Here is a 114,282-nt window from a genome sequence, read left to right as displayed (position 1 = left end):
TGCCGTCCCGCCGGACCGTCCCGGGCGGCCCCCGGCTGCAGGACCTGCTCGACGCGGACGCCCCCTTCGAGCCCGCCGTGCACACCGGCTTCGAGTTCTGGCTGGAGGACGCCGAGACGGCCACCGGCGAGGTGGCCGCCTCCCTGGAGCGTGCCAACGCCTCGGCGATCCCGACCGAGAAGCTCGCCGGCGTCGACTCCGCCTACTGGTGCGGCACTCCGGACAAGAACCACCTGCGCTGGGTGATGACCGTGCCGGAGGAGCAGCTGCTGGACGCACTGGCCCGGCTGACCGCCGCCGACCGGTCCTCGCTCGGTCAGGACACCCGCCTGGTCGGCTCGTTCCGGGCGCACGGCCTGACCGTTCCGGTCTGGGACCTGCCGCTGTCGATGACCGCGGCCGACTGCGAGAAGCCTGCCGCCGAGTTCGCCGAGCGCCTCGCCGAGACGCTGGCCGACCCGTCCCCGCTGACCGCCGAGGAGCGGCGCGCCCGCGCCAACCTGGTGAACCGTCAGGTCACCTTGAACTAAAGGCGAACGGAGGGCGGACGGGGCGCGCGGAGATCCACGTGATACGCGTCACATTGTTCGCCGCGACCCGCAATTTCCGGGCTGCGAGGGCGTCTTGGAAATTGGCGCGGGCGCAGATCCTTGTTACTGTCTAAAGAGTCCGGTCGCTGGTGCATCCCCCGTCGCCAGCGGCCGGATCTTTTGTTTTTCCGGCCGGCCCACCCCGGAACGAGTGGGCCGTGCCCGATCAGTACGTGGGCCGACCGCTGTCCAGCTGGACCGCCGCCTCCACCAACTCGCCCAGCAGCGGCCCGACCTGGGGAAGCCAGACGCCACCGTCGGCGCCCTGACGCGGCGGCAGCACCCACCGCACCCGGTCGCCCGCACCGCCGCCCGGCGGCAGCGGCAGGAAGCCTCCGCTCCCGTGGTAGCGCAACGAGCCCGGCACCCAAGGGAGTTGGGCCAGCATTTCGCCGAGTGCGTCGAGCGAGTAGGGGGCGACCAGCATCGCGTACCGGCCCGGCATGGCCATCACCGGTCCGAGTGGCAGCCGGAGCGCGGCGAGGTAGGCGAGCGCGCGGGCCCCGGCCGCAGCCGGCAGGCTGACCGCCGAGACGGTCCGGCCGGTGGCGACCAGCGGCGGCGCGTCCGGACAGCGCTGCTCCCACCACCAACGCACCATCCGGGCATCGGTGGTGGCCGCGAGCAGCGGCGGGTCGTGCGGGTGGACGCCGGGTACGGGGCAGTCCGGGTCACCGCAGGAGCAGTGACCGCCGACGAGCTGCGTGCCGGGGACGACGGGCCAGCGGTACTCGGTGGCGGCCGTCAGGGCCGCAGCCAGCCGGGACGCCCGGGCCGCCGACCGGCTCCTCGGGTTGTCGCGCATGGGGTTGTCGCGCATTGGCACCCGTTCCTTTCCGTGACCGCTCGGTGGCTCCGGACCGCGGGCTCCGGACCGGGCCGCCGGCGCGCGTCCGGGAACGCCGCACCGGCCCGGAAGCGGGCGGCGGGCAGGGCGAACGGCGGGGCGAACGGCGGTGCGGGCGTGGAGCACGCAGTGGAGCAGGATGTGAAAGGGCCGCGGAATAGAACAGCCCTTGGAACGAGAATCCCGTATGCGACCGGATGGACGCCGCCCGGGCGCGGTTGGTTCCACCGTACGAGTGAGTCGCTTCCCGCCGGCCCGGCCTGCGGACGGCGAAAGCATACGATCCGGACGGCCGCCGGAGCCGTCCTCACGGTTCTGCCCGCTTCTGGCTGCTCCATGCCCGGACGACGGGGCCGTCGCGCTCGGGCGACAGGGCGATCACACCCCGTCGCGACCGGCCGCGAGCAGGCCGCCCACCGGGGATCACTGCCGGTGGAAACCCGGTGGGAGCGCGGCGGGAACCCGGTCCGGGCCCGGCAGGGGCACGGTCCGGACCTGACGGAACGCGGAGGAGGACCCGCGGGAGAACCAGGGGGAACCGGCCGGAGCGCGGCGCCGCCCGGGAGCGCCCCGGAGGTGACCGGCCGGCGCGCGCACGAACCGAACACGCCCCCGAGCCGGGCCCCGGGAGCAGGACGAACAGGCCACCGGCCTTGTCATGGCTCTGGACATGCCCCGAATGGCCTGTGTAGAAGTGGTGGCATTGCTGTCGATCAATGACGAGTAGTAGCGAATCGAGGCGAAACGCGCCCTTTTGGCCGTGATCGCTCCAAACGGCCGTCCATGGGAGTTCCGCATGATCCGCGTGACACGTACCACCGCGTCAGGAGTGGCGGCATGACCGAGTCCCACCCAGCGTCGACCTCCTCCGAGCCCGCCGAGCCCGCCGGCGCCAGCGGCCTCTCCCTGCTCGACCCGCCCGGCTTCACCGGCCCGGTGCCCGGCACCGGGGGGCCGGGCGGACCCGGCGGACCCGGCGGCGCGGCCGACAGCGATCCCGCCGGCCCGGCCGGCGAGCGGACCGCGTCCGACGGCCGGGCCGCGCCGGACGGGACGGCGACCCCCGACGACCGGACGGCACCCGACGACCGGACCGCGCCCGGCGAGAAGGTCGCAGCGGTCGACGGACGGACCGCGCCCGTGTCCGCGGTGCAGGACCGTTTGGCCGGACAGCTGTCCGATTTCGCCAGCCTGCACGAGCACACCGAACTGCTCGCCCGCGCCCGCGGCGTCGACGCCACCCTCGCCGCCGTCCTGGCCTCCGGCACCGAACTGCTCGGCGCCCGCCGGGCCCTGCTGGTCACCGCGCTGCCCGGTGGCCCCGGCCAGCCGCTCGGCCTCGGCCTGAACCGTGCCAGCCTGGGCTCGCTGGAGACGGTCCCGCCGGACCAGAGCCTGGTCGCCCGGCTGTTGCGCGAGCACGACCGGCCCGCCGAGCTGCAGTCGTACGACCTCGCCCACGACCCAGCCGTCGGCGCCCGGCTCCGCGAGCTGGCCGCCGGCCTCGGCCTCGGCGGCTGCTACGGCCTGCCGCTGGCCACCGAGGAGGACGGCCCGCTGGCCGCCGCCCTCTGGTTCTACGACGAACCCGCCGAACCGACCGACCGCCGGCGCGAGCTGGCCCGCCGCTACTGCGAGGTCGCCGCCCCGCTGCTGGCCAAGCAGCTGGACGCGGAGAAGGTCCGGCGCACCACCGAGGCCCTGCGCCGCGGCCTGCTGCCCGACCGCCTCCCCCAGCCCGCCGGCCTGCGGCTGGCGGCGCGGCTGGTCCCGGCCGGGCTGGACCGCTCCTCCGGCAGCGACTGGTACGACGCCATCCCGCTGCCGGACGGCACGGTCGGCCTCACCGTCGGCTCGGTCTCCGGCGACGGGCCGGGCGCCGGTCCCGGTTCCGCCCCCGGCGCGGCCGCCGCGATGGGCCGGGTCAGGTCCGCGCTGCGGGCGTACGCGGTGCTGGAGGGCGAGGACCCGGTCTCGGTCCTCGGCGATCTCGAACTGCTGCTCAAGACCACCGAGCCGGCCCGCAGCGCCACCGCCGTCTACGCCTGGGTGGAGCCGGAGGAGCGCCGGATCACCCTGGCCGGAGCCGGCCACTGCCCGCCCGTGCTGGTCACCCGGTACGGCGCCGAGTTCGTCGAGACCTCGCTGTCCGCGCCGCTCGGCATGCTCTCCTGCTGGGAGGCGCCCGGCGTCGAGCTGACCGCCGAACGGGGCGACACCCTGGTGCTGTACACCGAGGGCCTGGCCCGCCGGTTCGGCCCGACCCTGCACGCCGGGCAGGCCGGCCTGCGCCGGGCCGCCGCCGACGCGCCCCGTGACGTCCGCACCGACCCGGACCGGCTCTGCGCGCACCTGCTGGCGGTCTGCGCCGGACGGGAGGAGGCCGCCCCGGGCTCCCCCGCCCCCGGTCAGGCCACCGACGACCTGCTGCTGCTGGCGGCCCGCTTCGAGTGAGGGTGTCCGGGCCGGTGCACCGGCCCGGAGCACCGGCGCACCGGGCTTCCGCCGCCTTCCGGACCTTCCGGGGGCCGCCGGACCGGCCGGAACCGAACGGCCTCGAACGACCCCGAACGGTCGAGCGGCCGGGCGTCCGTACCATGGACGCACGGCCGCCCAGGTGTGTCGCGATCCGACACGACCGAAGCGGCACCACGCGCAAGGAGGCGACGTACGTGACCGAGGACCGCACCCCGGCGGTGGCCGAGAACCCCGAGGCCGCCGGCGGCGACGAGCAGCCGCAGCAGTTCAAGGGCCGCAAGAACGGCCTCTACTCCGAGGTCTCCGACGAACTCGCCGCCTCGATGAAGTCCGGCTGGGCCGACACCGAGCTGCACGGCCTGGCCCCGATCGCCCAGGCCCCCTACACCGCCGAGCGCCGCGCCCGGCTCTCCGCCGCCTACCCCGGCGAGCGGCTGATCGTCCCGGCCGGCAACCTGCGGGTGCGCGCCAACGACACCGAGTACAGCTTCCGTGCCGCCAGCGAGTACGTCCACCTCACGGGTGACCAGACCGAGGACGCCGTGCTGGTCGCCGAGCCCACCGGTGACACCGGCCACGCGTTCGGCCTCTACCTGCTGCCCCGCTCCGACCGCGAGAACGGCGAGTTCTGGCTGGACGGCTACGGCGAGCTGTGGGTCGGCCGCCGGCACAGCCTCGCCGAGCAGGAGCAGCTGCTCGGCCTGCCCGCCCGCGACGTCCGCAAGGCCGCCGACGAGCTGGCCGAGCACGCCCGGACCGGCAGCGCCCCGACCCGGATCGTCCGCGGCTACGACGCCGGTCTGGAGGCCGCACTCGCCGACGTGCTGGACGCCGACCGCGACGCCGAGCTCAAGGAGTTCCTGAGCGGCCTGCGGCTGGTCAAGGACGAGTGGGAGATCGGCGAGCTGCGCGCCGCCTGCACCGCCACCGTCAACGGCTTCACCGACTGCGTCCGCGAGCTCGGCCAGGCCGTCGCCACCTCCGAGCGCTGGATCGAGGGCACCTTCTGGCGCCGCGCCCGCGTCGAGGGCAACGACGTCGGCTACGGCTCGATCTGCGCCGCCGGCCCGCACGCCACCACCCTGCACTGGGTCCGCAACGACGGCGACGTCCGCCCCGGCGAGCTGCTGCTGCTCGACGCCGGCGTCGAGACGGCCACCCTCTACACCGCCGACGTCACCCGCACGCTGCCGATCGGCGGCCGCTTCGACGAGCTGCAGCGGAAGATCTACGACGCGGTCTACGACGCGCAGGAGGCCGGCATCGCGGCCGTGAAGCCCGGCGCCCGCTTCCGCGACTTCCACGACGCCTCGCAGCGCGTGCTCGCCGAGCGCCTGCTCGCCTGGGGCCTGCTGGACCCCTCGGTCCACGACGTCGAGAAGGTCCTGGAGCTGGGGCTCCAGCGCCGCTGGACCCTGCACGGCACCGGCCACATGCTCGGCCTGGACGTCCACGACTGCGCCCACTCCCGCACCGAGGAGCACGTCGACGCGCTGCTGGTGCCGGGCATGGTGCTCACCGTCGAGCCCGGCCTCTACTTCCAGCAGGACGACCTGACCGTCCCCGAGGAGTACCGCGGCATCGGCGTCCGGATCGAGGACGACATCCTGGTCACCGCCGACGGCAACGAGAACCTCTCGGCCGGCCTGCCGCGCCGCGCCGGGGACGTCGAGGCGTGGATGGCCTCGCTCGCCTGACCCCGCGGGCCGCTCGCCCCCGGGAACCGTCGCAGCCGCGGGGCCCGGCTCCCCCCTCCGAGGGGCAGCCGGGCCCCGCAGCCCTGCGTCGTCTACTTCACGACCACCCGCACCGGGATGGTGCGGGTGCCCACGACGCTCCCCGGCCCCTGCTGGGGCACCACCATCGCCGTGAAGGTCACCGGCATCACCCCCGCGCCGTCCTGGGGGGTCAGCTTCAGCCGGAGCTTCAGCGTCACGCTCTGCCCGGGCGCGAGGGCGACGATTCCGTTGGACCCGTCCCTGGCGGGCTTGGTGATCCCGATGTCGTACGTCTGCCAGGCGCCGGCGCCGTCCTGCCGCTCCACCGTGCCGCGCACGGCGGAGCCCGCCCCCGCGGCGGGCGCCCCCGGGTACGGGTCGGCGTAGACGAAGGGCACCATCGCCGCGTAGTCGGTCTGGCTGGTGTTCCTGTACGTGACCGTGACCGGCACCGCGCTGCCGTCGTTCGGCACCTGCTGGCCGACGCCGATCCCCTCGACGCTCACGCTCACGTCGTTCTGGTGCGGCACCTGCACCGGAGCCGGGTGCCCGCTGACGTTCAGCGTGTCCAGGAGCGACACCAGGCCCGCCTGGTACTCCGGCTTGAGTCCGTTGGCCACGATGAACACCTGGTCGGCCGGCAGCCCCCACAGCTGGGCGGTGAACGTGTCGGCGCTGGTGCAGGCCACCTGCCACTGCGTCTTGTCGATCGCCCGGCCGGCCACGATGTCCTTCGTCCGGACCGGTGCGCCCACCGACGCGTACGGGCCGGTGGGGATGTAGGGCCTCCCCCAGATCGGGCACGTGGGCTGGTGCCCCCACCCGGAGGTCGAGCCGAGGTCCGCCGTCGTGGGCCAGGTCGCGCCCTCGACCTCGCTCGCCGAGTCGTACACCACGACGGAGACGCCGTACGGCTCGCAGGAGTCCGGCGACCAGCCCGGCTGGGCGCTCGTCGGCGCCCCCGGACTGAGCACGCAGACCCGGTCGTCGGTCGGCTTGGGCGGTGACACCCGCCAGCCCGGCGGGACCTTGAACTTGACGCCGCGGAAGGTGTACGGAACGGCCGCCGTCTGCGGCGGGGCACTGCTGCTCGACGTGCTGGTGACCGGCGGGGTGCCGCCGGAGGTGCTCTGCGGCACCTGGCCGCCGAGCGGCGCGCCGGTCGCGCCGCCGGTCGGCCGGTAGCCCGGCCCGGCCTCCTCGTCCGCGTCGGCCGACGGGGAGGCGTCCGCGGTCGGAGCCGCCGTGGGGCTCGGCTCCGGTGTCGGGACCGGTGACGGCGTCTCCGTGACGGTCACGGTGGCGGCCGGGCCGGGGTCCTGCTGCCTGGCCACGGTGTCGCCGCGGAAGCCGAGCACGCCGAACGCCAGTGCGGCGGCCAGGGCGAACAGCGGGACGGCTGCGAGGTGGACCGGCCGCAGCCGGCGGACCCGCCGGTTGGGGGGCGCCGCCGGACGGAGGTCGTGCGCGCCGATCTGCGCCGCGCGGGCACTCATCGCCTCGCGGAGCAACCGTTCGACCGGGGTCCCGTCCGGCCCGTCGTCGCCGCCGCCGGAACGGCGGGGAAGCCTGTCGGTCATCGAACCTTCTCCAGATGCTTTTCCAGGGCGTCCAGTGCCCGGCTGGCGGTGGACTTCACGGCGCCCCGGGAGAGTCCCAGGGTTTCGGCTATCTGCGCCTCCGAAAGGTCGGACCAGTAGCGCAGCACCAGCACCTCGCGCTGACGCGTGGTCAGCTCCTGCAGGGCGACCAGCACCCGGCGGTGCTCGTCGTTGAGCACCGCGTGGTCCTCCGCCGACGGTGCGTCCGCCTCGTGCGGGGGAACGTACTCGCGCGCGGTCTTGCGGCGGCGCAGCATCGACCGGGCGCCGTTGACGACCGAGGTGCGCAGGTACCCGAGCGCGTTGTCCAGGTCGTCCAGCGTTTCCCCGTGCCGCTGGTAGAGCTGGGTGAAGGCTTCCTGGACGACGTCCTCCGCCAGGTCCTGATGGTCCACCAGCAGCACCGCCATGCGCACCAGGCCCAGCCGGTGCGCGTGGTACAGGTCGGTCAGGGTGGGCCGTTCCTCCTCGGCCGCCGACCGCCCTCCGCGGAGCAGCCTGAAGCCCATACGCCGTTGCGCCGGCCCCTGCTCGACCGGACCGGCGGGCGCCTCGACCTCCTGCGCGCCGAACAGCAGCCCCGTCAACCCGGCGAGGGAGAAACGCCGCCCCCCACCCCGTCCCGCGATCGGCCCGATGGCCATGGACATGTACGTTCTGCTTTCCCCCGGGACGGCGCCCGGCGCGAACCGGCCCCGTCATGACACGTGATCAAGGTTGTGATCTGCGGGAATACTGCCAGTACCGGTTCTCCGGCTCCCCCCGCCCCCGTACCTATGGACGTGTGGGGGCGTCCGGGGTTGCTGCCCGGTTCCGAGAAATCGGATCCGGCCGAAACGGCTACACTCCCCGGCATCCCGCCAGCCGCGCCGCCCGCCCGAGGGGAACCCATGGCCGACCAGCAGACCACCGGGCCGGTGGCCGTCACCGTCGGACGGCGCCCGGAGCCGGTCCACGACGTCGCCGTGTACGCCTTCGACGGCATGACACCGTTCGAACTCGGCGTCGTGGTAGAGGTGTTCGGGCTCGCCAGGCCGGAGCTGAGCGGGCTGCTCGCCGCCCCCTGGTACGGGCTCAAGGTCTGCGCCGACCGCCCCGGGACCCCGCTCCGCTCCGTCGGCGGCTTCTCCCTCACGGCCGAACACGGCCTGGACGAACTCGCCGCCGCCGACACGGTGGTGGTGCCCGGCGTGCCGAACGCCTTCGGCGGCGTGGGCGCGCCTCCCGGCAGCAAGGCCGGTGGGGTCTCCCCCGGCCTCGTCGCCGCGCTGCGCACCGCGCACGAACGCGGCGCCCGGATCGTCTCCATCTGCTCCGGAGCCTTCGCACTCGCCGCCGCCGGCCTGCTGGACGGCCGCGAGGCCACCACCCACTGGCGGTACGCGGAACTGCTCCAGCAGCGCCACCCAGCGGTCCGGGTCAACCCCGACGTGCTGTACGTGGACAGCGGCTCCGTCCTGACCAGCGCCGGCAGCGCCGCCGGGATCGACCTCTGCCTGCACCTGGTCCGCCGCGACCACGGCGCCCGGGTGGCCAACAGCGTGGCCCGCCGCTTCGTCGTGCCGCCGCACCGGGACGGCGGCCAGGCGCAGTTCGTCGAGGCCGCGGTCCGGCCGGTCGAGGAGGGGGACGACGGGATCGGCCGCTCCATGCAGTGGGCGCTGGACCACCTCGCCTCGCCGCTGACCGTCACCCTGCTGGCCCGGGCCGCCGGGATGTCCGACCGCTCCTACCTGCGGCACTTCACCGCCCGCAACGGCACCAGCCCGATGCGCTGGGTGATCAGCCAGCGCGTCGCGGCCAGCCTGCCCCTCCTCGAAGCACCCGCCGGGACCGTCGAGGAGATCGCCGTCGCCGTCGGCTTCGAGAGTGCCGCCACCTACCGGCACCACTTCGGCCGGGTGATGCGCACCTCGCCCACCGCCTACCGCCGCTCCTTCGGCCACGGCGGCGCCTGAGCCCCGGGGGGTCCGGGGGTCCGGGGCCCCGGCGGGCGTCCCGTGAGGGAGGACGGCCGGGGCCCGGTCATCGGGTCACGCCTGCGTCCCGGAGCGGAGGGCCGCGTTGGCGAGGATGGCGTCGTGCAGCCACTGCGCGAGGCCGGGGGCGAGCCCGTCGTAGACGGCGGTGAAGCGCGGGTCGGCGACGTACATCTCGGCGAGGCAGCGGTGCATCTCGTAGCCGCACGCGTAGAAGTTGTCGGTGATCTGCTGCCGGTGCGCCTCGGCGAGGTCCGCCGCCGGGCCGCCGCCGGCCGGTTCACCGGCGGTGAAGGCCTCGGCCAGACGGGCGTTGAGCGCGTCCCCCTCGGCCTTGATCCGTTCCCAGTCGGCCTTGCCGTAGCCGCCGGTGCGGCGCCGGGACTCCGCCCAGGCGTCACCGGAGCCCCAGCGCTGCTCGGCCTCGGTCTCCCACTCCTCGCGGTAGGAGTCGCCGAAGACCTCGAACTTCTCCTCCGGGGTCAGCTGAATGCCCATCTTCTCTGCCTCCATGGCGTGTTCGACGGCCGCGGCCAGTTCCTGGAGGCGGGCGATGCGGTCGGTCAGCAGTCGGTGCCGGCGCCGCAGGTGCTCGCTCGGGCTCACCGAGCCGTCGTCCAGGACGGCCGCGATCTCCTCCAGGGGGAACCCGAGTTCGCGGTAGAACAGGATCCGCTGCAGCCGGTCGAGGTCGGCCTCGTCGTACCGGCGGTAGCCGGCCCGGGTGCGGCCCCGGGGGGACAGCAGGCCGATCTCGTCGTAGTGGTGCAGGGTGCGGACGGTCACCTTGGCGAACTTCGCCACCGCGCCGACCGCGTACCCCGTACGGTCGGGCCCTTCGCCGCCGTTCATCCGGATTCTCCCTTCGTGCTGCCCCACTCTCTTTCCTCCCGTTGCGTGAGGGTCAAGTCCAGTTTCACCGGTGCGACGCCGGTCTCCGGCGGTCACCTCAATCCACTGGTGACGGCCGGGTGCTGGTGGACCGGGCGACGGACACCCACCGGTCTGCCGCTGCGCGAGGCGACCGCGTACGCCGCGGTGCACACCGTCGGCGCGATCGCGGGGACGGGACCGGCCGACGCGATGTTCGGGCACCCGCTGTTCGAACTGTCCGCGGTCCCGCGCGGGGGCGGGGCGCTCCTGCTCGGCGAGGCGGTGGCCGCCGGAACGTTGCTGCTGGTGGTGACCGTGCCGGCGGGCGGCGGCCGTCGGCGACCGGTGTCGACGGCGGTCGGGCTCTGGGTCGGCGCCGCCTGCCGGGCGACCTCCTCGGGCGGCTTCGCCAACCCTGCCGTCACGCTCGGCCGGGCGTTCACCGACGGCTGGACCGGCATCGCCCCGGGGTCCGTCCCGGGCTTCGTCCTCGCGCAGACCGCGGGTGCCGCGGCCGGGCTCGCGCTCGCGGCCCTGTCGACCGGCAGGGTGCACCGGGCGGCGGACGGTCAGGCCGTCACCGGTTCGCGTTCGGGTTGCGGCTGAACGGACCGTGGTCCCCGACGTCCGGGCCGCCCGCGCCGTCGCCGGTCGGGCCAGAACAGCACGTACCCGGCGGACACCACCACGAAGGCCAGCCTGGCCAGGCCGCGTGCCGCGTCGGACGGGAGCAGCAGCGTGCCCCCGTACAGCGAGGCCAGCGCGATCCAGCTCCACCACGGCACCAGGCGCTGCTGGCCGACCGTGTCCCAGAGCAGGGTGCCGAGCAGGATCGACGCGGTGTAGTACGTGTAGACGCTCGGGTCGAGCAGGATCCGGGCGTCCGCCCCGAGCAGGACGACGGCCGGCCAGCGGCCCCGCCGGACCGCCAGGCAGCCCAGCGTGAGGCCGAGCGCGAACTGGGCCGGCCGGTCCCACCACGGGGTGGCCGGGTCGGTCACCCCGAACCAGCGCAGGGCGGAGGCGGGCTGGTTGGGGATGGTGAACTTGGCGGCCGCCATGGTGTCGAGGTCGCCCAGGTAGAACGGCAGCCAGGCGACGGCCACCAGCCCGGCGAACCAGAGCGCCGTCCGCAGCCAGGCCGGCCGGGGCAGGGCGAGGATCAGCGGCGCGAACGCCAGCGCCCACGGCTTGGAGTCGACCGCCAGCGCCAGGAAGACGCCGACCAGCCAGGCCCGTCCCCGGCTCAGCTCGTGCACCGCGAGGGTGGTGAAGAAGAGCGCCAGCACGTCGTCCAGGTGCGCGAAGCGGACGGACACCTCGACCCACATCGGGATGAACGCGAGCCCGGCGATCAGCAGCCGCTGCTGGAGCCGGCGGTGGTTGGTACCGGTGCCCAGGTAGTGCCGGGCCGCGGTGCGGCCGACCAGGACCAGCATCGCCAGGCCCAGCCCGGACATCACCGCCTCGGCCAGGACCGCGCCGGTGTGTGCGGGGAACGGGCCGAAGAGCCGTGCCGCGGCCAGGCTGACCGGGCCGATCTGGAGCTCGGGGTGGTGTGCGTAGAGCGAGAGGCCACCGTCGGGCCGGTCGCTGAAGAGCAGTTCCTCGCCCTGCCGGAGGTAGTGCCAGGAGAAGCCGCCGCTCGGTTCGACCAGCAGGAACCAGAGCACCGTCCAGGCGACCAGCAGGACGTGGTGCCGGCGGACCGGCAACCCGGCGATCCGGCCGGTGGCCGCCCCGTAGTCCGTGCCGGCCCGTCCCGGACGCCCCGAACCCCGTTCCCGCACACCCACCTCGTCCGCCGTTCCGCCCCCTCGGCCCGCCATCCTAGGTGACCTGACGAAACCGCCCGTGCCCCCGGGGTGCGGGAGCACGGGCGGTACGCGTCAGCGATGTGCGTCAGCGACGGGCGTCAGCTGTGCGCGTCGGCGACGGGCGTCGGCGGTGCGGCTCAGCCCTGCTGGGCGGAGCGACGGCGGCGCAGCACCACCAGGGTGCCGACACCGGCCGCGAGGACGGCGCCACCCGCGATCGCGATGGCGGTGGTGTTGTCACCGCCACCGGTGGTGGCCAGCGCCTTCTCGGCGTTGTCCGCGTTGGCGTTCGCCTTGACCACGGCGGCCGGGGTGATCGGCGGCGGCGAGACCTTCGGGATGCTCACCGGGAAGTCGATCGGCTCCCGCGCACCGGTGCCGCTGGGCGCCGGGGTGGGGCTCTCCGGAGCCGTGGTGGCCGGAGCCGTCGTGGCGGGCGCGGTGGTGACGGGGGCGCTCGGCGAGGTGCTCGCGCTCGGCGTCGTGCTCGCGGACGGCGTGGCCGTCGTGGACGGCGTCGCGGTCGCGGACGGGGAAGCGGTCGTCGTCGCCGACGGGCTCGCGGTGGTGCTCGGGGTCGCCGTCCCGCTCGGGGTGGTGCTCGGCGTGGTGCTCGGGGTCACCGTGGCGGACGGCGAGGGGGTTCCCGTCGGCGTCGTGGTGGCCGACGGGCTGCCGGTCGGCTTCACCGTCGGGCTCGTGCTGGGGGTGGTCGGCTTCGTCGTGGACGGCGTGGCGGTCGGGCTCGGCTTGCCGCCGGGCACGATGGTGAAACGCTCGCCGTGGATGCCGTCGCAGCTGAACTCGCCCTCACCGATGGGGGTGTTGCCCTCGGCCGCCGCGGAGAAGACCACGGGGACGACCCCGGCCGTGCCGAGCGGCGCGTCCTTGGTCACCGCGACGCGGACGGTGAGGGTGAGGCTCTTGCCCTTCTTGACGGCGAGCAGCGAGTTCTCGTAGTCCGGGTTGCCGTTGACGAGCTTGCTGAGCAGGAACAGCACACCGTCGTCGTCGGTCTCACCGCCGCCCGGGGCGGGGGCGGCGGGCAGCCACGTCTTGGTCTTGTCCAGGCCCTCGGGCAGCTGGTACTCGACCTTGAGCTGGTCCGCGCGCAGGTTGCCCTTGGCGTTCTTGAACTTGAGCAGCGGGTAGAAGACGAAGTCCGTCTTGGTGTCGTTGTCGATGGTGAAGCTGAACTGCTTGGACTCGCCGCCCGCGACGAAGGTGCTCGGCACCCCGTCCAGCGACAGGTCGAGCTGGCGGGAAGCCGCCTTGGCGGCCTGCGGCGCGGCGGCCGACGGCGAGCCCGTGGCGGCGGCGACGGCACCCTGGGCACCGGTCAGGGCCATCGAGGCAGCCAGCGCGGTGGCACCGGCGAGGGCGAGACTGCGCGGTATGGAGATGGACACGGGAGACCTCACGAGAGTGTCCGGGCAGGACCCGGGAGCGCGGGCGGACGCTGCTGTCCGAGCTGCCTTCCCCCCGCGAAGCTGGAAGTCCGACGGAGACTACCGAAGGAACCAGCCACTCGGAAAGGCGGGTGCCGTGTTGTCCCGAACCCCGCCCGATATCTGCCCAATTGACCCAACTCGGCCCGCTGACAGGTCTTTTGATCCCTTCCGTCAGATGCCCACGAAGTGACCGGAACACGCCCGTGGGGACCGTGTCGTACACCTCCGTGGCTTGAACCCGACGGCTCCAACGCGTGCGGCCTCCGTCCGGTTCCGGGTGACGGCCACCGGTTCGCCCCCGGCCGTGCCCGGCGTAGCGCCGGCCGGCGCTACGCCGGCAAGCCGGCCCGGCGGCGGGCGACGGCGGCGACGGCCGCCCAGTCCTTCTCGCCGTCCCCGTGGGCGAGCGCGTCCAGGAAGGCGTCCCGCAGCACGCTGCCGAACGGCAGCGGGACGTGCGCCGCAGCGCCCGCGGTGAGCGCGAGGTCGACGTCCTTGAGGCCCAGCGGAAGCCTGAACCCGGCCGGCTCGTAACGGCGTTCGGCCACCATCGAGCCGTAGCCGGTGTAGGCCGGTCCGGGGAAGAGGGTGCCGGTGAGCATCTCGACCAGGTCGGTCGGGCGGACCCCGTTGGCCTCGGCCAGGCTGCACGCCTCCGCCAGCGACTCGATCGCGCAGGCCAGCAGGAAGTTGGTGCTGATCTTGGCGGCGTTGGCCTGGACCGGGCGGTCGCCGAAGTGCCAGGTGCGCCGGCCCATCGCGGCCAGCAGCGGCTCGACCGCCGCCAGCGCGTCCGGGCTCCCGGCGGTCAGGATGTCGAGCGTCCCGGCCGCGGCCGCCGGTGGCCGGCCGAGCACGGGTGCGGCGACGTAGCCGATGCCGTGCTCGGTGTGCAGGGCCTCGGCCCGTTCGGCGAGCGCCACCGAGACCGTGGCCATGTTGACGTGCACGCCGGCGGCGGCGCCGGCCAGCAGCTCCGGGTCGAGCAGCAGCCGTTCGAAGGCCGTGTCGTCGGCGAGCATGGAGACCACCACCCCGGCGGCGAACGCGTCCGCCGGCCCGCCGGCCGCCTGCGCGCCCCGGGCGACCAGCTCGGCCACCGGTCCGGGCGAGCGGTTCCAGACCCGGACGGTGTACCCGGCTCCCAGCAGGTTCGCCGCCATGCCCCGGCCCATCGCGCCCAGTCCGACGAAGCCGACCGTCGTCCCGCCCATCCCACACTCCCGCTGCCGCCCGGCGGGCCGGTCGTCCGGCCACGATGCGCCCGACTGTACGTCAGCAGGCGACGACCGGCCCGCCGGGCGGGCGCGCCGTTCCGGTCCGTCCGTCGCGGGTCCCGTCCGGGCGGCGGCCCGGGAATCGGCTCGGGAATCGGCTCGGGTGCCGACCAGGGTGCCGGCTCAGGCGCAGGCGCGCTCCGGCAGCCGGCCGGCGGCGACCGCCCGGCCGGCCTCAAGGTGTGCGACGACCCGGCCGCGCAGCAGCTGGTACTGGGCCTGGAGCCGGCCCGGGCGCTGCGGGCGGGCGACCGGGCGGCCGGGGCCGACCCGCTCGTCCGGGCCGAACCGCGACCGGGTGAGGTCGACCTCGACGCCGGCGGCGGACCGGTTCCACCAGTGCAGGTCCGTCCGGACGCCGCCGGCGTACACCTCGCCCATCATCAGTTCGCCGCCGAGCAGGTCGTGCACCACCAGGGCGGTCGCCCCGCACTGGCCGCGGGCGGGGTTGTCGGGACGCCAGTGGGCCAGGTCCTCGGGCGCGCAGGTGTCGACACCCCAGGAGGAGCGGATCGCACGTTCGATGTCGTTGAGGGTCCACGCCGTCATAGCGGGAAGCCTGCCACGCGGCACTGACAGCGGCACAGGCTTTTCAGTGGGCAACCCCGTGTTCTGCGCTGACCTTCTCGATCTTCACCCGTACGAGGAGCTCGCCGGGGACGCCGTTGCGGGCGCCGTACTGCTCGGCGAGGTCCTCCCCCATGTACCGGGCGGCGATCCGGGTGGCCCACTCCCGCACCTCGGGCAGGTCGTCGACGAGCCGGGCCGTGCCCTGGACCAGGACGTAGGAGAACGGCGGCCGCTCGTCGTCCACGCAGAGCATCACCCGGCCGTCGCGGGCCAGCGTACGGCCCTTGACGGTGGCGGCACCCGTGTTGAAGACGATCTCGTCACCGTCCAGCAGGAACCAGACCGGCGCCACGTGCGGGCGGCCGTCGGCCCGGGTGGTGGCGATCTTGGCGGTACGGGTGCCGGCGGTGAGGAAGGCGCGCCATTCGGCCGCGGTCATGTCTGCCATGCCCCCATCCTGACCGCTCGGACGGCGCGGCGCGCGGAGGTCCGGCCACCTTGTTCGCGCCGGAGTGCGCCGTGGTGCCCCGGAGCGTGCCGAACCGCACCCACCCGCGCGGGGCTCGTACGGCCCCGGCCGGGGCAGGTGCGTGCGGTGCGCGCCGGGGCGGTCGGGGGCCCGCCCCGGCGCGCACGTCCCGTGCCGGGCGTCCGGCTGCCCGACGAGGGCCTCGACGCCCGTTCCCTGCCGAGGCCGCGCCGCCCGCGATCCGGCGGGCGTCGCGGCACCCGCTACTTGCCGAGCGCCGCGACGCCCGCCTGCGCGAACTGCTCGTCGAGGTCGCCGCTGGGCGCACCCGCGACGCCGATGCCCGCGACGGGCGCGCCCTTGGCCTGCACCGGGGCGCCGCCGGCCAGGAACAGGGTGCCCGGAATGTCCTTGAGGTTCGGCGCCTGCGCCAGCCGCTTGGCCAGCTCGGAGGTGGGCGCGTTCCAGGAGACCGCCGTGAACGCCTTGCGCTCGGCGGACTCCGGCGACTGCGGGCCGGCACCGTCGCCCTTGAGCAGGACCCGGGTGATGCCGTCCCGGTCCACCACCGCGACCGAGACGCGCTGGCCGGCCTTGGCGGCGGCGTCCAGGGTGGCCTGGGCGGCCTTGGTGGCGGCCTCGATGGTCAGGCCGGTGGTCTGGGTGAGGTTCTTGTTCTGGGTGTCGGCCTTGACGGCGGCCGCGACGGCCGGGGTCTCGGAGGAATCGGCGCTGGCCGAGACGGCGCCCACGGTGGCGGCGGCCAGCGCGGCGGCGGCGACGGTGCCGGTCAGCACCTTGGCGCGGGCGGAGGTCTTCTTCATGGTCGGGCTCCTCGTCGGATCGGTGGTGGGGACGGGATCGATCCTCCGGTTCCGGCCCCCCGCGCCACATCGGCGTTCCGGACACCGCCCGCAGGCATGATGGACGACGGACCCGTCAGCCGATCGGTTGATGCGCGACCGGGCCGCACGGGTCACCATCGAGGGATCGGCGCAGCTCGGCGCCGTACCCGCGCGCCGTGACCGGGGCGGGCGGACGGAAACAGGCGGCGGAGTGAGGAGGGGCCCGTGGACCGTGTCGGCCGCCCCCTCGCAGGCCCCGGCCCGGACGGCCCCGGCCCGGACGGCCCCGGCCCGGACGGCGACGCCTCCGACGCGCCCACCGGTCACGGCCCCCGCCCGCACCCCGGCGCGCACGTCCCCGACCCGGACGCGGGCCGGCTGGCCGTACTGCTCGACTCCGCCTTCCTGCTCCTGCTCGCCACCTCGCTCAGCCGGTTCCTCACCCATCACCCCGGCAACCCGCGCATCCCCTGGGTGCTCGGCCTGAGCATCACCCTGGCCGTCGCCCAGCCGGTCGGCTCCTGGCTGGCCCACCACCGCCCGCCCGCTCCGGGGCGCCGCCGCCGGCTCTGGCCGCTGACCCTGGTGACCGCGATCTGGGTGGTACTGGTGCTGATCGCGCCGAGCTTCGCGTGGTGCGCCGTCCCGCTGGTCTACACAGCGCTGCGGACCCTGCCGGCCCGGGCGGCGATCCCGCTGGTCGCGGCACTGACCCTGCTGGTGGTGGTCGGCGAGGTGCGGCTGCCCGGCGGGGTCGACGCCAACCTGCTCCTGCTGCCGCCCGCCGTCGCGGCCCTGGCCACCTCCGTCTTCCTGTACATGGAGCGACAGGCCGAGCGGCAGCGCGCGCTGATCGCCGACCTGGTCCGCACCCGGCGCGAGCTCGCCGAAACCGAGCGCCGGGAGGGCACCCTGGCGGAGCGTGAACGGCTGGCGATGGAGATCCACGACACCCTCGCCCAGGGGCTCTCCAGCCAGCAGATGCTGCTCCAGGCCGCCGACCGCACCTGGGACGGCGACCCGGCGACGGCGCGCGCCCACGTCCGTACCGCCGCCGACGTGGCGGCCCGGAACCTCGCGGAGGCCCGCCGCTTCGTCCACGACCTCGCACCCGCCGAGCTCGCCGACGGCCGCACGCTCGACCAGGCGCTCCGCTCGCTCGCCGAACGGGAGTCCGCCGAGAGCGGGCTGCCGGTCCGCTTCCACCTGGACGGCGCACCCGCCCCGCTGCCGGCCGCCGCGCAGGCCGCGCTGCTGCGGATCGCCCAGGGGGCCCTGGCCAACGTCCGGGAGCACGCCGGGGCGTCGGCCGCCGCGCTCACCCTCTCCTTCCTCGGCGACCAGGCCGTGCTGGACGTCGCCGACGACGGCCGCGGGTTCGACCCGGTCTCCCCCGGAACCCCCTCCGCCGACGGCAGCGCCCCCGCCTCCTCCCCCGCCGGCAGCCGCGGCCACGGCCTGCCCGCGATGCGCGCCCGGCTGCGTCAGCTCGGCGGCGCCCTGACCGTGGAGAGTGCCCCCGGCGAGGGCACCGTGGTCTCCGCCGCGGTCCCGCTCGCCCCCCGTCCCCCCGCCGAGCAGCGCCGACAAGCCCCGGAGCCCCGATGAACACCGACCCCGTGCCGTCCCCGGTCCGGCTGCTGGTCTGCGACGACCACGCCGTGGTCCGGGCCGGGTTGCTCGCCCTGCTGGCGAGCGCCGGTGACATCGAGGTGGTCGGCGAGGCGAGCAGCGGGGAGGAGGCGGTCGAGCTGGCGGCGCGGCTAGCACCGCAGGTGGTGCTGATGGACCTCCAACTCGGCGACGGCATCGACGGGGTGGAGGCCACCCGGCGGATCACCGCCGCTCCTGGCGCGCCGCACGTCCTGGTCCTCACCACGTACGACACGGACGCCGACATCACGCGGGCGATCGGCGCCGGCGCCACCGGCTACCTGCTGAAGGCCGAGCGGCCGGAGGAACTGTTCGCCGCGGTGCACTCGGCCGCGCAGGGCAGGACGGTGCTCTCCCCGCCGGTCGCCTCCCGGGTGATGGCGCAGATGCGGGCGCCGGCGCCACAGCCGACCGAGCGCGAGCTGGAGATCCTCGCCCAGCTCGCCCAAGGGCTCGGCAACCGGGAGATCGCCCGCGCGCTGTTCATCAGCGAGGCGACCGTGAAGACCCATCTGGGCCGGATCTACGAGAAGTTGGGTGTCGACACCCGGGCGGGCGCGGTGGCCGTCGCCAAGGAGCGCCGGCTGCTGCGCTGAGCGTTCGGACGGCCCCGTTCGGTATCGGCGACGACGCGGAATGCCGGATTTCGACGAGGGCCCGCGGGCCTCCGGCCGGCGCTCCCGCCGCCAGTCGCCGCCCCCTCCTCCGCTCCCTGCGCGAACGGCCCTTTCCCGGCGGCGACTTCCCTCGACCCCGGTCCACACCCCAGAATGTGGATGTTTCGTGGATCTCACTATTGACAAACCAACCATGCGGTTTGTTAACGTAATGATCAACGACGCCCTGCAGACAGGGGGCCTGCCGGGCCTGTGCGGAGCGCTCTCGCCGGAGAGCGGAGCCAGGGGGGACGGCGGGAGTCCGGGGAGTCGGGGGGAGCGGCGCATCGAGCCGTGCGAACGCGGCGCGGAGCGAGTCCGGGGGGACTCGCTCCGCGCCTCCCTGCTTTCCCGCCGGCCTCGACGCCTCCCGCGCGCCCGCACCCGTTCCCGCACCCTGCGCCCCGCGCCCGAATCCGCGCCCGGCACCCTTCCCCCGCACCTCGACGTCCTTCCCCTGCGCTCCGGGCCGTCCGTCCGGGTAAACTGCACCGAGTAGTGCAAATGAGCCCTGAGGAGGGACCCGCCCGATGAGCGCAGCGAACCCGGCACCGACCGCCGGCTCACGCCGGATGCCGGAGAAACGGCAGGCCATCGCCCGCGCGGCGAGCACGGTGTTCGGGCGCGAGGGCTACACCCGGGCGAGCGTCGACGCGATCGCCACCGAGGCCGGGGTGTCCAAGCGCACCATCTACAACCACTTCGGCGACAAGGAGAAGCTCTTCCTCTCCGTCGCGCTGGAGACCGCCGGCGAGCTCACCGAGATCGTCGCCGCCCTGGCCGACCGTCATCTGCACAAGATCGTCGACCTGGAGGCCGACCTGATCGCCTTCGCCGTCGACCGTGCCAAGGCCGTCCTCGCGGCCGGCGAACACTACGCGCTCGGCCGGACCATCCGCGCCGAGGCGGGCAACATCCCGCCCGACGTCCTGAACGCCTGGCTCGCCGCCGGCCCGCTCGCCTCCCACCGCGACCTCGCCGCCCACCTGGTCCGCCTGGCCGGCCAGGACCTGCTGACGGTCGACGACCCCGACCTCGCCGCCACCCACTTCACCCTGCTCACCTTCAGCGGCGCGGCCGACCAGTCCTTCTACGGCGCCGTCCCGATATCCGACGCCGCCCTCCACACCACCGTCTCCACCGGCGTCCAGGCCTTCCTCCGCCTCTACCGCCGCACCGCCCCCCGCCCCGCCGGCGCCTGACGGCCACCCCCACCTACAACCCCCCACCCCCGCGTCCCGCCCCACCGCAACTGCCGCCGCCGACCGGCACCGGCACCGGCACCGGCACCGGCAAGCCGCAGGTCGTACGACCTGCGGCCGGACCGCGAAGAGCGAACGGACGAGACGGCCCGACCGGAACGGCCGGGCCCGCCCCGCTCAGGCCGTCCGCCCCCCGTTCCCCAGCGCCACGCGCGCGGGGATCCAGGTGCCCACGGCGGCGAGCGCCGCGCCGCCGACGACAACGATCACGAGTTGGGTGACCGGTACCGCCACCGGCGCGGTACCCCGGGTGATGCCCCGGGCGTAGGCGGTGAGCACCCCGAAGGCGATGCCCAGGCCGAGGACCGTGGCGATCGCGACGGAGGCCGCGGTCTCCCAGCCGAGCATCCGCCGGACCTGGCCGCCGGTGGCCCCGGTCAGCCGCAGGGCGGCGAACTCGTGGCGCCGCTCGGTGATGCTCATGGCCAGGGTGTTGAGGACGGCGATGGCGACGAAGGCGACGATCAGACCGAGCGTCACGTAGCCGATCTGGGCACTCGTCCCGTTGCCCGCGGACTGGGCGGCGACGCGGTCGAGCACGCCGATGCCGGGCTCGGTCCGCAGCGCCGCGGCCAGGGCGTCGCGGGTGACGCCGTCCCCCCGGACGAGCAGGCTGTCGTCGAGCGGGACGTCGACGTGCGCGGCGACCGGTCCGTGCGCCAGGGTCAGGTCGCCGAAGGCCATCCCCCGGGCGTACAGGGCGACGACGGTGACCTCGTACGGCGTGCCGTCGGCGAGGGTGAGCCCGACCCGCTGGCCGATCCGGTACCCCAGCCCGTCCGCGGCCGCCGCCGTCCCCTCCGCCAGCCGGCCGAGGTCGCCCGCGGTCACCCCCAGGTCGAGGGTGTCGGACAGCCGCTCCGGCGTGACCGCCTGCACGCTGCGCTTCTCCAGACCGTCGCGCACCTGGCTGTGGAGCACCCGGGTCACGGTCCGGACGCCGGGGACGGCGGCGGCCGCCGCGGCGACGGAGGAGGGGACGCGGGGCCCGACCACCAGGTCGGCGACGTTCCCGCGGTCGCGCTGCGCGCTCGTCGCCCGGTCGACGGTGGTCCCGGTGAAGAGGATGGTGCAGGCCATCGCGATCAGCAGCGTCAACGGGGTGACGACCGAGGCCAGCCGGTGCGCCGCGGCCCGCAGGTTGTGGGCGGCGAGGTAGCCACCGACCCGGGACGCCCGCAGCGGCAGGCCCAGGACCGCCGCACCGGCCCGGGCGACCGGCGGCCCCAGCAGGGCGAGCGCGGTGCACCACAGCAGGACGGCGTTGAAGCAGACCGGGGTGGAGGACTGGTCCGAGTGCAGCGCGGTGAGCAGGACGGTGAGGACGACGGCGCCGGCAGTGGCGACGGTACCGAGGACGATCCGGACCGGGCCGATGCGCGGCGGCCTGAACTCGGCCTCGCCGAGGGCCTCGACCGGCTTGACGGCGGTGGCCCGCCGCGCCGAGATCCGGGCCGCGCCCCAGCCCGCGAGCAGGGTGGCCCCGGCCGCGGCGATCGCGGGGAACGGCGAGAGGACGACCGGGAAGTTCGCGGGGATCACGTCCAGGGAGACGAACCGGTCGTGCAGCCGGTCGCCCAGCGGCACGCCCGCGGCGGCACCGAGGATCCCGGCGGCCAGGCCGACCACGAGCGCTTCGCTGCCGATCATCTTCCGGACCTGCCGTCCGGTCGCGGCGACCGCCCGCAGCACCGCGATCTCGCGCTGGCGCTGCTGGATCGACAGGGCGAAGGTGCCGACCACCACCAGCAGGGCGACGATCAGGGAGGTGCCGCCCAGGACGGCGCCCATGCTGACCAGGCGCACCTGGGCGTTGGCGGCGTCGGGGAACTCCACCCGCCCGCGCTCGTCGCCGGTGCGGACCACGGCGACCGGGCCCCCCGCCATTCCCCGGAGCAGCTCCCTGACGTCGTCGGCGGCCGAGGGCGAGGACGGGAACACCCCGATAGCGCTGACCAGACCGTCGTGACCGGCGAGCCGACGGGCCTGCTCCGGGGCGAAGTACACCCCGGACTGGGCGGCGAACCCCTGCGTGGCGACGCCGACGACGCGGACGGTCGACGACCCCGTGGCGGTGCGGACCTGCACGGTGGAGCCGACGGACAGGTGGGACCGGGCCGCCGTGGCCGCGTCCAGCACGACCTCGTCGGCGGCCGACGGCGCGCCGCCCGAGGCCAGGGTCAGGCCGGACAGCGGCGCCGACTCCCAGCCGTGGCCCCACGAGTTGCGCGTGGGCCCGCCGGGCAGCAGCACGGGGAACATCACCTCGGTCGCGACGGCCCGCACCGAGGGCAGCGCCTCGATGCGCCCGGCGAGTGCGGCGGGCACCCAGGCCCGGTCGGTGATCGGCTTGGCCTTCTCCCTGGTCCTCCCCTCGCCCCGGTCCTCGACGTGGTGGACGTTCTGGTCCCCGGTGACCACGACCGGTGCGGCCGCGTACCGTTCGGGTTCGACGGTGCCGAGGATCCCCGTCGTCAGCAGCGTTCCGCAGCCGCTGACCAGGGCCGCGGCGCAGAACAGCGCGACGAACGCGCCGGCGAATCCGGCCCTGCGGTGCCGGAGGGTGGCGAGGGCGAGGCCGAACATCATCGGTTCCACGCTCCCAGGCGGATCATGCGGTCGGCGACCTTGGCGGCGGTCGGCCCGGACATCGTGTCGGCGACCCGGCCGTCGGCCAGGAACAGGACGTCGTCGGCGTAGGACGCCGCGACGGGGTCGTGGGTGACCATCACGACGGTCTGGCCGAGCTCGTCGACGGCCTGCCGGAGCAGGGTGAGGACCTCACGGGCCGTCATGGTGTCGAGCGCACCGGTGGGTTCGTCGGCGAAGAGCACCTCGGGATCGGAGACCAGGGCCCGGGCGATGGCGACGCGCTGCTGCTGCCCCCCGGACAGCTGGCCCGGGCGGTGCCCGGTCCGCTCCTGCAACCCCACCCGCCCGACCAGTTCGGCGAGCCGCGCGGCGTCGGCCCGCCGACCCGCGAGGCGCAGCGGCAGCGTGATGTTCTGCTCGACGGTCAGCGCCCCGACGAGGTTGAACGCCTGGAACACGAACCCCGCGCGCTCCCGGCGCAGTTCGGTCAGCTTCGTCTCGCTGAGCCGGGACAGGTCGGTGTCCCCCAGCCGGACCGTTCCGGACGTCGGACGGTCCAGGCCCGCCGCGCAGTGCAGGAACGTGCTCTTGCCCGAACCGGACGGCCCCATCACCGCGGTGAACCCGCCCTTCGGCAGCCGCACCGTCACCTCGCGCAGCGCGGCGACCGCACCCCGCCCCTTGCCGTAGACCTTGCTCACTGCTTCCAGCGTGATCGCTTCGCTCATGCTCCTCAGCCTGCCGATCCCCGGGCGCCCCCGGCAGGGACGGGATCACGAGCCACCCGTGACATCGTCACGGGTAGGGTCGGCGCATGATCAGACTCCTGCTGGCGGAGGACCAACACGTGGTGCGCAGCGCGCTGGTGGCGCTGCTGGAGCTGGAGCCGGACCTGGAGGTCGTCGCGCAGACGGGCTCCGCCGACGACGTGGTGCCGAGGGCGCTGGTCTTCACCCCCGACGTCGCGGTGCTCGACATCGAGATGCCGGGCCGGCTGGACGGGCTGCAGGCCGCTGCCGCGCTGAAGGAACGGGTTCCGGGCTGCCGGACCCTGATGCTCACCTCGAACGGCCGGCCCGGGCTGCTCCGCAGGGCCCTGGAGGCGAAGGTCGACGGCTTCCTGCTGAAGACCGCCCCGCCGGAGGAACTGGTGGCGGCGATCCGGCAGGTGGCCGGCGGCGGACGGGTGCTCGACCCGGGACTCGCGGTCGCGGCGTGGGACCTCGCCGACAATCCGCTGACGCCGCGGGAGAACGACGTGCTGCGGGAGCTGGCCGAGGGCGCCGAGCCGCCGGAGATCGCGACCCGGCTGCATCTGTCGACCGGCACCGTCCGCAACGTGCTGACCGCGGTCGTCGGCAAGCTCAACGCCCGCAACCGGACGGACGCGGTACGCATCGCCCGCGACGCGGGGTGGTTGTAGCGGCCGGCGCCGGCACGGTGGCCGTCAGTCCCGCGGCACCTCGGCGCGCAGCACGTACCAGCCGTCGTCCGGACCGGCCGACAGGGTGCCGCCGATGGCGGCGAGCCGGACGGTCAGCCCGCCGATCCCCGATCCGGGCGCGCTGACGCCGTCCGGCACCCCGTCGTTCTCCACCTCCAGGCGCACCGAGTCCCCGTCCAGCGAGGTGGCGATGCGTGCGTGGCGCGCGGAGCTGTGCCGCAGGAGGTTGGTGACGGCCTCCCGGAGGACCACGCTCAGGACGGCTCCCGCGGCCTCCGGAACCGGCCCGTCGTCGAGCTCCACCGTGATGGCGGCCGCCTCCAGGACGGCCGCCGCCGAGGCCAGTTCCGCGGCGAACGACAGCCGGGGGGCGGCGTCGACCACCGTTCGCAGCTCGCTCTCCCCGCGCTCGGCCAGACGCACGATGTCGCGCAGCTCGGCCCGGCTGCGGTCGGCGTCCGAGGCCGACAGCCGCCGGGCGAGCTCGGCCTTGAGCAGGATCGCGGTCAGCCCGTGGCCGAGCAGGTCGTGCAGGTCGCGGGCGGCGCGCAGGCGTTCGGTGACCACGGCGGCCCGGGCCAGCCCCGCCCCCGCCCGCTGGAGCTGCCGCACCAGGCGGACCAGCCGCAGCACCCCGTGGACGACGACGCAGGAGATCAGGACGTCGACGGCGGCGAACAGCCCCGGCACCGCACCGCCGCCACCGGCCGCGCCGCCGCCGACCGTCCCCCCGGGGATCAGGCCGCCGGTGATCAGGCCGCCGGCCACCGCCGCCGCGCCGGCGAGCGCCAGGCCGGCCCGGAGCGGCAGGGCGAACAGGAGCGCACCGGCCAGGATGCCGACCGCACCGATCCAGTTCCGCCCGAACCAGGGCAGCGGCAGGAAGGCGAGGGCCGCCGAGCCGAACAGGAGCAGCCGGGCGGGGCGCGCCGCGTCGCGGGTCGCGAAGCGGACCTGGAGTCCGCAGAGCAGCAGCAGGCACGGGACGCCGAGGCCGAGCAGGGGCACCGGGACGAACAGGACGGCCTTGACGCAGAAGGTGCCCAGCACGAGGACGTACAGGCCGAGCACCGTCCGCAGTTCGGGCGGATCCGCCAGCGCTGCCGGGGCGGGGGTGGCCGCGACCTCCGCCTCGACGGCGAAGCGCCCGTCCGGCTCCAGACCCGCCGTCAGCGAGCCGCCGACGGAGCGGACCCGGTCGGCGAGGCCGTCGAGGACCTCGGCGCCGAGCGCGGCCGTCGGCACACCGTCGCTGACCACCCGCAGCACCACCCGGCCGGCCCGTTCACCGGTGACGATCTCGCACCGCCGCGCGTCCCCGACCCGGACGACGGCGGTGACCGCCTCCCGCAGGACGGTCGCCAGTACCGTCCCGGCCGGTCCGAGCGGCTCCGAGTGCCCGATCCGGAGGTCGGCGGCGATGCCGGCGGAGGCGAGCAGGGCGCGGGCGCTGGCCGCCTCCGGGGCGAGCGACAGGCTGCGCAGCTCGGCCGCGGTGGCACGGGTCGCCGCCAGGGTCCGGCGGGCCGCGGCGATCAGGGCGTCCAGGACGGCCGGATCCTTCCGGAGCGCCAGGCCGCGGACCTCCCGCAGGCCCTCCGCGAGGCCGGCCTGCAGGCCGGCCGCGATCCGCAGCCGTTCGGCGGTCACCGCGGAGGCCGCCAGGGTGAGCCGGGCGGCGTGGACCCGCGTCGCGAGCAGCGCGAGCGTGGTGACGGCGTACAGCATGGCGGCGCCGATCACGAGGATGAGCATCAGGTCGACGACCGTGCGCGCGCTGCCCGACCGGGCCGCCTCGGTGAGCGCCGCCGCGCCACCCAGCAGGAACAGCGGGGTCCGGCGGCGCTCCAGCAGCAGCGAGGCGGCCGGGAGGCACAGCAGCCCGATCGAGACCCCGAGCGGAACGACCGCCAGCCAGCCGACGGCCAGTTCCGTGAGCGTCCAGGCCACGGGCGGAGCCGCGGGGACGGCCCGCCGCAGTCCCGGCTCGACATGGCGGAGCTGCACCGCCACCAGCAGCAGGCACGCCACGACGACCGCGAGCCCGGCACCCGGCTCCGCCGGTACCCGGGCGAGCCCCTTCAGGAGGTGCACCGAGGCCACGGCGGCGGCCACCCCGCCCACCAGCGCACGCGACGACCGCGGCGCGACGTCGCCGCTCGCTACCCCCTCCACCCGGGGCATGCTACGCGGAACCCGATCACCCCGGACGACGAGAAAGCCCCAGGCCGTGGGCCTGGGGCTTTCCTTGTGGAGCGGGCGACGAGAATCGAACTCGCACTCTAAGCTTGGGAAGCTCATGTTCTACCACTAAACTACGCCCGCCTGACGAGCCGTCAGAGACCGCTCGATCTGTGCCCACTGTACCCCATGGGTGACACCCGTTGCACAGCTGATCGGAGGCCGTGGCGGAGCCGCGGGGGGCGGTCGGCGAGGCGTACTGTGTGGGCCGCGTGAGAGCGCCGCGGCGGGCGGGGCGCGGGGCGGCGAGCCTTGGTGTGGAATGTCCGGAACATCCCCTAATGTGACGCTGGTCCCGTGGGCTGTCGCCCGTTCGGGGCGCGACGAGTACGGGTGAGTAGCGGGGTAAGGATGGGAAGGGGATCGATGGAGCAGCGCGCCGTCGTTCGTTGTGCCGAGGGGCACCTGTTCAGCACCACCACGTTCCCGATGCAGAATCTCGGGCCCGGCCGGCTGGGGCCGGGGCGGCTGATCCGCTGTCCGCAGTGCGGACGGCTGAGGAGTTCGGTGCTGGCCAATGTGCGGGAGCTGTCCGAGCCGCAACTGGCCCGGGCCCTGCAGCTGGAGGCCGCGGAGTTCCTGGCCTGACCGGGGTGACCGCGGGACGGTGGTGACTGGTGCGGCCCCGGGCGATTCGTCCGGGGCCGCGTCGTGCACGTAACCTCGAAGCGTGCTGCTCTCTGACAAGGACATCCGGACCGAGATCGACAAGGGCCGGGTCGTGATCGACCCCTTCGACCCTGCGATGATCCAGCCCTCCAGTATCGACGTACGACTGGACCGCTTCTTCCGGGTCTTCGAGAACCACCGCTACCCGCACATCGACCCCTCCGAGGAGCAGCCGGACCTGACCCGGCTGGTCGAGCCGGAGGAGGACGAGGCGTTCATCCTCCACCCCGGCGAGTTCGTCCTGGCGTCGACCTACGAGGTCATCTCGCTGCCGGACGACGTCGCCTCCCGCCTGGAGGGCAAGTCCAGCCTGGGCCGCCTCGGGCTGCTGACGCACTCCACGGCCGGCTTCATCGACCCGGGCTTCAGCGGGCACGTCACGCTGGAGCTGTCGAACGTCGCGACGCTGCCGATCAAGCTCTACCCCGGGATGAAGATCGGGCAGCTCTGCCTGTTCCGGCTCTCCTCGCCGTCCGAGCACCCGTACGGCTCGGAGCGCTACGGCTCGCGCTACCAGGGGCAGCGCGGTCCGACGCCGTCCCGCTCGTACCTGAACTTCCACCGCACCAAGGTCTGACCACCGCGCGCGGCGGCGACCGCACGACGGCAGGACCGCACGGCAGCAGAGCAGAGCCGACGTGGGCGGTCGCCCCGGGAGACCGGGGCGACCGCCCACCGGCGTTCACGGGTGTTCCGCGGGTGCGGCGCCGGCGCTCAGGCGCGCTTCGGGCGGGTGACGGCGACCAGCTCGCTGCCGTCCTCGGAGAGCCGCAGCTCGGTGCGGAGCTCGGTCAGCTCACCGAGGTGGTGCAGGTGGGTACCGCCGCAGGCGATCTGCGCCGGGCCCTCGGGCAGCTCGCAGTGCCACTGCCGGCGCGCGGTGAGTTCCGGGCCGGGGACATCGATGCGGACCGGGGCGTCGGCGGCGACCCAGGCGGCCAGCCGCCGGTTGACGGCCCCGGTGAGCGCGGGAAGCGCGTCGGCGAGCGCGGGGTGGTCCTCGGTGGCCTCCGCGGTGAAGCCCTTCTTGCGGAGCGACTTGCCGAGCCGGTACGTATCGGTGCTCGCCTCGGTGTCCATCACGGAGCCGGCCATGGCGAGGCTGTCGAAGTCCGGGTGGCCGAAGGCGTCGGAGCGGCCCGGGTCCTTGCGCCAGCGCGGGGCGAGCGCCTCGTTCAGGGCGAGGGCGAGCAGGTGGCAGCCGCTGTGGGAGGCGCAGAGGGCGCCGCGGCGCTCGGCGTCGACGGCGAGCGTGGCGGTCCGGCCGACGATGTCGCCCGGGTCGGCCGCCAGGACGTGCAGGACCAGCCAGGACCACTCCTCGTCACCGCGCCGGACCGGGATGTCGGCGCCGACCAGCAGCTCGCCGCCCTCGGGACCGACGGCGCCGGTGAGGCAGTCGACGACGGCCAGCCCGGTGCCGTCGACGGTCAGGGTGCCGAGGTCGGCCGGCTGGTCGGGCCAGGTGTGGTCGAGCGGGTGGAACGGGGTCGCCCCGGTGACGACGGCGTACCGGCCGCCGTCCAGCGGGTGCACCGCGAGCACCGTCGACTCGCCGGTCACCGCCCCGGCCGGGAAGCTGACGTGGGTGGTGGGGAGGGTCATGCCTGGCTCCGTGCGGGTGAGGGTGGACGCAGTACGCGGACATGCGGACGGGCCCCGAGACGGGGCCCGTCGACCATTCTCCCCCGGCCGGAGGACGCCGGGAGAGGCCGGGAAGGAGGCGGAGAACCGGAGGGGGCCGGGGAACCGGCGAGAAGGACGGCTCGGATCGGGGCGGGGGCCTCAGCCCAGGGTCGGTAGCTTGATCAGCACCAGCAGCGCCAGCAGTTGCAGCGCCCCCGCGCCGGCCGCCTTGCCCCACGGCAGGTCGTGCAGCCGCCGGACCATGGTGGTCAGCAGGACGGCGCAGAGCAGCCAGGTGGCCCAGCCGACGACCTGCACCACGATGTTGTCGGCCGGCAGCGCGAGGGCGAGCAGCAGCCGGGGCGCGTCGGTGGTCCAGCCGATCAGCACGGCGAGGCCGACCGTCGACTTCCAGGGGCCGTCCCCGCCGAACTGGCGGGCCAGCGCGTACGTCACCGCGCCCAGCATGCCGCCGGCCAGGGTGAAGCCGACCGCCGCCGCGAGCAGCGAGGTGAGCGCCACGGTGAAGGTCGAGTTGACCACGTCGTCGCGGGTCATCCCGAGGCCGAGCACGGCGAGGGCGCCGTACAGCAGCGAGACGGTGACGGCGGGCAGCCAGACCTGGTGGTCCCGGGTGCGGTCGAAGGTCGCGGTGGGGGTGCGGAAGAGGCCGATCAGCAGCTCGCGCCAGTTCGGCCGCGGCCCGGCGGCGTGCGGCGCGGACTGGCCGCCGGCGCGGTAGACGGCGACGTTGTCCTGGCCGTAGGGCTGCTCGTCCGGGTAGCCCTGCGACTGCCCGTACTGTTCCTGCCCGTACGGGGGCGCCTGGTACGGCTGCCCGTGCTCGTCGTAGTAGTACGGCTCGCCCGCGTACGGGTCGCTGCCGGTCGGGAACGCCCGGGTGTGACCCGGCTGGTTCGCCGCGTACGGATCGTGCGGGCCCTGCGGGGCATACGGGCCCTGCTGCGGAGCTCCCTGCGGGCCGGTGAAGTACTCCGGTCCGTCGGTCGGCCCGTGCCCCCCGGGCGCCGCCTGCTGCTGCGGAGGCGCCGACCACCCGCCACGGGGGTCGGCGCCCTGACCGCTGTCGTATCGATTGCCAGCCACGCTCCGAAGGTACCCGCCCGACCGGCTCCGTGGCGGCCGGGCACCGGACCGGGTCCGGTTTGCAGCGAGCCTGTGACGCCCGCACGGCCTGCGGGGACCAGCGAGGCGCCCGGGACCACCGGGACCACCGGGTCGGGCGGCCGGACGGAACGCCTAGCGCTGCGCGGTGACCTTCGGCCCGTGCACCGCGGCCGCGGCGGCGGTGCCCGCCGGGCAGCCGCCGGGACCGGCCGAGGTGCGGACGGCGCCGGCCGGCAGCAGGGTGCCGCAGGCGATCCGGATGCCGTTCGGAAGCTCGTTGTCGGGCTCGACGATCGCGCCGTCGCCGATCACCGCGCCGTCCAGCGCGGTCCGCTCGCCGACCGTGGCGTAGGCGCCCACGATCGAGTCCTTGACCAGGGTGTCCGCCCCGATGAGCGCGCCGGGCAGGATCACGCTGCCCTCGACGATCGCACCGGACTCGACGACCGCGCCCTCGGAGACCACGGTGCCGCCGCTCAGCACGGCGCCCCGCTGGACGGTGGCGCCGGGCAGCAGCAGGGCGTCGCCGGTCGGGCCGGGCACGGCCGGCGAGTCGACCTTGCCGAGCACGAGGTCGGCCGAGCCGCGGACGAAGGCGGCCGGGGTGCCGAGGTCGAGCCAGTAGGAGGTGTCCACGACGCCGCGCAGCAGCGCGCCGGTGGCCAGCAACTCCGGGAAGGTCTCGCGCTCGACGGAGACCTCGCGGCCGGCCGGGATGCGGTCGATGACGGAGCGGGTGAAGACGTAGCAGCCGGCGTTGATCTGGTCGGTGACGATCTGCTCGGGCGTCTCCGGCTTCTCCAGGAACTCCAGGACCCGGCCGTGCTCGTCGGTCGGGACGAGTCCGAAGGCGCGCGGGTCCTCGACCCGGGTGAGGTGCAGCGTGACGTCGGCCCCGGCGGCCACGTGGCCGTCGCGCAGGGCGGCGATGTCGACCCCGGAGAGGATGTCGCCGTTGAAGACCAGGACCGGTTCGTCGGGGCCGCAGGTCAGCCCGGTGGCGGCGTTGCGGATGGCTCCGCCGGTGCCGAGCGGCTCGCGTTCGGTCAGGTAGACCAGTTCGATGCCGTACGGGGTGCCGTCCTGGAAGTGGTCCTCGAAGACCTCGGCCAGGTAGGAGGTCGCGAGCACCACGCGGGTGACCCCGGCCGCTGCCGCGCGGGCCAGCTGGTGCGCGATGAACGGGACGCCTGCCACGGGCAGCATGGGCTTGGGGGTGTGGGTGGTCAGCGGACGCAGTCGCGTGCCCTTACCACCGACCAGCATGATCGCCTCGGTCATGGTCTGCGCTGTTCCCCTTGTGGTCTCTGCGGCCCGGCCCGGCGGGCCGATACCTCCGTCGGTGGTCAGAAATGCCGTTCCGGGAGCCGGAACGGATCGACCGGCACGAGGGCCGGTCCGGCGCCTACTGTATTTCCTTCTGACAGGGACGCCGTCCGGTGGTCCGGTGGTTGGCGCCCCGCCCGAGGGATTCGCACCCGAAAAGCCCGGCCCGGCGGGCGCACGTGGCACTCGCCGGGCCGGGTGGTTGTTGCAGAACTGTCGAACAACTGGGCGGCGGAGTGGCCGGGTTCGCCCCGTCACCGCCCCGTCATCACCACGTCACCGCCTCGTTCAGGCGTCGACGGTCTCGGTTTCGGCCTCGGCCGGCGGGGCCGCCTTGACCGAGTCGAGCAGCAGCTGGGCGACGTCGACGACCTTCAGGTGTTCCTTCGCCGCGCCCTCGTTCTTCTTGCCGTTCACGGAGTCGGAGAGCATGACGAGGCAGAAGGGGCAGGCGGTGGAGACGATGTCCGGGTTGAGCGAGAGGGCCTCGTCCACGCGCTCGGTGTTGATCCGCTTGCCGATGCGCTCCTCCATCCACATCCGCGCGCCGCCGGCGCCGCAGCAGAAGCCGCGCTCCTTGTGGCGGTGCATCTCCTGCTGGCGCAGGCCCGGGACCTTGTCCATGATCTCGCGCGGCGGGCTGTAGACCTTGTTGTGGCGGCCCAGGTAGCAGGGGTCGTGGTAGGTGATCAGGCCCTCGACCGGGTTGACCGGGACGAGCTTGCCCTCGTCGATCAGGTGCTGCAGCAGCTGGGTGTGGTGGATGACCTCGAAGTGGCCGCCCAGCTGCGGGTACTCGTTGGCGATGGTGTTGAAGCAGTGCGGGCAGGTCGCCACGATCCGCTTGACCGGGGCGTCCTCCAGCGCAGCGTTCAGCGTCTCGACGTTCTGCGCGCCGAGCATCTGGAAGAGGAACTCGTTGCCGAGGCGGCGGGCGGAGTCACCGGTGCAGGACTCCTCCTTGCCGAGGATGGCGAACTGCACGCCGGCGGTGTGCAGCAGCTCCGCGAAGGCCTTGGTGGTCTTCTTGGCGCGGTCCTCCAGGGCGCCGGCGCAGCCGACCCAGTAGAGGTACTCGACCTCGGCGGGGTCGATGTCCTCACCGATCACCGGCACCTCGATGCCGGTCTCCTTCTTGAGCTCCTTGACCCAGTCCAGGCGGGCCTTGGTGGCCATGCCCCACGGGTTGCCCTTGTTCTCCAGGTTCTTGAGCATCGCCCCGGCCTCGGTCGGGAACGAGGACTCGATCATCACCTGGTAGCGGCGCATGTCGACGATGTGGTCGATGTGCTCGATGTCCACCGGGCACTGCTCGACGCAGGCGCCGCAGGTGGTGCAGGACCACAGCACGTCGGGGTCGATGACCCCGTTCTCCTCCGCAGTGCCGATCAGCGGGCGCTCGGCCTCGGCCAGCGCGGCGGCGGGGACGCCGGCGAGCTGCTCGGCGGTCGCCCGCTCCTCGCCCTCCAGGTCCTTGCCGCCGCCGGCGAGCAGGTACGGCGCCTTGGCGAAGGCGTGCTCCCGCAGGCTCATGATCAGCAGCTTGGGCGAGAGCGGCTTGCCGGTGTTCCAGGCCGGGCACTGCGACTGGCAGCGTCCGCACTCGGTACAGGTGGAGAAGTCGAGGATGCCCTTCCAGGAGAAGTGCTCGACCTGGGAGACGCCGAAGACGGCGTCGTCGGCCGGGTCCTCGAAGTCGATCGGCTGCCCGCCGCTGGCCATCGGACGCAGCTCGCCGAGGGCGACGTCGCCGTCCTCCTCGCGCTTGAAGTAGATGTTGAAGAACGCGAGGAAGCGGTGCCAGGCGACGCCCATCGAGGGGTTGATGCCGATGGTGACGGCCCAGGCGAAGGAGGTGCAGATCTTCAGCATCGCGAAGACGTAGACCAGGTTCTCCAGGGTGCCGTGCGACAGGCCCTTGAAGGCCAGCACCAGCGGGTAGGAGATCAGGTACTTCGCCTCGTACGAGCCCACGTGCTCCAGCGCGCCCTCCAGGCCGCGCAGGATCATGATGCACAGGCCGATGCCGAGGATCGTGTACTCGACGTAGAAGGCCTGCCAGGCGATCGAGCCGGCGAAGCGCGACTTGCGGCCCGCCCGGCCCGGCAGGCTGAGCAGGCGGATCACGATGAGGGTGGCGATGCCGAGGGTGGTGAACGTGCCGACCAGCTCGGTGAAGAGCTCGTACGGCAGCCAGCCGCCGAGCACCGGCAGCACGAACTCGGCGTCGAACAGCTGGAAGAAGGCGGTCAGCAGGGTCAGGCCCAGCGTGAAGAAGCCGACCGCGACGAACCAGTGGGCGACGCCGACGACGCCCCAGCGGTTCATCCGGGTGTGGCCGACGAACTCGACCGCCACGGTCTTCGCGCGCAGGGCGGGCTGCCCGAACCGGGTCGGGTCCGGCTGACCGGTCCGCACCACCTTGTAGATGTACAGCGCCGCACGGGCGGCGAGCGCGGTGCCGACCACGAACGTGACCAGCGAGATGACGATCGCTGCTAGCTGCATCGGCTCTCCGTCTCCTGCGGCTTTCTGGGGGTGCTGGGGTGCTGGGGGTACAGACTCTCGCGGTGATTGTACTCGCCGGTAACTTGCAGGGCCGACGGGCCGGACATTACCGCTCGTTAACACTTCTCCTGAAGATGCTCAAGGTATGGCGGCAGTCACGTAAGTGCACCCTGCCATCGCCGTCCGGGCGGCGCAGGGGCGCTCTCCGCATTTCCGGCTCAGCAAAGTTGAGCGCTTCGGACTCATAGCTGTTGACGCCCCCCGCCTCGTCGTGCATCCTTGAGCCTGTAAAGCTCAACTCTTCCGTGGAGGTATCTACGATGGCACGCGCGGTCGGCATCGACCTCGGCACGACGAACTCGGTCGTCAGCGTTCTGGAGGGTGGCGAGCCCACCGTCATCACGAACGCCGAGGGCGCTCGGACCACGCCGTCCGTCGTCGCCTTCGCGAAGAACGGCGAGGTGCTCGTCGGCGAGGTGGCCAAGCGTCAGGCGGTCACCAACGTGGACCGCACCATTCGCTCGGTCAAGCGTCACATGGGCACCAGCTGGAAGATCGGCCTGGACGGCAAGGACTTCAACCCCCAGCAGATCAGCGCCTTCATCCTGCAGAAGCTGAAGCGGGACGCCGAGTCCTACCTGGGCGAGACGGTCACCGACGCCGTCATCACCGTCCCGGCGTACTTCTCCGACTCGGAGCGCCAGGCCACCAAGGAGGCCGGTGAGATCGCGGGCCTCAACGTCCTGCGCATCGTCAACGAGCCGACCGCGGCCGCCCTGGCCTACGGCCTGGACAAGGACGACCAGACCATCCTGGTCTTCGACCTCGGCGGCGGCACCTTCGACGTCTCGCTGCTGGAGATCGGCGACGGGGTCGTCGAGGTGAAGGCCACCAACGGTGACAACCACCTCGGCGGTGACGACTGGGACCAGAAGGTCGTCGACCACCTGGTGAAGGTCTTCCAGGCCGGCCACGGTGTCGACCTGTCCAAGGACAAGATGGCCCTGCAGCGCCTGCGCGAGGCCTCCGAGAAGGCCAAGATCGAGCTGTCCTCGTCCTCCGAGACCTCGATCAACCTGCCCTACATCACGGCCTCCGCCGAGGGCCCGCTGCACCTGGACGAGAAGCTCACCCGCGCCCAGTTCCAGCAGCTGACCTCGGACCTGCTGGAGCGCTGCAAGGTCCCGTTCCACAACGTGATCAAGGACGCGGGCATCGCCCTCTCCGAGATCGACCACGTGGTCCTCGTCGGCGGCTCGACCCGCATGCCGGCCGTCGCCGAGCTCGTCCGCGAGCTGACCGGCGGCAAGGACGCGAACAAGGGCGTCAACCCGGACGAGGTCGTCGCCATCGGCGCCTCGCTCCAGGCCGGTGTCCTCAAGGGCGAGGTCAAGGACGTCCTGCTGCTCGACGTCACCCCGCTGTCCCTCGGCATCGAGACCAAGGGCGGCATCATGACCAAGCTGATCGAGCGCAACACCACGATCCCGACCAAGCGCTCCGAGATCTTCACCACGGCCGAGGACAACCAGCCGTCCGTGCAGATCCAGGTCTACCAGGGCGAGCGCGAGATCGCCGCGTACAACAAGAAGCTCGGCATGTTCGAGCTGACCGGCCTGCCGCCGGCCCCCCGTGGCCTGCCCCAGATCGAGGTCACCTTCGACATCGACGCCAACGGCATCATGCACGTCGGTGCCAAGGACCTCGGCACCGGCAAGGAGCAGAAGATGACCGTCACCGGCGGCTCCGCGCTGCCGAAGGACGACATCGAGCGCATGATGCGCGAGGCCGAGCAGTACGCGGAGGAGGACCACAAGCGCCGCGAGTCCGTGGAGACCCGCAACCAGGCCGAGCAGCTCGTCTACTCGACCGAGAAGTTCATCGCCGACAACGCCGACAAGCTGCCGGCCGACGTCAAGACCGAGGTCGAGACCGCCATCGGCGAGCTCAAGGAAGCCCTCAAGGGCGAGGACATCGCGAAGATCCGCGAGGCCTCCGAGAAGGTGTCCACCACCGCGCAGAAGCTCGGCCAGGCGCTGTACGCCAACGCCGACGCCGCCGGCGCCGCCCCGGCCGGTGACGCCGCCGGTGCCAAGGACGACGACGTCGTCGACGCCGAGATCGTGGACGACGAGAAGCCCAAGGGCGGTGCGGCATGACGGAGAAGCCGCAGGGTGCTGAGCCCGGCGACGACTCCGCCGCCGAGGAGGCCGTGATCAAGGCTGCCGAGGAGGCTGCCGCGGGCGGTGCCGATTCGACCGCCGGTGCGACCGGCGAACCGGACGACCTCGCCACGGCCAAGCGCGAGCTGGCCGAGCGGACGGCCGACCTCCAGCGCCTCCAGGCCGAGTACCAGAACTACCGGAAGCGGGTCGAGCGCGACCGGCTGACGGTCCGTGAGATCGCCGTCTCCAACATCCTGGAGTCGCTGATCCCGGTCCTGGACGACATCGGCCGGGCCCGTGACCACGGCGAGGTGACCGGCGGCTTCAAGTCCGTCGCCGAGTCGCTGGAGACCGTCGTCGCCAAGCTGGGCCTGCAGCAGTTCGGCAAGGAGGGCGAGCCCTTCGACCCGACCATGCACGAGGCGCTGATGCACAGCTACTCGTCGGAGGTCACCGAGGACACCTGCGTCCAGATCCTCCAGCCCGGTTACCGGATCGGCGAGCGGATCATCCGCCCGGCGATGGTCGCGGTCGCGGAGCCCCAGCCGGGCACCCAGACCACGTCCGGCCCGGACACCGACACCGCCAAGGGCGGGGAGAAGAAGGACCAGGCCGACGGTGGCCCGGACAGCTGACCACCGGTGACGGCTGACAACCTGTGCGCTGCGGAGTCGTACGCCGGCCAGTACGGCGGCCGGCTCCGCAGCGCACTGTCGACGCGCCACGGCCGGCCCGTTGACAGCTCTGTGACGATGGACCTCGGGAGGTGGCGCCAGCCATGAGCGGCAAGGACTACGTGGAGAAGGACTACTACAAGGTCCTCGGCGTGCCCAAGGACGCCACCGCCACCGAGATCAAGAAGACCTACCGCAAGCTGGCCCGCGAGTTCCACCCCGACGCGAACAAGGGTGACACGGCGGCCGAGGAGCGGTTCAAGGACATCTCCGAGGCGTACGACGTCCTCTCCGACGAGAAGCGCCGCAAGGAGTACGACGAGGCCCGCAGCCTCTTCGCCAACGGCGGCTTCCGCGCCGGCGGCCCCGGTAACGGCAACTACAGCTTCGACTTCGGCGACCTGTTCAGCGGCAACCAGGCCGGCAACAGCGGTGGCCTCGGCGACGTCTTCGGCGGTCTGTTCAACCGCGGCGGCGCCCGACAGGCCCAGCCCCGGCGCGGCGCCGACGTCGAGACCGAGGTGACGCTCTCCTTCGAGGAGGCCGTCGACGGCGCCACCGTCCCGCTCCGGATGACCAGTCAGGCCCCCTGCCGCCACTGCAACGGCACCGGTGCCAAGGCCGGCACCACCCCCCGGGTCTGCCCGACCTGCGTCGGCTCCGGCACGGTCAGCCGCGGCCAGGGCGCCTTCGCCCTCTCCGAGCCCTGCCGGGACTGCCGCGGCCGCGGCATGATCGTCGACGACCCGTGCACCGACTGCCACGGCAGCGGCCGGGCCAGCTCCGCCCGCACCATGCAGGTCCGGATCCCGGCCGGTGTCCAGGACGCCCAGCGGATCCGCCTCAAGGGCAAGGGCGCGCAGGGCGAACGCGGCGGCCAGCCCGGCGACCTCTACGTCACCGTGCACGTCGACCCGCACCCCGTCTTCGGACGGAAGGCCGACAACCTGACCGTGACCGTCCCGGTCACCTTCCCCGAAGCCGCGTTGGGGGGCACCATCGAGGTGCCGACCCTCAACGGCCCCTCGGTGAAGCTCAAACTCCCCCCGGGCAGTGCCAACGGCCTCACCCTGCGGGCCCGCGGCAAGGGCGCCACCCGCAAGGACGGCACCCGGGGCGACCTCCTGGTCACCGTGGAGGTCGTGGTGCCCCAGCACGTCACCGGCGACGCGCTGGCCGCTCTGGAGCAGTACCGCGAGGCCACCGCCTCCGACGACCCGCGAGCCGCCCTGTTCCGAGCGGCGAAGGGAGCGTGACGACCAGATGACCCCCGACAGCACCGGCCACGGCCCGATCGGCCCCGGCATCGGCGAGGGACTGCCCGGCGGCGGCCCCCCGCGCGCGCGCCGGGCCGTTCCGCAGCCCCAGTACGTCCTCACCGAGGACACCCCGGTCTACGTGATCTCGGTGGCCGCCGAGCTCTCCGGCCTGCACCCGCAGACCCTCCGCCAGTACGACCGCCTCGGCCTGGTCTGCCCCGACCGCACCGCCGGCCGCGGGCGCCGCTACTCGGCGCGCGACATCCAGCAGCTGCGCGACGTCCAGCGGCTCTCCCAGGACGAGGGCATCAACCTCGCCGGCATCAAGCGGATCATCGAGCTGGAGAACCAGGTCACCGCCCTCCAGTCCCGGATCGCCGAGCTCACCGACTCCCTCGAAGGCGCGGCCACCGCCCTCCAGCAGCGCGAGGCCACCATCCACGCCTCCTACCGCCGCGACCTCGTCCCCTACCAGCCCCCGACCCCGCACTCCAGCGCCCTGGTCGTCTGGCGTCCCAAGCGCTGACCCGGCCACGACGGTCGCCGCCGCCGGTTCCCCCTGGTCGGGGGGTGCCGGCGGTGCTTGCGTGGTGAGAGAGTGCTTTCTGCAGGCGAGAGCGGATCAAGAACGCCGATGCCGGTTCGCGGAGGCTCTGGCTAAGATCCCCATCGAAGCCGGCGAACCGGCCTCACTCAGCTCTATCCGAACACCAGGGAGCCGCAGATGAGCGAGACGGCCGAGCCCGGACTCACCTCAGGCGGCCTCGGTGTCCTTTCGGACGGCGCTCGCAAGCTCTACCTCCACGTCCTGCACTCCCACGGCCGCCTCGTACCCGCGAGCCAGGAGGCCACCGACCTCAGGTTCCTCCAGGAGCTTCTCGACATCGGCCTGCTGGTGCCGGACACGGACGAGCCGGACGTGCTCGTCGCCGTGGACCCCCAGCAGCTCTCGTCCGGGCTCATCGCCTCCTGGCAGCGCAAAGCACTCGACCTGCTCTCCCGGGCCGAGGCGCTTCCGATCGATCTGAAGGAACTGTCCGAGGCCTTCCACACGCCGAAGCAGACCGGCGGCAGCATCGAGTACGTCCGTGGAAAAGTACTGATCAATCAAAGACTCGGGCAGTTGACCACGAGTTGCACCGAGGAGTTCCTCGCCGCACAACCGGGTGGTCCCCGCCCCCCGGAGGCACTCGCCGGCAGCCGCGACCGTGATTTGGCACTTCTCCAGAGAGGCGCCACGTTTCGGACCATTTACCACCCCAGTACGCGTTACCACCCCGCCACCAGGGACTACGTCCTCGCCATCACGGACGCCGGGGGGCAGGTCCGCACCCTGGACGAGCCGTACACCCGGCTCATAGTCGTGGACCGCCGCACCGCCATCATTCCCATCGCGGACGACCTGAATGTGGCCGCGTTCATACACGACCGCGCGATCATCAGCTATCTGGTCTCCGACATCTTCGAGCGCAACTGGAACCGCGCTCTCGATTTCGACGGCGCCCGCGCGGTGCCGCAGGAGGTCATCTCACGCCTGCGGCAGACGATCATCGATCTGCTGCTGAAAGGCACCAGTCACCGCGTGATTGCCCGAAGCCTGGGCATCAGCGAACGCACGCTGGCGCGTCACATAGCGGACATGCGTGAGGACTACCGGGTGGATTCGCTGTTCCAGCTCGGGTACATGCTGGCCCGGACCACCCAGAGCGGGCACCCCGAAGAACGCCTCGGGGAACACGACCCGTCAACCGACTGACTGCCCGGGGCCCCTGACGGCCCGCCCGGGCGTCACGTGCCGAACTCAGGTCCAGTTGCTGTCGTTCGCGGTGAGGGCCAGCGTGACCAGGGCCGGAGCGTCGGCGGGCACGGAGTTGGCGGTACGCGGCGCCGGCTGGTGGCCGGAAGCCGCCGACGTGACCTGGCTGCTCGCGGTCAATACCGCTATAACAGCAACGACCGAAGCCGCAGTGATGCGAACGTGTCGGCGCAGGCGAAGCATTGCGATCACGCCTTCCTGAGTTAGTCGCGGGTATCGAGCAATGGGAACAGCTACGCAGCCGCCCACATAATGCCCCAGCTCGAACGCACGCGCCACATCCCCCCTCCACAGAGGTGCGTCATCTCCATGCCAGGCAGACAGATGACACCGCGAAGCAGTGGACTCCACCGCCCCGAACGATGGACGATCAGTTCGCTCCCGATGGTCCCGGCAAGCTCACCACACTTGCCGATGTACCTTCAATTCACCATTCGACTTAGCTCCCCCGAGCGAAGTCCGCAGCCTCGCCGATCAGAACCCCTAACCCTGCCGGACCTGGTGAACCCGGTCAGCCACTCCCCGGAGTCGACATGACTGAGCCCTACCTGCGTCACCACGACAGCCAGGCCCTTGAGGGCCGGCGTGCACGAGTCTTCCTGGCCGCGCCGCTCATGCGGTTGACCGGGCCGGCGGACAGTGTGGTGACCCTCGCCAGCCGGACGCGGCTGACCACCCTCCGCACCACCCTCCTCCGCAGTGGCGCCGCCGTGTACAGCGCCCACCACAGTGACGCCTGGACCGTCGCCGGGCGCGCCCCCGAGCCGCGCGTGCCGTCGGACTTCCGCGCGCTGCAGTCCGCCGACCTCGTCTTCGCCTACGTCGGCGCACCGCTGTCGGCCGGGGTCAGCCTGGAGCTGGGCTGGGCGTCGGCGCTGCGCAAGCCGATCGTGCTCCTCGTCGACGAGGCCATCACCCACAACCCGCTGATCGCCACCATCGAGCAGGTCGCCCCCGTCCTGCCGCTGGTCTTCGACGACACCTGGTCCCAGGAGGCCCTCCACCACACCGTGGAGACCGCCCTCGACTGGGCCGGCATGGCGCTCTCCCTGCGCGAGGGCTTCTGGACCGCCCCCGGCGAGCAGTTCACCGTCCCCCGTCAGCAGCCCCCCGCCGTCGGCCCGACCGGCTACTGGCCCACCGGCGCGGCCACCGGCTGATCCCGTCCGGGCTCCCCCGCCCGGGCTCCCGCATCAGGCAGAGCGGTCAGGCAGCGCAGCGCAGAGCGGCCGGGTAGCGGGTGCGAACGGCGCCGTCGGGCTCATCCGTCGTCACGGCCGCCCCGCATCAGCCAACCGAGCTGGAACAGGGTCTGCGCCCCGTACCGGTCGCGGAGGCGGGCGATGTGCGCGGCCACGGTCCGCTCGCTCAGGCCGAGGCGGGTGGCGACCGCACGCTGGGTCAGACCGCGGGCCAGCAGGCGGCCGACGCGGTCGGACGCGTTGTGGGGGTTGCGGGCCGGGCCGTCGGCGAGCGCGGCGGTCCAGTCGGTCGCGTCGGCGCGGGCCCAGTCGCGCTCGAAGGCGTTGACGATGAAGGCGATCGCGGCGCGGTCGGTGATGAAGGCGGCGGTGCTGTGGTCGTCGCTGGCGGAGATCACCGCGACCGAGCGGTCGAAGATCATCAGCCGCTGGAACGGCTCGTCGAGGGTCCGGATCAGCGAACCGTGCCGGGTGACCTCCTCGGCGTAGGCCAGGGCGGCGGGTTCGGAGACCGCGACGGGCTGGTAGATGGTCCGCAGGGTGCAGCCGCGCTGCAGGAGCTGGACGTCCTGGACCAGGGCGCCCTGGAGGGCGTCGGCGGGCCGGTGGCCGGGCTGGGCGGTGAGGACCTCGGTGCGGCAGTCGGAGACCAGCTGGGAGATCCGGTGCCGGATGTGGGTGTGGCCCTCGATGTAGACGGCGCCGCCGGAGCGCTCGGGCGGCCGGGGCATCGCGTCGTAGGCGCGGGTGAGGCCGTCGAGGGTGCCGGGCAGGTTTTCGGCGCGGACGAGGAGGCGGGTGGCCTCGCTGCGGAGCTCGGCGCCGAGGCGGTCGCTGACCGAGCGCGGGCTGACGGCCGTGTAGCAGGCGTCCATCGGGTTGGGCATCAGCAGACCGATGGAGACGAGCTGGCGCAGGGCGCGACGGTCCGGTTCGGGGACGTCCGCGACGGGGATCCGGCCGCCGTCGGCCAGGATGGCGAGGTAGAGCCGGCGGGCGGCCTCGTCGGGCTCGCCGCCGGACGCGGCCGGGCCGGTGGCGGCGCCCCCTCCGGCGCCGACGCCCGGAGCGGTCGTCGGATCCGCCGTCCCCTCGACCGTCACGTCGAACGCTCCCTGCCGGATGTCTCGCGGATGTGTGCGCCCTCGCACGCCGTGCGCACTCGTCACACACGTTCGCCGGGCGTGATCACGGTACTGGGAGCCGGCGGGCCCCCGGACTCCGGGTGCCGTCGCACACGGGCCAGGGGGGCCGCCGGTCCACGCCACGGTCGCGGCGCTTCCGGCGAGGCGGAGCAGCAACGCCTCGCCGGCTCCGGTCCCGGGGGCCATCACCACACATGGCGTCCCGGCCGGCGCTCTTCCCCCCGATATGCAGGTACGTGCGGACGTACCGGACGCATCCAGTAATGAAGAGCAAGTCGCCGTCATCGGGCTGCGGTTGCCCGGTCGACGTGACGTGACTCCACCCTCACAGCGTGACGGCCGGTGAACAAGTGCCGCCCGACTGCATGTTCTCGCAATTGCAGGAACCTGCATCGTCGGCGTGGCGCGACGTCCGCCGCGGCGCCCTGGCGTATCGCGAACGTGCAGGTCAGGGCAGTGGGACGGCGGAGTCCGACCCTCCGGTCATTCGGAACCGAACGACCGCGTTCCGTTCCCCGCGACCTACGCAGCGCTCCCCCCGTGCCTCCCCGGCCCCCGGTCCGAGCCCGTTCGGGCACCGTCCGGGTACCGTTCGGGCCGCCCGTACCGGACCGTACCGGAGCCACCCGGGGCCGGGAAGCCGCGGGGAGGCACGGAAAGGCGCGGTGCCGCAGGGCCCCGGCCGGCCGGGGCCGGGCCGTCCGCCAGGACGGGTGGCACCGGAGGCCACCCCCCGGGACGGACGGTCCCGGCCGAGCCGCCGACAGCCTCCCGCCGGACCACCGCACCACCGCACCACCGCACCACCGCACGGGACGACGTGACGCCTCGTCAGATCCCTGTCGAGCACCGGTGCCGGCCCCGGCTCAGCGGGCCAGCAGCCGGCCGCCCGCCAGCCCGGCGGCGGTGCCGCCCGCGGCGAGGGCCCAGGAGGCCAGCAGCAGGACGAACAGGGCGGTGGCGAGTCCGGTGAACCCGGGGAAGCCGGTGTGCCGGGCGAGGGCGGCGGCGCCGGTGACGCAGGTGCCGACCGGGAAGGTGAACGCCCACCACGTCATCGCGAACGACATGCCGGCCCGCCGGGCACGGAGGTTGGCGGCGACGGCGAGCGCCAGCCAGAGCATCGCCACGCCGAGCACCGCCACCCCGTACAGCTCGGCGAGGGCGAGCGCGACGGGGGCGATCGTCGGGGTCACCGGGCGCGCGGCGTCGGCGAGTTGGTGGACCGCGGTGGTGGACTGGCCGAGCGGGCCGAGCACCAGGAAGAGCGACGGGGTGAGCGCCAGGGCGGGCAGCTTGCTGTGCACGAGACCGGTGAGCACCACCGGCAGCAGCGCCAGGGTGGCGAGCAGGCCGATCCCGAACAGCGCGCAGCAGGTGTACAGCAGCGCCTGCCGGGCGGTGCCGGCGGGCAGGTGCGGGATCAGCGCGGGACCGGCGGCGGAGGCGACCAGCGGAGCCACCACCGGCAGCAGCCAGGTCGGGTTGGCCTCCAATGGGGAGACCGTGTGCCGAGTGATCATCAGGTACGGGATGCCGACCGCGACCAGCAGCGCGTACCCGGTGCCCACCGTCCAGAGCACGGCGTCGAGCGCGACGGCCGGGCCGGTCCCGATGACGCGGGAGCCGAGCGTCAGGGTCCCGAGCCCGACCGAGATCAGCGCCATCGGCGGACAGCCGTAGAAGACGGCGGTGGCCGGGTTGTCCAGCAGCTGGGCGCGGGCGGCGTCCCGGTGACGGGTGAGGTGGACCAGCCGGGCGGACCCGAGCACCAGCAGACCGGCCAGCCCGAGCGCCCACATCACCTCGCCGAACCCGATCAGGCCGGGCAGCCGGACCGGGAGGGCGGCCGCACCGTTGCCGACGATCGCGGTGCCCATGACCGCCGCGTACCAGTTCGGCCCGAGCTGTGCGAGGTCGAGCCGGCGGGCGCGGTCGGACGGGCGCAGACGGGGGCGAGGGCGGGGGCGGGGGTGCGTGCGGGGGCTGATCAGGGTGGCCATGGCATCAACCGTCTCCCGGTGCGACCCCGGTCGGTAGCGCCGAACGCTCTATGAGGGCATAGCCTGAACCTATGGCCCTCTCCCCGCGCGTCCCCGAACTCGGTGCGCTGGAGCTGCTGCTCGCAGTGGCCCGGCTCGGCAGCGTCGGCCGGGCCGCCGCCGAACTCGGGGTGAGCCAGCCGACCGCCAGCGCGCGGATCAAGGGCATGGAGCGGCTGATCGGCGTCCCGCTGCTGGACCGCTCCCCGCGCGGCTCCCGGCCGACCGAGGCCGGCCGGCTGGTGGTCGAGTGGGCCCGGCAGGTGGTGGAGGCCGCGCAGGCCCTGGACGCCGGGATCGACGCGCTCCGCGAGCGCCGGGACGCCCGGCTGACCGTGGTGGCCAGCCTGACCGTCGCCGAGTACCTGATGCCCGGGTGGCTGCTGGCGCTGCACGAGGCGAGCCCGGGGACCGCCGTGACGCTGCGCACCGCGAACTCCGCGGACGTGGCCGGGCACGTGCTGGCCGGGGACGCGGACCTCGGCTTCGTCGAGGGCCCCTCCGCTCCGCCCGGACTGGCCGGCGCGGTGGTGGCGGCCGACCGGCTCGTCGTCGTGGTCGCGCCGGGCCACCCCTGGGCGCGCCGCCGCTCCCCCCTGACCCCGGCGGAGCTGGCGGCGACACCGCTGGTGCTGCGCGAGCCCGGCTCGGGGACCCGGGAGGTGCTGGAGATGGCGCTGGCGCCGTACGGGGGCGCGGCCCGGCCGCGGCTGGAGCTGGCCTCGTCGACGGCGCTGAAGGCGGCGGCGATGACCGGCGCGGGGCCGGTCTGCCTGAGCGAGCTGGCGGTGGTGGAGGAGCTGGCGACCCGGCGGCTGGTGGAGGTGCCGCTGGCGGAGGGGCTGGACCTGCGACGGCCGCTGCGGGCGGTCTGGCCGGCCGGCCGGCGGCCGAGCGGGCCGGCCCGGGAGCTGCTGACGCTGACCCGGCGGACGGCGGCCCCGAGGCGGGCGACCGGGGCGCGGCGGTCGGCGGCCCGGACGGCGGAGGCCGGGGCTCCGGGGATCCGGCCCGCGGGCGGCGGCGCGCCGGGGGCCCGGGCCGCGGAGAACGGCGCCGCGGGGAACCGGGCCGCGGGGGCTCGGAGACCCGCCCCGCACGGGCGCCCCGACCGTTCATCTGAAAGTTGAGCGGAATAGACTCAACTTAGTGCATGCTGTAGAGAGCAGAACCAACGCACGACAAGGGAGGACACCCCAGCAGTGGACGCCAGCAAGTTCACCACCAAGACGCAGGACGCCCTGTCCGCCGCGATCCGGCAGGCCGGGGGCGCCGGGAACCCGGACGTCAAGCCGGTGCACATCCTGATCGCGCTGCTGGAACAGCCCGAGGGCATCGCCAGGCCGCTGCTGGAGGCGGTCGGCGCCGACGTGTCGCGGGTCGAGGCCGAGGCCCGCCGCCTGCTGACCGGGCTGCCCAGCGCGATGGGCTCGACCGTCGCCGCGCCGCAACTGGCCCGCGACACCCTGGCGGTGCTGACCGAGGCCGGCCGGCGCGCCGACGACCTCGACGACCAGTACGTCTCCACCGAGCACCTGCTGGTCGGCCTGGCCGCCGAGGGCGGGCCGGTCGCCGAGCTGCTGGTGCAGCAGGGCGCCTCCGCCAAGGCCCTGCTGGCCGCGTTCAAGGACGTCCGGGGCAGCGGCCGGGTCACCTCGCCGGACCCGGAGGGTACCTACAAGGCACTGGAGAAGTACGGCACCGACCTCACCCAGGCCGCCCGGGACGGCAAGCTCGACCCGGTGATCGGCCGGGACCAGGAGATCCGCCGGGTGGTCCAGGTGCTCTCCCGCCGGACCAAGAACAACCCCGTGCTGATCGGCGAGCCCGGCGTCGGCAAGACCGCCGTCGTCGAGGGCCTGGCCCAGCGGATCGTGGCCGGCGACGTGCCGGAGTCGCTGCGCGGCAAGCGCCTGGTCTCGCTGGACCTCAGCGCGATGGTGGCCGGCGCCAAGTACCGCGGGGAGTTCGAGGAGCGGCTGAAGGCCGTCCTCAACGACATCAAGCAGAGCGACGGCCAGGTCGTCACCTTCATCGACGAGCTGCACACCATGGTCGGCGCGGGCGCCGGCGGCGACTCCGCGATGGACGCCGGCAACATGCTCAAGCCGATGCTGGCCCGCGGCGAGCTGCGGATGGTCGGCGCCACCACCCTCGACGAGTACCGGGAGCGGATCGAGAAGGACCCGGCCCTGGAGCGCCGGTTCCAGCAGGTGCTGGTCGGCGAGCCCAGCGTCGAGGACTCGATCGCCATCCTGCGCGGCCTCAAGGGCCGGTACGAGGCGCACCACAAGGTGCAGATCGCGGACGCCGCGCTGGTCGCCGCGGCGACGCTCTCCCACCGGTACATCACCTCCCGGTTCCTCCCCGACAAGGCGATCGACCTGGTCGACGAGGCCGCCTCCCGACTGCGGATGGAAATCGACTCCTCGCCGGTCGAGATCGACGAACTCCAGCGCTCCGTCGACCGGTTGCGCATGGAGGAGCTGGCGCTGGAGAAGGAGTCGGACCCGGCCTCGGTCGACCGGCTGGCCCGGCTGCGCCGCGATCTCGCCGACAAGAACGAGCAGTTGAGCGTGCTCACGGCCCGGTGGGAGCAGGAGAAGAAGAGCCTCAACCGGGTCGGCGAGCTCAAGGAACAGCTGGACGACCTGCACGGCGCGCTCGAACGCGCCCAGCGGGACGGCGACTTCGAACGCGCCTCCAAGCTGATGTACGCCGAGATCCCGGCCGCGGAGAAGGAGCTCACCGACGCCCAGGAGCGCGCCGCCGCCCAGGACGGCTCCGCCTCGATGGTCAAGGAGGAGGTCGGCCCGGACGACGTGGCCGACGTGGTCGCCTCCTGGACGGGCATCCCGGCCGGCCGGCTGCTGGAGGGCGAGAGCGCCAAACTCCTGCGCATGGAGGAGGAGTTGGGGCGCCGCCTGATCGGCCAGGCAGAGGCCGTGCAGGCCGTCTCGGACGCGGTCCGGCGGACCCGCTCGGGCATCGCCGACCCGGACCGCCCGACCGGCTCCTTCCTCTTCCTCGGCCCGACCGGCGTCGGCAAGACCGAACTCGCCAAGGCCCTCGCCGACTTCCTCTTCGACGACCAGCGGGCCATGGTCCGCATCGACATGAGCGAGTACGGCGAGAAGCACTCCGTCTCCCGCCTGGTCGGCGCGCCGCCCGGGTACATCGGCTACGAGGAGGGCGGCCAGCTCACCGAGGCGGTCCGCCGCCGGCCGTACAGCGTGGTGCTGCTGGACGAGGTGGAGAAGGCCCACCCCGAGGTCTTCGACGTCCTGCTCCAGGTGCTGGACGACGGCCGGCTCACCGACGGCCAGGGCCGCACGGTGGACTTCCGCAACGCGATCCTGATCCTCACCTCCAACCTGGGCAGCCAGTTCCTGGTGGACCCGGCCACCCCGGAGGAGCGGAAGAAGGACCTCGTCCTGGACTCCGTCCGGGCCGCCTTCAAGCCGGAGTTCCTCAACCGGCTCGACGACATCGTGGTCTTCGACCCGCTCGGCACCGCCGAGCTGAGCAGGATCGTCGACCTCCAGGTGGCCGCGCTCGGCGCCCGGCTGCGCGAACGGCGGCTCACCCTGGAGGTCTCCGCGGCGGCCCGCGACTGGCTCGCGCTCACCGGCTACGACCCGGCGTACGGCGCGCGGCCGCTGCGCCGGCTGGTGCAGTCGGCGATCGGCGACCAGTTGGCCAGGGCGATCCTGGCCGGCCAGGTGCACGACGGCGACACCGTCCTGGTCGACCGGGACGACGAGAGCGACCGCCTCACCGTCCGGGCCCGCGGACCACTGGAGAAGTAGCGCCGGCGGACCTCGTCGGACCCGGTCAGCGGGGCCCGCCACCCCCGGTGACCTGCCTCGCGCACCCCCGGTGACCGGGTCCGGTCACCGGGGGTGCGCCATGATCCGGCCATGCCCGGCCGGAGCGCGGTCTCCCCTGTGAGGCAGGGCCCCGATGAGGCAGGATGGGAGGTGGAAGGGCGGCCTCTCATTGCCGACCACCACGTGCACTGAGGAAGAGGACCCTATGAGCATCGACCCGTCGTCCATCCCGTCGTTCGGTGTCCCCCAGGGCGGGCAGCCGGGCGGTCAGGGCGGCCGTCCGGACGGCCCGCCGCCGATCATCGTCCCGGACCAGGCCCTGGTGGGCCAGCTCCTCGACCAGATGCAGCTGAAGCACGTCGTGGACGAGGAGGGCGACCTCACCGCCCCCTGGGAGGGCTTCCGCGTCTACTACATGTTCCGCGGTGAGCAGAAGGAACTCTTCGCCGTCCGCGCGTTCTACGACCGCTCGTACCCCCTTGAGGACAAGGCCGAGATCCTCGACCTGATCGACGAGTGGAACCGCGAGACCCTCTGGCCCAAGGTCTACACGCACACCCACGAGGACGGCGTGGTCCGGCTGATCGGTGAGGCCCAGATGATCGTCGGCACCGGCGTCAACCTGGACTACTTCGTCACCACCACCGCCAACTGGACCCAGGCCGCGGTGGGCTTCGAGCAGTGGATCGTCGAGCGCCTCGGCCTGCAGAAGGACATCGAGGGCGAGGACGGCGAGGGCAAGCCCTCCGAGGGCACCGACGAGGCCTGATCCCCCGCCTCCGGCCCTCCGCCACGGCCCGCCACCGGCACTCCGGTGGCGGGCCGGCGCCGTTCCCGGCGGGCCGTCCTTGTCCCGGGCCCTCCCCTGGCCCGAGGATGGGGGTCGACCACGAGGTGTGAGGAGCCGTGATGGGTGCGAGGCCGCTGCTGAACCGCCGGCTGGAGGGACTCGGCACCACGATCTTCGCGGAGATGTCCGCGCTGGCCGTGGCGACCGGTTCGATCAACCTCGGCCAGGGGTTCCCGGACACCGACGGGCCGGAGGCGGTGCGCGAGGCCGCCGTCCGTGCGCTGCGCGAGGGGCTCGGCAACCAGTACCCGCCCGGCCCCGGGGTCCCCGAGCTGCGCGCCGCGATCGCCGGTCACCAGCGGCGCTTCTACGGCCTCGCGTACGACCCGGACACCGAGGTACTGGTCACCGCGGGCGCCACCGAGGCGATCGCCGCCACGCTGCTGGCGCTGCTGGAGCCGGGCGACGAGGTGATCGCCCTGGAGCCGTTCTACGACTCGTACGCCGCCTGCATCGCGATGGCGGGCGCCGTCCGCGTCCCGCTCACGCTGCGTGCCCCCGACTTCCGCCCCGACCTGGACCGGCTCCGGTCACTGGTCACCCCGCGTACCCGGCTGCTGCTGCTCAACTCGCCGCACAACCCCACCGGCCTGGTGCTCACCCCCGAGGAGCTGCGCGCGGTCGCCGAACTCGCCGTCGAGCGCGACCTCCTGGTGGTCACCGACGAGGTCTACGAGCACCTGGTGTTCGGCGGCGCCCACCACCCCGTCGCGGCCCTGCCCGGCATGCGCGAGCGCACCGTCTCCATCTCCTCGGCGGGCAAGACCTTCTCGTTCACCGGGTGGAAGGTCGGCTGGGTCACCGCGTCGGCGCCCCTGGTCGCGGCGGTGCGCACCGCCAAGCAGTACCTGACCTACGTCAGCGCGGGGCCCTTCCAGTACGCGGTGGCCGAGGCGCTGCAGTTGCCCGACGACTACTTCGCGGACTTCCGCGCGGATCTGCTGCACAAACGGGATCTGCTCGCGGACGGGCTGGGCGCCGCCGGTTTCCGGGTGTTCCGGCCGGCCGGCACCTACTTCATCACCACCGACATCACTCCGCTGGGCGAGAAGGACGGCATCGAGTTCTGCCGCACGCTGCCCGAGCGGTGCGGCGTGGTGGCGATCCCCAACGCGGTCTTCTACGACGACGTGGACGCGGGCCGCTCGCTCGTCCGCTTCACCTTCTGCAAGAAGGTCGAGGTCCTGGAAGAGGCGGTCACCCGGCTCGCCCGGCTCTGACCGATCTGCGGGACCTCTCGCACGTTCCGACGATTCGTCAACTCACCTGAACGGTAAGGGCTTTCCCTGCCGGTCGGGCAATTTCCGCTGCCCCGGCGGCATGCCACGACGACGGTCCGGCGCCGTGCGCCCGGCGCGGCGGGGCGGGGGGCGTACAGGTCGTGTGAACAGCGCATGAGCAGCTCACACGGCGTGCGAACCGGGGCGAGGGGCGCGCGCGGTGCATAGTCGCACACCGGGTCGATCAGAGCAGGGAAGCAGATGTGCTCGAAACGGTGAATGCTTGACAAAGTTGGGTAAATCACCGACGGACCCGGCGTATTCGTGCTTCTCTGCTGCTGAATCTCCAGCCGGAATCCTTCCTTCCACGGTCGGCCGCGCCCTGGACCGCACAGCCACGAACAGCCTCGCCCTTGCCTAGGCCAACTCGCTGCTGCTCGGCGGGCGCGCACGGAGCTGAAACGCGGAGCCGAGCATGCTCACCACTTTGCAGACCTCCTACACGGACACCCGCGCGGGTGACCTGGCCTGGTGCCTGGGCGGCGACCCGCTGCCCGCTCTCGCGGTCCGCGACCTGAGACTCGACGGCCCCGGCCACCCCGGCCCGCCCGGCACCCTCCAGCTGCGGCTGCTGGGCGCCTCGCACCAGGTGGTGATCACCGCCGGCCCGGGCCACTGCCTGGAGACCGTCGCCTGCCTGCCCGGTCGCCGAACGCCGCTGCCGGCCCGGGTCGCCAAACAGGTCGACGGCTGGGAGTACGAGTTCGCGGCCCGGATCGAGGCGTTGCCGCCCCACGACTTCGCCGCCCGCGCCCAGGAGTTGCTGGCACTGGTCGAGGGGCACCCGCGCGGCCTGGCCGGGGTCTTCCCCGGAGACCCCAGCGCCTTCACCGCCCTGGTCACCCAGGGCGGCGCGGACCGGCTGCTCTGGCGCACCTGGCACGCCTACCCGCAGGAGGGGCAGCTGGTCTGCACCCGGTCCTCGCTGGTGGTCCTCCGGTGACCGCGACGACCGAGCCCTCCATAGCCCTGCCGGCGATCTTTCATTCGTACGCAGGAACGATTCGTCAACCTGTCACGCCAAGCTGTCCGTCGAATGGGCGCAGCCGTCCGTCCCGAACGTCGCCTAGCGTTTGTTCGTGATCAACCATCCGGCCGGTCCGCCCCCCGCACAGCCGGGCCTCGACCTCGACGACGGCAGCCCACCCCGGCTCGGGCGGAGCCTGACCCCCCTGCCAGCCCGCCGTCGGTGCCGGCTGCGTTCCCGCCCGCGGCTCGCCCGACTGGCCGTCCTGCTGGCCGCGTTCGTCTGCGCGGCCTGCGGACTCGTCTACGAGCTGGAACTCGTGGCGCTCGGCGACTATCTGCTCGGGGACTCGGTCACCCAAACCTCCGTCGTCCTCTCCGTCATGGTGTTCGCGATGGGCCTCGGCTCACTGCTCGCCAAGCGGTTCACCAGCCGCCCGGCCACCGCCTTCGCCCTGGTCGAGTGCGCCCTCGCCCTCACCGGCGGCCTCTCCGTCCTGGCGCTCTACTCGTGCTGGGCCTGGATCGGCCGCTACCAGGCCGCCATGGTCGGCATGACCTGCCTGATCGGCGTGCTGATCGGCGCCGAGATCCCCCTGCTGATGACGCTCGTCCAACGGATCCGGCGGGAGGACGCCGGACGGGCCGTCGCCGATCTCTTCGCCGCCGACTACGTGGGCGCGCTCATCGGCGGGCTCGCCTTCCCGTTCCTGATCCTGCCCGCCCTCGGGCCCGGCAGCGGCGCCCTGGTCACCGGCGCGGTCAACGCCGTGGCCGGCTCCGCCGTGGTGCTCTGGCTCTTCCGCGAGGAACCGGCGCCGAGGGTCCGGCTGATGCTCTGGGGCGGCTGCGCCCTGGTGCTCGTGGTGCTCGCCGCGGCCGCCGCCTGGTCCGGCGCGGTCGAACGCGCCGCCCGGCAGGCGCTGTACGGCGGGCAGGTGCGGTACGCCCACGGCCGGTACCAGGAGGTCGTGCTCACCGGCCCCGCCGAGGGCCCGCTCCGGCTCTACCTGGACGGCCGGCTGGCGGTCTGCGGGCCGGACGAGTACCGGGGCAACGAGGCCCTCGTCCACCCCGCGATGGGAGCCGGCCCGGACGGCCGGGTCCTGGTGCTCGGCGGCGGCGACGGGCTGGCCCTGCGGGAGGTGCTGCGGCACGGCGGGGTCCGCTCGGTGCTGGTCGTCGATCCCGACCCGGCGCTCCCCCGGCTGGCCCGGACCGACCCGGCCCTCGCCGCCCTCTCCGGGCACTCGCTGGAGGACCCCAGGGTCCGCACCGCCGAGGCCGACCCGCTGGAGTGGCTGCGCACCACCCGCCCCGCTCCCGGCCGGTCCTTCGACGTGATCCTCGCCGACCTGCCGGCGCCCGCCGACGGCGGCCCGGCGAAGTTCCACTCCCAGGAGTTCTACGGCCTCACCACCCGGCTGCTCGCCCCCGGGGGGCGGCTCGCCGTCCGGGGCGGCGACGAACCGGGCGGCCGGCACGGCCTCTGGCAGGTCGAGTCGGGCCTGCGCGCCGCCGGCCTGCGGACCGTCCCGTACGCGGTCGCGGGCAGCGCGACGGCCAGCTGCCGCCCCGGACCGGAGGGTGACCAGACCTTCCTGCTCGCCGCCGCCGCCCAGCCGCCGCTCTCGCTCGCCCCCGACGCGCCGCCCCCGCGCGCCCTCACCCCCGACGCCCTCCGCGCGTCCGCGGCCCGCCTCGCCGCGGCCCGCCCTGCCCGTCCACCCGCCGCCCTGACCCTGCTCGGCCCCCGCTGAGCCCCTCCGGCGCCCGGAGCCCGTACGGGGCCGTTCCGGGCCCGGGGCCCCGGCCCGGAACGGCCCCGGGGCGGGGCTCGGGCGACAGCTGGGGGACAGGGCGGGGCCCGGAACGGGTTCGGTCGGTAGGCTCCCTGACATGGAGCATGAGGTTGTCGTCCCGATGCCGGCCGGGCTGGTCCGGCAGGCCCTGCAGGATCCGGCGCTGCTGGCGCGTTCCGTGCCGGGGCTGAGCACCGAACCGGCTGCCGTCGGCAGCGGCCCGGCCGACGAGATCGCCGGGCGGCTGAAGCTGCGGATCGGCACCTCCACCATCACCTACAAGGGTGGTCTCTCACTGATCGAGGGCCGCGAGGGCGTGCTGACCGCGTTCGCCGAGGGCCAGGAGGCCCGCGGCAGCGGCGAGGCCACCGCCACCGTCCGGGTCAGCGTCGCCGACGGCGCCGAGGACGGCACGGCGGTGGTCCGCTTCACCGGCGACCTGACCGCCTCGGGGCGGCTGACCGAGTTCGACGACGAGACCCTCGCCGCGACCGGCCGCCGGCTGCTGGACCGGTTCGCCGCCGCCCTCGCCTCCCCCGACGGCGCGCCGGAGGTCGTCCCGGACGAGGACGAGGAGGCGGCCGTGGGCGCGGACGAGGCTCCGGGCGCGGCCCGGGAGCCCGCCGCGGAGGACCCCGGGAGCCCCGGGGACGGCCCGGTCCGCCCGGACGGCCAGGAAGCCGAGTCCCCCGACACCTCCGAGGACGATCAGGCCGACCAGGCCGACCGGCCCGCTCAGGGCACCGAGGACGCCGAGGACGGCCAGGAGCCCGAGGACGGCCAGGAGCCCGAGGACGCCGATGACGTCGAGGACGGCGGCCAGGACGACGAGGAGCCTCCGGGCACCGCCACCGTGGTGTTCCTGGAGGACCACCAGGAGGACCGCCGGGGCGAGCCCGGCGACGACCTCGACGACGACCTCTCCGACCTGATCGCCTTCTCCGACGCCGACGCCGAGCGCTTCGGCCTCCCCGTGGGTGACGTCGACGAGCCCGACCGCACCGCCGCCGGGGCCGGGGCCGAGGAGGCCGTCTCCGCCGACCTCCCCTCCGAGCTGCCCTTCGAGTACGAGCAGGACCCCGTGCTCGGCGGCCCGGTCCGCCGCAGCATCGTCGGCCGCTCCGCCGAGGAGGTCGACCACGCCCCGCCGCGCGGCCCGTACGCGCCCGCCCTCCCGGCCCGCAGCGCCCGGGCCCGCGCGGCCTCCCGCTGGGGCGGCGACGCCGGCGGGATCGTGGTGCCGGGCGTGGGCGGTCGCAGCGCGGTGCCGTGGGTGATCGGCGGCGGTGTGGCCCTGCTGGGCGGCGCGGTGGTGCTGGTCAGGGCCCTGCGCCGCCGTTAGCCGGGGGCCGCCCCCTAGACTGGACGCTCATGAGCAACGACCGCGACGCCCTGCTGGCACAGATCAAGGACAAGGCCGTCGTCCACGGCAAGGTCACCCTTTCCTCCGGCAAGGAGGCCGACTACTACGTCGACCTTCGCCGGATCACGCTGGACGGCCGCGCCGCCCCGCTGGTCGGCCGGGTGATGCTGGACGCCACCTCCCACCTGGAGTACGACGCCGTCGGCGGGCTGACGCTGGGCGCCGACCCGGTGGCCGCCTCGATGCTGCACGCCGCCGCCGCGCGCGGGCGTGAGCTGGACGCCTTCGTGGTCCGCAAGGCGGGCAAGGCGCACGGCCTGCAGCGCCGCATCGAGGGCCCGGAGATCAAGGGCCGCCGGGTGCTGGCGGTCGAGGACACCTCCACCACCGGCGGCTCGGTGCTGACCGCCGTCGAGGCGCTGCGCGAGGCGGGCGCCGAGGTGGTCGGCGTGGCGGTGATCGTCGAGCGCGGCGCCGCCCCCGCCATCGAGGCCGCCGGCCTGCCGTACGTCACCGCGTACACCCTGGAGGACCTGGGCCTCTGAGCCCGGGCCCGCCGTCTGCGCGGCGCCCCCGCCCGCCCGCTCCCTCCGCACCGCAACCGAACGGCCGGGGCCCGGTCCTGTTTCACGTGAAACAGGACCGGGCCCCGGCCGTTCGTCGCTTTCGGGCCTCAGCCGCGCCGGTGCCGTCCGCCGCCGGCCTGGACGGCCTCGTCGTCCTCGGCCGCGGCGCCGCCGGCCTTCTTCTTCCGGCGCTCGCGCACGATCTCGACGAGGATCGGCGAGACGGAGAGCAGCACGATCAGCAGCACCGCCGGGATCAGGTACTTGTCGATCACCGGGGCGAGTGCGTCGCCGAAGAAGTAGCCGATCAGCAGCATCGACTCGGTCCAGAGCACGCCGCCGATGACGTTCCAGAGGAAGAAGGTCTTCGCCGGCATCTCCAGGGTGCCCGCGACGGGGTTCAGGAAGGTCCGGACGATCGGCATGAAGCGGGCGAGCACGACGGCCTTGCCCGGCCCGAACTTGTTGAAGTACTCCTCGGCCTTCAGCACGTACTCGCGGCGGAAGATCTTCGACTCGGGCTTGTCGAACATCTTCGGCCCGACCTTCACCCCGATCTGGTGCCCGAGCTGGGCGCCGACGATGGCGGCGATCGGGGCCCCGATCAGGAGAGTCGCGATCGGCAGCCGGGTGCCTTCGCCGAGGACCGACGAAGCGGCGTCCGAGGCGGCGACACCCGCGATGATGAGCAGCGAGTCACCCGGGAAGAAGAACCCGACCAGGAGGCCGGTCTCCGCGAAGATGATCGCGATCAGCCCGATGGCACCGAGGGACGAGATCAGTGATTTGGCGTCGAGCAGATTGACGGCCAGCTGGTTGTAGTCCACGGGCGCAGAATAGCGGGCTTGTCTTTACCAAAGCTTCGCGCCCGGGGCTGAGCGGGCCCTCATCCCTTCGTCGCATGCCGCTCCGCGCCCGCCGCACACCCCTGTGGGACCCCCGGCGGGCTTCCCCGGGCGCTCCCCGGGGAGCGCCCGGGGAAGCCCGCCGTCCCGACTGGCGGGCCACATGGTGGAGCCGGTGGGCGTTCTGGGAAGATGGCACGGGCGCCCGGTCCGCGGTGGCACCACCCTCATGGCCGACCCGCGGCGGTTGCCTCGAACCTTGGTACCGGCAGGCCGCACCGCAGAGCCGCGCATCGGCCCTGGTACCCCGGAGTCGTCACCAGGCGTACACAGCGTCGGACAGCACCGTCCGTACGCCGCAAAACCCGACAGGAGCGGATTCGCATGCCCATCGCAACTCCCGAGGTCTACAACGAGATGCTGGACCGGGCCAAGGCGGGAAAGTTCGCCTACCCGGCGATCAACGTGACCTCGTCGCAGACCCTGCACGCCGCGCTGCGCGGCTTCGCCGAGGCCGAGAGTGACGGCATCATCCAGATCTCGACCGGTGGTGCGGAGTTCCTGGGCGGCCAGCACAACAAGGACATGGTGACCGGCGCCGTCGCGCTCGCCGAGTTCGCGCACATCGTCGCCGCCAAGTACGACATCACCGTCGCGCTGCACACCGACCACTGCCCGAAGGACAAGCTGGACGGCTACGTCCGTCCGCTGCTGGCAGTCTCCGCCGAGCGCGTGGCCCAGGGCCGGAACCCGCTCTTCCAGTCGCACATGTGGGACGGCTCGGCCGAGACCCTGGCCGACAACCTGGCGATCGCCCAGGAGCTGCTCGCCCAGGCCGCTGCCGCCAAGATCATCCTTGAGGTCGAGATCACCCCGACCGGCGGCGAGGAGGACGGCGTCACCCACGAGATCAACGACGAGCTGTACACCACCGTCAACGACGCCGTCCGCACCGCCGAGGCGCTGGGCCTGGGCGAGAAGGGCCGCTACCTGCTGGCGGCCTCGTTCGGCAACGTGCACGGCGTCTACAAGCCGGGCAACGTGGTGCTGAAGCCGGAGCTGCTGCGCGAGCTGCAGGACGCGATCGGCAAGCAGTACGGCAAGAACGACCCGTTCGACTTCGTCTTCCACGGCGGCTCCGGCTCGACCACCGAGGAGATCGCCACCGCGCTGGAGAACGGTGTCGTGAAGATGAACCTGGACACCGACACCCAGTACGCCTTCACCCGCCCGGTCGTGGACCACGTGTTCCGCAACTACGACGGTGTCCTGAAGGTCGACGGCGAGGTCGGCAAGAAGAACACCTACGACCCCCGCACCTGGGGCAAGCTCGCCGAGGCGGGCATGGCCGCCCGCGTGCTGGAGGCCGCCAAGCAGCTGCGCTCGGCCGGCAACCGCCTGAAGTAGGGTCCCGCCCGACGGCAGGGTCTGCGGTCATGCCCCCCAGTGGTTCACTGGGGGGCATGACCATTCACAAGGACCTCCTCGGGGGTCCGCCTCCGACCCACCTGCCCGCCGAGCCCGCTCCGCTGGAGCTGCTGGCCGGCGGCGCCTCCCCGGCCGAGGTCGCGGCGAAGTACCCGACCTCCTCCCTCGCCTGGGCCCAGCTCGCCGACGACGCCTACGCCGCCGGCCGCACCGTCGAGTCCTACGCGTACGCCCGTACCGGCTACCACCGCGGGCTGGACGCGCTGCGCCGGGCCGGCTGGAAGGGCCACGGCCCGGTGCCGTGGGAGCACGAGCCGAACCGCGGCTTCCTGCGGGCGCTGCACGCGCTCGGGCGGGCCGCCGGCGCGATCGAGGAGAAGGAGGAGGCGGAGCGCTGCCTGCAGTTCCTCCGGGACAGCTCGCCGACCGCCGCCGCCACACTCGGCTGACGACACCTGACGCGCCGGACGAAACCGCCCCTGCTGCCCGTCCGGGCAGCAGGGGCGGTTTCGTCCGCTCCGCCCACCCGGAACGTGGACACCCGTCGGTCCACCGTGTCAGGGTGGGCGGGCGAGGGGGGCGCATCGGTTAGACGTTCCGCGGCCCCACGGGTCGACAGGAAGCTCCACCGTGCCAGCAGCCAGCCCCACCCCCCGCGGCGACCGCCCCCGTGGTTCCGGCACGAACGGTGCCCGTCGGGCCCGCGCCCGTACCTCCGGGCCCGGCACCGCGCGGCGCGGCACGGCTCCCCGCCCCCGGGCGTCCTCGCGCCGCCGCACCAGGCCCCGCCGCCGGCTCGGGCCCGGCATGGTCGCGGCCCTGGTGGCCGCGGTGGCGATACTCGGCGGCACGCTGTTCGTCCTGAAGCGCCCCGACGCCCTGCCCGGCGCCGACCGGACCGCCCAGGGCCGGGTGGCCCCGGCCGACGGCAACGCCCCCGCCCCGACCCCTCCGGCGGCCCCGGCAGCCGCCCCCGTCGCGCCCACCCCGACGCCGACGCCCACCCCGACGCCGACCGCCACACCCGCGCCCACACCGGAACCGACCACCCCGGACCCCGGCTTCAAGGGCACGGGCACCTTCACCGTCGCCCAGGGCTCCGCCGCCCCGGTCGGCAAGGGCACCGTCCGCCGCTACCGGGTCGAGGTCGAGGACGGCATCGGCATCGATCCGCCGGCCGCCGCCGCACAGGTCCAGGCGATCCTCGCCGACAAGCGCGGCTGGACCAACGACCGCAGGAACGGCTTCCAACTGGTGTCCGGCGGCGCCTACGACTTCACCGTGAAGATCGCCTCACCCGCCACCGTCGACAGGATCTGCGGCGCCGCCGGACTGGACACCCGCGGCGAGGTGAACTGCAACGTCGGCAACCAGGTGCTGGTCAACGTCAAGCGCTGGACGATCGGGTCCCCCCAGTTCAGCGGCCCGATCGACGAGTACCGGGCACTGATCGTCAACCACGAGGTCGGCCACCGGATCGGCCACGGCCACGAGACCTGCCCGGGCCAGGGAAAGCCCGCGCCGGCCATGATGCAGCAGATCTACGGCCTCAAGGGCTGCGTGCCCAACGCCTGGCCGTACAGTCCCGAGGGCACCTACCTGGGCGGTCCCGCAGTCTCCTGAACCTGCTTGGAACGGGACGGAGTTGAGACACGTTCGGTGTACGGCCGGAACGGCTCCGGCCGTAGGCTGGCGCCATGATCAGCGCAACCGCCCCGACCGACGACCGCCTCGCGACCGCCCGTTCCGCGGCTGCGCGCCCCGCCCCCTCCCGCCACCGGCTGCTCGCCCTCGCGGGCACCGCCGGACTCCTGCTCGGCACGGCCGCCTGCGACTCCGACGGCGGCGGCACCGGCGCGGCCGGCGCGGGCCGGCTCTCCTACGACCAGGCCCGGTCGACCGCCCAGGACCTGTCGGAGTCCGGCCCCTGCCCGTTCGGCCTGGACCTCGCGGCGGCCCTCAAGGGGGCCGGGGTCGACCTCCCGGTCACCGCCGGGGCCAAGGGGCACCCGACGGCCGAGGCCGAGGTCGAGGCGGAGGTCCCGGCCCAGCCCTGGCCCTCCGGGGCCACCCCGCCCGCGGGGATACCCTCGATCCCGGCCACGCCCGCAAGGGCATGGGTGACCTGCCACTTCACGGCCGGCGCCACTCCGGTCCGGGTCGACCTGCTGGCCCTCGCGGAGCACGGCCCGGCGATCAGCCTGATGCTCCCGCACATCCAGCGGTTCGGAAACCTCGGTGTGGACCAGCTCCAGGACTTCGCCGACCGGCAGCCCGCCACCGGCCAGACCAAGGTCACCCCGGGCGGGGGTCTGGTGGGCGTCTCCCGACCGGCCGTCCGCGGCAAGGGGGACCTCGCGCTGACCCTCACCCAGACCACCGGCGAGGCCCCGACCGAGCCCGCCCTGACCGGCGAACCGCTGCGCAGGGCCACCGAACGGCTCGTCGCGCAACTGCGTCCCTGACCGACCGTCGACCGGCTCCGTCCATCACCCGGCCGCCGCCGACCGACCGCGGGCCGGCGGGCTCAGCCCAGGACCGGCAGGTGACCGCGCAGGTCGCTGCGCTCGCCGCCGGCCGACACCGCGGCGGCCTCCACCGCGTCCGCCCAGCCGGTCCGGCCGGTGGCCAGCCGGATCCAGGTGAGCGGATCGGTCTCGACGACGTTCGGCGGGGTGCCCCGGGTGTGCCGCGGCCCCTCGACGGCCTGCACCACCGCGTACGGCGGGATCCGCAGCTCGACGGCACCGCCGGGTGCCTGGTCGGCGAAGGCGTCGGCCAGCAGCCGGGTGACGGCGGCGACCGCCTGCCGGGCGTGCGGGAAGTCCGCCCGGCCGAGCGCGTCAGCCAGGTCGTCGGCGTGCACGACCGTCTCGACCAACCGGGTCACCAGCATGTCGGTGAGCGTCATCGAGCCGAGCCGGATCTCGAACCGCCGGCCCGGGATCCGGGTGTCCTCCCCGTCCAGTGCGTCGACGAGCCCGTCCGCGGCCCGTGCGAAGGCCCCCGCCACCGAGGCCGGCTCACCGCCGAACTCGCCCGCGGCCTTCTCCCGCGCCTGCCCGTCGAGCAGCGGCGCGACCGTGCCGACCCGGGCGACCCACGCCAGCAGGTCGAGCGGCGGACGGCCCTCCAGCGGGTCGCCGAGGTGCGCGGGTACCCAGTCGATCTGGACGGCGAGGTGCGCGACCAGCTCGCGCACCCGCCACTCCCCCAGCCGGGTGGGCCGGGCGAGCAGCTCCGCCGCGTCCGGGCGGGCGCAGAACTCCCGGACGGCGTCGCGCAGCGCGACGGTCTGCTCGGCCAGCGCGGCGCTGACCTTGGAGTGCTGGTACGTACGGGACTTGGCAGGCATGCGCCCCAACATACGCCGAGGGGCGGACGGTTCCGCAGAACCGTCCGCCCCTCAGCACAGCCCGGTCAGGCGAGCAGAGCCTCGATGACGCCGGTGTGGACGTCCTTCAGCTCGGCCAGCGAGACGGTGAACAGGCCCTGCACGTCCAGCACGTCGCCGTCGACCACGCCGACCCGGGTGGCCGGCAGACCGCGCGCGGTGCACATGTCGTTGAACCGGAGCTCCTCGCTGCGCGGCACCGCGACGACCGCACGGCCGGCCGACTCGGAGAACAGGAACACGAACGGGTCCTGGCCCTCGGGCACGATGATCCGCGCGCCGTGGCCGCCCTTGAGGCAGCTCTCCACCAGGGCCTGGCCGAGGCCGCCGTCGGAGAGGTCGTGCGCGGCGTCGATCATGCCGTCGCGCGAGGCGGCGATCAGGATGTCGCCGAGCAGGCGCTCGCGCTCCAGGTCGACCTTGGGCGGCAGACCGCCCAGGTGGTCGTGGACCGCCTGCGACCAGGCCGAGCCGCCCAGCTCGTCCTCGGTGTCGCCGAGCAGGTAGAGCAGCTGCCCCTCCTCGGCGAAGGCCACCGGGGTGCGGCGGGTGACGTCGTCGATGACACCGAGCACCGCGACCACGGGGGTCGGGTGGATGGCGACCTCGCCGGTCTGGTTGTAGAGCGAGACGTTGCCGCCGGTGACCGGGGTGCCGAGCGTCAGGCAGGCGTCGGCCAGGCCGCGGGTGGCCTCGGCGAACTGCCACATCACGTCCGGGTCCTCGGGGGAGCCGAAGTTGAGGCAGTCGGAGACCGCGAGCGGCTTGGCGCCGCCGGCCGCGACGTTGCGGTACGCCTCGGCGAGGGCCAGCTGGGCACCGGTGTACGGGTCCAGCTTGGTGTAGCGGCCATTGCCGTCGGTGGCGACCGAGACGCCGAGGTTGGTCTCCTCGTCGATCCGGATCATGCCCGAGTCCTCGCCGACCGAGAGCACGGTGTTGCCGAGCACGTAGCGGTCGTACTGGTCGGTGATCCAGGACTTGGAGGCCTGGTTCGGGTGACCGGCGAGCTTGAGCAGGTCGGCCTTGAGGCCCTCGCCGGTGGTCGGGCGGGCCAGCCGCTCGGCGGTCGGGGCGTCGGCCTGCAGCGCGTCCTGCCAGCTCGGGCGGGCGTAGGGGCGCTCGTAGGTCGGGCCCTCGTGGGCGACGGTGCGCGGCGGCACGTCGACGACCAGGTCACCGTGCCAGAAGATCTCCAGGCGCTCGCCCTCGGTCACCTCACCGATGACGGTGGCGATGACGTCCCACTTCTCGCAGATCTCCAGGAAGCGGTCGACCTTGTCGGGCTCGACGATGGCGCACATGCGCTCCTGCGACTCGCTCATGAGGATCTCCTCGGGCGAGAGCGTGTGGTCGCGAAGCGGCACGGTGTCGAGCTCGATCCGCATGCCGCCGGAGCCGGCCGAGGCCAACTCGCTGGTGGCGCAGGACAGGCCGGCGCCGCCGAGGTCCTGGATGCCCTTGACGAGCTTCTCCCGGAAGATCTCCAGGGTGCACTCGATGAGGAGCTTCTCCTGGAACGGGTCGCCGACCTGGACGGCCGGGCGCTTGGCCGGGCCGGTGGCGTCGAAGGTCTCGGAGGCGAGCACCGAGACACCGCCGATGCCGTCGCCGCCGGTCCGGGCCCCGTACAGGATGACCTTGTTGCCGGCGCCGGTGGCCTGCGCGAGGTGGATGTCCTCGTGCTTCATGACGCCCACGCACAGGGCGTTGACCAGCGGGTTGCCCTGGTAGCAGGAGTCGAAGACGACCTCGCCGCCGATGTTCGGCAGGCCCAGGCAGTTGCCGTAGCCGCCGATGCCCGCGACGATCCCGGGCAGCACGCGCCGGGTGTCCGGGTGGTCGGCCGCGCCGAACCGCAGCGGGTCCATCACGGCGACCGGGCGGGCGCCCATCGCCAGGATGTCGCGGACGATGCCGCCGATGCCGGTGGCCGCGCCCTGGTAGGGCTCGATGTACGACGGGTGGTTGTGCGACTCGACCTTGAAGGTGACCGCGTATCCCTGGCCGACGTCGACCACACCGGCGTTCTCGCCGATGCCGACGAGCATCGCGTCGGTCTCCGGCTTCTTCTCGCCGAACTGCTTCAGGTGGACCTTGGAGCTCTTGTACGAACAGTGCTCGGACCACATGACCGAGTACATGGCGAGTTCCGCGCCGGTCGGACGGCGGCCGAGAATCTCCCGGATCCGCGCGTACTCGTCCTTCTTGAGGCCGAGTTCGGCCCAGGGCTGGCCGGCGTCCGGGGTCTGCTCGGCGTTCTTGACGGTGTCGAGGCTCATCAGGCGTTCACCAGCTGCTTCAGGACGGAAGTGAAGAAGCCCAGGCCCTCGGTGGTGGGACCGGTGAGCGGCTCCACGGCGTGCTCGGGGTGCGGCATCAGGCCGACGACATTGCCGGCGGCGTTGGTGATGCCCGCGATGTCGCGGTACGAACCGTTGGGGTTGACGTCCAGGTAACGGGCGACCACACGGCCCTCCGCCTCCAGTTCGTCGAGGACGCGCTCGTCGGCGACGAAGCGGCCCTCGCCGTTCTTCAGCGGCACGACGATTTCCTGGCCGACCGCGTAATCCCGGGTCCAGGCAGTGCCGTTGTTCTCGATCCGCAGCTTCTGGTCGCGGCAGATGAAGTGCAGCGAGTCGTTGCGGGTGAGGGCGCCCGGCAGCAGGTGCGATTCACAGAGCACCTGGAAGCCGTTGCAGATACCGAGAACCGGCATTCCCAGCTTCGCCTGCTCGATGACGGTGTCCATCACCGGCGAGAAGCGGGAGATGGCGCCGCAGCGCAGATAGTCGCCGTAACTGAATCCGCCCGGCAGGACGACCGCGTCGACCTGGTGGAGATCCTTGTCACGGTGCCAGAGGGCGACCGGCTCGGCACCGGCCAGGCGGACCGCACGACGGGCGTCGCGATCGTCGAGCGAGCCGGGGAAAGTGACGACGCCGACGCGGGTGGTCACTTCGCCTCCTCCTCGACGCGGACGGTGAAGTCCTCGATCACGGTGTTGGCGAGAAAGGTCTCGGCGGCTTCGCGGATACGGGCGAGCACGGCGTCGTCGACCGGGCCCTCCAGCTCCAGCTCGAAGCGCTTGCCCTGGCGGACGTCGGCGATCCCGGTGAATCCGAGACGGGGCAGCGCACGCTGCACCGCCTGTCCCTGGGGGTCGAGGATCTCCGGCTTGAGCATGACGTCGACTACGACGCGTGCCACTGGCACTCCCGGTGGTGTCTTCGTGAGGCGGGGGAACTCCAGACTACCGGGGGTTTCGGGCGGGATTGCTGGCCGGGCGGCGCGACGCGCGTAGACCCGAGACCCTTACGCCACAAGGGCTCCGGACGCCGGGCGCCCCCCGCACACCGTCCCATTTCGCCGGATTCCCGGACCCCAGCGAGAACACCCGAAGAGCACCCGAATACCGCCACTCCGGGACAGATCCCCCAACCGCGTGCCCGGGTATCCGACGCGGCGGCGAAGACACGTGAATATCCGGAAAAGAAAGCCGGACTCTTCGATTTCTCCCCGCTTCGGGTGCAGAATAGGGCCACCTGCCGCGGCAAGTGCTGCGTATCCGGCATGCCATCGGGCCTGCCCGTATGCGCTTGCGCGAGGGGTGCACATCAGGCCCCGGAGCGCACCCGCGCCCGGTCGGCCGAATTGCCCGAGAGGATTGACACCCATGGCTCAGCGTGTAGTTGTCACGCTCTCCGACGACCTGGACGGCGGCGCAGCCGCGGAAACCGTCCACTTCGGCGTCGACGGGAAGTCGTACGAGATCGATTTGTCCGTGGACAACGCGGAAAAGCTGCGGGAGGCCCTCGCTCCGTTCGTCGCGGCCGGCCGCCGCCAGAGCCGCACCGGGAAGTCCTTCCGGCGCACCGCGCTCACCCCGGACCCCGCCGCCGTGCGCGCCTGGGCCCAGTCCCGCGGCATGGAGCTGCCCGCCCGCGGCCGCATCCCCAAGCACGTCTACGAGGCGTTCGCCGAGGCGAACTGACCACCGCGGTACCCGGTCGTCCCGCCCAAACCCCAAGGGTGGGGCGACCACCCCGACGGATGCTGTAGAGTATTCCTCGTCGCCGCAACGGAGAGATCCGAAGAGGCGGAAGGTGCCCCACCAGGTACCGTGCGGACGTGGCTCAGTTGGTAGAGCATCACCTTGCCAAGGTGAGGGTCGCGAGTTCGAATCTCGTCGTCCGCTCCATGACGAAGGGTCCTCTCGGTCGAGAGGGCCCTTCGGCGTTTCCGGCATTCGCCGGCGACCGTCCGCAGTATCCGGGCCCACCGACCGGTGACATATGTCATGGCCGACCCGTGGATCCGCACCCCGTTCCCGTGAAGCCGCGCACTGTCCGCGGTGCCCCGGCGACGGGAGGCTTGGGACATGGAAACCAGCCAGCCCCTCCACGGCGACCACGTGATCGAGGTCACCGACCTGCACCGTCACTACGGCACCGGCACCACCCGCTACCACGCGGTCCGCGGCGTCGACCTGACCGTCGGCCGCGGCGAGCTGTTCGCCCTGCTGGGCACCAACGGGGCCGGCAAGACCTCCACCATGGAGCTGATCGAGGGACTCACCGCCCCGAGCGAGGGACGGGTCCGCGTCCTCGGCCACGACCCGCACGGCGAGCGCAGCGCCGTCCGGCCGCGCATCGGCATCATGCTCCAGGAGGGCGGTTTCCCCGGCGAGCTCACCGTCGCCGAGACCGGCCGAGCGTGGGCCGGGATGACCAGCAACGCCCGCCCGCTCGACGAGGCACTGGACCTGGTCGACCTCACCCACCGCCGCAACGTCCGGGTCAAGCAGCTCTCCGGCGGCGAGCGCCGCCGGCTCGACCTGGCGATGGCCCTGCTCGGCCGGCCCGAGGTGCTCTTCCTGGACGAGCCGAGCACCGGCCTCGACCCGGAGGCCCGCGTCGCCGTCTGGCGGCTGGTCCGCGAGCTGCGCGCCCAGGGCACCACGGTGCTGCTCACCACGCACTACCTGGAGGAGGCCGAGGAGCTCGCCGACCGGCTGGCCATCATGCACGGCGGCCAGGTCGTCACCACCGGCACGGTGGCCGAGGTGATCGCCGGCCGGCCGTCCCGGATCTCCTTCGAGCTCCCCGAGTTCACCGGCACCTCGCTGCCGCCGCTGGCCGACGCCACGGTGACCGCCGACGGCCGGAAGATCACCGTCCAGACCCCGCGGCTCCAGGCCACCCTCACCGACCTGCTCGGCTGGGCCGCCCGCCACGGCGTCGAACTCGGCGCGCTCGACGCCCGCAGCGCCTCCCTGGAGGAGGCCTTCCTGGCCATCGCCTCCGAGGCCGCCGACCGGCCCCCGGCCGAGACCCCCGCCGCTCCCACCGCCCGCCGCCGCCTGATCGGACTCGCCCGATGACCACCGCCACCGCCTCCGCCACCACCGCCGGTCCCCGGAGCACCACCGCCCGTCGGCTGCTGGCCCTCGGCCGGGCCGAGGGCATCCTGCTGCTGCGCAACCGGACCGCCCTGTTCACCGCCCTGCTGCTGCCGCTGCTGCTCATCGGCGGGCTGAAGAACGTGCTCGACCAGCAGGCCGAGACCACCCCCGGCCTCGACGTCGACTCCCTGCTGGTCAACGGCGCCGTCGGGATGGTGCTGGCCTTCGTCGTCTACTACAACCTGACCGCCGCCTACGTGGCCCGCCGCGGCGAGCTGGTGCTCAAGCGACTGCGCACCGGCGAGGCCCGGGACATCGAGATCCTGGCCGGCACCGCCGTCCCCTCCGTCGCCCTGGCCCTGCTGATGTGCGCCGTGATCGGCATCGCGGGGGCCTCGGTCCTGAACCTGACCGCGCCGGTCAACCCGCTGCTGCTGATCGTCGGCCTGGTCATGGCCGTCGGCACCCTGATGGCCCTGGCCGCCATCTCCAGCGCCTTCACCAGGACCGTCGAGAGCGCCGGCATCACCACCATGCCGATCCTGCTGCTCTCCCAGTTCGGCTCCGGCCTGTTCTTCCCGCTGGAGGTCATGCCGGACCGGGTCGCCGACTTCTGCCGCCTGCTGCCCACGACCCCGGCGTTCCAGCTGATCCGGGTCGGCTGGTTCGGCACCGACGGCTCGGCCGACGCCACCGGCTTCGCCGGCACCTGGTCCACCGCCGCGCCGCACCTGGTCACCGGCGCCGTCTGGCTGGCCCTCGCGGCCTGGGGTGCCGTCCGGTACTTCCGCTGGGAGCCGCGCCGCTGAACGGCCCGGACCGGGAACCGATGGCCCGCACCCCGCTCCACCTCTGATAGGAAGACAGCAGCACGATCATGGCCGGACGGGGAGCGGAGCAGATGGGTGTCGTGAATCCGGTGCGCAGGTGGCGAGGCTTCAGCAAGCCCCAGCGCTCCGAGCTCTACCTCCGCTGGTCGCTCTACCTGATGGCGCTCGCCCCGCTGCCGGCCGCCCTGCTGAGCAGCACCTCCGCCCCGGAGACCCGGCACTACCCGGCCTCCGTCCGGGTCAGCCTGGTCGTGGGCCTCGCCCTGGTCCTGGTCACCCTGCGCGCCTACCGCACCTCGCTGGACCACTACCTGAAGCGGCCCGCGGACCACCCCCGCTGGCTCCTGATCACCGGAGCCGTCGCGGTGGCCGGCTCCTGGGCGGTCATGCTGATCGGCCCCCGGACCGGCGACGGCCCGGACAGCGCGCCGTTCACCGCCTCGATCGTGATCGCCATGCTCTTCTCCTCCTTCGGTCCGGCCGCCGTGGGGCTGCCGCCGCGCACGGCGGCCCTCGCCGGACTCGGGGCGCTGCTGGCCGTCGCCCCCGCGCTCATGCTGGCCGGCGTCGACCTCGCGACCACCTGCGGGATGCTGGTGTTCACCGCGTCCGCCATGACCTTCATGGGCTGCAGCTGCCGCAGCTTCGCCTGGCTCCAGTCGGTGGTCTGGGAGCTGGACTCGGCCCGCGAGGCCCAGGCGCAGCTGGCCGTCGCCGAGGAGCGCCTGCGGTTCTCCCGCGACCTGCACGACGTGATGGGCCGCAACCTCACCACCATCGCGCTCAAGAGCGAGCTGGCCTTCCAACTGGCCCGGCGCGGCAGGCCGGAGGCCGCCGACCAGATGGCCGAGGTGCAGCGGATCGCCCAGGAGTCGCAGCGCGAGGTCCGGGACGTGATCCGCGGCTACCGCACGGCGGACCTGCACGCGGAGGCGATCGGCGCCCGTGCGGTGCTCCGCTCGGCCGACGTGGCCTGCGAGATCGACCTCGGCGAGCACGCCCACGAGCTGCCGGCCCCGGTCCAGTCGGTGCTCGGCTGGGTGATCCGCGAGGCCACCACCAACGTGCTGCGGCACAGCGAGGCGGCCCGCTGCTCGATCCGGCTCCGCCGGGAGGACGACCGGGCGTTGCTGGAGCTGGAGAATGACGGGGTGCCGGCCGTCCCGCTGCCCTCCCAGGGCGGCGGTACCGGGCTGGGCGGTCTGCGCGAGCGGCTCGCCGTCCACGACGGCGAGCTGACCCTGCCGGTCGCCGCGCCGGGCAGCTTCCGGCTGCTCGCCAGCGTCCCGATCTGAACCGCTCCACCGGAAGGCACCCCCGATGACCGACTCCGCGCCCGTCCGCGTCCTGCTCGCCGACGACGAGCACCTGATCCGGGGCGCGCTGGCCGCGCTGCTCGCGCTGGAGGAGGACATCGTGGTGGTCGCCCAGGCCGCCTCGGGCCCGGAGGCCCTGGCGATGGCCGAGGCGCACCGGCCGGACGTCGCGGTGCTGGACCTGCAGATGCCCGGGCTGGACGGCATCGAGGTGGCCACCCGGCTGCGCACGCTGCTGCCGGACTGCCGCTGCATGATCGTCACCGGCCACGGCCGGCCGGGCTACCTGAAGCGCGCGCTGGAGGTCGGGATCCGGGGCTTCCTGCCGAAGACCGTCTCGGCGGCCGACCTGGCCGGGATCATCCGCACCGTGCGGGCCGGCGGGCGGTACGTGGACCCGGAGCTTGCGGCGGACGCGATCGCCGCCGGGGAGACCCCGCTGACGCCGCGCGAGACGGACGTCCTGGAGCTGGCCGCCGACGGCACCTCGATCGCGGAGATCGCCGCGCGCGCGTCGCTCTCCCAGGGCACGGTCCGCAACTACCTCTCCTCGGCGGCCGCCAAGCTGGGCGCGGAGAACCGCCACGCGGCGGTGCGGATCGCCCGCGAGCACGGCTGGATCTGAGCCGGAACCGCCCCGCCCCGCCCGCCCTGCCCTGCCCTGCGGACGCCGCCGGGTCCGCCCGGGCGGGCGGACCCGGACGGACCCGGACGGTGTCCTCAGACCCAGCTGAGGCCGGTCAGCCGCTCGTAGGCCTCGACGTACTTGGCGCTGACCCGCTCGACGACCTCGGCGGGCAGCTGCGGCGGCGGCTGCTCGCTCTTCCGGTCCCAGCCGGAGGCCGGGGAGGTCAGCCAGTCGCGGACGATCTGCTTGTCGAAGGAGGGCTGGGCGTGTCCCGGCTCCCACTGGTCGACCGGCCAGAACCGCGAGGAGTCCGGGGTGAGGACCTCGTCGCCGATCACCAATTCGCCGTCCAGCAGGCCGAACTCGAACTTGGTGTCGGCCAGGATGATGCCGCGGTCGCGCGCGATGTCCCGGGCCCGGGAGTAGACGGCCAGGGTGGTCTGCCGCAGCTGCACCGCCAGGTCCGCGCCGATCCGGCGGGCGGTCTCCTCGTACGGGACGTTCTCGTCGTGCTCGCCGACCTCGGCCTTGAGCGCCGGGGTGTAGATCGGGGCGGGCAGCTCGGAGCCGTCCTCCAGGCCCTCGGGCAGGGCGATGCCGCAGACGGTGCGGGAGTCGCGGTACTCCTCCAGGCCGGAGCCGGCCAGGTAGCCGCGGGCGACGCACTCGACCGGGATCATGTCGAGGCTGCGGCAGACCAGCGTGCGGCCCTTCCAGTCGGCGGGGGCGCCGGCCGGGACCTCGGTGGAGATCACGTGGTTGGGCACCAGGTCGGCGATCCGGTCGAACCACCACAGCGAGAGCTGGGTCAGGATGCGGCCCTTGTCCGGGATCTCGTTGGGCAGCACCCAGTCGTAGGCCGAGGTGCGGTCGCTGGCGACCATCACCAGCTCGCCGGACTCGGTCCGGTAGAGGTCGCGCACCTTGCCGGTGTGCAGGTGGACCAGGCCGGGCACCTGGACCGGCTCGGGCTTGGTGACAAATCCGCTCAAGGTCGTCTCAGTCCTCAGGGGTCGTTCGCGGGCGTGGGGCGCGAAAGGGGAGGTCACTGGGGTCGAGTCTGTCATGGCTCCCACCCGGACCCCGGAGGGGTCGGCCGCTCAGCCGTTCTTGCAGAGGTGGTCGAGCAGGTTGGCGGTGGCCCGCTGGATCCGCTCGTCGGTGAGGCCCGGGCGGTCCAGCGCGGGTGACCAGGCGAAGGTCCCGGAGGCGAAGACGTACGCGCCGCTGGGCGCCCGGTAGAGCGAGGTCTCCTGGTAGCGGGTGCGGCCGGCCAGGTCCCGGTACGGGGAGTGCGAGAGCAGCACCCGGTCGGTGTGGGCGGGCAGCGCGACCTTCGGGTAGTACCGGTCGGCCTCGCCGGCCACCAGACCGGGCAGCTCGTCGCCCTCCTGGACGCCGGTGCCCTCCCAGAGCCAGTGGCCGGTGTGCCGGGCGACCATCGGGACGGGCGCGGCGACCCGGCCGGAGTACTGCAGGCCGAGCAGGTGCTGCTCGGGCTCGCCGGCGTCGCGCCAGAGCGCGCTGGCGGCGCCGGGGGCGCCCGTGGCGGGGCTGCCCGGCTGGACCTTCTGGCGCTTGCGGCAGTTGAGCAGCCGGTTGGGCTCGCCGGAGGGCGCGGCGCTCAGCTCGACCCGCCAGTACATGGTGTTGGCGGACAGGAAGACCAGCGAGGTGCCTCCGTCCCGGGCCCGTTCGGCGGCCCGGCGCATCGGCTCGGACCAGTACTCGTCGTGGCCGGGGAAGACCAGCGCCTTGTGCCGTGCGGGGTCGACCAGCCCCGCGTGCAGGTCGGTGGCGGTGGCGTAGGAGAGGTCGTAGCCGTACCGCTCGGCCCAGCGGATGAAGTCGTAGGCGTGGCCGACGTGCAGCGGCAGTCCGGCGGTGGCGTGCGGGCGGTCGAAGGAGACGGTGACGGCCGCCTCGGGCTCGCCGACCAGCCGGCCGCCGCCGTCCCAGGCGTGGTAGAGGCTGGCGCCGCTGCGGCCGTCCTCGGGAAAGAGGTTGTACGCCTGCCAGGTCACGTCGGGGACCACCAGCAGCAGCTCGGCGGCGCGCGCCTGGTCCTCGAAGTCCCGGACGGTGAAGGGGATGTGGCTGCGGTGCAGCATGTCGGCGGTGGTCAGCACGGCGACGTAGGCACCGGGCCTCCAGTGGGCCGGGATCTGCAGCCGCCAGGTGTGCCACCAGTGGTGGCAGGAGACGGTCCTCCCGGCGACCAGCGGGGCGGGCTGGACCATGCCGGCGATCAGCGGGCTGGACGTCATGTGGTGGGCGCCGTCACCGGCGTAGTGGCCGATCCGGTAGACGTCGACGGTGAACTCGCGCGGCGGGTTGACGGTGACCCGGAAGTCCACGGAGCCGCCGGGGCGGACCACGCCGGCCGAGGCGAAGCCCTTGATCTGCTGCTCCTCGTCGTTGGAGCTGAGCGGGGTCCCGACCGGCGGCTTGCCCCGGAGGCCGGCGGACAGCCGCCGCTGTCCGGGGGCGTCCACCGAGACGTACCAGGGGACGGCGCCCTCGGCGCCCGCGAGGTACTGGTCCGGGCTGCGCAGCCAGGGCAACGGGCCCTGGCCGAAGGGATCGGAGACGCTGTGCGCGTGCGTCCCGGACTCCCAGCGGCGGTTGAGTTCGGTCCCCACGCGCGCCCCTCCCAGGTGCACCTACGCGGTTGGCATGTGCCTCCCGGATGTGCGTGCGGTCTAATACACCACACAGTGCTGGCGCTGCGTCACCCTACGGTAGCAACTAGTGGTGACGAATCTCCCCGCCCGGGCCCCGGAGGGCCTCCGGCCTGCGAAGACCCGGGGCGGCCGGCCGTTCCGGGGGCGCACATTCCGGGAGCACGCGCCCCCGGGTGCCGGTCGTCAGAGCCGGACGGGCTTCTCCAGCCGGACGCCGGCGGCGTCCAGCCAGGCCCGCAGCGGGCCGTCCTGGCCCTGCTCGACGGCCTGCGCGACCGGCTCGGCGAGGTCGGTGCGGCGGACCCCGCCGAGCTGCAGGACCGGGCCGTCCAGCCAGTCCAGGCCGGGAACGGCCCCCGCGGTGTCCACGGAGGCGCAGCAGACCATCGCCGTGACGTGGTCGACCAGCACGTCCCGCCCGGAGCGGACCGGTTCGAGCAGCGGCGCGGGTGCGGTGGTGCGGGCCAGCTGGGCGGTGAGCGCGGCGGCCAGCCGCTCGCCGTCGCCCTCCGCGAGCCGGACCAGCAGGCGGGTCAGCGTCGGGGCGCCGGGGCGGGCCTGCGGGGCGAGCCGGTCCAACGCGGACTGCAGCTCCGCGGCCCGGGCGCGCCAGCCGGCGTCCACCACCTCGACCGGGTAGTCGGCCCACTCCAGCTCGCGCCAGGCGCCGGAGGCGGGCCGGCCGAAGAACAGCTCGGCGGCGAGCCGGGAGACCGCCGCGTCCACCGCGCCGGGCTCCTCCAGGAGGTCGCAGGCGGGGCGGTCGCCGAGCCGGCTGCTGTAGCCGTCGGCCAGCCGGTCGCGCCGGGACAGTTCGGTCAGTGCGGCGACCACACCCGCGTTCAGGTGCGCGGGGTGGCGGCCCAGCCGCCAGGCGGGCAGCGCGACCCGGGTGAGCAGCCGGTCCCAGCCCGCGTAGGCGAGGCCGACCTGCTCCTGGGCGGCGATCCGCAGGCCGTAGTCGACTTCGCGGGCCTGTTCGGACGCCCAGCCGGCGACGGCGCGTTCCAGTTCGGCGGCGTGCCCGCGGCAGGCGCCGAGCAGCCGTCGGGTGATCCGGTCGGTGAGCCCGGCCGGGCCCCGGCGGGCGGGCCGCGGGCCTTCGGGCGGAGCGCAGACCAGACCGGAGGCCGGGGCGGCGTCCAGGCTGGCGTCCAGGGCGCGCAGGAAGCGGCGTGCCGCGGCGATCTCGGGGTCTGCGGCGGCCGCGGTGCCGGCCACCACCGGGGCGAGGAGGGCGCGCAGCTCGCCGGCCCGCATCCACCAGAGGAACGGCGAACCGATCACCAGGACCGGCGCGGGCTGCTCGTGGTCGGCCCGGCGGGACCGGCGGGCCGGGCGGGGCGGCGGGACGTCCTCCAGCCAGCTGTCGCAGTCCGGGGTGAGCGCGATGGCGGAGGGCGCGGGGACCTCCAGGCGGTCGGCCAGCTCGTCGATCAGCCGGTACAGCTCGGGGGCCTGTCCCCGGGCGATCGGGACGGCCGGGGTCTGCGGCGGCACGGCCCGGCGGTACGTCCGGGCGGCCAGCCCGGCCACCAGCAGGGTGAGCGCGGCGACCGCGCCGAGCACCCAGCGGGCGGCGTCCCAGCCGGCGGCGTCCGGGGAACCGGGGGCGCCGAGCCGGCCGGTGAACCGGCCTGCGAGCAGCACCGCCGCAGCGGCGGCGGGCAGCGCGGCGGCGGCCAGGGCGAGACCCCGGATCCGCAGGACCGCCTGGGCATGAGCGCGCGCGGTGTCGACAACGGCCATACGGTGCGGCACCCCCTTCGGAGCCCTCGGGCACCCGGTGACGGGGTCCGAGCCGACTCGAACGATCAGTTCCGACCGGGGGGCGGTGACGTCCGGTCCCCGGTAGTGCATGCTGCGTGGCGCTTCTGACATTCTCGACGCCCGTGTCCGGGTGGGTGTTCCGGATCGCCCCGGTTTCCACTCGTCCCGGTGACGCCGTCCGAATTCCGGACGACCGTACCCGGGCGTCGTACGAAGCGGCCCGGGCGTCCCGGCCGGACGCCGTCCAGCATCCCCCCGCAGGACCGCCGCTACCCGGCGGCGGCCGGGAACGGCGCGGCCCGGGGCGCTGCGATCCAGCGCACCATAAGGCCGGGCGCCCGGCTGCGTCAGCCGGATGCGGCCGCTGTCACTCGATGGGCTGGATTCCGGCCGCCGAACGGTGCGGCGGCCCCGGATCCGCTCCGGCCCCTCCCGCCCCCGAAACGCCGGTCCGCGCTGCGGCCATGGGGGTTGTCCCGCCGCCCCGCCGGCCCAGCCGTCCCGCTCCGCCGGCCGACGGGGCGGGGACCGCGGGCCCGGGTCGGCGGGGCGGGACGGCCGGCCGGGAACGGCCCGGGCCCCCGGCGATCGCTCGCCGGGGGCCCGGGGGTGCCTGAGGGGGGAGCCGTCAGCCCGCCGCCTTCAGCGCGATGTCGGTCCGGTGCTGGCCGCCCTTGAGGGAGATCCGGTCGAGCGCCCGGTACGCCCGGTCCCGCGCCTCGGCGAGGCCGGTCCCGGTGGCGGTGACCGAGAGGACCCGGCCGCCGGCGCTGAGCACCCGGCCGTCCTCGTCCAGCTTCGTCCCCGCGTGCAGCACGTACGCGGTGCCGTCGGCGGCCTCCGCCTCGGCCAGACCCTCGATCGGGTCACCGGTGCGCGGCGCCGCCGGGTAGCCCTCGGAGGCGATCACCACGGTGACCGCGGCGCCCTCGTCCCAGCGCAGCGGCTCCAGCTGGTCCAGCGTGCCGGTGGCCGAGGCGTGCAGGACGCCCGCCAGCGGGGTCCGCAGCCGGGCCAGCACGACCTGGGTCTCCGGGTCGCCGAAGCGGGCGTTGAACTCGATCACCCGGGTGCCGCGCGAGGTCAGCGCCAGGCCGGCGTAGAGCAGGCCGGAGAACGGGGTGCCCCGGCGGTGCAGCTCGTCCACGGTCGGCTGCAGGACGGTCTCCAGGACCTCCTCCACCAGGCCCTCGGGGGCCCACGGCAGCGGCGAGTAGGCGCCCATGCCGCCGGTGTTCGGACCCTCGTCGCCGTCCAGCGCGCGCTTGAAGTCCTGGGCCGGCTGGAGCGGGAGCACGGTGGTGCCGTCGGTGATCGCGAAGAGCGAGACCTCGGGGCCGTCCAGGTACTCCTCGATGACCACCCGATCGCAGGCGATGGCGTGGGCCAGCGCGGCCTCGCGGTCGGAGGTGACCACGACGCCCTTGCCGGCGGCCAGGCCGTCGTCCTTGACCACGTAGGGCGGGCCGAAGGCGTCCAGCGCCTCGGCCGCCTCCTCGGCGGTGGTGCAGACGTAGGAGCGGGCGGTGGGCACGCCGGCGCCGGCCATCACGTCCTTGGCGAAGGCCTTGGACCCCTCCAGCAGGGCGGCCTCCCCGGACGGGCCGAAGACGGGGATGCCGGCCGCGCGCACGGCGTCGGAGACGCCCGCGACCAGCGGGGCCTCCGGGCCGACCACGACCAGGTCGGAGCCGAGCTGCCGGGCGAGCGCCGCGACCTGCGCGCCGTCCAGCTGGTCGACCGGGTGGACCGTCGCCACCTGCGCGATCCCGGCGTTGCCCGGGGCACAGTGCAGCTCGGTCACGGCGGGATCTTGGGACAGAGAGCGGCACAGGGCGTGTTCGCGGGCGCCGCCGCCGATGACGAGGACCTTCACGCTGCGCAAGGGTAGCCGGTGGCCGGTTCGGGCCGCTCTCCGGTCCCGTCGGAAGCCACGAACGGAGGGCTCCGGTACACGCACGGCCCCGGAGGATCGTCCGATCCCGGCGCCGGACGGTAGGCGCGCAGTGCCCGGGTCAGGACAGCGGGTCACCGGGGCCTCGCTCGGACGGGTGAAATCTCGCCGAGCGCCGCAACCCTCCCACCTCGGGATCCGGTGGCCGAATCCGGTAACGATCATTGGCGAAGCGCCCACACGGTCAGCCATTTGGCGGTAAGAAGTGCTGTTGGACCACTACCGGCCGCGGCCGGTACCGCCGCCCCGGGGCATCCGCGTCCGCCCCGGACCCGGCACGTGTCCGACGGTTCGACCGGTGTTTCACGGGCCGTCAGGCCGATGTCACGTCAGTCGGCGCACAGTCAGACCCAGCAGTCCGCCCGCCACAGGGAGCCCCACAGGTGAGCCAGCCGGAAATGCAGCCCGAGGAGAGTGCCTGGGGCAAGGAGATCGGCGAGGAGGACCCGCCGGCCGCGACCGTCGCGCGCCCTGCCTCCACCCGCCGCCGGTCCGATCTGAGCACCCGCCAGTTCCCCCTCGGGGACTGGGGCGAGCCCGCCGAGCGGCTGGAGGAGCTCTACCGCTGGTCGGAGGAGCGCGCGGTCGAGGCGATCGAGTGGTACCGGCGGGACCGGGTCTGGAAGCGCCGCTGGGCCCGGCTGCTGCGGTTCGGCACGGCCGGCTTCGCGATCGGCGGGGTGACCGCCCCGCTGGTCGACCTGACCGGGGCGGTGGCGAACGGCACCAGCTGGGGCTACGTCGGGCTGGCCCTCGCCGCCGCCTGCCACGGCGTGGACCGGGTGTTCGGCCTCACCTCCGGCTGGATGCGGGACGTCTCCACCGGGCAGGCGCTGCAACGCCGTCTGGAGGCTTTCCAGTTCGACTGGGCGTCGGAGTGCGTGCGGGAGGTGCTCGGCCCCACGGAGGGCACCGCGGGCGAGGCCGCCGAGCGGTGCCTCGGGGTGCTGCGGCGGTTCTGCGAGGACATCTCGGACATGGTCCGCACCGAGACCTCGGAGTGGATGCTGGAGTTCCGCGCCGGGATGACCCAGCTGCCCACCCAGGCCCCCGGGAGCTGGGGCGGTCGCACCGAGCCGGGCATCGGCGCCCAGGTGCGGGTGCTGCCGCCGCCGGGCACCCGGCCGACCATGCCGCGCCAGCGGCCGCCGGAGGGGCCGCTGCGCTAGCGGAGGCCGTACGGGCGGTTCCCGGGCGCCGCGCCGTGCGGCGCGTGGGCCTTGGGCGGCGTGAGGCGCGGGGGCGGGCAGCGCGGGCAGCGGGTGCCGAGCCGTCCCGTCAGGCGAAGACGATCATCGAGCCCTGGTGCAGGCTGCGGGTCGCCGCCGCGTACAGGCCCGCCCAGGCGTGCCGCTCCCGGGCGAACGGGTGCAGGTCGTCCAGCGGCGGGCCGAACGGCTGCTCCAGCCCGGTCGGGCCGAGCGGCCGGGTCGGGGCCGGCGGGTCGAACGGGTCGATGCCCAGCGCCGGGGCGACGGCCTGCAGCTCGCGCAGCAGCCCGTGGCTAGAGCCGAGCGGGCCGCCCGAGGCGAGCAGGGCCTCGTCCACCAGCGGAACGGCGAACTCGATCGGCACGTACGCGCCGGCGTGGTCGAAGTGCCAGACCAGGTGCGACTGCTCGGCGCTGCTCTCGAACATCTCCAGCAACTGCTCGTAGTCGCCGCCGAGCTCGTCGACCGGCGTGATGTCCAGACCGGTCAGACCCAGCAGGTAGGCCCGGCGCAGGAAGTGCAGCGAGTCGTAGTCGAAGGCGGCTATCGGCTCGACCGCCCCGCTGAGACCCGGCACGTAGTGGTACACCGGCACCTCGGGCAGGCCGTACGAGGCCAGCACCTGGTTGTAGAGCGCGAGGTCGTCCCGGAAGGGATTGTCGGGGCTGTGGCTCAGCACGTCCACCAGCGGGACGAGCCAGAGGTCGCAGGCCATGGGACGGCTCTTCCTCTCCGGGCATCGGGGGCCGGCCGCGCGGGGCGGCGGACGGCGAAGGGGCGGGTCGGCGCCCGGGCAGTCGGTCCGAGGACCGGCCGGGGCGGACGACCGCCCACCCTACCGGCCCGGCGCGCGATGCGGATCGGGCCGCCCCTCCGGCAGTTGGCCGGGCTGCGGTTCGGGCAGCCGGCGGCCGAACCGCCCGTACGGGACGGAGCGGGGCTGCGGCACCAGACCGAGGCCCAGACCCAGTTCACGGCCCAGTTCACGGCCCAGCTCGTGCTCCCGGCCGCGGGCGCCGCCGGCCGGCCGGACCGGCCCGGGGTCCCGGCCCGCCCCGCCCGGTCCGAGTTCGGCGTCGGCGCGCGCCGCCTCGCCCGGGACCGCCCCGCCCGGGACCGCCCCGCCGTCGGACGGGCCCTCCACCGGCGCGGCGATCCCCGGAGCGTCCGGCACACCCGCTCCGGCACCGCCCGGCGGGGCGTCCCCGGGAGCCGTCGGGTCCGGGCCGGCGCCCGGCAGGGCGGTACCGCCCGGCGGGACGGCCGCCCGCTCCGGCACCGGCCGACCGGCCAGTAGCGCCAGCACCCCCACCGACTCCACCGACTGCCCGGACAGCTCGGCCAGCAGCCGGACGGTGAAGAGGTTGTACTCGCAGACGATCCGGTGGACGGCCGCGAGGTCCCGGGCCTCGATCGCGTCCACCAGCTCGACGTGGCTGTCCCAGCAGACCCCGGACAGCTCGGGCATCGCCCGCAGGTGCGGCGCGGCGAACATCCAGGACTGCACCCGCAGCCAGTCCAGGTAGTCGGCGATCCGGCGGTTGCCGAGCAGCCCGGCGACCTCCTGCCAAAACCGGCGGTCGCACCCCACCATCACGTCCAGGTTCCCGGCGCGGGCCGCCCGCACCGCCGCGTCCGCACGGCGGCGCAGCGAGGGCAGCCGGCTCTCGTCCGTCGGTCCGGAACGCGCGGCCAGCTGCCGGAAGTAGCTGTCGGTGATCAGCACCCGGGACTCGAAGATCTCCAGGAAGTCCTCCCAGCCGAACTCGGGCACCGTGAAGCCCCGGTGGTGCTCGGCCCGGAGCAGCCCCTGCGCGGACAGGTCGACCAGCGCTTCCCTGGCCGGGGTCGCCGAGACCCCGTACAGCTCGGCGATCTCCTTGACGGTGAAGTTGCGCCCGGCCGCCAGGCGGCCGGCCATCATCTCCTCGCGCAGCGCGCCGGCGATCTGTTCGCGCAGGCTGTTCCGGTGGATCACGGGGCGGGTGTCGCCTGGGCCGGTGCCGAACATGCGCGCGACCTCCTCGGCGGGCTGGACGGCCTGACGGGGACAGACCGGCGGTAGAACGGCTGGTAACACGACGAAGGCTCATCTTCTCAAAAAGGACACCGCCGTGTACAAGCCCCCCATACGCCCCGGGCGCGCCCCGCGCGCTCCTCCGCCGCCGCTACCTCTGCACGGGCGCCGGAATGCCCAGCAGACGGTCCCGGTGCACCGGGAACTCGGCGCGCGCCCTGGCCACCTCCGCCGGATCGAACTCCACGGTCAGCACCTCCTCCCCGGACCCCGCCTCGGCCAGCACCCGGCCCCACGGGTCCACCACGATGCTGTGGCCCGCCTGCTCCACCCCGCCGTGCGTGCCCGCCGTGTTGCAGGCCAGGACGTACGCCTGCTCCTCCACCGCGCGGGCCCGGTTCAGCAGCGTCCAGTGCTCCCGCCGCCGCGCCGGCCACGCCGCCGGAATCACCAGCAGCTGCGCACCCGCGTCCAGCAGGGCCCGGAACAGCTCCGGGAACCGCAGGTCGTAGCAGGTCGCCAGGCCCAGCGTGCCGAGATCCGTCGTGGCCGTGACGATCTCCTGGCCGGCGCCCATCGCCACCGCCTCCCCGCTGTCGAAACCGAAGCGGTGGATCTTGCGGTAGGTGTGCACCAGCTCGCCGTCCGGGGCGAAGAGCAGCGAGGTGTTGTAGATCGGCCCGTCCGGATCGCGCTCGACGATCGAACCGGCGTGCAGCCAGACACCGGCCGCCTTCGCGGCCGCCGCCATCGCGTCCGAGGTCGGCCCGTCCAGGGCCTCCGCGCCGTCCGACCAGAGGTCGTGGGCGAAACCGCCGAGCGGCCACAGCTCCGGCAGGACGACCAGATCGGCCCCCTGTTGCGCCCGGACCAGCGCGGCCGCGCGGGCCCGCCGCTCGGCGGGCGGCTCGGCGTCGGATACCCCGAGTTGGATCAATGAAGCGCGCACAGTACCACCGTCCACGGCAAGAGTCCTACGATCGTCACCCGAAAGCGCTGCCCTGCTATCACCCGGCAGCGTAACGTGCGGTTAGCGTGTGTGCCCGGAAGCCGGACCTTTCCCGGCCGACCCCGAACCCGGGGCACGCGTGGCAAGGCAGCTGACGGAGGGCCGGAGATTCCCGTGACGGACAACCAGACCGTGCAGGCTTACACCGAGGCGTGGACGCAGGCCATCGAGGCGATATCCGAGCTGGTGACGCCACTGCCGGAGAACTCCTGGAACCGGGCGACCGAATGCCCCGGCTGGTCCGTCCGGGACGTCGTCTCGCACGTCATCGCCGTCGAGTCCGAACTGCTCGGTGACCCCCGCCCGATCCACTCGCTCCCCCGCGACCTCCGCCACGTCGCCAGCGACTACGCCCGCTACATCGAGCTGCCGGTCGACAAGCGCCGCTGCCACACCGCGCTGGAGATGACCAGCGAGCTGGAGTACACGATCATCCGCCGCTCCCGCGCGCTGCGGAACGCCAAGCAGACCCCCACCGAACCGGTCCGCCGGCCGGGCGGCCCGCACGGCCGCGACGTGCCGTACCACGAGCTGCTGCGCCTGCGGGCCTTCGACGTCTGGGTGCACCAGCAGGACCTCCGCCGCGCCCTCGGGCTGCCCGGCGACCTCGACTCCCCGGCCGCGCTGATCGCCCGCGACGTCCTGCTGGAGGCGCTGCCGAAGGCGGTCGCCCACCAGGCCGGCGCCCCGGCCGGCACCGCCCTGGTCGTCGACGTCACCGGACGCGTCGAGTTCCTGCGCACCGTCCGGGTCGACTCCGCCGGCCGCGGCACCGTCGACGAGTCCATCAGCCTCGCGCCCGACGTGCAGCTCACCCTCGACTGGGAGACCTACGTCCGCCTCGCCTGCGGCCGGGGCCGCCCCGGCCCGGTCGCCGTCGAGGGCGACAAGGAGCTCGCCGACCGCGTCCTCACCAACTTCGCCGTCACCCCGTAGCCCTCCGTGAGGCCTCAGGAGGCGAAAACCGTCGGCCTTCGCCCGGTAGGCGTCAGAAGTTCTGAGGGCTCCGAGGTTTCCGCAGGTGAGAAACCCTACGGCGTCGCCGGTGCCAGCTTCCGGCGGAGCCGGAGGATCATCAGCGTGCCCACCGCGAGGGGGACGTACTGCCAGCAGAACGCCCAGCGGAAGGCGGTCGCGGAGTAGGTGTCGGCGCCGGCGGGGCTGAGGGTGTCGAGCAGGACGCCGATCCCGAGGAGTGTGATCATCGTGCCGATGAAGCCGCCCATGTTGACGATGCCGGAGGCCGTCCCGAGGCGTTCGACGGGGTTGCGGGCGCGGGCGTAGTCGAGGCCGACCAGGGAGGCCGGGCCGTTGCTGCCCATCACCAGGATGACCGCGACCAGCAGCCAGAGCGGCGGGTGGCCGCCGGGCCAGGCCAGGACGGCGGCCCAGAGCGCGGCGGTGGCGCCGATGGCGGTGAACACGATCGGCATCCGGGCGCGGGCGGTGCGGGAGAGCAGCCGGCCGAAGAGGAAGCCGAAGCTCATGTTGGCGAGCACCAGCAGGGTGAGCAGCCCGCCGGCCTCGGTGCGGGACATGCCCTGCGCCTCGACCAGGTAGGGCAGGCCCCAGAGCAGGCCGAAGGCGTTGCCGGGGAACTGGGTGGTGAAGTGCACCCAGAGCCCGAGCCGGGTGCCCGGCTCCCGCCAGGCCTCCCGCACCTGCCCCCCGACGCCGGGCCGGGGCCCGGCAGGTACGGCGGGCCCGCCGGGCCCGACAGGTACGGTGCCCGGCGCCTCCCGGAGGAACAGCGCGACCAGGGCGAACACCCCGATGCCGAGCAGGGCGATGGCGGTGAAGGTGGGCGTCCAGCCCTCGCTGTGCAGGGCCTGGGCGAGGACCACGGTGGTGACGAGGTTGCCGCCCATCCCGGCGAGGCCGGTCAGCTGCGCGACGAACGGGTTCCTGGCCGCCGGGAACCAGCGGGCGGCGATCCGCAGCACGCTGATGAAGGTCATGGCGTCGCCGCAGCCCAGCACCGCCCGGGAGGCGAGCGCGGGGGCGAACGCGTCGGAGAAGGCGAAGGCGAGCTGCCCGGTGCTGAGCAGCAGGATGCCGAGCAGCAGGACCCGGCGCGGTCCGAACCGGTCGACCAGCAGCCCGACGGGTATCTGCATGGCCGCGTAGACCAGGACCTGGAGGATCGAGAACGTGGAGAGCGCGGAGGCGCCGATGCCGAAGCGGTCGGCGGCGTCGAGTCCGGCCACGCCGAGGCTGGTGCGGTGGATGACGGCGAGGACGTAGACGCTGACGCCGATGGACCAGGCCAGCCAGGCGGCCCGCCCGCCCGGCGGGCGGGCCACGACCGGGGGCGCGGACACGGCGGCGGTGGCACCGGGAGCGACGGCCGGCAGGGGGCTGGCTGGACGGGCTGGCTCCACGGTCATAGTGCGCCCAGCGTAGTCATCCCATCATTGGACGCCCAGACCGGGGTGACCGAGGACGGACACCGGCCGTCCCGATCCGGCCACTCCCGGTCCTGCTCGCCCTGCCCCTGCCCCCCTGCCCCCTTTCCGCCCGCCCCGTGCCCCCTACCCCACCACCGTCCAGGAGACCGACCGCGTCATGTACCGGTCCCGGAAGGCCTCGTCGCGGACCCAGTCGGTGGTGTCCCGGACCGTGGCGGTGACGGTGGCGCTGTGCCCGGGCGCGAGCCCCAGCAGCGCGGTGTCGAGCCAGCTGCGGTCCGCCGCCTGCGGCTCCACCGGGACGCCGTCCACCGTCCAGTCGACCCGCAGCTGCCGGGCGCCGGCCAGCGGCAGCGGCCGGGCCTCCAGCCGGGGCCGGCCGGTGACCTCACCGGGGGGCGGGACCGGGGTGTCGGTCGGCCGGACCCGCCGGTAGATCTCCTCGATGATCGCCTCCCGCGACGGCAGGTTGTACGCGCCGCCGAGGGTTCGCATCACCGAGTCCGGGGTGGGCCGGTAGACGCCGTTGGCGCTGCGGTACGCCCCGATCGTCCCGGCGCCGTCCGGGGACTCCGCGCCGAGCCAGCGCCACCACTTGACCTGCTTGCGGCGCATCTCGTCGGCGTTCTCGACGGCGAGGTTGGGGTAGTCGGCGTCGTCCGGCGCGCTGTCGTACTCGTCGCCGAGGTCGCCGACGGTGTGCCCTATCTCGTGCTGGATGATCCGGCCCGCGTCCGGGCTGCCGCCGGCCAGGGTGGTCACCCCGGTCCCGCCGGCACCGCCGTACTCCCCGGAGTTGGCGAGGGCGATCAGGTACTGCGGGCCGTCGCCCCGGCCGGCGAAGCGGGCCGTCTCGTCCTCGTCGGCGCAGAGCAGCCGGGCGGTGCCCTCGCACCAGAAGTGCATGCCGAGCGGGGTGGCCGCCTGGCGTCCGCGACTCTCGGTCTCGGCGATGCCCGAGACCGGGGAGACCACCTCGACACGCCTTATGTTGAAGAACCCCTGGTAGCTGCGGAACGGCTCGATCTCCATCAGGGCGTGCCAGGCCCGGTCCGCCTGCTCGCGGAACAGCTCCTGCTCGGCCTCGGTGTACCCGTCGCCGAGCAGGACGAGGGTGATCCGGTTGGCCGGGTCGCCGGTCCGCCGTATGTCGACGGTCGGCGCGGTGCCGGCGACGCGCACGTCGGCCCGGAGCGCGGCGTGCGGCGGCACCGCCCGGTCGGCGGGGGCGCCGGGACCGATCACCCCGAACGGTGACGGGCCGGCCAGTTCGAGCGCGGCCGGGAGTACGGCGGTGGACACCAGCACGAGCGCGGCCAGACTCCGGACGAGCCGGCCAGGGTTGCCAGGCGGCATACGGGTGCGTCCTCGACGTTCCGGTCACCCGGTGTCGCCCGGGTGGTGGACGCGAAGACGTACCCGGCCCGGTGTGTCGGCCTCACCGGTCGGCGAAAATGTCACCGACCTGGCCGAACGACAGGCACCTCACCAGTCATACCTATGAGTCCTGTCAGGTGGATGATCACCCCGGGCCGTGACCTCAGCGGCCCCGGTCCCGCCGGGCCTCCAGCACCAGATGGGTGACGAGGCCGAACAGCAGGCCCCAGAAGGCCGCGCCGATGCCGAACAGGCTCATCCCGGAGGCGGTCGCCAGGAAGGTCACCACCGCCGCGTCCCGGCCGCGCTCCTCGGCGACCGCCGCGGCCAGGCTGCCCTGCAGCGAGGCCAGCAGCGCCACCCCGGCGATCACCGCGATCAGTTCCTTCGGCAGTCCGGTGAACAGGCTCACCAGGACCCCTCCGAAACTGCCCACCACCAGGTAGAGCAGGCCCGCCGACATCCCGGCCACATAACGACGGCGCGGGTCGGGGTGGCTCTCCGGGCCGGCGCAGATGGCAGCGGTGATCGCGGCCAGGTTGACGCCGGGCGAGCCGAACGGCGCCAGCAGGACGGAGACCCCGCCCGTCGCTCCGATCAGCAGCCGGTCGTCCGGCCGGTAGCCGAAGGCCCGCATCACGCCGAGGCCGGGCGCGTTCTGCGAGGCCAGCGCGACGATGGTGAGGGGCAGCGCCAGGCCCACCATGGCCGGCCCGGTGAACGCGGGCACGGTGAACGCCGGCCGGGTCGGCCCGCCGGATCCGAGGTCCAGCGGCAGACCGACGGTGACGGCCGCCAGCACCCCGCCGACCAGCAGCGCGGCCGGCACGGCGTACCGGGGGGCCGTCCGCTTGGCGAGCAGGAAGGCCGCGAAGCTGCCGAGCACCAGGGCGGGCGCCCCCTTCACCGCGCCGAAGATCCCGGCGCCGAAGGAGAAGAGGATGCCCGCCAGCATCGCGTTGACGATCCCGGCCGGGACGGCGGCGATCAGCCGGCCGAACAGCCCGGTGACCCCGAACAGCGCCACCACCACCCCGCTCACCAGGAAGGCGCCGATCGCCTCCCGGTAGGGGTAGTCGCCGAGGCTGGTCACCAACAGGGCGGCGCCGGGGGTGGACCAGGCGGTGATCACCGGCGTCCTGGTCCACCAGCTGAGCAGCAGGCAGGTCAGCCCGCTGCCGACCGCGACCGCCCAGATCCAGGAGGCGGTCTGCGCCTGGTCCAGCCGCCCGGCGGCGGCCGCCGCGAGCACCACGACCAGCGGACCGGAGAACGACACCACGATGCACACCAGTCCGGCCAGCAGCGCCGGGACGGAGGCGTCCCGCCGCAGCGAGCGGCGTTCCTCGGGGTGGTCGGTAGGCCCCTCGGCCGCACGGGTTATCAGCTCCTCTGCCATCCCGGCAGTATCGCGGAGCAACCCCCTCCGCGGGCGGTTCGAGGATTCCCGGAAGAACTTCCGAACCCACCTGCAACCCCCGGCGGGGACGGACGTCTATACGGATGAAGGCACGGAGAGCGAGACCGGCGAGGGCCGGGGGGCGCTACCGCTCGCGAGCAGCGGACGCCGGTCACCTTCACCTCACACACCCGCACCACCATGGCCCTGGGGAGACACGTCATGAGCAAGTCCGTTATGACCGCATTCGCGAAGAACATCCGCCCGCTCTCCGGCCGCCGCCTCGCCACCGTCGCCGCCACCGCCGTCCTCGTCGGCTCCGTCCAGCTCATGACCGCCGACACCTCCTGGGCCTGCGGGGACAACCGGATCGGCGGTCCGCACCCGGCCACCGGCACCGAGCACCACGCCCCCGGAACCCTGGTCTCCCCGGACGCCGCCCTCACCTCCGCCAAGTCCTCGGTCGTCGCGGACGGCGGCTGGAACGAGGTCTCCCTGAAGGTCACCAACAAGACCGGCACCGAGGCCCACGGGATGGAGCCCCAGTTCGCCATCCACACGCCGGGTGAGCGCGCGGCGGTGCGTTCGAAGGATGTCCGGATCCAGTTCCTGGACTACACCGGCGCGTGGAAGAACGTCCCGGCGACCGAAGGCTGCTACCGCATCATCGACGCCGGCGACGCCCAGCGCCAGAGGATGTCCGACAACACGTCGGTCACCTTCAAGTTCCGCTTCTCCCTCGCCTCGACCACCCCCGAGGACGTCACCACGATCAGCCTGCTGGCCTCGGTCGGCCGCGCCGGCGCGGGCGCCCCGGGTGCGACCGATCTGAAGGCGGTCAAGGTGACGCGGCCCCAGGGCACGCGCGCCGCCCAGCCCACCGCGAAGCCCTCCGCCACGGCCAAGCCCGCCACCCCGAAGCCCTCCGCCCCGAAGCCCGCCGCCAAGCCGACCGGCACCGCCAAGCCCGCTCCCGCCGAGCCGGGCGCCGCGCAGACTCCGGCCGCCTCCCCCGGCACCGCGGCCACCGAGGCCCCCGCGGCCACGCCCACCACCGCACCGGCCACCACCGCGCCCGCCGGCACCCCGGAGCTCGCCCAGACCGGCGCCGGCACCCCCAACGGCCTCCTCGCCGCCCTCGCCGGCACCCTCGCCACCGCCGGCGCAGCCGTCCTGGTCGCCGTGCGCCGCCTGCGCGGCGCCCGCCACTGAGCCAGGGCGGTAGCGGCCGACGCACGGGGTAGGCGAAGGGCCCTGCCTCCGCACGGCGGTGCGGAGGCAGGGCCCTTTCGGCAGCCGGGGCTCAGCCCCAGGTGATCAGACGCTTCGGGTACTCCAGGATGCCCGCCACGTCGGCCAGCACCCGCGACCCCAGCTCCCCGTCCACCAGGCGGTGGTCGAAGGAGAGTGCCAGTGTGGTCACCTGTCGCGGGACCACCTTGCCCTTGTGCACCCACGGCAGTTCCCGGACCGCGCCGAAGGCCAGGATCGCGGCCTCGCCCGGGTTGAGGATCGGGGTGCCGGTGTCGACGCCGAAGACGCCGACGTTGGTGATGGTGACCGTGCCGCCCTGCATGTCGTTCGGCGAGGTCTTGCCCTGTCGGGCGGTGTCGATCAGCTCCCCGAGCGACACCGCCAGGCCCCCGAGGGTCTTGCCACCCGCGTCCTTGATGTTGGGGACGATCAGGCCGCGCGGGGTGGCCGCGGCGATGCCGAGGTTCACCTGCCCCTTGATGACGATCTCCTGGGCCGCCTCGTCCCACTGGGCGTTGATCTCCGGGTGGCGCTTGATCGCGGTGAGCAGCGCCTTGGCGACCAGCAGCAGCGGGCTGACCCGGACGTCCCGGCCCAGCTCGCCGCTCTCCTTGAGCCGGCGGACGAACTTCATCGTGCGGGTGACGTCGACCTGGACGAACTCGGTGACGTGCGGGGCGGTGAAGGCCGAGGCCACCATCGCCTGCGCGATCGCCTTGCGGACGCCCTTGATCGGCACCCGGACGTCGCCCGCGGCCGGAACGGCCACCTGGGCGGCGACCGCCGGCTCGGCGGCCGGGGCCGGGGCCGCGGCCTCGACCGCGGCGGGCACCGGAGCAGTGGACGCTGCCGCGTGGGCGTGCAGGTCCTCGCGGGTGACGACGCCGTCGGGGCCGGTCGGGGTGACGGCCCGCAGGTCGATCCCGAGGTCCTTGGCGAGCTTGCGCACCGGCGGCTTGGCCAGCGGGCGGTCACCGGTGACGGCGGCGGGCGCCACCGCCGGTGCGGGCACCGCCGCGGGAGCGGGAGCCACGACGGGAGCCGGGGCCACGACCGGGGCCGGAACCGGAGCCACGACCGGGGCCGGGGCCACCGGGGCCGAGGTGGAGGCGGTCGCCACCACGGTCGTGCGGCGGGCCCGGCGCTGGGCGACACCGGTCCGCGGGCCGTACCCGACCAGCACCTCGCGCCGCTCGGGCTCGACCTCGGCGGCCGGGGCCGGCGGAGCCGCCGGGGCCGCGACGGCGGGGGCGGGAGCCCCTGCCTCGCCGGCCACCGCGACCGAGATGATCACGGCGCCGACGTCGACCGTCGCGCCCTCCGGGAAGAACAACTGCTCGACGACCCCGTTGAACGGGATCGGCAGCTCCACGGCGGCCTTGGCGGTCTCCACCTCGCAGACGATCTGGCCGTCCGTCACGGTGTCACCGGGCTTGACGTGCCAGCTGAGGATCTCGGCCTCGGTGAGGCCCTCGCCCACGTCGGGCATCTTGAACTCGCGGAGCGAGCGAACTTCGGTGGTCATCTTCGCTCCCCGCTCAGTAGGCGAACGCGCGGTCGACGGCGTCGAGCACGCGGTCCAGGTCGGGCAGGAACGCCTCCTCGACCCGGGACGGCGGATAGGGCGCGTGGTAGCCGCCGACCCGCAGGATCGGCGCCTCCAGGTGGTAGAAGCAGCGCTCGGTGAGGCGGGCGGCCAGCTCGGCGCCCATGCCCAGGAAGACCGGCGCCTCGTGCACCACGATGCCGCGGCCGGTGCGCTTGACCGACTCCTCCAGGGCGGCGAAGTCCACCGGGGAGAGCGAACGCAGGTCGACCACCTCCAGCCGGCGGCCGTCCTCCTCGGCGGCCGCGGCGGCCTCCAGGCAGACCTTGACCATCGGGCCGTAGGCGATCAGCGTGGCGTCGGTGCCGGGGCGGACGATCCGGGCGTCGTGCAGCCCCAGGTCGGCGGCGTCGCCGATCTCGCCCTTGTCCCAGTAGCGGCGCTTGGGCTCCAGGAAGATCACCGGGTCGTCCGACTCGATGGCCTGGCGCAGCATCCAGTGCGCGTCGTGCGCGTTGGAGGGGGCGACCACGCGCAGACCGGCGGTGTGCGCGAAGTAGGCCTCGTGCGACTCGCTGTGGTGCTCGACCGCGCCGATGCCGCCCGCGAACGGGATGCGGACGGTGACCGGCATCTTCACGTGACCGAGCGCGCGGGCGTGCATCTTCGCCAGCTGGGAGACGATCTGGTCGAAGGCCGGGTAGACGAAGCCGTCGAACTGGATCTCCACCACCGGGCGGTAGCCGCGCAGGGCCAGGCCGATCGCGGTGCCGACGATGCCGGACTCGGCGAGCGGTGTGTCGATCACCCGGTCCTCGCCGAAGTCCTTCTGCAGGCCGTCGGTGATCCGGAAGACGCCACCGAGCTTGCCGATGTCCTCGCCCATCAGGACGGTCTTCGGGTCGTTCTCCAGCGACTTCCGCAGCGCGTCGTTGAGCGCCTTGGCGATGCTGAGCTGACCGGCCATCAGAGGTTCTCCCCCGCCTCGAAGGAGGCCGCGTACTCGACGTACCCGGCCCGTTCCTCATCGACCAGCGTGTGCGGCTCGGCGTAGACGTGGTCGAAGATCAGGGTCGGGTCCGGGTCCGGCATGCCGCGCACGCCCTCGCGCACCCGCAGCCCCAGCTGCTCGCTCTCGGCGTCGATCGAGGCGAAGAACTCCTCGTCGGCCAGGCCCTCCTTCTCCAGGAGGACCTTGAGCCGGCTGATCGGGTCCTTGGCCTTCCAGGCCTCGGTCTCCTCGGCGAGCCGGTAGCGGGTGGGGTCGTCGGAGGTGGTGTGCGCACCCATCCGGTAGGTGAAGGCCTCGATCAGGACGGGGCCGTTGCCGCTGCGCGCGTGCTCCAGCGCCCAGCGGGTGACGGCCAGGCACGCCAGCACGTCGTTGCCGTCGACCCGGACGCCCGGGAAGCCGAAGCCGGAGGCGCGGCGGTACAGCGGGATCTTGGTCTGGGTGGTGGTGGGCTCGGAGATCGCCCACTGGTTGTTCTGGCAGAAGAACACCACGGGCGCGTTGTAGACCGAGGCGAAGGTGAAGGCCTCGTTGACGTCGCCCTGGCTGGAGGCACCGTCGCCGAAGTACGCGATGACCGCGTCGTCGGAGCCGTCCTTGGTGATGCCCATCGCGTAGCCGGTGGCGTGCAGGGTCTGCGCGCCGATCACGATGGTGTAGAGGTGGAAGTTCTTCTCGTTCGGGTCCCAGCCGCCGTGGTTCACGCCGCGGAACATGCCGAGCAGGTTCAGCGGGTCCACGTCACGGCACCAGGCGACACCGTGCTCGCGGTAGGTCGGGAAGGCGTAGTCGCCGGGGCGCAGCGCGCGCCCGGAGCCGACCTGGGCGGCCTCCTGGCCGAGCAGCGAGGCCCAGAGGCCCAGCTCCCCCTGTCGCTGCAGGGAGGTCGCCTCGGCGTCGAACCGGCGCACCAGCACCAGGTCACGGTAGAGGGCGCGAAGCTCGTCGGGCTCCACCGTGAGCGGGTAGTCCGGGTGCTCGACCCGCTCGCCTTCCGGGGTGAGCAGTTGCACGAGCTCCGGCTGGGCGTCCGTACCCGTGGCGCGGAGGGTGTCAGGGACGCCGGGGGCCGCCTTCTTGCGGGCCCTCGCCGTGCTTTTGACGGTCACGTTCACTCCTCGGTCTGTCCGGCCGCCCGGGGTCGCCGGTGACCGGTCCGGTCACCGCCTCGCGGGGCGCGCGTGGGTGTGCGCACCTACTGCGGGGCAGGTGGTGATCCTCTTCCGACGTCGCCCTCACGAGAACGTTACCCAGCGTCCGCCCCGGGCGCGTCTGCGCTAGGACGTCCTAGTTGTTGGATGCCGACAACTACGGGTGTGGCGCAGCTCTCAATTCGGTCGCCATCAGGACACCTGCGCACGTTATCCGGGCGGGAGCTCCCGCGTAAGGGGGTTACCGGCATCGCTTTCTCCCGCTCTGGCCGGATCGCGCCCCCGCCCTGGTGCGGGCGATAGGTCTTTCGTAGGGTGATATGGGAGGCTTTGCGCGTGACTGATATTGGACAAATCAGGGTATTCCTGCTCGACGACCACGAAGTGGTCCGGCGGGGCGTCCACGAACTCCTCTCGGTCGAGGACGACATCGAGGTGGTCGGCGAGGCCGGCACCGCCGCCGAGGCGCTCACCAGGATCCCGGCCGTCCACCCCGACGTCGCGGTGCTCGACGTCCGCCTGCCGGACGGCAACGGCGTCGAGGTCTGCCGGGAGATCCGCTCCCGGCTGCCGGAGATCAAGTGCCTGATGCTGACCTCCTTCTCCGACGACGAGGCGCTGTTCGACTCGATCATGGCGGGTGCCTCCGGTTACGTGCTGAAGGCGATCCGCGGCACCGACCTGATCACCGCCGTGCGGGACGTCGCCGCCGGGAAGTCGCTGCTCGACCCGGTGGCCACCAGCCGGGTGCTCGCCCGGCTGCGCGACGGCGGCGAGAAGGAGGACGAACGACTGTCCCAGCTCACCAAGCAGGAGCGCCGCATCCTCGACCTGATCGGCGAAGGGATGACCAATCGTCAGATCGGGAACGAGTTGCACCTCGCCGAAAAGACGGTGAAGAACTACGTCTCCAGTCTGCTCGCCAAGATGGGGATGGAGCGACGGACCCAGGCGGCCGCCTTCGTGGCACGGCACCAGGCGGACCACCAGCACTGACTCGCGAGCTGCACACATCTGACGCCCTGTCAAGGGCCCCCGCCGGGGGGCCCTAACCTCTGGCTGTGACTTTCAGCCAGACCCTTGCCTGTGCACCAGCCCGTCCCGACCTCACGGCCCCCCCGATAGGAACGCTCAGCCCGCCCGTCCCGCACGCCGCCCTCGCCGAGATCCTCCGCCGCTACCGGGTGGGCCGCCTGCTCACCGCCGAACCCGTCGCCGAAGGCCTCCTGAACCGGGGCTACCGCGTCACCACCGAAGCCGGCACCTACTTCCTGAAGTGCTACGTCGACGCCGCGACCGCCGGGCGCGAGGCCGTCGCCGGCCACCACCGCGCGATGGCCGCGCTCTCCGCCCTGGGACTGCCCGTCGCTCCCCCGCTCGCCCTCGCCGAACGGACCGGCACCGTCGCCGCCTTCGGCGGCCGGCTGTTCGCCCTCTTCCCCTGGGTGGACGGCCGGCACCGCCACGGTACGGACCTCTCCCTGCCGCAGTGCGACGACCTCGGCACGCTGCTCGGCCGACTGCACGGCGCCCTCGACGACGTCTGCGCCCCCGTCGCCCAGCCCTCCGGCTACCGGAGCGCCGACGCGCGCGACAGCTCCGTACTCGCCCGTGAACTGCGCTCGCACGCCCGCGAGCACCGCCCGTTCGACGACCTGGACGCCCTGGTCGAACGGCGTCTCTCCGAGCGGCTTGAGCTGCTCGCCGACCACGCGCACCGGCGTCCCGCCCCGCAGACCGCCCCGCCCACCGGCTGGACCCACGGCGACTTCCACGGGCTCAACCTGCTGCACGACGGCAGCCGGATCTCCGCGGTCCTGGACTGGGACAAGCTCGGGCCCCAGCCGCGCGCCGAGGAAGCCGTGCGCGCGGCCACCCTGGTCTTCAACGACCGGGCCACGGGGGTGCTGGACCTCGTCCGCGTCCGGCACTACTCGCAGTCGTACCGGGCCACCGGGGCCGCCACCGCCGAACACCTGGCCGCCGCCGTGCACCGGGTCTGGTGGGAGCGGCTGAACGACTTCTGGATGCTCCAGTGGCGCTACCAGCGGGCCGACCACCGGGCCGACCCGCTCTACCCCGCCTCGGCGGGCCAGTTGGCGTGGTGGTGCCAGGAGTACGAGCAGGTCCTGGACGCCTTCGCCAACTGACCCCTCGGGTCAGCCCGCGGTCGCCGGCGGGGAGACCGGCGGCTTCGGCGAGGTGTTGCCCCCGGGCGGTGCCGTCGTCGCCGGCGGCGGCTGGGTCGCCGTCGACGTCGCCGGCGGCGCGGTCGTCGCGCCGCCGCCCGCGGTGGTCGGGGCGGTGGTGGGCGGCGCGGTCGGCGTCCCGGTCGCCGGCGGAGCCGTCGTCGCGGGCTTGCTGCCGGTCGTGCTCGGGGTCGACGACATGGTGTGCTTGCCGCCCGAGGTGGCAGGCGGCTGGCTCTGGTTGCCGCCGTTGCCGCCGTTTCCGTTGCCGGTGTCGGTCGGCTGCTGCGGGCGCCGGGTGTTCTGGGTGGTCGGGGCCGTGGTCACGGCGCCGCCCGTGGTGGGCGTGGTGGCCTCCGGCGCCGTCGACACCACACCGGGCGGCGGGGTGGTCGGCTGGATCTTCCCGCCGGAGCCTTCGTCGTTGCCACTGAGCGCCAGGGCGATCCCGGCGCCGGACGCGACGATCACCGCCACGATGCCGGCCACCCAGCGCCACGGCCCGCGGCCCCCCCGGTCGCGTCCGTGCCCGCCGCCGCCGGAGCCGTCACCGCCGTCACCGCCGCCGTACGGTCCGCCGGCCGCCGGGTAGGGCGAGGACGGGGTGTGCGGGCCGCCCGGCACCTGGTACGGCAGCATCGCCGTCGGGTCCCCCGGGACCCCGGCCCCGAGCACCGCGGTCTCGTCCGCGCCGGGCATCGGCATGCCGCCGTAGCCCTGACCGGCCGCGGCCAGGCCGGAGGCCGCGGAACCGGCCGCCCAGGCACCCGTGCCGCCCTGCAGTTCGCGCAACGCGTGTTCGAGGTGCGCGCGGAACTCGTCGGCGTCCTGGAAGCGGTCGTCCGGGTTCTTCGCGAGCGAGCGCAGCACCAGCGGGTCGAGCGCCGCCGGTACGCGCGGGTTGGCCTGCGAGGGCGGCACCGGCATGTCCTGGACGTGCTGGTAGACCACCGAGAGCGGCGTGTCGCCGGTGAACGGCGGGCGCAGGGTCAGCAGCTCGTAGAGCATGCAGCCGGCCGCGTACAGGTCGGAGCGGTGGTCGACCGGCTTGCCGAGCGCCTGCTCGGGCGAGAGGTACTGCGGGGTGCCCATGACCATGCCGGTCTGGGTCATGGTGGAGGCGGTCCCGGTCAGCGCGCGGGCGATGCCGAAGTCCATCACCTTGACCGCGCCGGTGGTCGTGATGATGACGTTGGCCGGCTTGATGTCCCGGTGCACGATGCCGTGCCGGTGGCTGTAGGCGAGCGCCTCCAGCACCCCGGCGATGATCAGCAGCGCCTGGTCGACCGGCGGCTCCGACTCGTCCACCAGCAGCTCGCGGACGGTCCGGCCCTCGACCAGCTCCATCACGATGTACGGCGTCGACTCCTCGCCGACGTACTCCTCGCCGGTGTCGTACACCGCGACGATCGCGTGGTGGTTGAGCGCCGCGACAGCGTGCGCCTCCCGGGTGAAGCGGAGCCGGGCGATCTCGTCCTGGGCCAGCTCGCCGCGGAGCAGCTTGACCGCGACGGTCCGGCCGAGCCGGACGTCCTGGGCGGCGAGCACCTCGGCCATGCCGCCCCGGCCGAGCCGGTGGGTCAGCCGGTAGCGGCCGTCGCCGACCGTGCCCAGCGGGGCGGCGGTGCCACGGCCCGGCGTCTGCGGGCCGCCGAACGGCGGGAGCGCGGTGGTGGCGGCGTCGCTACCGGTTCCGGGCGTCCTCGGGGCACCACCGGCCGAACCGGTCGCCCAGGCGCCCTCGTCGTCGTCCGGCTGCTGCGTCTGTGCCATCGCTCCTCGCCCCGGGCCTTCGCTCGGATCGCGGTGCCCTGTCGCCTCGTTTGCCCGAACGCTACCGCCTCCGGCCTGCCCCCGTGGCACGCCCGATCCGGACGGAATGCGTCAGAGCAGGCCATTCCGGTCGGCCGGACCGTCCAGGTGGAGCACGGTGGCCGTCCGCTCCGAGACCCGCGAGGTCGACCCGCCGGCGGTCTCGTTCTTGGCTCGGTTGACCACGATCGCAATGATGATGACGGCCAGCACGATCACGCCGACGATGATGCCGACGATCACCAGGGCCGTGGAGCAGCCACCGCTGTTCGACGCGGGGGCCGGCTGGAACGGCGCCGGCATCGGCTGCGGCGGCGGGGTGTGCGCCTGCGGGAAGTGCGGCGGCGGCGTCTGGAACGCCGGCGGCGGGGTCTGGTAGGCCGGCGGCTGCGGCGGCGGGGTGTGCGCCTGCTGCGGGAAGTGCGGCGGCGGGGTCTGGAACGCCGGCGGCGGGGTCTGGTAGGCCGGCGGCCGGTGGAACGGCTGCGGCGTCTGCGGGGCCTGCGGGACGGACGGGACCGGCGGGGCGGCGTGCACCGAACGCGGGCCGTCGGTGATCACCAGCGGGGAGCTGGCCGCCAGGGGGCTGCCGCCGCCCTTGGCCACCGCGATCAGCCGCTCGGCCTCGTCCCGCATCGCCGCCGCGCTCGCGAACCGGTGCGCCGGGTCCTTCCGCAGCGCCGTGGCGACGAACTCGTCGACCGCCGGGTCGAGCGCCCGGTTGAGCGTGGACGGCGCCGGCGGCTCCTCCTGGACGTGCTTGTAGGCGATCGAGAAGGCCGAGTCGCCGTCGAAGACCAGCTGGCCGGTGATCATCTCGAAGAGCATCACGCCGACCGAGTACAGGTCGGAGCGCGCGTCCACCGGCTTGCCCAGCGCCTGCTCGGGCGAGAGGTACTGCGGCGTGCCGACCACCATGCCGGTCTGGGTCATCGAGGTGACCCCGCTCTCCAGCGCGCGGGCGATGCCGAAGTCCATGACCTTGACGACGCCCTTGCGGTCGAACATGACGTTGCCGGGCTTGATGTCACGGTGCACCAGGCCCTGGTCGTGCGAGGCCTCCAGCGCGTTCAGCACGCCGACGGTGACCCGCAGCGCCTCCTCGACGGGCATCGCGCCGTGCTGGGCGACCGCCTCGTTGATCGCGTCCCGCAGGCCCTTGCCGTCGACCAGCTGCATCACGATGTACGGCGTGGTGGAGCCGTCGGGGGCCACGTCCTCGCCGGTGTCGTAGACCCGGACGATGTTCTCGTGCTCCAGACGGGCCACGGCCTGCGCCTCACGGCGGAACCGCTCCTTGAACGACGCGTCCCGGCCGAGCTCGGCGTGCATGCTCTTCAGCGCCACCGGCCGCTTCAGGACGTTGTCGTACGCGAGGTGCACGGAGGCCATGCCGCCCTCGCCCAGCACCCGCTGCAGCACGTACCGGCCGTTGCCCAGGGAGTAGCCCTCGACCTCCGCGTTGCCGTGCTCGCTCATGGTCCTCTGCTCCCCCTCGTCGCGGCAGTGCCGCCGCGACCGTGACGTTCGGTCTCGTCCGTGCGTGTCCGGGCCCGGCCCGACGGCCTGCCCGACCCCTGTCGCGGCGCTCGCCCGGCCTGCGACAGGGGCCCAGGGTATCGGCTCGCGGCGCCGGTGATCGGCTCAGGGCCGACACTGTGTCCGGTCCGCGACCCGGTACCGGTCGGTAGTGCGTTCGACACCGGGTCGTCGTGGTACGCCCGATGCCGTGACGGCCGCCGCGGTGCGGCGGCGCGCCGTCCTGCGGTGTCCCGCCGGGCCTACAGGTACGGGCCGGAACGGATGCCGCGGCCCTCGCCCGGGTCGTCGCCCTCCGGCTCGCCGCCGTGCAGACCGGGCGGCAGCGCCCGCCGCATCTGCTCCAGCTGCGCCCGCGCCGCCATCTGCTGCGCGAACAGGGCGGTCTGGATGCCGTGGAACAGGCCCTCCAGCCACCCCACCAGCTGCGCCTGCGCGATCCGCAGCTCGGCCTCGGTCGGGATCGAGTCCTCGGTGAACGGCAGCGAGAGCCGTTCCAGCTCCGCGACCAGCTCGGGCGCCAGGCCGAGCTCCAGCTCCTTGATCGAACTGGCGTGGATGTCCTTCAGCCGGGCCCGGCTGGCCTCGTCGAGGGGGGCCGCCCGGACCTCCTCCAGCAGCTGCTTGATCATGCTGCCGATCCGCATCACCTTGGCCGGCTGCTCGACCATCTCGGTCACCGGCAGTTCACGCGGGCCGTCACCGTCGTCGTTCCCCGGCGAACCGGGGAACCCGTGGCCCACCGGCAGGCCGTCCGGTCCGACGATCAGCACCTTCTGGCCGTCCTGCGACTGCCCGCCCATGCCCTGGTAGAGCTCCTGCGACGAGCGCTCGTTCATCGGATTCGTCATGAATCACATTCTCCCTCACTGGGGTTGGTCGGGTGGAGGCCCCCGACCGCACCGCCCCGGACCGGCATCGGCCGCCGCACGCGTACCGCCGCCTGCCCGGACACGACGCTACGCCCCCCGGGCGGGCCGCCGGTATCCGTACGGATACTCAGTTCGCCCGGGGCCGGGGCACGCCCGCCACCGCGGGTGCCGACCGACCTCCCCGGCCGCCGCGCTGTCGCCGCCCGGCCGCCGGTCCCGTCCGGCGGCCGTCGCTCAGTTCCTGCGCAGCCGGAGGCCGACCAGCCCCAGGCCGCAGCCGATCAGGCCGAGGCCGGCGCCGAGCGGCAGCTGGAGGGTGGAGGCGTCGTGCCAGCGGGCGGGCAGCACGACCGGGGCCGCCACGGCCTGCGCGTCGGGCCGGCCGAGCGCCACCACCGCGCTCCCCGTGGTGTCGGCGGAGTCGGTCTGCCCCCCGGCACCGGCGGGGTCCGCCCCGGCGGCGGTCGCGGGGGGCTGCTCCGGCGGCTGCTCGACGGAGTGCTCCCGGCCGCGCTCCGGCGCGGACCGCACACGTTCGGGCGCCGAGCCCGGGCGGTGCCGGAACCACTTCTGGTCCCGATCGGCCCGGAGCCCGCCGGCGCCGGGCCGGGGGTGAGCGCTCTGGACCCGCGGCGGCGTGACGGCGGTCGGGGTCGCCGCGGTGGCGACGGCGGTCGCCGACACGGCCGGGACGGGAGACGTGACCGTCGGCGTGTCCGGCGTGTCCGGCGCGGCCGAGGGCTCCGGCTCCGGGGCAGGAACGGGCCCCGACCCGGCCGGCCCCGTGGCGGCGGGTCGCGGGGTGGACGGCTCCGAGGTCGCCGGCCCGGTGGCGGCGGGCCCGGAGACCGGGGCCGGCGAGGCGGCGGGCCCGGTGGCGGCTCCACCGGGCGGCCCGGACGGCCCCGCCGGGGCCGGGGAGGGCGAGCCGGAACGCACGACCCCGCCCGAGGGTAGCGCCGCGCCCGGCTCCGCCGACACGCCGCCCGCTCCACCCGCCGCGGCAGGTTCGTCCGCCGCGGGGGGTTCGTCCGCCCCGGCGGTCCCGGACAGCGTGCCGGACCCGGTCGAGGGGGGCGGGGCGAGGGAGGCGGGCCGGACGGCGGCGCCGGGTCCGACCGGGGCGGCGACCGCCACCGGGACCGTCAGCGGCACCGCGAGACCGAGCACCGCCACCGCCAGCAGGCGCCGCGAGCACCGCTCGGCGCGCCGGGCGAGGACACGCCCGGCGCGGCGGGAACGGCGGTGCGACAACGCTGCGGGCAGCGGCCCGAGGAACGCGTACGAAGGTGCGGCCACGATCGAGGTCCTTCCGCGACGGCCGACCGCGCAGGGCGGGTCGGCGGCGGGACAGCTCCCGAACAGCCTCACACAATCCGACATTCAGGGCATTTCGAACCACCCTGGGCCGTTCACCCCCCGGTTCCCGCCCGCCCTCGGACCCGGCCCCGTCAGGCCCGCAGCACCACCTTGCCGACCTGCTCGCCGGCCTCCAGTGCCCGGTGCGCGGCGGCCGCGTCGGCCAGCGGCACCACCCGGTCGATCACCGGCTTCACCACGCCCGACTCCACCAGCGGCCAGACGTGCTCGCGCACCGCCGCCACGATCGCCGCCTTCTCGGCGAGCGGCCGACCGCGCAGGTTGGTGGCGATCACCGCGCCGCGCTTGCGCAGCAGGGTGTTCAGGTTGAGCTCGCCCTGCACGCCGCCCTGCAGCCCGATGATCACCAGCCGCCCGTTGACCGCCAGCGCGTCCACGTTCCGCTGCAGGTACCGGGCGCCCATGATGTCCAGGATCACGTCCGCCCCGGCCCCGTCGGTGGCCTCCCGCAGCACTTCGACGAAGTCCTGTTCCCGGTAGTCGATCAGGACGTCGGCGCCCAGCTCCGCGCACCGGGCGAGCTTCCCGGCGCTGCCCGCCGTCACCGCCACCCGGGCGCCGACCGCCTTGGCCAGCTGGATCGCCATCGTCCCGATGCCGCTGGCGCCGCCGTGCACCAGCACGGTCTCGCCCGGACGCAGGTTGGCGGTGAGGAACACGTTGGACCAGACGGTGCAGGCGACCTCCGGCAGCGCGGCGGCCTCCTCCGGGGTCAGCCCCTTCGGTACCGGCAGCAGCTGCCCGACCGGGACCGCCACCCGCTCCGCGTACCCGCCGCCGACCAGCAGCGCGCAGACCTCGTCGCCGACCGCCCAGCCGGCCACCCCGGGACCCAGGGCGGTGATCCGGCCCGCGCACTCCAGACCGGGGTAGGGCGAGCTGCCGGGCGGCGGGTTGTAGAGGCCCTGCCGCTGGAGCAGGTCGGCGCGGTTGACGGCGGTCGCCGCCACCTCGACCAGGACCTCGCCCTCACCGGGCACCGGATCCGGCACCTCGGCCCAGACCAGCGCCTCGGGCCCACCGGGTTCAGGAATCGTCATCGCATGCATGATCCCGACGCTACTCCGCGGCACCCCGGTCGGGACCGCTCCCGGCGCCCGCCCGACCGGATCCGGTCGGGCCCGGCCGGGACCGGTCGCCTCAGCCCGCCAGATCCGGCAGCACCACGGCGCCCGGCAGCCCGGCCAGCACCCGGCCCGGCAGGATCAGCTTGCCCCGCCGCCGCCCGCTGCCCACCAGCACGTACGGCGTCGCGGCCACCGCCTCGTCGACCAGCAGCGGCCAGTCCGCGGGCAGACCGACCGGGGTGATGCCGCCGTACTCCATGCCGCTCGCGGCGACGGCCGTGTCCATCGGCGCGAACGACGCCTTGCGGGCCTCCAGGTGCCGGCGGACCGCGCGGTTGACGTCCACCCGGGTGGTCGCCAGTGCCAGGCAGGCGGCCAGGGTCGTCCCGCCGCCGCGCTTGGCGGCGACCACCACGCAGTTCGCCGAGGACTCCGGCGGGACGCCGTAGGTCTCGCAGAAGACGGCGGTGTCGGCCTTCTCCGGGTCGGTGTCCACGTACAGCACGGACCGGGCGGCCTCCCGGTCGTCCCAGTTCTTGAGGGCGTCCGCCACCGGCCCGGCCAGCTGGTCGACCACGTCCAGCGCGGGTCCGAAGGCGTCGAAGGTGCCGAAGGGGAGCTGCGGTTGATCGGTCATGGTGCCCGACCCTACGGGCAACCGGATCACTTGATGACGATCACCCGGTCGGTCAGCTGCAGCGTCTGCGCCTCCTGCTCGGTGTAGTTGATCACCCGGCGGCCGCGGACCACCGCCACCACCAGGTCCTCGCACTCCCGCGGGCTGTGCCCGGCCTCGGCCCGGGTGACCGGGCGCTCGATCACGTCCAGGCCGTTGCCGTAGGTCAGCAGGTCCTCCATGACCTCGCCGGCGTGCGGGCTGAGCATCGACATGCCGAGCAGCCGGCCGGCCGAACTGGAGCTGGTGACCACGACGTCCGCGCCGCTCTGCCGGAGCAGCGGGGCGTTCTCGTCCTCGCGGACGGCGGCGACGATGGTGGCCGCCCTGGTGAGCTGGCGTGCCGTCAGGGTGACCAGTGCGGCGGTGTCGTCCCGCTCCGGCGCGACCACCACCCGGGCGGCGGTGGGCAGTCCGGCACGGATCAGGGTGTCGGTCCGGGTGGCGTCGCCGACCACGCCGACCAGGCCGTGCTGGGCGGCCTGGTCGACCACCTTGCGCTGCGGGTCGACCACCACGATCTCGTCCTTGCGCACTCCCTGGCCGAGCAGCGTGTCGACGGCGCTGCGGCCCTTGGTGCCGTAGCCGATCACGACGGTGTGCTCGCGCACGGTGGACCTCCAGCGGTTCAACCGCCACTGTTGACGGGTGCGTTCGGTGAGCACCTCAAGGGTGGTGCCGACCAGGATGATCAGGAAGACCACCCGGAGCGGCGTGATCACGAAGATATTGGTGAGGCGGGCACCCTCGCTGTACGGGGTGATGTCGCCGTACCCGGTGGTGGAGAGCGTCACGGTGGCGTAGTACGCCGCGTCGAGGAAGCTCAGCCCGCCGCCGGCGTTGTCGTTGTAGCCGTCGCGGTCCAGCCAGACGACCAACGTGGTGGCCAGCAGCACGGCGAGCGCGATCAGCAGCCGGACGCCGACCTGCCGGACGGCGGGCGCCGACCGCCGGGCCGGCAGCACGATCCCGGCGTCCGCCCAGGGCTCGGTCCCGGGGGTGAGCGGGCCGGGGAACCGCTCGCGCCTGCGTCGGGCGTTCACGGGGCCTCCACCAGTTCGATCAGGTCGCCGGCCGCCGCGCCGCCGGGCGGCACCACCGCCAGTGCGTCGGCCCGGGCCAGACCCCGGAGCATCGCCGGTCCGTCGTACCGGAGCTGGACGATCCCTTGGTCGGTGCGCAGGACCGGGAGCAGCCGGGTGTCCGCCGGGTGCCCGGGCAGGTCGTCGACGGCCGCCGCCCGGACCGGGCGGGCGGTGGAGCGGCCGGCCAGCCCGTGCAGCAGCGGCAGTGCGAGCGTGACCGCCCCCGCCACGGCGGCCAGCGGATTGCCGGGCAGGCCCACCAGGTGGCGACCGCCGGGCAGTTCGGCGAGCAGCATCGGATGGCCGGGGCGCACGGCGACCCCGTCCACCAGCAGCCGGGCGCCGACCTCGGCGAGCGCCCGGTGCAGGTAGTCCACCGGTCCGGCGGCCGTGCCGCCGGTGGTGACCACCACGTCGGCGGTGGAGTGCCGCAGGGCGTCCCGCAGTAGACCGAAGTCGTCCCGGACGGCGCGCGGTTCGCCGGTCGTGGCCCCGGCGGCGCACAGCCACGGCGGCAGCAGCGGGCCGAGCGCGTCCCGGACCAGGCCGGGCCGGGGCAGGCCGGAGCCGAGCAGTTCGTCGCCGAGGACCAGCAGCTCGACCACCGGGCGGCGGCGGACGGTCAGCAGGTCGTGGCCGCAGGCGGCCGCCAGGCCCAGCACGGCCGGACCGACCGGGGTGCCGGCCGGGAGCAGCGGCTCGCCGAGCCGGCACTCCTGGCCGCGCGGGCGGACGTCCTGGCCGGTGGTCAGCGAGCCGGGCGTGCGGTCGTACAGCAACGGGCCGGCCGGCTCGCCGTGCTCCCGGCGGAGTACGGCGGTGGCGCCGGGCGGCAGTTGGGCGCCGGTGGCGATCTCCACGGCGGCGCCGTCGGCGAGCGCCCCGGTGGCCGGCCGACCGGCCAGCTGCCGTCCGGCCACCCGCCAGGGGCCGGGGCCGGCGACCGCCCAGCCGTCCATGGCCGAGGTGTCGAAGGCGGGCAGGTCCGTGAGCGCGGCGAGCGGCTCGGCGAGGGTGTGGCCGAGCGCCCCGGCCAGCGGCAGGCGCAGCGGCGGCAGCGGCGTCCGGCCGGCCCGGCGGGCGGTTTCCCTGGCCCGCGCCCAGCTCGTCGGTCGGGCAGGGGCCGGCGGCTGGTCGAGCACGGCGAGCTCCTCCACCGTGCTCACGTCCGCCCCGGCTCGGCGTCCGCCGTCCACCGCTCGGCGAGCGCGGCGGTCCGCCGGGCCGCCTCGGCGACGGCCTCGGGGCCGCCGCCCTGCCGGGCGGCCGCGTAGCCGATCAGAAAGGCGGTCAGCGGCGCGGCGGGCCGGGCCACCCCGTGGGCGACCACCCGGGCCAGGTCGAGCAGTCCGTGGACGTCGACGTCCAGGTCGATGTCCAGCTCGGCCCGGACCTCGGCGATCCAGTCATCCAGCGTGCGCTCCATGCGCCCATGCTGCCCGATCGGTGGTTTCCCCGGCATGTTTGCCCGGTGAGCGGCGCGCGTCGTTTCGCTCACGCCCAGGTGCCGGCGCCCGTGAGCGGGCCGGGGGTGGGCCTGGCGGCGGGCCGGGCGGCGGGCTAGGCGGTGGGTCCGGTGGTGTCGCGTTCGCGGGCCCGGGCCAGGTCCTCCCAGGTGTCGCAGTCGTACGTGACGTCGTCGGTGTCGGCCAGCCGGAGGGTGCGCAGCCCGCCGGTCAGGCGGCGCAGCGGCAGCCCCGCGGGGTCTCCGGCGGCGGCCAGCGCGGCCCGCAGGGCGGCGGCGCGGTAGGCGGCGGCCAGCGGCTGGTCACGTCCGCCGGCGTCGACCAGGACGGCCGCCTCGGTGTCCGGCGCGGCGGCGTCGAGGGCGGCGGCCAGCCGGTGGACGGTCCGCTCGTCGAGGAACGGCAGGTCGGCGGCGAACAGCAGCACCAGGTCGGCGGTCACCTCGGCCAGGCCGGCGGCCACGGCAGCCACCGGCCCGCCGCCGGGCGGCCGTTCACGGGTCCACCGGACGCCGGGGCGGACGGTGGGCCGGGCCGGGCCGACCACGACGGTGGTGCGGGCTCCGGCGCAGGCCGCGAGCACCCGGTCCAGCAGGGTGGCCTCACCCACGGTCAGGCCGGGCTTGTCCGCCCCGCCGAGCCGCCGGGCGGCGCCGCCGGCCGGGACGATCACGTCGTACGGGGTCATGCCGCCAGTATCCGCCGGACGGGTCAGGACCCGTCCGACCCGGCCCCCGGCCCCTTCGCGGGCCCGTCCGGCCCGGCGGCGGTCTCCCCCGGCGCGTCCGGCTCCGCGGACTCCTCCGGGCCACCCGGCTCCGCGGACTCCTCCGCAGGTTCCGACGGCCCTGCCGCCCGCGCCGTGTTGGCGGCGGCGCTCAGCTCCAGCACCGCCGGGAGGGTCAGCTCCCCGTACCGCTCGTTCACCGCCGCGGCCAGCGCCTCCGGGTCGTCCGGGTGCTCGGCCAGCAGACGGTCGAAGTCCTGCAGGTACTCGCCGGTGAAGGCGAGCACCCGGGCCGCCTCGTCGCCCTGCTCCGGCGCCCGGTGCCCGGCGATCACCCGCTCGACCCCGAGGTCGGCGATCCGGCCGAGGTTGCGGGTCCACGCGGTGCGCTGCTCCGGCGTGGTGTCGGCGGTCCAGACGTGGGTGCCGTTGTAGACGAAGTCCCCGGCGATCACGGTGCGGATGCTCGGCACGTGGACCACCGTGGAGCCGTCGCAGTCGCCCTGGCCGAGCAGCAGCACCGGGATCACCTGCCGGTCGAGCATCAGCGGCTGGGGCAGCAGCGGGGCCGGCACCAGCGGGTGGTCCGGGATGTCGTCCCCGAAGACCGGCTTCCACTGGGCGACCTTGGCGGCGGCGGTGCGCAGGATGCCGTCCACCACCGGCGGAGCGGCCAGCAGCTGTGCCTCGGGGAAGAGCCGGAGCACCTCCTCGGCACCGAAGTAGTGGTCCGGGTGGTGGTGGGTGACCACGATGGCGAGCAGCCGGCGGCCCTTGCCGGCGACCCACTCGGCCAGCTCGCGGCCGGCGCTGCGGGTCAGCTGGGCGTCGACCAGGATCGCGGTGCGCTCGCCGAGGATCAGCGTGGAGGTGGCGAAGAAGGCCGACTCGGGGCCGGTGAAGACGGCGGTCTCCAGCGGTCGGACCGGCGGTTCGGCGGCGGCTCCGTCGGCCGCGTCCACCGGGGCCGCCGCGTCCACCGGGGCGGCGTTCTCCTCGGGCGAGGACGACGTCACTGGCTGCTCCCTCTGGTCTGCGGTCCTGTTCGGCGGTCCTGTTCGGCGGTCCGGCCTGCGGTCCGGTCGGCCGGTTGCCCGGTCGGCCGGTTGCCCGGCGCTCCCGCACCTCGGACCCGGCGGGGCCGGGCCGCGGTCCGGCCTGCGGTACGGCCGGGCGGGTGGCGGGTCGGACGGCCGTCGTCCGGGTCCCCGCGCCCTACAGCATGGGAGTACGGCGCGCCGAAAGCGCGGAAGGCGCGCCCGACGGGGCACGCCTTCCCACTCGCGGTTCCGGGCCCGGCCCGGAACCCGGCCGCTCCGGCCGGCTCAGGCCTTCCGGCCGGTCAGCCGGGCCACCCGGTCGGCGACACCCCAGGAGGTGACCTTCCAGAGCGCCTCGACCACGATGTGCCGGCTCATCTTGGACGCGCCCAGCTCCCGCTCGACGAAGGTGATCGGCACCTCGGCCACCTTGAAGCCGGCCTTCACCGTCCGCCACGCCAGGTCGACCTGGAAGCAGTACCCGGCGGAGGCGACCTCGTCCATGCCCAGGCCCAGCAGGGTCTCCTTGCGGAACGCCCGGTAGCCGCCGGTGACGTCCCGGATCGGCACGCCGAGCATGAGCCGCGAGTAGGTCGAGCCGCCGCGGGAGAGCAGCAGGCGGGACTTCGGCCAGTTCACCACCCGGCCGCCCGGCACCCAGCGCGAGCCCAGCACCAGGTCGGCGCCGCGCAGCGCGGTCAGCAGCCGGTCCAGTTCCTCGGGGCGGTGCGAGCCGTCGGCGTCCATCTCGACCAGCACGTCGTAGCCCTGGTCGATGCCCCAGCGGAAGCCCGCCAGGTAGGCGGCGCCCAGGCCCTCCTTGCCCTTGCGGTGCAGGACGTGGACGTGCGGGTCCTCGGCGGCCAGCTTGTCGGCCAGCTCACCGGTGCCGTCCGGGCTGTTGTCGTCGGCGACCAGGACGTGGACCTCGGGAACGGCGGCGCGGACCCTGCCGACGATCGACTCGACGTTCTCCGCCTCGTTGAAGGTCGGGATGATCACCAGCACCCTGCCGAGATCAGCAAAACTCTGCTGGTTGACGGTCACGTACTAACCTCTCGGCCGGTGGCGGGAAGTGCCAGTCACCGTTGCCCGCACTCATCAGAAGACGCGGTCCCCGGCGGCGTCCCGCCGACCTGGAGACCACTGTGGAAAACACTGGGTCCTGGCATCCTACTACCGCGTCATCGGACTGCCCCGCCGCCCGAGGCACTCCCGGTCGGTACCGGCCGTTTCCCCCGGGGAGGGGCCGGTCGGCTAGGGTCGATGCCCGGCCTTTGCCCGGATCGCCCGCCCGTCCGGGGACCGCCGCCCGGCGGCAGGGACCCGTCAGCCACTGCAGCAAAGGAGCAGGACCGCGCCCATGGACAAGCTCGTCAACACCGTCCGCCCGTACGCCTGGGGATCGGTCACCGCACTCCCCGAGCTGCTCGGACAGGAGCCGACCGGCGAACCGCAGGCCGAGCTCTGGATGGGCGCCCACCCCGGCGACCCCTCCCGGGCCGACCGGGGCGACGGGCCGCGCCGGCTGGACGAGCTGATCGCCGCCGACCCGGAACGCGAGCTGGGCGCCGCCTCGGTGGCCAGGTTCGGGCCCACGCTGCCGTTCCTGCTCAAGGTGCTCGCGCCCGGCATCCCGATCTCCATCCAGGCCCACCCCTCGCTCGACCAGGCGCGGGCCGGGTACGCCGCCGAGAACGCCCGGGGCATCCCGCTGGACGCCCCGCACCGGAACTACCGCGACGCCAACCACAAGCCCGAACTCATCTGCGCGCTCGGTGACTTCGACGGCCTCTGCGGCTTCCGCCGGCCCGCCGGGGCGGCCGCGCTGCTGGCCGGGCTGCGGGTGCCCGCGCTGGAGCCGCTGATCGCCCTGCTGGGGGCCGGCGACGAGGCCGAGGCGCTCAGCCGCGCCCTGGCCGCCGCCCTCGACCTGGACGGTCCGGCCGCCGGGGCCGCGGTCCGGGACACCGCCGAGGCGGTCGACAAGGCCGCCGCCGAGGACCCGGACGGCCCGTACGCCCCGTACACCCGGATCACCCGCGACTTCCCGGGGGACCGCGGGCTGATCGCCGGCCTGCTGCTCAACCACGTCCGGCTCCGGGCCGGTCAGGCGCTCTACCTCGGCGCCGGTGTGCCGCACGCCTACCTGCACGGCGTCTGCGTGGAACTGCAGGCCAACTCGGACAACGTGCTGCGGGCGGGGCTCACCCCCAAGCACATCGACGTGCCGGAGCTGCTCGAAGTGGTCGAGTTCGCCGCCTGCTCGCCGGCGCCGCTGCTGCCGGTACCGGTCGACGGGACGCCCGGCGAGGAGCTCTACCCCGTGCCGATCGACGAGTTCCGGCTCTCCCGGTTCGCCTTGGACGGCCGTGACCGGGAGGTGGACGGCCGGGCCCCGCAGATCCTGCTCTGCACCGCCGGGACCGCCCGGCTCACCGCCGCCGACGGCACCGCCCTGGACCTCGCCCGCGGCGAGTCCGCCTTCCTGCCGGCCACCGGCACCACCACCCGCCTCACCGGCACCGGCGCCACCGTCTTCCGCGCGACCGTCACGCTCTGACGCCGACGGGCCCGGGCGGTGTCCGCCCCGGCCCGTCCGGGTCCGGTCCTTCCGGGTCCGCCCCTCCCCCCGTGCGACGGCTCCGGCCGTCAGTCCCGGGTCATGTCGACGAAGCGGGAGTAGTGGCCCTGGAAGGCCACGGTGATGGTGGCGGTGGGGCCGTTTCGGTGCTTGGCGACGATCAGGTCGGCCTCGCCCGCCCGCGGTGACTCCTTCTCGTAGGCGTCCTCGCGGTGGAGCAGGATGACCATGTCGGCGTCCTGCTCGATCGAGCCGGACTCACGCAGGTCGGAGACCATCGGCCGCTTGTCGGTGCGCTGCTCGGGGCCACGGTTCAGCTGGGAGAGCGCGATCACCGGCACCTCCAGCTCCTTGGCCAGCAGCTTCAGGTTTCGCGACATGTCGGAGACCTCCTGCTGGCGGTTCTCGGCCCGGCGGGAGCCACCGGACTGCATCAGCTGGAGGTAGTCGATGACGACGAGCTTGATGTCGTTGCGCTGCTTGAGCCGGCGGCACTTCGCGCGGATCTCCATCATCGACAGGTTCGGCGAGTCGTCGATGAAGAGCGGCGCCTCGCTGACGTCCGGCATCCGGCGGGCGACCCTGGTCCAGTCGTCGTCGGTCATGGACCCGGAGCGCATGTGGTGCAGCGCCACCCGGGCCTCCGCGGAGAGCAGGCGCATGGCGATCTCGTTGCGGCCCATTTCGAGCGAGAAGATCACGCTCGGCAGCTTGTGCTGGATCGAGCAGGCCCGGGCGAAGTCCAGCGCCAGGGTGGACTTTCCCATCGCGGGACGCGCCGCGATGACGATCATCTGACCGGGGTGCAGGCCGTTGGTCAGGGCGTCGAAGTCGGCGAAGCCGGTCGGGACGCCGGACATCTGGCCGTTGCGGGAGCCGATCGACTCGATCTCGTCGAGGGCGCCCTCCATGATGTCGGCGAGCGGTGCGTAGTCCTCGTTGGTGCGCTGCTCGGTGACGGCGTAGATCTCCGCCTGGGCCGCGTTGACGATCTCGTCGACGTCGCCCTCGGCGGCGTAACCCATGCCGGCGATCCGGGTACCGGCCTCGACCAGCCGGCGCAGCACCGCGCGCTCGTGGACGATCTGGGCGTAGTACTCGGCGTTGGCCGCGGTGGGGACGGAGTTGACCAGGGTGTGCAGGTAGCCCGGGCCGCCGACCCGCTGGAGCTCGCCGCGCTTGGTCAGCTCGCCGGCCACGGTGATCGGGTCGGCCGGCTCGCCGCGGGCGTAGAGGTCGAGGATGGCGCCGTGGACCAGCTCGTGCGCGGGCCGGTAGTAGTCGGCCGGCTTGAGCACCTCGACCACGTCGGCGATGGCGTCCTTGGACAGCAGCATGCCGCCGAGGACGGACTGCTCGGCGGCGAGGTCCTGCGGGGGGACGCGTTCGAAGCCGTCGAGGCCGCCCTCGGCCCGCTCCTCCTCGCCGCCCTGGCGCCGCTTGCCGCCGCCGTCCCGCTGGAAGCCCCCGGAACCTCCGGAACCGCCCTTGCCGCCCTTCTGGAAGCCGCCCCCGGAACCGCCCCCCGAGCCGCCCTGGCCCGCTCCGCCGCCGCGTCCGCGCGAGACCGGCAGCCGGTCGCCGGGGCCGTCCGGGAACGGGGCGTCGGCGAAGGCGCCGACCGGGAACGGGTCGTCGGCGGTCTGCCAGTCGTCCTCGGGCGGCGGGGCGTCGTGGTCGTCGTACTGGGGGCCGGTCACGCGTGTTCCCCGATCAGCGAGTGGTGCGAGTTGGAGCGGTCCTTGCCGGTGGCCGGCTGCGGCGGAGCCTCGTTCCGCGCCACCGCATTTCTACGCCACCGCACCGACAAATCGGACGCCGGAGCGGGTGGGAGTGTCGGGCGGAGGGCCCACGCTAAGGTGCCGGGAGCCCTTCAGCCAAGGCGGTTATCCACAGGGGGTGTGGACGAGCGGCCCACGACTGTGGAGAAGTACCGCAAACCTGTGGACGCCCCTGTGGAAAGCCCTGTGGATAACCAGACCATCGATCCACCGTCAACCCGCTGACCTGCAATTCCCTCGTCCCGGGGCTGTGCATGAGAAATACTTCACACACAGTCGGGTGGCGGTGGACACAGACGTCGGCGAGCCGGTCGCTCACACTTCCGAGTAAGCGACGAAATGCCCTGGCGACTGTTACCTGTGGATGAGTAGCCTGGACCCCATGACCCTCCTCACGGACCGCCGCCGGCACGACCGGGAAATCCTCGCCCTGGCCGTCCCGGCCTTCGGCGCCCTGGTCGCCGAGCCGCTCTTCCTGATGGCCGACTCGGCCGTCGTGGGCCACCTCGGCACCGCGCAGCTGGCCGGTGTCGGCGTGGCCTCGGCCGCACTCACCACCGCCACCGGGGTCTTCGTCTTCCTCGCCTACGCCACCACCGCCGCGGTCGCCCGCCGGATCGGCGCCGGGGACCGCCGGGCCGCCGTCCAGCAGGGCATCGACGGCATCTGGCTCGCCCTGGCCCTGTCGGCCGGAGTGGTCGCCCTGACCCTGCTCCTCGCCCCCTGGGCGGCCGGGGTGCTGGGCGCCTCGCCGACGGCCGCCCCGTACGCCGTGACCTACCTGCGGATCAGTGCGCTGGGCATACCGGCGGTCCTGATGGTGATGGCGGCCACCGGTGTGCTGCGCGGTCTCCAGGACACCCGGACGCCGCTGGTGGTGGCGGTCGCCGGATTCACCGCCAACCTCGGCCTGAACGCCGGGCTGGTGTACGGCGCCGGACTCGGCGTGGCCGGTTCGGCCTGGGGCACCGTCCTGGCACAGACCGGGATGGCCGGCGCCTACCTGTACGTGGTGGTGCGCGGTGCCCGCCGCGAGCAGGCCTCGCTGCGGCCGGACGCGGCCGGGATCCGGGCGAGCGCGAAGGCCGGCGGCCCGCTGATGGTCCGCACCCTGAGCCTGCGCGCCATCCTGATGATCGCCACCGCGGTGGCCGCCGGGCTGGGTGACGACCGGATGGCGGCGCACCAGATCGCCATGACGGTCTTCCTCTTCATCGCCTTCGCGCTGGACGCGATCGCGATCGCGGGCCAGGCCATCATCGGCCGCTACCTGGGCGCCGGGGACGTCCCGGGGGCCAGGGCCGCCACCCGGCGGATGATCGAGTGGGGCGTCGGTGCCGGTGTGCTGCTGGGCCTGCTGGTGGTGGTCGCCCGGCCGCTGTACGTCCCGCTCTTCACCCCGGACCCGGCGGTCCAGGCCCAGCTGAACACCGTGCTGCTGCTGCTCGCGCTCTGCCAGCCGGTCTCCGGGCTGGTCTTCGTCCTGGACGGGGTGCTGATGGGCGCCGGGGACGGCCCGTACCTGGCCTGGGCGATGCTCGCCACCCTCGCGGTGTTCGCGCCGGCCGCCCTCGCGGTGCCCGCGAGCGGCACCGGCCTGGCCGGACTCTGGTGGGCGATGAACCTCTTCATGCTGGTCCGCGGCGGCTTCCTGGTCCGCCGGGCGCTGGGCGGCCGGTGGCTGGTCACCGGGGCGGTCCGGAGCTGAGGCCCGGACCGGCGGTCCCGCCCGGGAACGACCGAGGGCCGGCCTCCCCGCACGGGGGAGACCGGCCCTCGGGCCACTGCTACGGCGCTTTCGCTACCGGGTTCAGGCAGCCACGACGGCGACGTCGAGGTTGGCCTGGACGTCGGAGTGCAGCTTGACCGAGACCTTGTGGGTGCCCACGGTCTTGATCGGCGAGGAGATCGCGACGGCGCGCTTGTCCACAGCCGGGCCGCCGGCGGCCTTGATGGCCTCGACGACGTCGGCCTGGGTCACCGAGCCGAACAGACGGCCGGCCTCGCCGGAGCGAACGGCCAGCTTGACCTGGACGCCCTCGAGCTTGCCCTTGACCTCGTTGGCAGCCTCAAGGGTCTGGATCTCGTGGATCTTGCGGGCGCGACGGATCGCGTCCACGTCCTTCTGGCCGCCCTTGGTCCAGCGGATGGCGAAGCCACGCGGGACCAGGTAGTTGCGGGCGTAGCCGTCCTTGACCTCGACGACCTCGCCGGCGGAGCCGAGACCCGGCACCTCGTGCGTGAGGATGATCTTCATTACTTGGTCACCCTCTCTTAGCGCGCGGTGCTGGTGTAGGGCAGCAGCGCCATCTCACGGCTGTTCTTCACGGCCGTGGCGACGTCACGCTGGTGCTGGGTGCAGTTGCCGGTGACCCGGCGGGCACGGATCTTGCCACGGTCGGAGATGAACTTCCGCAGCAGGTTCGTGTCCTTGTAGTCAACGTAGTTGACCTTGTCCTTGCAGAAGACGCAAACCTTCTTCTTCGGCTTGCGAGCAGGCGGCTTCGCCATTGTGCGCTCCATTTGGGGTTCACGGCCGGGCGGGCGTCCGAGGACGCCGGCGGCCCGGCCGCACGAAATCTGTCAGCTCTTAGAACGGGGGCTCTTCCGAGAAGCCGCCACCGGCCGGGGCACCCCAACCGCCGCCGCCACCCTGGTTGCTGTTGCCACCGGATGAGGGGGTGCTGGAAGCCCACGGGTCGTCGGAGGGACCGGACTGGCCACCGGAGTTGCCACCCCAGTTGCCGCCCTGCTGTCCGCCGCTGCCGCCGCCCCAGTTGCCACCGCTCTGGCCGCCGCCCTGCGGGCCGCCGCCGAAGCCGCCGCCGCCGGGAGCACCGGACCGGTTGGCCCGGGTGACCTTCGCGGTCGCCGAGCGCAGGCTCGGACCGACCTCGTCGACCTCAACCTCGAAGACCGTCCGCTTCTCGCCTTCCTTGGTCTCGTAAGACCGCTGGCGCAGTCGACCCTGCACGATGACGCGCATGCCGCGCTGCAGCGACTCGGCCACGTTCTCCGCCGGCTGCCGCCAGACGTTGCACGTGAGGAAGAGGCTCTCGCCGTCCTTCCACTCGTTCGTCTGACGGTCGAAGGTGCGGGGGGTGGACGCGATACGGAACTTCGCGACCGCCGCACCCGACGGGGTGAAGCGCAGCTCGGGGTCGTCGACGAGATTGCCGACGAGGGTGATGACGGTCTCGCCTGCCATGGTGGTGATGACCTCTCGGGAAGATGTCCGTTCACCGCTGTTTCACGTGAAACAACGGTCGCGAGCTACCCGAGACCCGAAGGCCTCAGAGGTGGCTCAGTGGGTGTCCGGGCGCAGGACCTTGGTCCGCAGAACCGACTCGCTCAGGCCAAGCTGGCGGTCGAGCTCCTTGACGACCTCAGGCGTGGCCTGAAGGTCGATGACCGAGTAGATGCCCTCGGACTGCTTGTTGATCTCGTAAGCCAGACGGCGGCGACCCCAGGTGTCGACCTTCTCGACCTTGCCACCGCCGTTGCGGACGACAGCGAGGAAGCTCTCGATCAGGGGGGAGACAGCGCGCTCCTCGACCGACGGGTCGAGGATGACCATCAGCTCGTAGTGACGCATGAGTAACCCACCTCCTTTGGACTCAGCGGCCACGGTCTTTCCGTGGCAGGAGGGTTGTGCAGCGTCGGCACCGGAGCAGTGTCGACTCCGGCCCACCGTAGCGGCCGGGTCCGACAGCCTGACTCCGCTCACCCGGAAGAGGGCAGAGGAAGGCACAACTACACCAGTGCAGACGGCACAGCCTACCTGCACCCGGACGGCCGAACAAAACGCATAGGGGTTGTGAGACCAGTCCAACCGCCGCAATCTGGACGGAACGGGTTTCCTGCCCGTTCGTCTCCTCGCCAGGAGGTGGGACTCATGGCCCAGACCATCCACCGGATGCCCCCTCTCACCCTGAACACCGACGGCCACCCGCACCCGCGGGAGAACGCCCTGGTGGGCGTCACGGCCGTCCTCGGCGTCATCGCCTTCGTCACCTCGTTCTTCCACAACCTGCACCTGCTGACCTCGTGGACCGGCCTGTTCGGGATCGCCGCGGGCCTGCTGGGGGTGTTCCTCTCCGTGACCACCGCGGAGCGGTTCATCCTCATGATCACGCTCGGCGCCTCGGCGATCGGCTTCTACCTCGGAATGGCGCGCGGAGGACTGTGGGGTTAGCCACCCCGCGCAAGGAACCCCCGGCGCCCCCCTCGCGTACCTACCTAGGACAGGCCGGTGCGCGACGGGGGCGTCGCCGCGCCCGCAGCCCCGGGGGGCCCGGACGATAAGGTCACCCCGAGATACCGGGGCCCACTGCAGCCCGACCGACGAGGAGCACCGAGCATGAGCCTGCGCCTGAGGACGATCACCCGCGAGGAGCACCTCGCCTTCATCAGGAGCCGCGCCTCGGCCAGCCACATGCAGGTGCCGTCCTGGGGCGATGTGAAGGCCGAGTGGCGCACCGAGTCGATCGGCTGGTTCGACCAGACCAACCAGATCGTCGGCGCCGGGCTGGTGCTCTACCGCCAGCTGCCCAAGGTCAAGCGGTACCTGGCCTACCTGCCCGAGGGCCCGGTGATCGACTGGTTCGACCGCGACCTCGACCGCTGGCTGCAGCCGATGCTGGCGCACCTGAAGTCGCAGGGCGCGTTCTCGGTGAAGATGGGCCCGCCGGTGGTCATCCGCCGCTGGAACGCGCCGACCATCAAGGAGGCCATCGCCGCCAAGCAGGCCAAGCGCCTGCGCGACGTCGAGGCCGACTGGTACGAGCCCCGCGCCTTCGAGGTCGCCGACCGGCTGCGCAAGGCCGGCTGGCTCCAGGGCGAGGACGGCGGCGCCGGCTTCGGCGACGTCCAGCCGCGCTACGTCTTCCAGGTCCCGCTGGCCAACCGCTCGCTGGACGACATCCAGAAGGGCTTCAACCAGCTCTGGCGCCGGAACATCAAGAAGGCCGAGAAGAGCGGCGTCGAGGTGATCCAGGGCGGCTACGACGAGCTGCCGATCTTCCACCAGCTGTACCTGGTGACCGCCGAGCGCGACCGGTTCACCCCGCGCCCGCTGTCCTACTTCCAGCGGATGTGGAAGGCCCTCACCGCCGAGGACCCGAACCGGATGCGGCTCTACATCGCCTACCACGAGGGCGAGCCGCTGGCCGCGACCACGATGCTGGTGGTCGGCGAGCACGTCTGGTACTCCTACGGCGCCTCCGCCAACCACAAGCGCGAGGTCAAGCCGTCCAACGCGATCCAGTGGCGGATGATGCGCGACTCGTACGCGCTCGGCGGCGGGGTGTACGACCTCCGCGGCATCTCCGACACGCTGGACGAGAACGACCACCTGTTCGGCCTGATCCAGTTCAAGGTCGGCACCGGCGGCCAGGCCGCCGAGTACCTCGGCGAGTGGGACTACCCGCTCAACAAGCTGCTGCACAAGGCGCTCGACCTGTACATGTCGCGCCGCTGAGCAACAGCGCCGTAGCCGCCGAGCCGCCCGTGCCCCACACCCTCTGGGAGATGACCCGATGACGCTGTCGCTCTACCTCGACACCGAACGCTGGCGTACCCACCAGCGCTCCGTCCTGGCCGAGTTCCCCGGCCTGGTGCCGGTGGCGAAGGGCAACGGCTACGGGCTGGGCAACCACCGCCTGGCCGAGGAGGCCACCCTGCTCGGCACCGGCATGCTGGCGGTCGGCACCGCCTACGAGGCGGCCGACGCGGCCGACTGGTACGGCGGCGAGCTGCTGGTGCTCACCCCGTACCGGGTCGGCGAGGAGGCCCTGCCGCTGCCGCACGCCCGGGTGATCCGAACGGTGGCCAGCCTCGACGGGGTGCGCGCGCTGCACGGCGCCCGGGTGGTCGTGGAGTGCATGACCACCATGCGCCGGCACGGCGTCTCGGCGGCCGACCTCCCGGCGGTCGCCGCCGAGCTGGACGGCGTCTCCTTCGAGGGCCTCGCGCTGCACCTGCCGATGGACCGGCCGGACGGCTCCAGCCCGGTCGAGGAGGTCGCGTACTGGGTGGACACCGCCCGGGCCGCCGGGGTGCCGGTGCACACCGTCTTCGTCAGCCACCTCGGTGCGGCGGGCCTGGAGCAGCTGGCCGGGCGCTACCCGGACACCGTGTTCCGGGCCCGGATCGGCACCCGGCTCTGGCTCGGCGACCACGGCGCGCTGGAGGTCCGGGCGACGGTGCTGGACGTCACCCCCGTCGCCAAGGGCGACCGCTACGGCTACCGCCAGCACCCGGCGCCGGCCGACGGCCACCTGCTGGTGGTCGCCGGCGGCACCGCGCACGGCATCGGGCTGGAGGCGCCCAAGTACGTGCAGGGCATGTCCTCGCGGGCCAAGGGCATCGCCCGGGCCGGCCTGGCGACCGTCAACAAGACCAAGTCGCCGTACAACTGGACCGGCAAGCAGCTCTGGTTCGCCGAGCCGCCGCACATGCAGGTCTCGCTGCTCCTCCTGGACGGCGAGACCAAGCCGCCGGCGGTCGGCGACGAGCTCGGTCTCCAGGTGCGGCACACCACCACGCACTTCGACCGCGTGGTGGACCGCTGACCGGTCGCCTGACGGTCGCCGCCGGCCGGCCCCGGTGTGCCGCCGGCGACCGGCCGCCGGCGGCCGTCAGGACTTCTCGGCCGGCTCCTGGGCCCGGGCGGGCGGCTCGATGAGCCACCCCTCGGAGCCGGCCGGCGCGTACCCGGCGTAGCTCGCCTCCTCGCGCAGCTGCCGGGCGGCGCCGAGCACGAAGACGTCCGGGGCCTGGTCGAGCACCCCGCCGGAGGGGTCGTCGCTGCCGTCCCAGCGCACCGGGTCGCGGTCCGGCAGCAGGA

At 73.8% G+C, this 114,282-nt stretch carries 96 protein-coding genes, 2 tRNA genes and 4 pseudogenes (2 of these 102 running past the window's edge); 45 read left to right on the top strand and 57 right to left on the bottom strand.

Annotation, left to right across the window (positions count from 1 at the left end; genetic code table 11):
• Positions 1–530 carry the 3' portion of a DUF5926 family protein gene (locus tag PUR61_RS40385; protein ID WP_329884908.1) on the top strand. The gene continues 457 nt to the left of window position 1, outside the view, so 530 of the gene's 987 nt are visible here — the last part of the coding sequence; the start codon falls outside the window, past its left edge; the stop codon is at positions 528–530.
• Between the two features lie 226 nt (positions 531–756).
• Here the strand turns inward: PUR61_RS40385 and PUR61_RS40380 are convergent, their stop codons facing one another.
• The gene (locus PUR61_RS40380; protein ID WP_329884907.1) at positions 757–1,410 is read right to left on the bottom strand and encodes a bifunctional DNA primase/polymerase; all 654 of its coding nucleotides are present in this window, start codon (positions 1,408–1,410) and stop codon (positions 757–759) included.
• A gap of 864 nt (positions 1,411–2,274) precedes the next feature.
• Between PUR61_RS40380 and PUR61_RS40375 the strand changes: the two genes are divergently transcribed.
• Positions 2,275–3,891 carry a PP2C family protein-serine/threonine phosphatase gene (locus PUR61_RS40375; protein WP_329884906.1) on the top strand — a complete coding sequence of 539 codons (1,617 nt, stop codon included), beginning with the start codon at positions 2,275–2,277 and terminating at the stop codon, positions 3,889–3,891.
• A 218-nt stretch (positions 3,892–4,109) separates the two neighbouring features.
• Complete coding sequence (locus PUR61_RS40370) at positions 4,110–5,612, top strand: aminopeptidase P family protein (RefSeq protein WP_443035322.1); 1,503 nt, start codon at positions 4,110–4,112, stop codon at positions 5,610–5,612.
• 92 nt (positions 5,613–5,704) lie between these two features.
• Here the strand turns inward: PUR61_RS40370 and PUR61_RS40365 are convergent, their stop codons facing one another.
• The gene (locus PUR61_RS40365; RefSeq protein WP_329884905.1) at positions 5,705–7,213 is read right to left on the bottom strand and encodes a hypothetical protein; all 1,509 of its coding nucleotides are present in this window, start codon (positions 7,211–7,213) and stop codon (positions 5,705–5,707) included.
• The gene (locus PUR61_RS40360) at positions 7,210–7,884 is read right to left on the bottom strand and encodes an RNA polymerase sigma factor (protein ID WP_443035321.1); all 675 of its coding nucleotides are present in this window, start codon (positions 7,882–7,884) and stop codon (positions 7,210–7,212) included. The genes PUR61_RS40365 and PUR61_RS40360 overlap by 4 nt, the downstream gene beginning before the upstream one ends.
• Before the next feature lie 240 nt (positions 7,885–8,124).
• Here PUR61_RS40360 and PUR61_RS40355 point away from each other — a divergent pair, with 240 nt between their 5' ends.
• Positions 8,125–9,192, top strand: coding sequence for a helix-turn-helix domain-containing protein (locus PUR61_RS40355; RefSeq protein WP_329884904.1), 1,068 nt, complete (start codon positions 8,125–8,127; stop codon positions 9,190–9,192).
• A 75-nt stretch (positions 9,193–9,267) separates the two neighbouring features.
• On the opposite strand, the gene PUR61_RS40350 is transcribed toward PUR61_RS40355, so the two are convergent.
• Positions 9,268–10,065, bottom strand: a complete 798-nt coding sequence (locus PUR61_RS40350; protein WP_329884903.1) for a MerR family transcriptional regulator — start codon at positions 10,063–10,065, stop codon at positions 9,268–9,270.
• 45 nt (positions 10,066–10,110) lie between these two features.
• Here PUR61_RS40350 and PUR61_RS40345 point away from each other — a divergent pair, with 45 nt between their 5' ends.
• A complete protein-coding gene (locus tag PUR61_RS40345) occupies positions 10,111–10,692 on the top strand; it encodes a hypothetical protein (RefSeq protein WP_329884902.1) in 582 nt (193 codons plus the stop codon).
• On the opposite strand, the gene PUR61_RS40340 is transcribed toward PUR61_RS40345, so the two are convergent.
• The 6 genes from PUR61_RS40340 to PUR61_RS40315 all read right to left on the bottom strand — a co-directional run bounded on the left by PUR61_RS40340 (position 10,656) and on the right by PUR61_RS40315 (position 16,494).
• A complete protein-coding gene (locus tag PUR61_RS40340) occupies positions 10,656–11,915 on the bottom strand; it encodes a hypothetical protein (RefSeq protein ID WP_443035320.1) in 1,260 nt (419 codons plus the stop codon). The genes PUR61_RS40345 and PUR61_RS40340 overlap by 37 nt on opposite strands.
• A gap of 125 nt (positions 11,916–12,040) precedes the next feature.
• A complete protein-coding gene (locus PUR61_RS40335; protein ID WP_329884901.1) occupies positions 12,041–13,312 on the bottom strand; it encodes an LPXTG cell wall anchor domain-containing protein in 1,272 nt (423 codons plus the stop codon).
• 371 nt (positions 13,313–13,683) lie between these two features.
• Positions 13,684–14,568, bottom strand: a complete 885-nt coding sequence (locus PUR61_RS40330) for an NAD(P)-dependent oxidoreductase (RefSeq protein ID WP_329884900.1) — start codon at positions 14,566–14,568, stop codon at positions 13,684–13,686.
• Positions 14,569–14,754: 186 nt separating this feature from the next.
• Positions 14,755–15,180, bottom strand: coding sequence for a YunG family protein (locus PUR61_RS40325; RefSeq protein WP_329884899.1), 426 nt, complete (start codon positions 15,178–15,180; stop codon positions 14,755–14,757).
• A 43-nt stretch (positions 15,181–15,223) separates the two neighbouring features.
• Positions 15,224–15,640, bottom strand: coding sequence for a PPOX class F420-dependent oxidoreductase (locus PUR61_RS40320; protein WP_329885010.1), 417 nt, complete (start codon positions 15,638–15,640; stop codon positions 15,224–15,226).
• A 293-nt stretch (positions 15,641–15,933) separates the two neighbouring features.
• On the bottom strand, positions 15,934–16,494 hold the full coding sequence (locus PUR61_RS40315; protein ID WP_329884898.1) for a GlcG/HbpS family heme-binding protein: 561 nt from the start codon (positions 16,492–16,494) through the stop codon (positions 15,934–15,936).
• Positions 16,495–16,740: 246 nt separating this feature from the next.
• On the opposite strand from PUR61_RS40315, the gene PUR61_RS40310 reads away from it, so the two are divergent.
• The 3 genes from PUR61_RS40310 (at position 16,741) to PUR61_RS40300 (ending at position 20,026) form a co-directional block, all read left to right on the top strand.
• Entirely contained in the window at positions 16,741–18,123 is a 1,383-nt protein-coding gene (locus tag PUR61_RS40310) for a sensor histidine kinase (RefSeq protein WP_443035319.1), read from the top strand.
• Entirely contained in the window at positions 18,120–18,764 is a 645-nt protein-coding gene (locus PUR61_RS40305; protein WP_329884897.1) for a response regulator transcription factor, read from the top strand. Before PUR61_RS40310 ends, PUR61_RS40305 begins: the two co-directional genes overlap by 4 nt.
• Positions 18,765–19,354: 590 nt before the next feature.
• Positions 19,355–20,026, top strand: a complete 672-nt coding sequence (locus PUR61_RS40300) for a TetR/AcrR family transcriptional regulator (RefSeq protein WP_329884896.1) — start codon at positions 19,355–19,357, stop codon at positions 20,024–20,026.
• 177 nt (positions 20,027–20,203) lie between these two features.
• Here PUR61_RS40300 and PUR61_RS40295 read toward each other — a convergent pair whose 3' ends face one another.
• Together PUR61_RS40295 and PUR61_RS40290 are read right to left on the bottom strand one after the other, a co-directional pair.
• A complete protein-coding gene (locus PUR61_RS40295) occupies positions 20,204–22,675 on the bottom strand; it encodes an ABC transporter permease (RefSeq protein WP_329885008.1) in 2,472 nt (823 codons plus the stop codon).
• Positions 22,672–23,406: an ABC transporter ATP-binding protein gene (locus tag PUR61_RS40290; protein ID WP_329884895.1), complete on the bottom strand. Its 735-nt coding sequence runs from the start codon at positions 23,404–23,406 to the stop codon at positions 22,672–22,674. Before PUR61_RS40290 ends, PUR61_RS40295 begins: the two co-directional genes overlap by 4 nt.
• Before the next feature lie 86 nt (positions 23,407–23,492).
• Between PUR61_RS40290 and PUR61_RS40285 the strand changes: the two genes are divergently transcribed.
• Positions 23,493–24,101 (top strand): response regulator transcription factor, encoded by a 609-nt coding sequence (locus PUR61_RS40285; protein WP_329884894.1) that lies wholly within the window; start codon positions 23,493–23,495, stop codon positions 24,099–24,101.
• Between the two features lie 24 nt (positions 24,102–24,125).
• On the opposite strand, the gene PUR61_RS40280 is transcribed toward PUR61_RS40285, so the two are convergent.
• Complete coding sequence (locus tag PUR61_RS40280) at positions 24,126–26,297, bottom strand: sensor histidine kinase (RefSeq protein WP_329884893.1); 2,172 nt, start codon at positions 26,295–26,297, stop codon at positions 24,126–24,128.
• 76 nt (positions 26,298–26,373) lie between these two features.
• A tRNA-Gly gene (locus tag PUR61_RS40275) sits at positions 26,374–26,447 on the bottom strand.
• 267 nt (positions 26,448–26,714) lie between these two features.
• Here PUR61_RS40275 and PUR61_RS40270 point away from each other — a divergent pair.
• The gene (locus tag PUR61_RS40270; protein WP_329884892.1) at positions 26,715–26,951 is read left to right on the top strand and encodes a hypothetical protein; all 237 of its coding nucleotides are present in this window, start codon (positions 26,715–26,717) and stop codon (positions 26,949–26,951) included.
• An 82-nt stretch (positions 26,952–27,033) separates the two neighbouring features.
• Positions 27,034–27,609, top strand: coding sequence for a dCTP deaminase (dcd, locus tag PUR61_RS40265; RefSeq protein ID WP_329884891.1), 576 nt, complete (start codon positions 27,034–27,036; stop codon positions 27,607–27,609).
• Between the two features lie 137 nt (positions 27,610–27,746).
• Here the strand turns inward: dcd and PUR61_RS40260 are convergent, their stop codons facing one another.
• The 4 genes and pseudogenes from PUR61_RS40260 to PUR61_RS40245 all read right to left on the bottom strand — a co-directional run bounded on the left by PUR61_RS40260 (position 27,747) and on the right by PUR61_RS40245 (position 33,620).
• Positions 27,747–28,637, bottom strand: a complete 891-nt coding sequence (locus tag PUR61_RS40260) for a metal-dependent hydrolase (RefSeq protein ID WP_329884890.1) — start codon at positions 28,635–28,637, stop codon at positions 27,747–27,749.
• A gap of 180 nt (positions 28,638–28,817) precedes the next feature.
• Positions 28,818–29,765 (bottom strand): Yip1 family protein, encoded by a 948-nt coding sequence (locus tag PUR61_RS40255; protein WP_329884889.1) that lies wholly within the window; start codon positions 29,763–29,765, stop codon positions 28,818–28,820.
• 228 nt (positions 29,766–29,993) lie between these two features.
• Positions 29,994–31,067 (bottom strand): annotated as a pseudogene (locus tag PUR61_RS40250) (sugar phosphate nucleotidyltransferase); the annotation flags it as partial.
• 333 nt (positions 31,068–31,400) lie between these two features.
• Complete coding sequence (locus PUR61_RS40245) at positions 31,401–33,620, bottom strand: (Fe-S)-binding protein (RefSeq protein ID WP_329884888.1); 2,220 nt, start codon at positions 33,618–33,620, stop codon at positions 31,401–31,403.
• Between the two features lie 320 nt (positions 33,621–33,940).
• On the opposite strand from PUR61_RS40245, the gene dnaK reads away from it, so the two are divergent.
• The 5 genes from dnaK (at position 33,941) to PUR61_RS40220 (ending at position 39,474) form a co-directional block, all read left to right on the top strand.
• The gene (dnaK, locus tag PUR61_RS40240; RefSeq protein ID WP_329884887.1) at positions 33,941–35,779 is read left to right on the top strand and encodes a molecular chaperone DnaK; all 1,839 of its coding nucleotides are present in this window, start codon (positions 33,941–33,943) and stop codon (positions 35,777–35,779) included.
• Positions 35,776–36,420: a nucleotide exchange factor GrpE gene (gene grpE, locus PUR61_RS40235; protein ID WP_329884886.1), complete on the top strand. Its 645-nt coding sequence runs from the start codon at positions 35,776–35,778 to the stop codon at positions 36,418–36,420. The genes dnaK and grpE overlap by 4 nt, the downstream gene beginning before the upstream one ends.
• Before the next feature lie 143 nt (positions 36,421–36,563).
• The gene (gene dnaJ / locus PUR61_RS40230) at positions 36,564–37,715 is read left to right on the top strand and encodes a molecular chaperone DnaJ (protein WP_329884885.1); all 1,152 of its coding nucleotides are present in this window, start codon (positions 36,564–36,566) and stop codon (positions 37,713–37,715) included.
• Positions 37,716–37,722: 7 nt separating this feature from the next.
• Positions 37,723–38,244: a heat shock protein transcriptional repressor HspR gene (locus tag PUR61_RS40225; protein WP_329884884.1), complete on the top strand. Its 522-nt coding sequence runs from the start codon at positions 37,723–37,725 to the stop codon at positions 38,242–38,244.
• Positions 38,245–38,442: 198 nt separating this feature from the next.
• Positions 38,443–39,474, top strand: coding sequence for a helix-turn-helix domain-containing protein (locus tag PUR61_RS40220; RefSeq protein WP_329884883.1), 1,032 nt, complete (start codon positions 38,443–38,445; stop codon positions 39,472–39,474).
• Between the two features lie 45 nt (positions 39,475–39,519).
• Here PUR61_RS40220 and PUR61_RS40215 read toward each other — a convergent pair whose 3' ends face one another.
• Positions 39,520–39,654: a hypothetical protein gene (locus PUR61_RS40215; RefSeq protein WP_329884882.1), complete on the bottom strand. Its 135-nt coding sequence runs from the start codon at positions 39,652–39,654 to the stop codon at positions 39,520–39,522.
• A gap of 413 nt (positions 39,655–40,067) precedes the next feature.
• On the opposite strand from PUR61_RS40215, the gene PUR61_RS40210 reads away from it, so the two are divergent.
• The gene (locus PUR61_RS40210; RefSeq protein WP_329884881.1) at positions 40,068–40,694 is read left to right on the top strand and encodes a hypothetical protein; all 627 of its coding nucleotides are present in this window, start codon (positions 40,068–40,070) and stop codon (positions 40,692–40,694) included.
• Positions 40,695–40,795: 101 nt separating this feature from the next.
• Here PUR61_RS40210 and PUR61_RS40205 read toward each other — a convergent pair whose 3' ends face one another.
• Together PUR61_RS40205 and PUR61_RS40200 are read right to left on the bottom strand one after the other, a co-directional pair.
• Positions 40,796–41,839: a LuxR C-terminal-related transcriptional regulator gene (locus PUR61_RS40205; RefSeq protein WP_329884880.1), complete on the bottom strand. Its 1,044-nt coding sequence runs from the start codon at positions 41,837–41,839 to the stop codon at positions 40,796–40,798.
• Between the two features lie 908 nt (positions 41,840–42,747).
• Complete coding sequence (locus tag PUR61_RS40200; protein WP_329884879.1) at positions 42,748–43,884, bottom strand: TDT family transporter; 1,137 nt, start codon at positions 43,882–43,884, stop codon at positions 42,748–42,750.
• Positions 43,885–43,955: 71 nt separating this feature from the next.
• Here PUR61_RS40200 and PUR61_RS40195 point away from each other — a divergent pair.
• The 8 genes and pseudogenes from PUR61_RS40195 to pyrE form a co-directional block, all read left to right on the top strand.
• Positions 43,956–44,852 (top strand): annotated as a pseudogene (locus PUR61_RS40195) (LysR family transcriptional regulator); the annotation flags it as partial.
• Positions 44,853–45,125: 273 nt separating this feature from the next.
• The gene (gene clpB, locus PUR61_RS40190) at positions 45,126–47,732 is read left to right on the top strand and encodes an ATP-dependent chaperone ClpB (RefSeq protein WP_329884878.1); all 2,607 of its coding nucleotides are present in this window, start codon (positions 45,126–45,128) and stop codon (positions 47,730–47,732) included.
• Between the two features lie 226 nt (positions 47,733–47,958).
• Positions 47,959–48,522 (top strand): YbjN domain-containing protein, encoded by a 564-nt coding sequence (locus tag PUR61_RS40185; protein ID WP_329884877.1) that lies wholly within the window; start codon positions 47,959–47,961, stop codon positions 48,520–48,522.
• 140 nt (positions 48,523–48,662) lie between these two features.
• Entirely contained in the window at positions 48,663–49,823 is a 1,161-nt protein-coding gene (locus PUR61_RS40180) for a pyridoxal phosphate-dependent aminotransferase (RefSeq protein ID WP_329884876.1), read from the top strand.
• Positions 49,824–50,298: 475 nt separating this feature from the next.
• Positions 50,299–50,826 (top strand): DUF2617 family protein, encoded by a 528-nt coding sequence (locus tag PUR61_RS40175; protein WP_329884875.1) that lies wholly within the window; start codon positions 50,299–50,301, stop codon positions 50,824–50,826.
• Positions 50,827–50,962: 136 nt separating this feature from the next.
• Positions 50,963–52,609: a polyamine aminopropyltransferase gene (locus PUR61_RS40170; RefSeq protein WP_443035318.1), complete on the top strand. Its 1,647-nt coding sequence runs from the start codon at positions 50,963–50,965 to the stop codon at positions 52,607–52,609.
• Positions 52,610–52,748: 139 nt separating this feature from the next.
• The gene (locus tag PUR61_RS40165) at positions 52,749–53,993 is read left to right on the top strand and encodes a hypothetical protein (protein WP_329884874.1); all 1,245 of its coding nucleotides are present in this window, start codon (positions 52,749–52,751) and stop codon (positions 53,991–53,993) included.
• A 29-nt stretch (positions 53,994–54,022) separates the two neighbouring features.
• Positions 54,023–54,559 (top strand): orotate phosphoribosyltransferase, encoded by a 537-nt coding sequence (pyrE, locus tag PUR61_RS40160; protein ID WP_329884873.1) that lies wholly within the window; start codon positions 54,023–54,025, stop codon positions 54,557–54,559.
• Positions 54,560–54,687: 128 nt separating this feature from the next.
• Here the strand turns inward: pyrE and PUR61_RS40155 are convergent, their stop codons facing one another.
• Positions 54,688–55,407, bottom strand: coding sequence for a DedA family protein (locus tag PUR61_RS40155; protein WP_329884872.1), 720 nt, complete (start codon positions 55,405–55,407; stop codon positions 54,688–54,690).
• A gap of 402 nt (positions 55,408–55,809) precedes the next feature.
• Here PUR61_RS40155 and fbaA point away from each other — a divergent pair, with 402 nt between their 5' ends.
• The 4 genes from fbaA to PUR61_RS40135 all read left to right on the top strand — a co-directional run bounded on the left by fbaA (position 55,810) and on the right by PUR61_RS40135 (position 59,318).
• Complete coding sequence (gene fbaA / locus PUR61_RS40150; RefSeq protein WP_329884871.1) at positions 55,810–56,832, top strand: class II fructose-bisphosphate aldolase; 1,023 nt, start codon at positions 55,810–55,812, stop codon at positions 56,830–56,832.
• 56 nt (positions 56,833–56,888) lie between these two features.
• Complete coding sequence (locus PUR61_RS40145) at positions 56,889–57,302, top strand: DUF3151 domain-containing protein (RefSeq protein WP_329884870.1); 414 nt, start codon at positions 56,889–56,891, stop codon at positions 57,300–57,302.
• 181 nt (positions 57,303–57,483) lie between these two features.
• A complete protein-coding gene (locus tag PUR61_RS40140; RefSeq protein WP_329884869.1) occupies positions 57,484–58,476 on the top strand; it encodes a DUF3152 domain-containing protein in 993 nt (330 codons plus the stop codon).
• Between the two features lie 74 nt (positions 58,477–58,550).
• Positions 58,551–59,318, top strand: coding sequence for a hypothetical protein (locus tag PUR61_RS40135; RefSeq protein WP_329884868.1), 768 nt, complete (start codon positions 58,551–58,553; stop codon positions 59,316–59,318).
• A gap of 62 nt (positions 59,319–59,380) precedes the next feature.
• Here the strand turns inward: PUR61_RS40135 and PUR61_RS40130 are convergent, their stop codons facing one another.
• From PUR61_RS40130 to purS, 4 genes are all read right to left on the bottom strand, one after another.
• Entirely contained in the window at positions 59,381–60,208 is an 828-nt protein-coding gene (locus PUR61_RS40130) for a maleylpyruvate isomerase family mycothiol-dependent enzyme (RefSeq protein ID WP_329884867.1), read from the bottom strand.
• A gap of 65 nt (positions 60,209–60,273) precedes the next feature.
• Complete coding sequence (gene purL / locus PUR61_RS40125; protein ID WP_329884866.1) at positions 60,274–62,529, bottom strand: phosphoribosylformylglycinamidine synthase subunit PurL; 2,256 nt, start codon at positions 62,527–62,529, stop codon at positions 60,274–60,276.
• The gene (gene purQ, locus PUR61_RS40120) at positions 62,529–63,206 is read right to left on the bottom strand and encodes a phosphoribosylformylglycinamidine synthase subunit PurQ (protein ID WP_329884865.1); all 678 of its coding nucleotides are present in this window, start codon (positions 63,204–63,206) and stop codon (positions 62,529–62,531) included. The genes purL and purQ overlap by 1 nt, the downstream gene beginning before the upstream one ends.
• On the bottom strand, positions 63,203–63,457 hold the full coding sequence (gene purS, locus PUR61_RS40115; protein WP_329884864.1) for a phosphoribosylformylglycinamidine synthase subunit PurS: 255 nt from the start codon (positions 63,455–63,457) through the stop codon (positions 63,203–63,205). Before purS ends, purQ begins: the two co-directional genes overlap by 4 nt.
• A 466-nt stretch (positions 63,458–63,923) precedes the next feature.
• Between purS and PUR61_RS40110 the strand changes: the two genes are divergently transcribed.
• From PUR61_RS40110 to PUR61_RS40085, 6 genes are all read left to right on the top strand, one after another.
• Positions 63,924–64,241 carry a histone-like nucleoid-structuring protein Lsr2 gene (locus PUR61_RS40110; RefSeq protein WP_030304494.1) on the top strand — a complete coding sequence of 106 codons (318 nt, stop codon included), beginning with the start codon at positions 63,924–63,926 and terminating at the stop codon, positions 64,239–64,241.
• Positions 64,242–64,372: 131 nt separating this feature from the next.
• Positions 64,373–64,448: transfer RNA gene (locus PUR61_RS40105), tRNA-Gly, on the top strand.
• 180 nt (positions 64,449–64,628) lie between these two features.
• Entirely contained in the window at positions 64,629–65,630 is a 1,002-nt protein-coding gene (locus tag PUR61_RS40100; RefSeq protein WP_329884863.1) for an ABC transporter ATP-binding protein, read from the top strand.
• On the top strand, positions 65,627–66,460 hold the full coding sequence (locus tag PUR61_RS40095) for an ABC transporter permease (protein ID WP_329884862.1): 834 nt from the start codon (positions 65,627–65,629) through the stop codon (positions 66,458–66,460). The genes PUR61_RS40100 and PUR61_RS40095 overlap by 4 nt, the downstream gene beginning before the upstream one ends.
• Positions 66,461–66,552: 92 nt before the next feature.
• Positions 66,553–67,776 carry a sensor histidine kinase gene (locus PUR61_RS40090; protein WP_329884861.1) on the top strand — a complete coding sequence of 408 codons (1,224 nt, stop codon included), beginning with the start codon at positions 66,553–66,555 and terminating at the stop codon, positions 67,774–67,776.
• Between the two features lie 25 nt (positions 67,777–67,801).
• Entirely contained in the window at positions 67,802–68,422 is a 621-nt protein-coding gene (locus PUR61_RS40085; RefSeq protein ID WP_329884860.1) for a response regulator transcription factor, read from the top strand.
• A 95-nt stretch (positions 68,423–68,517) separates the two neighbouring features.
• On the opposite strand, the gene PUR61_RS40080 is transcribed toward PUR61_RS40085, so the two are convergent.
• The 4 genes from PUR61_RS40080 to purD form a co-directional block, all read right to left on the bottom strand.
• Positions 68,518–69,417: a phosphoribosylaminoimidazolesuccinocarboxamide synthase gene (locus PUR61_RS40080; protein ID WP_329884859.1), complete on the bottom strand. Its 900-nt coding sequence runs from the start codon at positions 69,415–69,417 to the stop codon at positions 68,518–68,520.
• Between the two features lie 108 nt (positions 69,418–69,525).
• Entirely contained in the window at positions 69,526–71,067 is a 1,542-nt protein-coding gene (locus PUR61_RS40075) for a N,N-dimethylformamidase beta subunit family domain-containing protein (RefSeq protein ID WP_329884858.1), read from the bottom strand.
• Between the two features lie 225 nt (positions 71,068–71,292).
• Positions 71,293–72,858 carry a hypothetical protein gene (locus tag PUR61_RS40070; protein ID WP_329884857.1) on the bottom strand — a complete coding sequence of 522 codons (1,566 nt, stop codon included), beginning with the start codon at positions 72,856–72,858 and terminating at the stop codon, positions 71,293–71,295.
• Positions 72,859–73,507: 649 nt separating this feature from the next.
• Complete coding sequence (gene purD / locus PUR61_RS40065) at positions 73,508–74,755, bottom strand: phosphoribosylamine--glycine ligase (protein ID WP_329884856.1); 1,248 nt, start codon at positions 74,753–74,755, stop codon at positions 73,508–73,510.
• A gap of 461 nt (positions 74,756–75,216) precedes the next feature.
• On the opposite strand from purD, the gene PUR61_RS40060 reads away from it, so the two are divergent.
• On the top strand, positions 75,217–76,002 hold the full coding sequence (locus tag PUR61_RS40060) for an SLATT domain-containing protein (protein WP_329884855.1): 786 nt from the start codon (positions 75,217–75,219) through the stop codon (positions 76,000–76,002).
• Between the two features lie 109 nt (positions 76,003–76,111).
• Here PUR61_RS40060 and PUR61_RS40055 read toward each other — a convergent pair whose 3' ends face one another.
• The 3 genes from PUR61_RS40055 to PUR61_RS40045 all read right to left on the bottom strand — a co-directional run bounded on the left by PUR61_RS40055 (position 76,112) and on the right by PUR61_RS40045 (position 79,010).
• Positions 76,112–76,759: a hypothetical protein gene (locus PUR61_RS40055; RefSeq protein WP_329884854.1), complete on the bottom strand. Its 648-nt coding sequence runs from the start codon at positions 76,757–76,759 to the stop codon at positions 76,112–76,114.
• 120 nt (positions 76,760–76,879) lie between these two features.
• Positions 76,880–78,055, bottom strand: a complete 1,176-nt coding sequence (locus PUR61_RS40050; RefSeq protein WP_329884853.1) for a GntR family transcriptional regulator — start codon at positions 78,053–78,055, stop codon at positions 76,880–76,882.
• Positions 78,056–78,212: 157 nt separating this feature from the next.
• Entirely contained in the window at positions 78,213–79,010 is a 798-nt protein-coding gene (locus tag PUR61_RS40045; RefSeq protein WP_329884852.1) for a carbon-nitrogen family hydrolase, read from the bottom strand.
• 174 nt (positions 79,011–79,184) lie between these two features.
• Between PUR61_RS40045 and PUR61_RS40040 the strand changes: the two genes are divergently transcribed.
• The gene (locus PUR61_RS40040) at positions 79,185–80,006 is read left to right on the top strand and encodes a maleylpyruvate isomerase family mycothiol-dependent enzyme (protein ID WP_329884851.1); all 822 of its coding nucleotides are present in this window, start codon (positions 79,185–79,187) and stop codon (positions 80,004–80,006) included.
• Between the two features lie 95 nt (positions 80,007–80,101).
• Here PUR61_RS40040 and PUR61_RS40035 read toward each other — a convergent pair whose 3' ends face one another.
• From PUR61_RS40035 to PUR61_RS40025, 3 genes are all read right to left on the bottom strand, one after another.
• Positions 80,102–81,457, bottom strand: coding sequence for an MFS transporter (locus PUR61_RS40035; RefSeq protein ID WP_329884850.1), 1,356 nt, complete (start codon positions 81,455–81,457; stop codon positions 80,102–80,104).
• A gap of 144 nt (positions 81,458–81,601) precedes the next feature.
• Positions 81,602–82,834, bottom strand: a complete 1,233-nt coding sequence (locus PUR61_RS40030) for a M64 family metallopeptidase (RefSeq protein ID WP_329884849.1) — start codon at positions 82,832–82,834, stop codon at positions 81,602–81,604.
• Positions 82,835–83,018: 184 nt separating this feature from the next.
• Positions 83,019–84,254, bottom strand: a complete 1,236-nt coding sequence (locus PUR61_RS40025) for a benzoate/H(+) symporter BenE family transporter (protein WP_329884848.1) — start codon at positions 84,252–84,254, stop codon at positions 83,019–83,021.
• A 222-nt stretch (positions 84,255–84,476) separates the two neighbouring features.
• Here PUR61_RS40025 and PUR61_RS40020 point away from each other — a divergent pair, with 222 nt between their 5' ends.
• Positions 84,477–85,466 (top strand): hypothetical protein, encoded by a 990-nt coding sequence (locus PUR61_RS40020; protein ID WP_329884847.1) that lies wholly within the window; start codon positions 84,477–84,479, stop codon positions 85,464–85,466.
• Between the two features lie 91 nt (positions 85,467–85,557).
• Here PUR61_RS40020 and PUR61_RS40015 read toward each other — a convergent pair whose 3' ends face one another.
• Genes PUR61_RS40015 through pdhA form a run of 3 tightly spaced genes read right to left on the bottom strand, consistent with a single transcriptional unit; the run spans position 85,558 to position 89,175 of the window.
• Positions 85,558–87,033 carry a dihydrolipoamide acetyltransferase family protein gene (locus tag PUR61_RS40015; RefSeq protein ID WP_329884846.1) on the bottom strand — a complete coding sequence of 492 codons (1,476 nt, stop codon included), beginning with the start codon at positions 87,031–87,033 and terminating at the stop codon, positions 85,558–85,560.
• 13 nt (positions 87,034–87,046) lie between these two features.
• Positions 87,047–88,021 (bottom strand): alpha-ketoacid dehydrogenase subunit beta, encoded by a 975-nt coding sequence (locus PUR61_RS40010; protein ID WP_380355158.1) that lies wholly within the window; start codon positions 88,019–88,021, stop codon positions 87,047–87,049.
• Positions 88,021–89,175 (bottom strand): pyruvate dehydrogenase (acetyl-transferring) E1 component subunit alpha, encoded by a 1,155-nt coding sequence (gene pdhA / locus PUR61_RS40005; protein ID WP_380355161.1) that lies wholly within the window; start codon positions 89,173–89,175, stop codon positions 88,021–88,023. The genes PUR61_RS40010 and pdhA overlap by 1 nt, the downstream gene beginning before the upstream one ends.
• A gap of 378 nt (positions 89,176–89,553) precedes the next feature.
• Between pdhA and PUR61_RS40000 the strand changes: the two genes are divergently transcribed.
• Positions 89,554–90,213 (top strand): response regulator transcription factor, encoded by a 660-nt coding sequence (locus PUR61_RS40000; RefSeq protein ID WP_329884844.1) that lies wholly within the window; start codon positions 89,554–89,556, stop codon positions 90,211–90,213.
• A 65-nt stretch (positions 90,214–90,278) separates the two neighbouring features.
• Positions 90,279–91,367: a phosphotransferase enzyme family protein gene (locus PUR61_RS39995; protein ID WP_329884843.1), complete on the top strand. Its 1,089-nt coding sequence runs from the start codon at positions 90,279–90,281 to the stop codon at positions 91,365–91,367.
• Positions 91,368–91,376: 9 nt separating this feature from the next.
• Here the strand turns inward: PUR61_RS39995 and PUR61_RS39990 are convergent, their stop codons facing one another.
• The 12 genes and pseudogenes from PUR61_RS39990 to PUR61_RS39935 form a co-directional block, all read right to left on the bottom strand.
• Positions 91,377–93,179, bottom strand: coding sequence for a protein kinase domain-containing protein (locus PUR61_RS39990; RefSeq protein WP_329884842.1), 1,803 nt, complete (start codon positions 93,177–93,179; stop codon positions 91,377–91,379).
• A 111-nt stretch (positions 93,180–93,290) separates the two neighbouring features.
• Positions 93,291–94,697 carry a protein kinase domain-containing protein gene (locus PUR61_RS39985; RefSeq protein WP_329884841.1) on the bottom strand — a complete coding sequence of 469 codons (1,407 nt, stop codon included), beginning with the start codon at positions 94,695–94,697 and terminating at the stop codon, positions 93,291–93,293.
• A gap of 302 nt (positions 94,698–94,999) precedes the next feature.
• A complete protein-coding gene (locus tag PUR61_RS39980) occupies positions 95,000–95,608 on the bottom strand; it encodes a bacterial proteasome activator family protein (RefSeq protein ID WP_380355166.1) in 609 nt (202 codons plus the stop codon).
• A 255-nt stretch (positions 95,609–95,863) separates the two neighbouring features.
• On the bottom strand, positions 95,864–96,928 hold the full coding sequence (locus tag PUR61_RS39975) for a hypothetical protein (RefSeq protein ID WP_329884840.1): 1,065 nt from the start codon (positions 96,926–96,928) through the stop codon (positions 95,864–95,866).
• Between the two features lie 152 nt (positions 96,929–97,080).
• A complete protein-coding gene (locus PUR61_RS39970) occupies positions 97,081–98,058 on the bottom strand; it encodes an NAD(P)H-quinone oxidoreductase (RefSeq protein WP_329884839.1) in 978 nt (325 codons plus the stop codon).
• A gap of 91 nt (positions 98,059–98,149) precedes the next feature.
• Entirely contained in the window at positions 98,150–98,713 is a 564-nt protein-coding gene (locus PUR61_RS39965) for a YbaK/EbsC family protein (RefSeq protein WP_329884838.1), read from the bottom strand.
• Between the two features lie 26 nt (positions 98,714–98,739).
• Positions 98,740–99,795: a potassium channel family protein gene (locus PUR61_RS39960; RefSeq protein WP_443035317.1), complete on the bottom strand. Its 1,056-nt coding sequence runs from the start codon at positions 99,793–99,795 to the stop codon at positions 98,740–98,742.
• Positions 99,792–101,003 (bottom strand): molybdopterin molybdotransferase MoeA, encoded by a 1,212-nt coding sequence (locus tag PUR61_RS39955; protein ID WP_329884837.1) that lies wholly within the window; start codon positions 101,001–101,003, stop codon positions 99,792–99,794. The genes PUR61_RS39960 and PUR61_RS39955 overlap by 4 nt, the downstream gene beginning before the upstream one ends.
• A pseudogene (locus tag PUR61_RS39950) lies at positions 101,000–101,251 on the bottom strand (DUF6457 domain-containing protein); the annotation flags it as partial. The pseudogene PUR61_RS39950 and the gene PUR61_RS39955, both read right to left, overlap by 4 nt.
• A gap of 170 nt (positions 101,252–101,421) precedes the next feature.
• A pseudogene (gene mobA, locus PUR61_RS39945) lies at positions 101,422–101,991 on the bottom strand (molybdenum cofactor guanylyltransferase); the annotation flags it as partial.
• A gap of 23 nt (positions 101,992–102,014) precedes the next feature.
• Positions 102,015–103,046, bottom strand: a complete 1,032-nt coding sequence (locus PUR61_RS39940; RefSeq protein WP_329884836.1) for an MBL fold metallo-hydrolase — start codon at positions 103,044–103,046, stop codon at positions 102,015–102,017.
• A 309-nt stretch (positions 103,047–103,355) separates the two neighbouring features.
• Positions 103,356–104,117, bottom strand: a complete 762-nt coding sequence (locus PUR61_RS39935) for a polyprenol monophosphomannose synthase (protein ID WP_329884835.1) — start codon at positions 104,115–104,117, stop codon at positions 103,356–103,358.
• 316 nt (positions 104,118–104,433) lie between these two features.
• On the opposite strand from PUR61_RS39935, the gene manA reads away from it, so the two are divergent.
• Positions 104,434–105,633 (top strand): mannose-6-phosphate isomerase, class I, encoded by a 1,200-nt coding sequence (manA, locus tag PUR61_RS39930; RefSeq protein WP_329884834.1) that lies wholly within the window; start codon positions 104,434–104,436, stop codon positions 105,631–105,633.
• Positions 105,634–105,722: 89 nt separating this feature from the next.
• Here the strand turns inward: manA and dnaB are convergent, their stop codons facing one another.
• Entirely contained in the window at positions 105,723–107,228 is a 1,506-nt protein-coding gene (gene dnaB, locus PUR61_RS39925) for a replicative DNA helicase (RefSeq protein ID WP_329885003.1), read from the bottom strand.
• Between the two features lie 589 nt (positions 107,229–107,817).
• Between dnaB and PUR61_RS39920 the strand changes: the two genes are divergently transcribed.
• On the top strand, positions 107,818–109,143 hold the full coding sequence (locus PUR61_RS39920) for an MATE family efflux transporter (RefSeq protein WP_329884833.1): 1,326 nt from the start codon (positions 107,818–107,820) through the stop codon (positions 109,141–109,143).
• A gap of 102 nt (positions 109,144–109,245) precedes the next feature.
• Here the strand turns inward: PUR61_RS39920 and rplI are convergent, their stop codons facing one another.
• From rplI to rpsF, 4 genes are all read right to left on the bottom strand, one after another.
• The gene (gene rplI, locus PUR61_RS39915) at positions 109,246–109,692 is read right to left on the bottom strand and encodes a 50S ribosomal protein L9 (protein ID WP_329884832.1); all 447 of its coding nucleotides are present in this window, start codon (positions 109,690–109,692) and stop codon (positions 109,246–109,248) included.
• Positions 109,693–109,709: 17 nt separating this feature from the next.
• Entirely contained in the window at positions 109,710–109,946 is a 237-nt protein-coding gene (rpsR, locus tag PUR61_RS39910; RefSeq protein WP_030304537.1) for a 30S ribosomal protein S18, read from the bottom strand.
• 79 nt (positions 109,947–110,025) lie between these two features.
• Complete coding sequence (locus tag PUR61_RS39905) at positions 110,026–110,643, bottom strand: single-stranded DNA-binding protein (protein WP_329884830.1); 618 nt, start codon at positions 110,641–110,643, stop codon at positions 110,026–110,028.
• 96 nt (positions 110,644–110,739) lie between these two features.
• Positions 110,740–111,030 (bottom strand): 30S ribosomal protein S6, encoded by a 291-nt coding sequence (rpsF, locus tag PUR61_RS39900; RefSeq protein WP_329884829.1) that lies wholly within the window; start codon positions 111,028–111,030, stop codon positions 110,740–110,742.
• Positions 111,031–111,330: 300 nt separating this feature from the next.
• On the opposite strand from rpsF, the gene PUR61_RS39895 reads away from it, so the two are divergent.
• The 3 genes from PUR61_RS39895 (at position 111,331) to PUR61_RS39885 (ending at position 114,007) form a co-directional block, all read left to right on the top strand.
• Complete coding sequence (locus tag PUR61_RS39895) at positions 111,331–111,630, top strand: hypothetical protein (protein ID WP_329884828.1); 300 nt, start codon at positions 111,331–111,333, stop codon at positions 111,628–111,630.
• Between the two features lie 165 nt (positions 111,631–111,795).
• Positions 111,796–112,914, top strand: coding sequence for a lipid II:glycine glycyltransferase FemX (locus PUR61_RS39890; protein WP_329884827.1), 1,119 nt, complete (start codon positions 111,796–111,798; stop codon positions 112,912–112,914).
• A 58-nt stretch (positions 112,915–112,972) separates the two neighbouring features.
• The gene (locus PUR61_RS39885) at positions 112,973–114,007 is read left to right on the top strand and encodes an alanine racemase (RefSeq protein WP_329884826.1); all 1,035 of its coding nucleotides are present in this window, start codon (positions 112,973–112,975) and stop codon (positions 114,005–114,007) included.
• A 66-nt stretch (positions 114,008–114,073) separates the two neighbouring features.
• On the opposite strand, the gene PUR61_RS39880 is transcribed toward PUR61_RS39885, so the two are convergent.
• Positions 114,074–114,282 carry the final stretch of a glycosyltransferase family 87 protein gene (locus PUR61_RS39880; RefSeq protein ID WP_329948377.1) on the bottom strand. The gene runs 1,381 nt beyond the window's last position, so only the last 209 of its 1,590 coding nucleotides appear in the window; the start codon falls outside the window, past its right edge; its stop codon occupies positions 114,074–114,076.

Source organism: Streptomyces sp. BE20, assembly GCF_036322525.1.
Lineage (GTDB): Bacteria > Actinomycetota > Actinomycetes > Streptomycetales > Streptomycetaceae > Kitasatospora.
The sequence above is the reverse complement of the archived record's forward strand: the minus strand, read 5'-3'. Positions and strand labels throughout refer to the sequence as shown.

What these genes read in the sequence shown, in the direction of transcription:
- PUR61_RS40380 (WP_329884907.1), bottom strand. Translation starts at nt 1,410, where the DNA reads ATGCGCGACAACCCCATGCGCGACAACCCGAGGAGCCGGTCGGCGGCC.
- PUR61_RS40375 (WP_329884906.1), top strand. Translation starts at nt 2,275, where the DNA reads ATGACCGAGTCCCACCCAGCGTCGACCTCCTCCGAGCCCGCCGAGCCC.
- PUR61_RS40365 (WP_329884905.1), bottom strand. Translation starts at nt 7,213, where the DNA reads ATGACCGACAGGCTTCCCCGCCGTTCCGGCGGCGGCGACGACGGGCCG.
- PUR61_RS40360 (WP_443035321.1), bottom strand. Translation starts at nt 7,884, where the DNA reads ATGTCCATGGCCATCGGGCCGATCGCGGGACGGGGTGGGGGGCGGCGT.
- PUR61_RS40355 (WP_329884904.1), top strand. Translation starts at nt 8,125, where the DNA reads ATGGCCGACCAGCAGACCACCGGGCCGGTGGCCGTCACCGTCGGACGG.
- PUR61_RS40350 (WP_329884903.1), bottom strand. Translation starts at nt 10,065, where the DNA reads ATGAACGGCGGCGAAGGGCCCGACCGTACGGGGTACGCGGTCGGCGCG.
- PUR61_RS40340 (WP_443035320.1), bottom strand. Translation starts at nt 11,915, where the DNA reads ATGGCGGGCCGAGGGGGCGGAACGGCGGACGAGGTGGGTGTGCGGGAA.
- PUR61_RS40330 (WP_329884900.1), bottom strand. Translation starts at nt 14,568, where the DNA reads ATGGGCGGGACGACGGTCGGCTTCGTCGGACTGGGCGCGATGGGCCGG.
- PUR61_RS40325 (WP_329884899.1), bottom strand. Translation starts at nt 15,180, where the DNA reads ATGACGGCGTGGACCCTCAACGACATCGAACGTGCGATCCGCTCCTCC.
- PUR61_RS40320 (WP_329885010.1), bottom strand. Translation starts at nt 15,640, where the DNA reads ATGACCGCGGCCGAATGGCGCGCCTTCCTCACCGCCGGCACCCGTACC.
- PUR61_RS40315 (WP_329884898.1), bottom strand. Translation starts at nt 16,494, where the DNA reads ATGAAGAAGACCTCCGCCCGCGCCAAGGTGCTGACCGGCACCGTCGCC.
- PUR61_RS40305 (WP_329884897.1), top strand. Translation starts at nt 18,120, where the DNA reads ATGAACACCGACCCCGTGCCGTCCCCGGTCCGGCTGCTGGTCTGCGAC.
- PUR61_RS40300 (WP_329884896.1), top strand. Translation starts at nt 19,355, where the DNA reads ATGAGCGCAGCGAACCCGGCACCGACCGCCGGCTCACGCCGGATGCCG.
- PUR61_RS40295 (WP_329885008.1), bottom strand. Translation starts at nt 22,675, where the DNA reads ATGATGTTCGGCCTCGCCCTCGCCACCCTCCGGCACCGCAGGGCCGGA.
- PUR61_RS40290 (WP_329884895.1), bottom strand. Translation starts at nt 23,406, where the DNA reads ATGAGCGAAGCGATCACGCTGGAAGCAGTGAGCAAGGTCTACGGCAAG.
- PUR61_RS40285 (WP_329884894.1), top strand. Translation starts at nt 23,493, where the DNA reads ATGATCAGACTCCTGCTGGCGGAGGACCAACACGTGGTGCGCAGCGCG.
- PUR61_RS40270 (WP_329884892.1), top strand. Translation starts at nt 26,715, where the DNA reads ATGGGAAGGGGATCGATGGAGCAGCGCGCCGTCGTTCGTTGTGCCGAG.
- PUR61_RS40260 (WP_329884890.1), bottom strand. Translation starts at nt 28,637, where the DNA reads ATGACCCTCCCCACCACCCACGTCAGCTTCCCGGCCGGGGCGGTGACC.
- PUR61_RS40245 (WP_329884888.1), bottom strand. Translation starts at nt 33,620, where the DNA reads ATGCAGCTAGCAGCGATCGTCATCTCGCTGGTCACGTTCGTGGTCGGC.
- dnaK (WP_329884887.1), top strand. Translation starts at nt 33,941, where the DNA reads ATGGCACGCGCGGTCGGCATCGACCTCGGCACGACGAACTCGGTCGTC.
- grpE (WP_329884886.1), top strand. Translation starts at nt 35,776, where the DNA reads ATGACGGAGAAGCCGCAGGGTGCTGAGCCCGGCGACGACTCCGCCGCC.
- dnaJ (WP_329884885.1), top strand. Translation starts at nt 36,564, where the DNA reads ATGAGCGGCAAGGACTACGTGGAGAAGGACTACTACAAGGTCCTCGGC.
- PUR61_RS40225 (WP_329884884.1), top strand. Translation starts at nt 37,723, where the DNA reads ATGACCCCCGACAGCACCGGCCACGGCCCGATCGGCCCCGGCATCGGC.
- PUR61_RS40220 (WP_329884883.1), top strand. Translation starts at nt 38,443, where the DNA reads ATGAGCGAGACGGCCGAGCCCGGACTCACCTCAGGCGGCCTCGGTGTC.
- PUR61_RS40210 (WP_329884881.1), top strand. Translation starts at nt 40,068, where the DNA reads ATGACTGAGCCCTACCTGCGTCACCACGACAGCCAGGCCCTTGAGGGC.
- PUR61_RS40200 (WP_329884879.1), bottom strand. Translation starts at nt 43,884, where the DNA reads ATGGCCACCCTGATCAGCCCCCGCACGCACCCCCGCCCCCGCCCTCGC.
- PUR61_RS40185 (WP_329884877.1), top strand. Translation starts at nt 47,959, where the DNA reads ATGAGCATCGACCCGTCGTCCATCCCGTCGTTCGGTGTCCCCCAGGGC.
- PUR61_RS40180 (WP_329884876.1), top strand. Translation starts at nt 48,663, where the DNA reads ATGGGTGCGAGGCCGCTGCTGAACCGCCGGCTGGAGGGACTCGGCACC.
- PUR61_RS40175 (WP_329884875.1), top strand. Translation starts at nt 50,299, where the DNA reads ATGCTCACCACTTTGCAGACCTCCTACACGGACACCCGCGCGGGTGAC.
- PUR61_RS40165 (WP_329884874.1), top strand. Translation starts at nt 52,749, where the DNA reads ATGGAGCATGAGGTTGTCGTCCCGATGCCGGCCGGGCTGGTCCGGCAG.
- pyrE (WP_329884873.1), top strand. Translation starts at nt 54,023, where the DNA reads ATGAGCAACGACCGCGACGCCCTGCTGGCACAGATCAAGGACAAGGCC.
- fbaA (WP_329884871.1), top strand. Translation starts at nt 55,810, where the DNA reads ATGCCCATCGCAACTCCCGAGGTCTACAACGAGATGCTGGACCGGGCC.
- PUR61_RS40145 (WP_329884870.1), top strand. Translation starts at nt 56,889, where the DNA reads ATGACCATTCACAAGGACCTCCTCGGGGGTCCGCCTCCGACCCACCTG.
- PUR61_RS40135 (WP_329884868.1), top strand. Translation starts at nt 58,551, where the DNA reads ATGATCAGCGCAACCGCCCCGACCGACGACCGCCTCGCGACCGCCCGT.
- PUR61_RS40130 (WP_329884867.1), bottom strand. Translation starts at nt 60,208, where the DNA reads ATGCCTGCCAAGTCCCGTACGTACCAGCACTCCAAGGTCAGCGCCGCG.
- purL (WP_329884866.1), bottom strand. Translation starts at nt 62,529, where the DNA reads ATGAGCCTCGACACCGTCAAGAACGCCGAGCAGACCCCGGACGCCGGC.
- PUR61_RS40110 (WP_030304494.1), top strand. Translation starts at nt 63,924, where the DNA reads ATGGCTCAGCGTGTAGTTGTCACGCTCTCCGACGACCTGGACGGCGGC.
- PUR61_RS40100 (WP_329884863.1), top strand. Translation starts at nt 64,629, where the DNA reads ATGGAAACCAGCCAGCCCCTCCACGGCGACCACGTGATCGAGGTCACC.
- PUR61_RS40095 (WP_329884862.1), top strand. Translation starts at nt 65,627, where the DNA reads ATGACCACCGCCACCGCCTCCGCCACCACCGCCGGTCCCCGGAGCACC.
- PUR61_RS40090 (WP_329884861.1), top strand. Translation starts at nt 66,553, where the DNA reads ATGGGTGTCGTGAATCCGGTGCGCAGGTGGCGAGGCTTCAGCAAGCCC.
- PUR61_RS40085 (WP_329884860.1), top strand. Translation starts at nt 67,802, where the DNA reads ATGACCGACTCCGCGCCCGTCCGCGTCCTGCTCGCCGACGACGAGCAC.
- PUR61_RS40070 (WP_329884857.1), bottom strand. Translation starts at nt 72,858, where the DNA reads ATGGCCGTTGTCGACACCGCGCGCGCTCATGCCCAGGCGGTCCTGCGG.
- PUR61_RS40055 (WP_329884854.1), bottom strand. Translation starts at nt 76,759, where the DNA reads ATGGCCTGCGACCTCTGGCTCGTCCCGCTGGTGGACGTGCTGAGCCAC.
- PUR61_RS40050 (WP_329884853.1), bottom strand. Translation starts at nt 78,055, where the DNA reads ATGTTCGGCACCGGCCCAGGCGACACCCGCCCCGTGATCCACCGGAAC.
- PUR61_RS40035 (WP_329884850.1), bottom strand. Translation starts at nt 81,457, where the DNA reads ATGACCGTGGAGCCAGCCCGTCCAGCCAGCCCCCTGCCGGCCGTCGCT.
- PUR61_RS40030 (WP_329884849.1), bottom strand. Translation starts at nt 82,834, where the DNA reads ATGCCGCCTGGCAACCCTGGCCGGCTCGTCCGGAGTCTGGCCGCGCTC.
- PUR61_RS40025 (WP_329884848.1), bottom strand. Translation starts at nt 84,254, where the DNA reads ATGGCAGAGGAGCTGATAACCCGTGCGGCCGAGGGGCCTACCGACCAC.
- PUR61_RS40020 (WP_329884847.1), top strand. Translation starts at nt 84,477, where the DNA reads ATGAGCAAGTCCGTTATGACCGCATTCGCGAAGAACATCCGCCCGCTC.
- PUR61_RS40015 (WP_329884846.1), bottom strand. Translation starts at nt 87,033, where the DNA reads ATGACCACCGAAGTTCGCTCGCTCCGCGAGTTCAAGATGCCCGACGTG.
- PUR61_RS40010 (WP_380355158.1), bottom strand. Translation starts at nt 88,021, where the DNA reads ATGGCCGGTCAGCTCAGCATCGCCAAGGCGCTCAACGACGCGCTGCGG.
- PUR61_RS39990 (WP_329884842.1), bottom strand. Translation starts at nt 93,179, where the DNA reads ATGGCACAGACGCAGCAGCCGGACGACGACGAGGGCGCCTGGGCGACC.
- PUR61_RS39985 (WP_329884841.1), bottom strand. Translation starts at nt 94,697, where the DNA reads ATGAGCGAGCACGGCAACGCGGAGGTCGAGGGCTACTCCCTGGGCAAC.
- PUR61_RS39980 (WP_380355166.1), bottom strand. Translation starts at nt 95,608, where the DNA reads ATGACGAATCCGATGAACGAGCGCTCGTCGCAGGAGCTCTACCAGGGC.
- PUR61_RS39970 (WP_329884839.1), bottom strand. Translation starts at nt 98,058, where the DNA reads ATGCATGCGATGACGATTCCTGAACCCGGTGGGCCCGAGGCGCTGGTC.
- PUR61_RS39965 (WP_329884838.1), bottom strand. Translation starts at nt 98,713, where the DNA reads ATGACCGATCAACCGCAGCTCCCCTTCGGCACCTTCGACGCCTTCGGA.
- manA (WP_329884834.1), top strand. Translation starts at nt 104,434, where the DNA reads ATGGACAAGCTCGTCAACACCGTCCGCCCGTACGCCTGGGGATCGGTC.
- PUR61_RS39920 (WP_329884833.1), top strand. Translation starts at nt 107,818, where the DNA reads ATGACCCTCCTCACGGACCGCCGCCGGCACGACCGGGAAATCCTCGCC.
- rplI (WP_329884832.1), bottom strand. Translation starts at nt 109,692, where the DNA reads ATGAAGATCATCCTCACGCACGAGGTGCCGGGTCTCGGCTCCGCCGGC.
- rpsR (WP_030304537.1), bottom strand. Translation starts at nt 109,946, where the DNA reads ATGGCGAAGCCGCCTGCTCGCAAGCCGAAGAAGAAGGTTTGCGTCTTC.
- PUR61_RS39905 (WP_329884830.1), bottom strand. Translation starts at nt 110,643, where the DNA reads ATGGCAGGCGAGACCGTCATCACCCTCGTCGGCAATCTCGTCGACGAC.
- rpsF (WP_329884829.1), bottom strand. Translation starts at nt 111,030, where the DNA reads ATGCGTCACTACGAGCTGATGGTCATCCTCGACCCGTCGGTCGAGGAG.
- PUR61_RS39895 (WP_329884828.1), top strand. Translation starts at nt 111,331, where the DNA reads ATGGCCCAGACCATCCACCGGATGCCCCCTCTCACCCTGAACACCGAC.
- PUR61_RS39890 (WP_329884827.1), top strand. Translation starts at nt 111,796, where the DNA reads ATGAGCCTGCGCCTGAGGACGATCACCCGCGAGGAGCACCTCGCCTTC.
- PUR61_RS39885 (WP_329884826.1), top strand. Translation starts at nt 112,973, where the DNA reads ATGACGCTGTCGCTCTACCTCGACACCGAACGCTGGCGTACCCACCAG.